At 38.1% G+C, this 115,343-nt stretch carries 123 protein-coding genes and 2 pseudogenes (1 of these 125 cut by a window edge); 71 read left to right on the forward strand and 54 right to left on the reverse strand.

Going from position 1 to position 115,343, the window contains the following annotated elements:
- Positions 1-163: 163 nt before the first annotated feature.
- The 9 genes from AAZR19_RS10015 to AAZR19_RS10055 all read left to right on the forward strand — a co-directional run bounded on the left by AAZR19_RS10015 (position 164) and on the right by AAZR19_RS10055 (position 14,967).
- Positions 164-1,822, forward strand: a complete 1,659-nt coding sequence (locus AAZR19_RS10015) for a hypothetical protein (RefSeq protein ID WP_434703019.1) — start codon at positions 164-166, stop codon at positions 1,820-1,822.
- Positions 1,823-1,830: 8 nt separating this feature from the next.
- Positions 1,831-3,162, forward strand: a complete 1,332-nt coding sequence (locus tag AAZR19_RS10020; RefSeq protein ID WP_434703021.1) for a phage portal protein — start codon at positions 1,831-1,833, stop codon at positions 3,160-3,162.
- A 128-nt stretch (positions 3,163-3,290) separates the two neighbouring features.
- The gene (locus AAZR19_RS10025; protein WP_434703023.1) at positions 3,291-3,803 is read left to right on the forward strand and encodes a DUF4355 domain-containing protein; all 513 of its coding nucleotides are present in this window, start codon (positions 3,291-3,293) and stop codon (positions 3,801-3,803) included.
- Positions 3,804-3,830: 27 nt separating this feature from the next.
- Positions 3,831-4,661 (forward strand): P22 coat protein - protein 5 domain protein, encoded by an 831-nt coding sequence (locus AAZR19_RS10030; RefSeq protein WP_076839656.1) that lies wholly within the window; start codon positions 3,831-3,833, stop codon positions 4,659-4,661.
- A 49-nt stretch (positions 4,662-4,710) separates the two neighbouring features.
- A complete protein-coding gene (locus tag AAZR19_RS10035) occupies positions 4,711-4,881 on the forward strand; it encodes a hypothetical protein (protein ID WP_170871271.1) in 171 nt (56 codons plus the stop codon).
- On the forward strand, positions 4,868-5,173 hold the full coding sequence (locus tag AAZR19_RS10040) for a head-tail connector protein (RefSeq protein WP_434703025.1): 306 nt from the start codon (positions 4,868-4,870) through the stop codon (positions 5,171-5,173). The genes AAZR19_RS10035 and AAZR19_RS10040 overlap by 14 nt, the downstream gene beginning before the upstream one ends.
- Before the next feature lie 11 nt (positions 5,174-5,184).
- The gene (locus AAZR19_RS10045; protein WP_434703027.1) at positions 5,185-5,505 is read left to right on the forward strand and encodes a hypothetical protein; all 321 of its coding nucleotides are present in this window, start codon (positions 5,185-5,187) and stop codon (positions 5,503-5,505) included.
- A gap of 78 nt (positions 5,506-5,583) precedes the next feature.
- Positions 5,584-12,291: a phage tail tape measure protein gene (locus AAZR19_RS10050; protein WP_434703029.1), complete on the forward strand. Its 6,708-nt coding sequence runs from the start codon at positions 5,584-5,586 to the stop codon at positions 12,289-12,291.
- 57 nt (positions 12,292-12,348) lie between these two features.
- Complete coding sequence (locus tag AAZR19_RS10055; protein ID WP_434703031.1) at positions 12,349-14,967, forward strand: DUF7359 domain-containing protein; 2,619 nt, start codon at positions 12,349-12,351, stop codon at positions 14,965-14,967.
- A 172-nt stretch (positions 14,968-15,139) separates the two neighbouring features.
- On the opposite strand, the gene AAZR19_RS10060 is transcribed toward AAZR19_RS10055, so the two are convergent.
- From AAZR19_RS10060 to AAZR19_RS10085, 6 genes are all read right to left on the reverse strand, one after another.
- Positions 15,140-15,427, reverse strand: a complete 288-nt coding sequence (locus tag AAZR19_RS10060) for a hypothetical protein (protein WP_434703032.1) — start codon at positions 15,425-15,427, stop codon at positions 15,140-15,142.
- Positions 15,405-15,626 carry a hypothetical protein gene (locus tag AAZR19_RS10065; protein ID WP_076839665.1) on the reverse strand — a complete coding sequence of 74 codons (222 nt, stop codon included), beginning with the start codon at positions 15,624-15,626 and terminating at the stop codon, positions 15,405-15,407. Before AAZR19_RS10065 ends, AAZR19_RS10060 begins: the two co-directional genes overlap by 23 nt.
- Before the next feature lie 105 nt (positions 15,627-15,731).
- The gene (locus AAZR19_RS10070; RefSeq protein ID WP_427128377.1) at positions 15,732-16,055 is read right to left on the reverse strand and encodes a hypothetical protein; all 324 of its coding nucleotides are present in this window, start codon (positions 16,053-16,055) and stop codon (positions 15,732-15,734) included.
- A 21-nt stretch (positions 16,056-16,076) separates the two neighbouring features.
- Positions 16,077-16,622: a hypothetical protein gene (locus tag AAZR19_RS10075; RefSeq protein ID WP_427128376.1), complete on the reverse strand. Its 546-nt coding sequence runs from the start codon at positions 16,620-16,622 to the stop codon at positions 16,077-16,079.
- 176 nt (positions 16,623-16,798) lie between these two features.
- Positions 16,799-16,954 carry a hypothetical protein gene (locus AAZR19_RS10080; protein WP_008343973.1) on the reverse strand — a complete coding sequence of 52 codons (156 nt, stop codon included), beginning with the start codon at positions 16,952-16,954 and terminating at the stop codon, positions 16,799-16,801.
- A 70-nt stretch (positions 16,955-17,024) separates the two neighbouring features.
- The gene (locus tag AAZR19_RS10085) at positions 17,025-17,234 is read right to left on the reverse strand and encodes a helix-turn-helix domain-containing protein (protein ID WP_008343972.1); all 210 of its coding nucleotides are present in this window, start codon (positions 17,232-17,234) and stop codon (positions 17,025-17,027) included.
- Positions 17,235-17,387: 153 nt separating this feature from the next.
- On the opposite strand from AAZR19_RS10085, the gene AAZR19_RS10090 reads away from it, so the two are divergent.
- From AAZR19_RS10090 to AAZR19_RS10155, 14 genes and pseudogenes are all read left to right on the forward strand, one after another.
- Positions 17,388-17,744, forward strand: coding sequence for a hypothetical protein (locus tag AAZR19_RS10090; RefSeq protein WP_144678761.1), 357 nt, complete (start codon positions 17,388-17,390; stop codon positions 17,742-17,744).
- Positions 17,745-17,746: 2 nt separating this feature from the next.
- A complete protein-coding gene (locus tag AAZR19_RS10095) occupies positions 17,747-17,953 on the forward strand; it encodes a hypothetical protein (protein WP_427128375.1) in 207 nt (68 codons plus the stop codon).
- A 1,071-nt stretch (positions 17,954-19,024) separates the two neighbouring features.
- Positions 19,025-19,651: a hypothetical protein gene (locus tag AAZR19_RS10100; protein WP_434703036.1), complete on the forward strand. Its 627-nt coding sequence runs from the start codon at positions 19,025-19,027 to the stop codon at positions 19,649-19,651.
- A gap of 98 nt (positions 19,652-19,749) precedes the next feature.
- Entirely contained in the window at positions 19,750-20,358 is a 609-nt protein-coding gene (locus tag AAZR19_RS10105) for a hypothetical protein (protein ID WP_427128373.1), read from the forward strand.
- 220 nt (positions 20,359-20,578) lie between these two features.
- Positions 20,579-20,839, forward strand: coding sequence for a hypothetical protein (locus AAZR19_RS10110; protein ID WP_008343967.1), 261 nt, complete (start codon positions 20,579-20,581; stop codon positions 20,837-20,839).
- Positions 20,840-21,506: 667 nt separating this feature from the next.
- A complete protein-coding gene (locus AAZR19_RS10115; protein WP_131631240.1) occupies positions 21,507-21,926 on the forward strand; it encodes a hypothetical protein in 420 nt (139 codons plus the stop codon).
- Between the two features lie 559 nt (positions 21,927-22,485).
- On the forward strand, positions 22,486-23,067 hold the full coding sequence (locus AAZR19_RS10120; RefSeq protein ID WP_041109164.1) for a YiiX/YebB-like N1pC/P60 family cysteine hydrolase: 582 nt from the start codon (positions 22,486-22,488) through the stop codon (positions 23,065-23,067).
- Between the two features lie 305 nt (positions 23,068-23,372).
- On the forward strand, positions 23,373-24,482 hold the full coding sequence (locus AAZR19_RS10125) for a RapH N-terminal domain-containing protein (RefSeq protein ID WP_041109166.1): 1,110 nt from the start codon (positions 23,373-23,375) through the stop codon (positions 24,480-24,482).
- Positions 24,483-24,617: a hypothetical protein gene (locus AAZR19_RS10130; protein WP_254966822.1), complete on the forward strand. Its 135-nt coding sequence runs from the start codon at positions 24,483-24,485 to the stop codon at positions 24,615-24,617.
- An 89-nt stretch (positions 24,618-24,706) separates the two neighbouring features.
- Positions 24,707-26,632 carry a T7SS effector LXG polymorphic toxin gene (locus tag AAZR19_RS10135; RefSeq protein WP_349905044.1) on the forward strand — a complete coding sequence of 642 codons (1,926 nt, stop codon included), beginning with the start codon at positions 24,707-24,709 and terminating at the stop codon, positions 26,630-26,632.
- A 4-nt stretch (positions 26,633-26,636) separates the two neighbouring features.
- Positions 26,637-27,122 (forward strand): immunity protein YezG family protein, encoded by a 486-nt coding sequence (locus tag AAZR19_RS10140; protein WP_041109170.1) that lies wholly within the window; start codon positions 26,637-26,639, stop codon positions 27,120-27,122.
- Between the two features lie 153 nt (positions 27,123-27,275).
- On the forward strand, positions 27,276-27,842 hold the full coding sequence (locus AAZR19_RS10145) for an SMI1/KNR4 family protein (RefSeq protein WP_041109172.1): 567 nt from the start codon (positions 27,276-27,278) through the stop codon (positions 27,840-27,842).
- A 286-nt stretch (positions 27,843-28,128) separates the two neighbouring features.
- Positions 28,129-28,971 (forward strand): annotated as a pseudogene (locus AAZR19_RS10150) (DNA/RNA non-specific endonuclease); the annotation flags it as partial.
- Positions 28,972-28,977: 6 nt separating this feature from the next.
- Positions 28,978-29,454: an immunity protein YezG family protein gene (locus tag AAZR19_RS10155; protein ID WP_041109174.1), complete on the forward strand. Its 477-nt coding sequence runs from the start codon at positions 28,978-28,980 to the stop codon at positions 29,452-29,454.
- A gap of 64 nt (positions 29,455-29,518) precedes the next feature.
- Here the strand turns inward: AAZR19_RS10155 and AAZR19_RS10160 are convergent, their stop codons facing one another.
- A complete protein-coding gene (locus tag AAZR19_RS10160) occupies positions 29,519-29,980 on the reverse strand; it encodes a macro domain-containing protein (RefSeq protein WP_025093264.1) in 462 nt (153 codons plus the stop codon).
- 228 nt (positions 29,981-30,208) lie between these two features.
- On the opposite strand from AAZR19_RS10160, the gene AAZR19_RS10165 reads away from it, so the two are divergent.
- The gene (locus AAZR19_RS10165; RefSeq protein ID WP_041109176.1) at positions 30,209-30,790 is read left to right on the forward strand and encodes an undecaprenyl-diphosphatase; all 582 of its coding nucleotides are present in this window, start codon (positions 30,209-30,211) and stop codon (positions 30,788-30,790) included.
- Positions 30,791-30,841: 51 nt separating this feature from the next.
- On the opposite strand, the gene AAZR19_RS10170 is transcribed toward AAZR19_RS10165, so the two are convergent.
- Positions 30,842-31,213 (reverse strand): iron chaperone, encoded by a 372-nt coding sequence (locus AAZR19_RS10170; protein WP_087975393.1) that lies wholly within the window; start codon positions 31,211-31,213, stop codon positions 30,842-30,844.
- Between the two features lie 543 nt (positions 31,214-31,756).
- Between AAZR19_RS10170 and AAZR19_RS10175 the strand changes: the two genes are divergently transcribed.
- Positions 31,757-32,869, forward strand: a complete 1,113-nt coding sequence (locus AAZR19_RS10175) for a tetratricopeptide repeat protein (RefSeq protein WP_041109178.1) — start codon at positions 31,757-31,759, stop codon at positions 32,867-32,869.
- A gap of 730 nt (positions 32,870-33,599) precedes the next feature.
- Here AAZR19_RS10175 and AAZR19_RS10180 read toward each other — a convergent pair.
- Together AAZR19_RS10180 and AAZR19_RS10185 are read right to left on the reverse strand one after the other, a co-directional pair.
- Positions 33,600-34,295, reverse strand: a complete 696-nt coding sequence (locus AAZR19_RS10180) for a YoaK family protein (protein ID WP_434703043.1) — start codon at positions 34,293-34,295, stop codon at positions 33,600-33,602.
- Positions 34,296-34,362: 67 nt separating this feature from the next.
- Positions 34,363-36,195 carry a DNA ligase D gene (locus tag AAZR19_RS10185; RefSeq protein WP_434703045.1) on the reverse strand — a complete coding sequence of 611 codons (1,833 nt, stop codon included), beginning with the start codon at positions 36,193-36,195 and terminating at the stop codon, positions 34,363-34,365.
- A 115-nt stretch (positions 36,196-36,310) separates the two neighbouring features.
- Here AAZR19_RS10185 and AAZR19_RS10190 point away from each other — a divergent pair, with 115 nt between their 5' ends.
- Entirely contained in the window at positions 36,311-37,159 is an 849-nt protein-coding gene (locus AAZR19_RS10190) for a Ku protein (RefSeq protein WP_434703047.1), read from the forward strand.
- Between the two features lie 23 nt (positions 37,160-37,182).
- Here AAZR19_RS10190 and AAZR19_RS10195 read toward each other — a convergent pair whose 3' ends face one another.
- Positions 37,183-37,626, reverse strand: a complete 444-nt coding sequence (locus AAZR19_RS10195) for a DUF2188 domain-containing protein (RefSeq protein ID WP_434703049.1) — start codon at positions 37,624-37,626, stop codon at positions 37,183-37,185.
- Between the two features lie 165 nt (positions 37,627-37,791).
- Here AAZR19_RS10195 and AAZR19_RS10200 point away from each other — a divergent pair, with 165 nt between their 5' ends.
- The 13 genes from AAZR19_RS10200 (at position 37,792) to AAZR19_RS10260 (ending at position 50,088) form a co-directional block, all read left to right on the forward strand.
- Positions 37,792-38,265, forward strand: a complete 474-nt coding sequence (locus AAZR19_RS10200) for a VOC family protein (protein ID WP_076839712.1) — start codon at positions 37,792-37,794, stop codon at positions 38,263-38,265.
- A 48-nt stretch (positions 38,266-38,313) separates the two neighbouring features.
- On the forward strand, positions 38,314-38,727 hold the full coding sequence (locus AAZR19_RS10205) for an Rrf2 family transcriptional regulator (protein ID WP_087975390.1): 414 nt from the start codon (positions 38,314-38,316) through the stop codon (positions 38,725-38,727).
- Between the two features lie 100 nt (positions 38,728-38,827).
- Positions 38,828-39,679 (forward strand): SDR family oxidoreductase, encoded by an 852-nt coding sequence (locus tag AAZR19_RS10210; protein ID WP_226014830.1) that lies wholly within the window; start codon positions 38,828-38,830, stop codon positions 39,677-39,679.
- A 295-nt stretch (positions 39,680-39,974) separates the two neighbouring features.
- Positions 39,975-40,373, forward strand: a complete 399-nt coding sequence (locus AAZR19_RS10215) for an uberolysin/carnocyclin family circular bacteriocin (protein WP_041109190.1) — start codon at positions 39,975-39,977, stop codon at positions 40,371-40,373.
- A 70-nt stretch (positions 40,374-40,443) separates the two neighbouring features.
- Positions 40,444-41,100: a YIP1 family protein gene (locus AAZR19_RS10220; RefSeq protein WP_041109192.1), complete on the forward strand. Its 657-nt coding sequence runs from the start codon at positions 40,444-40,446 to the stop codon at positions 41,098-41,100.
- Between the two features lie 39 nt (positions 41,101-41,139).
- Positions 41,140-42,738, forward strand: a complete 1,599-nt coding sequence (locus AAZR19_RS10225; protein ID WP_041109194.1) for a M48 family metallopeptidase — start codon at positions 41,140-41,142, stop codon at positions 42,736-42,738.
- A 92-nt stretch (positions 42,739-42,830) separates the two neighbouring features.
- Complete coding sequence (locus AAZR19_RS10230; protein WP_157841466.1) at positions 42,831-43,352, forward strand: stage II sporulation protein M; 522 nt, start codon at positions 42,831-42,833, stop codon at positions 43,350-43,352.
- 43 nt (positions 43,353-43,395) lie between these two features.
- Entirely contained in the window at positions 43,396-45,084 is a 1,689-nt protein-coding gene (locus AAZR19_RS10235; RefSeq protein WP_041109198.1) for a hypothetical protein, read from the forward strand.
- Positions 45,085-45,094: 10 nt separating this feature from the next.
- Positions 45,095-45,835 carry an ABC transporter ATP-binding protein gene (locus AAZR19_RS10240; protein ID WP_041109200.1) on the forward strand — a complete coding sequence of 247 codons (741 nt, stop codon included), beginning with the start codon at positions 45,095-45,097 and terminating at the stop codon, positions 45,833-45,835.
- A gap of 318 nt (positions 45,836-46,153) precedes the next feature.
- Positions 46,154-46,876: a (Fe-S)-binding protein gene (locus AAZR19_RS10245; protein ID WP_041109202.1), complete on the forward strand. Its 723-nt coding sequence runs from the start codon at positions 46,154-46,156 to the stop codon at positions 46,874-46,876.
- A gap of 15 nt (positions 46,877-46,891) precedes the next feature.
- The gene (locus tag AAZR19_RS10250) at positions 46,892-48,313 is read left to right on the forward strand and encodes a LutB/LldF family L-lactate oxidation iron-sulfur protein (RefSeq protein ID WP_434703054.1); all 1,422 of its coding nucleotides are present in this window, start codon (positions 46,892-46,894) and stop codon (positions 48,311-48,313) included.
- Positions 48,313-49,035, forward strand: coding sequence for a LutC/YkgG family protein (locus AAZR19_RS10255; protein ID WP_041109206.1), 723 nt, complete (start codon positions 48,313-48,315; stop codon positions 49,033-49,035). The genes AAZR19_RS10250 and AAZR19_RS10255 overlap by 1 nt, the downstream gene beginning before the upstream one ends.
- Before the next feature lie 144 nt (positions 49,036-49,179).
- Complete coding sequence (locus AAZR19_RS10260; RefSeq protein ID WP_395894639.1) at positions 49,180-50,088, forward strand: DMT family transporter; 909 nt, start codon at positions 49,180-49,182, stop codon at positions 50,086-50,088.
- A 12-nt stretch (positions 50,089-50,100) separates the two neighbouring features.
- On the opposite strand, the gene AAZR19_RS10265 is transcribed toward AAZR19_RS10260, so the two are convergent.
- Positions 50,101-50,292 (reverse strand): hypothetical protein, encoded by a 192-nt coding sequence (locus tag AAZR19_RS10265; RefSeq protein ID WP_024427071.1) that lies wholly within the window; start codon positions 50,290-50,292, stop codon positions 50,101-50,103.
- Positions 50,293-50,402: 110 nt separating this feature from the next.
- Here AAZR19_RS10265 and AAZR19_RS10270 point away from each other — a divergent pair, with 110 nt between their 5' ends.
- The 7 genes from AAZR19_RS10270 (at position 50,403) to AAZR19_RS10300 (ending at position 60,100) form a co-directional block, all read left to right on the forward strand.
- Positions 50,403-52,619 carry an RNA ligase gene (locus tag AAZR19_RS10270; protein ID WP_434703057.1) on the forward strand — a complete coding sequence of 739 codons (2,217 nt, stop codon included), beginning with the start codon at positions 50,403-50,405 and terminating at the stop codon, positions 52,617-52,619.
- A 64-nt stretch (positions 52,620-52,683) separates the two neighbouring features.
- Positions 52,684-53,394, forward strand: a complete 711-nt coding sequence (locus AAZR19_RS10275; protein WP_024427073.1) for a DUF421 domain-containing protein — start codon at positions 52,684-52,686, stop codon at positions 53,392-53,394.
- A 228-nt stretch (positions 53,395-53,622) separates the two neighbouring features.
- Positions 53,623-54,201, forward strand: coding sequence for a TetR/AcrR family transcriptional regulator (locus AAZR19_RS10280; RefSeq protein ID WP_041109214.1), 579 nt, complete (start codon positions 53,623-53,625; stop codon positions 54,199-54,201).
- Positions 54,202-54,223: 22 nt separating this feature from the next.
- Positions 54,224-57,367: a bifunctional cytochrome P450/NADPH--P450 reductase gene (locus AAZR19_RS10285; protein WP_041109216.1), complete on the forward strand. Its 3,144-nt coding sequence runs from the start codon at positions 54,224-54,226 to the stop codon at positions 57,365-57,367.
- A 193-nt stretch (positions 57,368-57,560) separates the two neighbouring features.
- Positions 57,561-58,469, forward strand: coding sequence for a trypsin-like serine peptidase (locus AAZR19_RS10290; RefSeq protein ID WP_326349632.1), 909 nt, complete (start codon positions 57,561-57,563; stop codon positions 58,467-58,469).
- A gap of 257 nt (positions 58,470-58,726) precedes the next feature.
- Positions 58,727-59,107, forward strand: a complete 381-nt coding sequence (locus AAZR19_RS10295) for a NucA/NucB deoxyribonuclease domain-containing protein (RefSeq protein ID WP_044335941.1) — start codon at positions 58,727-58,729, stop codon at positions 59,105-59,107.
- Between the two features lie 144 nt (positions 59,108-59,251).
- On the forward strand, positions 59,252-60,100 hold the full coding sequence (locus AAZR19_RS10300) for an STAS domain-containing protein (RefSeq protein ID WP_041109222.1): 849 nt from the start codon (positions 59,252-59,254) through the stop codon (positions 60,098-60,100).
- A gap of 32 nt (positions 60,101-60,132) precedes the next feature.
- On the opposite strand, the gene AAZR19_RS10305 is transcribed toward AAZR19_RS10300, so the two are convergent.
- Positions 60,133-60,675, reverse strand: a complete 543-nt coding sequence (locus tag AAZR19_RS10305; RefSeq protein ID WP_041109224.1) for an IseA DL-endopeptidase inhibitor family protein — start codon at positions 60,673-60,675, stop codon at positions 60,133-60,135.
- A gap of 295 nt (positions 60,676-60,970) precedes the next feature.
- Here AAZR19_RS10305 and AAZR19_RS10310 point away from each other — a divergent pair, with 295 nt between their 5' ends.
- The gene (locus AAZR19_RS10310) at positions 60,971-61,420 is read left to right on the forward strand and encodes a hypothetical protein (RefSeq protein WP_041109226.1); all 450 of its coding nucleotides are present in this window, start codon (positions 60,971-60,973) and stop codon (positions 61,418-61,420) included.
- A gap of 45 nt (positions 61,421-61,465) precedes the next feature.
- Here AAZR19_RS10310 and lexA read toward each other — a convergent pair whose 3' ends face one another.
- Positions 61,466-62,086, reverse strand: a complete 621-nt coding sequence (lexA, locus tag AAZR19_RS10315) for a transcriptional repressor LexA (RefSeq protein ID WP_034283422.1) — start codon at positions 62,084-62,086, stop codon at positions 61,466-61,468.
- 158 nt (positions 62,087-62,244) lie between these two features.
- Here lexA and yneA point away from each other — a divergent pair, with 158 nt between their 5' ends.
- The 6 genes from yneA to AAZR19_RS10345 all read left to right on the forward strand — a co-directional run bounded on the left by yneA (position 62,245) and on the right by AAZR19_RS10345 (position 66,660).
- Positions 62,245-62,556: a cell division suppressor protein YneA gene (gene yneA, locus AAZR19_RS10320; protein ID WP_024425130.1), complete on the forward strand. Its 312-nt coding sequence runs from the start codon at positions 62,245-62,247 to the stop codon at positions 62,554-62,556.
- A gap of 17 nt (positions 62,557-62,573) precedes the next feature.
- A complete protein-coding gene (locus AAZR19_RS10325) occupies positions 62,574-63,221 on the forward strand; it encodes a YneB family resolvase-like protein (RefSeq protein ID WP_024427081.1) in 648 nt (215 codons plus the stop codon).
- A gap of 69 nt (positions 63,222-63,290) precedes the next feature.
- The gene (locus AAZR19_RS10330; RefSeq protein ID WP_024425132.1) at positions 63,291-63,521 is read left to right on the forward strand and encodes a DUF896 domain-containing protein; all 231 of its coding nucleotides are present in this window, start codon (positions 63,291-63,293) and stop codon (positions 63,519-63,521) included.
- A gap of 187 nt (positions 63,522-63,708) precedes the next feature.
- The gene (gene tkt / locus AAZR19_RS10335; RefSeq protein ID WP_024425133.1) at positions 63,709-65,712 is read left to right on the forward strand and encodes a transketolase; all 2,004 of its coding nucleotides are present in this window, start codon (positions 63,709-63,711) and stop codon (positions 65,710-65,712) included.
- A gap of 198 nt (positions 65,713-65,910) precedes the next feature.
- Positions 65,911-66,357, forward strand: a complete 447-nt coding sequence (gene sirA / locus AAZR19_RS10340) for a sporulation inhibitor of replication protein SirA (RefSeq protein WP_024425134.1) — start codon at positions 65,911-65,913, stop codon at positions 66,355-66,357.
- Positions 66,358-66,441: 84 nt separating this feature from the next.
- Entirely contained in the window at positions 66,442-66,660 is a 219-nt protein-coding gene (locus AAZR19_RS10345; protein WP_003212379.1) for a YneF family protein, read from the forward strand.
- Between the two features lie 263 nt (positions 66,661-66,923).
- On the opposite strand, the gene AAZR19_RS10350 is transcribed toward AAZR19_RS10345, so the two are convergent.
- Positions 66,924-67,097, reverse strand: coding sequence for an aspartyl-phosphate phosphatase Spo0E family protein (locus AAZR19_RS10350; protein WP_369810454.1), 174 nt, complete (start codon positions 67,095-67,097; stop codon positions 66,924-66,926).
- Between the two features lie 209 nt (positions 67,098-67,306).
- Between AAZR19_RS10350 and AAZR19_RS10355 the strand changes: the two genes are divergently transcribed.
- Entirely contained in the window at positions 67,307-68,014 is a 708-nt protein-coding gene (locus AAZR19_RS10355; protein WP_056766594.1) for a cytochrome c biogenesis CcdA family protein, read from the forward strand.
- A 94-nt stretch (positions 68,015-68,108) separates the two neighbouring features.
- On the forward strand, positions 68,109-68,591 hold the full coding sequence (locus AAZR19_RS10360; RefSeq protein WP_024425136.1) for a CcdC family protein: 483 nt from the start codon (positions 68,109-68,111) through the stop codon (positions 68,589-68,591).
- A 201-nt stretch (positions 68,592-68,792) separates the two neighbouring features.
- Here the strand turns inward: AAZR19_RS10360 and AAZR19_RS10365 are convergent, their stop codons facing one another.
- From AAZR19_RS10365 to sspO, 4 genes are all read right to left on the reverse strand, one after another.
- Entirely contained in the window at positions 68,793-69,221 is a 429-nt protein-coding gene (locus tag AAZR19_RS10365; protein WP_024427086.1) for a DUF2621 domain-containing protein, read from the reverse strand.
- 262 nt (positions 69,222-69,483) lie between these two features.
- A complete protein-coding gene (locus AAZR19_RS10370) occupies positions 69,484-69,885 on the reverse strand; it encodes an Hsp20/alpha crystallin family protein (protein WP_024425138.1) in 402 nt (133 codons plus the stop codon).
- A 102-nt stretch (positions 69,886-69,987) separates the two neighbouring features.
- Positions 69,988-70,134 (reverse strand): small acid-soluble spore protein P, encoded by a 147-nt coding sequence (locus tag AAZR19_RS10375; protein WP_003211331.1) that lies wholly within the window; start codon positions 70,132-70,134, stop codon positions 69,988-69,990.
- Between the two features lie 16 nt (positions 70,135-70,150).
- Entirely contained in the window at positions 70,151-70,297 is a 147-nt protein-coding gene (sspO, locus tag AAZR19_RS10380) for a small acid-soluble spore protein O (protein WP_034283440.1), read from the reverse strand.
- A 220-nt stretch (positions 70,298-70,517) separates the two neighbouring features.
- Here sspO and acnA point away from each other — a divergent pair, with 220 nt between their 5' ends.
- The 7 genes from acnA (at position 70,518) to AAZR19_RS10415 (ending at position 75,312) form a co-directional block, all read left to right on the forward strand.
- Positions 70,518-73,247, forward strand: coding sequence for an aconitate hydratase AcnA (gene acnA / locus AAZR19_RS10385; RefSeq protein ID WP_041109232.1), 2,730 nt, complete (start codon positions 70,518-70,520; stop codon positions 73,245-73,247).
- 66 nt (positions 73,248-73,313) lie between these two features.
- Positions 73,314-73,817, forward strand: a complete 504-nt coding sequence (locus AAZR19_RS10390; protein WP_041109234.1) for a TlpA family protein disulfide reductase — start codon at positions 73,314-73,316, stop codon at positions 73,815-73,817.
- 73 nt (positions 73,818-73,890) lie between these two features.
- Positions 73,891-74,016 (forward strand): FbpB family small basic protein, encoded by a 126-nt coding sequence (locus tag AAZR19_RS10395; protein ID WP_003211002.1) that lies wholly within the window; start codon positions 73,891-73,893, stop codon positions 74,014-74,016.
- Between the two features lie 51 nt (positions 74,017-74,067).
- The gene (locus tag AAZR19_RS10400; RefSeq protein WP_008357830.1) at positions 74,068-74,211 is read left to right on the forward strand and encodes an acid-soluble spore protein N; all 144 of its coding nucleotides are present in this window, start codon (positions 74,068-74,070) and stop codon (positions 74,209-74,211) included.
- A gap of 13 nt (positions 74,212-74,224) precedes the next feature.
- Positions 74,225-74,467, forward strand: a complete 243-nt coding sequence (tlp, locus tag AAZR19_RS10405) for a small acid-soluble spore protein Tlp (protein WP_024425142.1) — start codon at positions 74,225-74,227, stop codon at positions 74,465-74,467.
- Between the two features lie 107 nt (positions 74,468-74,574).
- Positions 74,575-74,997: an acyl-CoA thioesterase gene (locus AAZR19_RS10410; protein WP_024425143.1), complete on the forward strand. Its 423-nt coding sequence runs from the start codon at positions 74,575-74,577 to the stop codon at positions 74,995-74,997.
- Positions 74,998-75,000: 3 nt separating this feature from the next.
- Positions 75,001-75,312 carry a hypothetical protein gene (locus AAZR19_RS10415; protein ID WP_041109236.1) on the forward strand — a complete coding sequence of 104 codons (312 nt, stop codon included), beginning with the start codon at positions 75,001-75,003 and terminating at the stop codon, positions 75,310-75,312.
- Positions 75,313-75,351: 39 nt separating this feature from the next.
- Here AAZR19_RS10415 and AAZR19_RS10420 read toward each other — a convergent pair whose 3' ends face one another.
- Positions 75,352-75,639 (reverse strand): HesB/YadR/YfhF family protein, encoded by a 288-nt coding sequence (locus tag AAZR19_RS10420; protein WP_024425145.1) that lies wholly within the window; start codon positions 75,637-75,639, stop codon positions 75,352-75,354.
- Positions 75,640-75,737: 98 nt separating this feature from the next.
- Positions 75,738-76,319 carry a glycerol-3-phosphate 1-O-acyltransferase PlsY gene (gene plsY, locus AAZR19_RS10425; protein ID WP_024425146.1) on the reverse strand — a complete coding sequence of 194 codons (582 nt, stop codon included), beginning with the start codon at positions 76,317-76,319 and terminating at the stop codon, positions 75,738-75,740.
- A 75-nt stretch (positions 76,320-76,394) separates the two neighbouring features.
- Here plsY and AAZR19_RS10430 point away from each other — a divergent pair, with 75 nt between their 5' ends.
- The 4 genes from AAZR19_RS10430 (at position 76,395) to parC (ending at position 81,713) form a co-directional block, all read left to right on the forward strand.
- A complete protein-coding gene (locus AAZR19_RS10430) occupies positions 76,395-76,523 on the forward strand; it encodes a hypothetical protein (RefSeq protein ID WP_434703069.1) in 129 nt (42 codons plus the stop codon).
- Entirely contained in the window at positions 76,474-76,887 is a 414-nt protein-coding gene (locus AAZR19_RS10435) for a CoA-binding protein (protein ID WP_041109238.1), read from the forward strand. The genes AAZR19_RS10430 and AAZR19_RS10435 overlap by 50 nt, the downstream gene beginning before the upstream one ends.
- A gap of 417 nt (positions 76,888-77,304) precedes the next feature.
- Positions 77,305-79,272: a DNA topoisomerase IV subunit B gene (gene parE, locus AAZR19_RS10440; RefSeq protein ID WP_024425148.1), complete on the forward strand. Its 1,968-nt coding sequence runs from the start codon at positions 77,305-77,307 to the stop codon at positions 79,270-79,272.
- A 2-nt stretch (positions 79,273-79,274) separates the two neighbouring features.
- Entirely contained in the window at positions 79,275-81,713 is a 2,439-nt protein-coding gene (gene parC / locus AAZR19_RS10445) for a DNA topoisomerase IV subunit A (protein WP_041109241.1), read from the forward strand.
- A 54-nt stretch (positions 81,714-81,767) separates the two neighbouring features.
- Here parC and AAZR19_RS10450 read toward each other — a convergent pair whose 3' ends face one another.
- From AAZR19_RS10450 to AAZR19_RS10460, 3 genes are all read right to left on the reverse strand, one after another.
- Entirely contained in the window at positions 81,768-81,893 is a 126-nt protein-coding gene (locus AAZR19_RS10450) for a hypothetical protein (RefSeq protein ID WP_254966705.1), read from the reverse strand.
- Positions 81,894-81,936: 43 nt separating this feature from the next.
- Positions 81,937-82,272 carry a hypothetical protein gene (locus AAZR19_RS10455; protein WP_041109243.1) on the reverse strand — a complete coding sequence of 112 codons (336 nt, stop codon included), beginning with the start codon at positions 82,270-82,272 and terminating at the stop codon, positions 81,937-81,939.
- Between the two features lie 184 nt (positions 82,273-82,456).
- The gene (locus AAZR19_RS10460; protein ID WP_041109245.1) at positions 82,457-83,638 is read right to left on the reverse strand and encodes an MFS transporter; all 1,182 of its coding nucleotides are present in this window, start codon (positions 83,636-83,638) and stop codon (positions 82,457-82,459) included.
- A gap of 225 nt (positions 83,639-83,863) precedes the next feature.
- On the opposite strand from AAZR19_RS10460, the gene AAZR19_RS10465 reads away from it, so the two are divergent.
- Entirely contained in the window at positions 83,864-84,433 is a 570-nt protein-coding gene (locus AAZR19_RS10465; protein WP_041109248.1) for a sugar O-acetyltransferase, read from the forward strand.
- Positions 84,434-84,808: 375 nt separating this feature from the next.
- On the opposite strand, the gene AAZR19_RS10470 is transcribed toward AAZR19_RS10465, so the two are convergent.
- The 8 genes from AAZR19_RS10470 to AAZR19_RS10505 form a co-directional block, all read right to left on the reverse strand.
- Positions 84,809-85,639, reverse strand: coding sequence for a hypothetical protein (locus AAZR19_RS10470; RefSeq protein WP_041109250.1), 831 nt, complete (start codon positions 85,637-85,639; stop codon positions 84,809-84,811).
- An 81-nt stretch (positions 85,640-85,720) separates the two neighbouring features.
- Positions 85,721-85,819, reverse strand: a complete 99-nt coding sequence (locus AAZR19_RS10475; protein ID WP_117612524.1) for a PCYCGC motif-containing (lipo)protein — start codon at positions 85,817-85,819, stop codon at positions 85,721-85,723.
- Positions 85,820-86,359: 540 nt separating this feature from the next.
- Positions 86,360-87,307 (reverse strand): quinone oxidoreductase family protein, encoded by a 948-nt coding sequence (locus tag AAZR19_RS10480; RefSeq protein WP_434703074.1) that lies wholly within the window; start codon positions 87,305-87,307, stop codon positions 86,360-86,362.
- Between the two features lie 73 nt (positions 87,308-87,380).
- Positions 87,381-87,827, reverse strand: coding sequence for a MarR family winged helix-turn-helix transcriptional regulator (locus AAZR19_RS10485; RefSeq protein ID WP_041109254.1), 447 nt, complete (start codon positions 87,825-87,827; stop codon positions 87,381-87,383).
- 199 nt (positions 87,828-88,026) lie between these two features.
- On the reverse strand, positions 88,027-88,770 hold the full coding sequence (locus tag AAZR19_RS10490) for an SDR family oxidoreductase (protein WP_041109256.1): 744 nt from the start codon (positions 88,768-88,770) through the stop codon (positions 88,027-88,029).
- 48 nt (positions 88,771-88,818) lie between these two features.
- The gene (locus AAZR19_RS10495; protein ID WP_041109258.1) at positions 88,819-89,190 is read right to left on the reverse strand and encodes a nuclear transport factor 2 family protein; all 372 of its coding nucleotides are present in this window, start codon (positions 89,188-89,190) and stop codon (positions 88,819-88,821) included.
- Positions 89,191-89,226: 36 nt separating this feature from the next.
- Positions 89,227-90,255, reverse strand: coding sequence for an NADH:flavin oxidoreductase/NADH oxidase (locus AAZR19_RS10500; protein ID WP_041109260.1), 1,029 nt, complete (start codon positions 90,253-90,255; stop codon positions 89,227-89,229).
- A gap of 151 nt (positions 90,256-90,406) precedes the next feature.
- A complete protein-coding gene (locus AAZR19_RS10505; RefSeq protein ID WP_041109772.1) occupies positions 90,407-90,826 on the reverse strand; it encodes a MarR family winged helix-turn-helix transcriptional regulator in 420 nt (139 codons plus the stop codon).
- 201 nt (positions 90,827-91,027) lie between these two features.
- On the opposite strand from AAZR19_RS10505, the gene AAZR19_RS10510 reads away from it, so the two are divergent.
- Positions 91,028-91,675: an SDR family oxidoreductase gene (locus tag AAZR19_RS10510; protein WP_041109262.1), complete on the forward strand. Its 648-nt coding sequence runs from the start codon at positions 91,028-91,030 to the stop codon at positions 91,673-91,675.
- A gap of 277 nt (positions 91,676-91,952) precedes the next feature.
- On the opposite strand, the gene AAZR19_RS10515 is transcribed toward AAZR19_RS10510, so the two are convergent.
- The 9 genes from AAZR19_RS10515 to AAZR19_RS10555 all read right to left on the reverse strand — a co-directional run bounded on the left by AAZR19_RS10515 (position 91,953) and on the right by AAZR19_RS10555 (position 99,739).
- Positions 91,953-92,624, reverse strand: a complete 672-nt coding sequence (locus AAZR19_RS10515; protein WP_041109265.1) for a DGQHR domain-containing protein — start codon at positions 92,622-92,624, stop codon at positions 91,953-91,955.
- Between the two features lie 215 nt (positions 92,625-92,839).
- A complete protein-coding gene (arsC, locus tag AAZR19_RS10520; RefSeq protein WP_034660792.1) occupies positions 92,840-93,259 on the reverse strand; it encodes an arsenate reductase (thioredoxin) in 420 nt (139 codons plus the stop codon).
- Between the two features lie 14 nt (positions 93,260-93,273).
- On the reverse strand, positions 93,274-94,572 hold the full coding sequence (locus AAZR19_RS10525) for an arsenical efflux pump membrane protein ArsB (protein ID WP_041109269.1): 1,299 nt from the start codon (positions 94,570-94,572) through the stop codon (positions 93,274-93,276).
- Between the two features lie 12 nt (positions 94,573-94,584).
- The gene (locus AAZR19_RS10530; protein WP_034660794.1) at positions 94,585-94,932 is read right to left on the reverse strand and encodes an ArsR/SmtB family transcription factor; all 348 of its coding nucleotides are present in this window, start codon (positions 94,930-94,932) and stop codon (positions 94,585-94,587) included.
- A gap of 557 nt (positions 94,933-95,489) precedes the next feature.
- On the reverse strand, positions 95,490-96,593 hold the full coding sequence (locus tag AAZR19_RS10535; protein ID WP_434703080.1) for a threonine synthase: 1,104 nt from the start codon (positions 96,591-96,593) through the stop codon (positions 95,490-95,492).
- A gap of 72 nt (positions 96,594-96,665) precedes the next feature.
- A complete protein-coding gene (locus tag AAZR19_RS10540) occupies positions 96,666-97,040 on the reverse strand; it encodes a RidA family protein (protein ID WP_041109273.1) in 375 nt (124 codons plus the stop codon).
- 11 nt (positions 97,041-97,051) lie between these two features.
- A complete protein-coding gene (locus AAZR19_RS10545) occupies positions 97,052-97,702 on the reverse strand; it encodes a helix-turn-helix transcriptional regulator (protein ID WP_041109276.1) in 651 nt (216 codons plus the stop codon).
- A gap of 144 nt (positions 97,703-97,846) precedes the next feature.
- Positions 97,847-98,527 carry a TetR/AcrR family transcriptional regulator gene (locus AAZR19_RS10550; RefSeq protein WP_041109278.1) on the reverse strand — a complete coding sequence of 227 codons (681 nt, stop codon included), beginning with the start codon at positions 98,525-98,527 and terminating at the stop codon, positions 97,847-97,849.
- 42 nt (positions 98,528-98,569) lie between these two features.
- Positions 98,570-99,739 (reverse strand): FAD-dependent oxidoreductase, encoded by a 1,170-nt coding sequence (locus AAZR19_RS10555; RefSeq protein WP_041109280.1) that lies wholly within the window; start codon positions 99,737-99,739, stop codon positions 98,570-98,572.
- Positions 99,740-99,994: 255 nt separating this feature from the next.
- Here AAZR19_RS10555 and AAZR19_RS10560 point away from each other — a divergent pair, with 255 nt between their 5' ends.
- Together AAZR19_RS10560 and AAZR19_RS10565 are read left to right on the forward strand one after the other, a co-directional pair.
- Positions 99,995-100,183 carry a hypothetical protein gene (locus AAZR19_RS10560; protein ID WP_061109938.1) on the forward strand — a complete coding sequence of 63 codons (189 nt, stop codon included), beginning with the start codon at positions 99,995-99,997 and terminating at the stop codon, positions 100,181-100,183.
- A 167-nt stretch (positions 100,184-100,350) separates the two neighbouring features.
- Positions 100,351-100,497 (forward strand): annotated as a pseudogene (locus tag AAZR19_RS10565) (YdhR family protein); the annotation flags it as partial.
- 147 nt (positions 100,498-100,644) lie between these two features.
- Here the strand turns inward: AAZR19_RS10565 and AAZR19_RS10570 are convergent.
- The 7 genes from AAZR19_RS10570 to AAZR19_RS10600 all read right to left on the reverse strand — a co-directional run bounded on the left by AAZR19_RS10570 (position 100,645) and on the right by AAZR19_RS10600 (position 107,606).
- A complete protein-coding gene (locus AAZR19_RS10570; protein WP_080769550.1) occupies positions 100,645-101,130 on the reverse strand; it encodes a cytidine deaminase in 486 nt (161 codons plus the stop codon).
- Positions 101,131-101,239: 109 nt separating this feature from the next.
- Entirely contained in the window at positions 101,240-101,524 is a 285-nt protein-coding gene (locus AAZR19_RS10575) for a DUF2651 family protein (RefSeq protein WP_041109282.1), read from the reverse strand.
- A gap of 229 nt (positions 101,525-101,753) precedes the next feature.
- Positions 101,754-102,674: an alpha/beta hydrolase fold domain-containing protein gene (locus AAZR19_RS10580; RefSeq protein ID WP_041109284.1), complete on the reverse strand. Its 921-nt coding sequence runs from the start codon at positions 102,672-102,674 to the stop codon at positions 101,754-101,756.
- 29 nt (positions 102,675-102,703) lie between these two features.
- On the reverse strand, positions 102,704-103,105 hold the full coding sequence (locus AAZR19_RS10585; RefSeq protein WP_041109286.1) for a MerR family transcriptional regulator: 402 nt from the start codon (positions 103,103-103,105) through the stop codon (positions 102,704-102,706).
- A 157-nt stretch (positions 103,106-103,262) separates the two neighbouring features.
- Entirely contained in the window at positions 103,263-104,726 is a 1,464-nt protein-coding gene (locus AAZR19_RS10590; RefSeq protein ID WP_172400616.1) for a glycoside hydrolase family 1 protein, read from the reverse strand.
- A 23-nt stretch (positions 104,727-104,749) separates the two neighbouring features.
- Entirely contained in the window at positions 104,750-106,651 is a 1,902-nt protein-coding gene (locus AAZR19_RS10595; RefSeq protein ID WP_326349617.1) for a beta-glucoside-specific PTS transporter subunit IIABC, read from the reverse strand.
- Between the two features lie 112 nt (positions 106,652-106,763).
- Positions 106,764-107,606 carry a PRD domain-containing protein gene (locus AAZR19_RS10600; RefSeq protein WP_041109291.1) on the reverse strand — a complete coding sequence of 281 codons (843 nt, stop codon included), beginning with the start codon at positions 107,604-107,606 and terminating at the stop codon, positions 106,764-106,766.
- 343 nt (positions 107,607-107,949) lie between these two features.
- Here AAZR19_RS10600 and AAZR19_RS10605 point away from each other — a divergent pair, with 343 nt between their 5' ends.
- Positions 107,950-108,258: a DUF4870 domain-containing protein gene (locus tag AAZR19_RS10605; RefSeq protein ID WP_041109292.1), complete on the forward strand. Its 309-nt coding sequence runs from the start codon at positions 107,950-107,952 to the stop codon at positions 108,256-108,258.
- A gap of 56 nt (positions 108,259-108,314) precedes the next feature.
- Here the strand turns inward: AAZR19_RS10605 and AAZR19_RS10610 are convergent, their stop codons facing one another.
- The 6 genes from AAZR19_RS10610 to AAZR19_RS10635 form a co-directional block, all read right to left on the reverse strand.
- Positions 108,315-109,718: a sensor histidine kinase gene (locus AAZR19_RS10610; RefSeq protein ID WP_041109293.1), complete on the reverse strand. Its 1,404-nt coding sequence runs from the start codon at positions 109,716-109,718 to the stop codon at positions 108,315-108,317.
- A 2-nt stretch (positions 109,719-109,720) separates the two neighbouring features.
- A complete protein-coding gene (locus AAZR19_RS10615) occupies positions 109,721-110,428 on the reverse strand; it encodes a response regulator transcription factor (protein ID WP_041109294.1) in 708 nt (235 codons plus the stop codon).
- 142 nt (positions 110,429-110,570) lie between these two features.
- Positions 110,571-111,836 carry a glucuronoxylanase gene (locus tag AAZR19_RS10620; RefSeq protein WP_041109295.1) on the reverse strand — a complete coding sequence of 422 codons (1,266 nt, stop codon included), beginning with the start codon at positions 111,834-111,836 and terminating at the stop codon, positions 110,571-110,573.
- Between the two features lie 35 nt (positions 111,837-111,871).
- Positions 111,872-113,410, reverse strand: a complete 1,539-nt coding sequence (locus AAZR19_RS10625) for a glycoside hydrolase family 43 protein (protein WP_041109296.1) — start codon at positions 113,408-113,410, stop codon at positions 111,872-111,874.
- 253 nt (positions 113,411-113,663) lie between these two features.
- Positions 113,664-114,698 carry a Gfo/Idh/MocA family oxidoreductase gene (locus tag AAZR19_RS10630; protein WP_041109297.1) on the reverse strand — a complete coding sequence of 345 codons (1,035 nt, stop codon included), beginning with the start codon at positions 114,696-114,698 and terminating at the stop codon, positions 113,664-113,666.
- A gap of 65 nt (positions 114,699-114,763) precedes the next feature.
- On the reverse strand, positions 114,764-115,343 hold the end of the coding sequence (locus AAZR19_RS10635; protein ID WP_434703089.1) for a CoA-acylating methylmalonate-semialdehyde dehydrogenase. It continues 881 nt past the right edge of the window; the window shows 580 of its 1,461 coding nt (coding positions 882-1,461); the start codon falls outside the window, past its right edge; it ends in the stop codon at positions 114,764-114,766.

The raw sequence follows: 115,343 nt of genomic DNA on the forward strand, positions 1-115,343 counted from the left end.
TGTTTTAGAAAATGCCCTCTTAAACGATAGCAGAGTACAAATTTTTTGCAGTATTTTTCAAAGTTTCGAGGTGATAAAAATAACCAAATCAATCAACATAAACACATCTGAAAATAGGATGTTTTTATATGAATATTTAGTCAAACAGGCAATCAGAGAGAATATGACTGAAACAGAAGCAGAAGACTTCGCATCTCATATGATGGTGAAGCGTTCAGAAGATTTATTCACTTATCATGGATTGGCTTGGGAATTAGGTCAGAAAAATCTTGAATTCTTCTGTTTATTTTTCCTGCAAGATACATTTAGAGCACCTGATACGTCTGAAATAGCTCCTATTCATAGAGAGATATGGGAAGACATTGAAGGAATGCTTTTGCGTAATACACATGATAAGCAATCGTATATTCTTCCGAGGGGAACAGGTAAAAGCGCTTTCGCAAACTTGCCAGCTGTTTCTTTTTCTGTTGCAAATAAGCTTAGAATTTTCACATTAGTATGCTCATCGACTGGTGACCTTGCTGAAAAGTTTATTAAGCAAATCAAAGAAGTTTTTGTAGGCAACGTTTATATTGAGTCTTGCTATGGCAAGCTTTTAGATCCCACAAACAAAAAATATATCTGTAATTCATCTCAACTTGAGTTTACAAATGGAACGATGGTTGAAAGTATCAGTAGTAAAACAGATATGAGGGGTAGGAAGTATGGAAACACTCGAATTGAGTTAGCCATTTTAGATGATTACCAAAACAATGACGACTGTGCTACTGATGCAAACAGAGAGAAAAAATGGAGTCGTTTTTCTTCAGATGTTAACTTTGCGTTCCAAAAACCACAATTTGATGAAAATGGGGAAATGGTTAGACAAGGCGGCATTATGATTGGATGTGGAACAATTCAGCATCCAGAGTGTTTTTACAGTAGACTTCAAAAGCTACCTACCTGGAAGGTTCGTAAAGAAAAAGGGATTCTTGTAGATGATATTGATGAATTGTTTAATTCTGGTCTATGGGCTGAATTTAAAGACATTCTTTCAGATTCTAAAAACGAGAACAGGCTGCAACATGCAAAAGAGTTTTATTATCAAAATGAAAAGGAAATGAGATTTCCGATTCTGTGGGAAAGTTACTGGAACCCATTAGAAATGGCTCTTGCTTATTATGAAAACCCAGTTGCATATAACCAGGAAGTTCAAGGTGTTATCACCTCTACTGGGCAAAAGAAATTCAAAACCATTATTACTGAATCTGCTGAGAAAATTGAAAGTCATGACTTTGTTAAAACCATGCTCTCTATTGATCCAGCAGGGACACGAAACAAACAAAAAAAGAAAAAAGACTATTACGCTTTTGTTGTAGGTAGTATCTCAGATATGAATATCAAATACGTTCGTAAAGGTAATGTTTTTAAAGGTGAGTATGAAGATTACATGGCTCACACATTGAAGCTGCTTAAGCAATATCCTGACATTACTTTTGTCAACATTGAGAAAAACGTATATAACGGAGCGGATGTAATTCAGCTTCAAGAACTAGTTAAAAAAGATCCTGTATTATCTGGCAGAAATATTGAGTGGTTGAATAATGCTGTTACTAAAAACAAGGATGACAGAATCAACACTATTGTCGGTGATGTGAATATGGGAAGAATCATTTTTAATGAAGAGGATGAAGAGGCCATTCAACAACTCAAGGATTTCGCTGGAGCGGATTTCTCTGCTTATGATGACTTTCCTGATGCAGTTGCAGAATGGTCAAAAAGAATAAATGAAGTAGAAGACGTAGGGTATGTTAAATCAATACCTAAAAACTGGTTCTTCTAAAGAGGTGCATGAGTATTTTTGATAAAGAAGAAATTATAAAAAAGTTGCTCGATGAATTGAAATTGACTAAACCCAATTATGATAAAAAGTGGCGATACTATAGTGGGGATCATGACATTCTTCATAAACGTATTGCCAATGACCCGATGAAAAATGATATGAGGGTTTACTTTAACTATTGCAGGAAGATGGTTCAAAACAGTGTTGGATATTTGTTGGGTAAACCAGTAAGTTATAACTCTAAAACAGACAACAAAGAATTTTTAAGTTTGATTGATTATAACTTTAACACATGGGAACACAACCATAACATTAAATTAAAAATTATATCTTCAATCAATGGTCACGCCTATGAGGTTAGCTTTATTAATAGCGAAGGGGATTTTCAGTGTGCTGTATACCATCCATCTGAAATGATTGTACTTCACGACAATTCTGTTGAAAATAGGATTACTTTAGCTGTTCGCAAATATAAAGTTAAATTTGATGAGAGTGAGTACATTGATGTTTGGGATGACACCCATTTCCGAAATTACAAAATTAATGATGGAACTTTTGAACTTTTACAAGAAAAGCCACACAGGTTTTCTCGATGTCCAGTAAGAGAACTTAAGAATAACGATTCTAAGAAATCTACATTTGAAGATATTATGAAGATTATTGACATTTACAACGCTATTCTGTCGGTGTCAGCTCAAGAAATCATGGATCATCGTAACTCTTATCTCGTGTTTAAAAATTGTAATATTGCAATGAAAGATGCTAAAGAGATGCGGGAAAACGGTATTATTCAGTTGCCTAATCCAAAATCTGAAGTGAAGTGGCTTACAAAAGACATCAATGCCACTTTCTTAAAAGACGTACTTCAATTGCTTCAAGATGAAATCTACGCTCAAAGTCATCAGGTTAATTTAAATGAGAATTTCCAAAGCAACACTTCGGGAGTAACAATTCGCTTGAAACTTCAAGAGCTTGAAAATCAGTCAGCAATCAGTGAGTCAGATTTTGATCAGTTGTTAAAATCAAGGCTCAAACTTTTCTGTGAATATTTAGCGCTTAAAGACATCAATAATGAGAAGTTTGATTATAAAGATATTGCAATCTCCTTCACACGAAATGTTCCAGTTGATGATGTTGCCAATGCTCAAATGGTAGCTACATTGAATGGAATAGTTCCCCATGAAGACCTTCTAGCTCGATTATCTTTTATCTCAAATCCTTCAGCAGCGTTAGAAAAGCTCCAAAAACAATTAGAAAATAGCAAAGATACGACATCTGGTAACTCAGATTTAATAGTAATCCCAGCATATGAAGACCCTGTTGAACCGACAGGGTTTTAATTATGCTTTAAATTTGGGAATCCTGTGAGCGGTTAGGGCAGGAATGTATGAATGTGGGTTAAACATACAACAAAACAAAACAGACTTTATGGCGAGTACATAAAGGCAAATTATATGGAGTGATATATATGAATTTAGAAGAAATTAAGCAATTTTTAGAGACTGACGATGGAAAGAAATTTCTTCAACCACGTTTAGATCAACATTTTACAAAAGGTTTAGAAACGTGGAAAGCTAATAATTTGGATAAGCTAGTTGATCAAAAGGTTAAAGAACTCAATCCAACTAAAAATCCACTTGAAATCAAAGTTGAAAAATTAGAAAAAACTCTCAAGATGAAGGAGATCAAAGAAAAAGCTTTAGAGAAGGCTCACCAAGACGGCCTACCGACTCAATTAATTGACTTTTTCCTATCTGATGATTCTGAGAAAACAGAAGCTAATCTCAACACTTTCAAAGATGTTTTCGATCAACATTTGCAAAATAAGACAAAAGAAAGACTTAAAGAAGATGGCATTGATCCAAAAGGCAGTCTACAACAACCAAAAACATTTACTATTGAGCAGTTAGAAAGCATGTCTGAAAGAGAATATTTAGAAAATGAAGAAGCTGTTCTTCAGCTTCTTACATCACAAAATTAATTATAAAAGGTTAAGGTGAATTAAATTATGGCATATGAAAAATTTTTCCCAGTTGTTTGGTCAACTAATTTAAACAGAATGTATAAAAAATCTTTAGTGTACGGGAATCTTGTTAATTCGGATTATCAAGGCGATGTGAAATACGGAAGCACTGTTAAGATGAACACGCTAGGTAAAGTAACAATTGGAAAGTACACAGAAAAGGATGGGGTAGGTGACCCAGAAGAACTTGATGCTGAACAAATGGAGCTTAAAATTGATCAGAGAGATTTCTTTAACTTTAAAGTTGAAGACATTGCTGCAGCTCAATCAAATATTAATATTCTAACGGAAGCTATGACAGAGGCTGCTTTCGGAATTGCTGAAAATGTAGATAAGTTTATCGCCAATTTGTACACTGGAGTAGATGAGAATAATATTATTGGTACTGATGCAGAACCGCAAGGAGTTCATTCAGGAAGCCTGTATAACCATTTGGTTGATTTAGACGTAAAGCTATCTGAAGCAAACGTTCCTAAAAAAGATAGATTCGTTGTTATTCCAGAAGCGGGTTATGGAATGCTACAAAAAGACGCACGTTTTACTAAATTTCCTGAAGTTCTATATGATGGATATATTGGGAATGTTAGTTCTTTAAAAGTTTACACTTCTAACAATTGTCCTGTAGTGGGTGGCAACTATAAGATTATGGCAGGTCATCGATCAGCAATTACCTTTGCTTCACAACTTAATAAGGTTGAATCATTCCGTCAAGAAAAACACTTTGCGGATGCAGTAAAAGGGTTGAATGTTTATGGAGCGAAATTGGCGAAACCGAAGGGGATCGCTGTATTAACTGCTAAATTTGATAACTATTGATAAGAGAGGGATTCCCTCTCTTTTTTTAAAACAAAGGAGCATGATATATTTGTGGATCAAAAATAAAGTTACAGGTTTGGTATGGAATGTAACAGAGGATCATTATGAATACCTTATTGAGAATTCGGATTATGAAAAACACACAGAAAAAAAGACTAAGAAAGCCAAAACTAAAGTTGAAGAGAATGAAATGGTAGGTAAAGACAATGAATCAGCTTAAAGATTTTAAGACTTTAATTGATGAAGAAATTGATGATGCCGTTTTACAGCTTTATATCAATGATGCGGAAAACTTCATCCTAAATCATTGTAATTTAGATGAGATTCCTAATCGATTATATTCAGCCCTTCTAAATATCGCAGTTTTTAAATTTAGACTGAGAGGATACGAAGGAGTCAAAAGAGAATCTATGGGAGCTGTCAACGAAACGTTTCATGAAACGATTCCTGCCTATATTATTAAAGAGTTGGATGACTATAATAACAACAATCAAACAGTTAAGTTTCTGTAAAAGGCCAAACCATGAACCTTAAAAAAACCTTCTACAAAATAGAAATTGAGGCTGTCCCAACTGGAAAGATTAATGAGATTACTGGGAAACCAATCATGGAAAAGGTAGAGAAACTTATTCCATACAAATGTGAATTCCAGCCTTTAGATGAAAAGATGTATCAGTCTGCTTTAGGTAGATTTCCAGATGTCACAGACTTGTTGATTTGTAGACCTTTAAAGTTTTTACAATCAGGCGCAGAGATAGTGTACAAAGACATTAAATATGAAGTTCTTTACCGTCCCAGAGATTGGGGAAAGCATATTGAGGTATTTGTAAAACCGAAAAAATAAGGAAAAGAAACGCTTCGACTACATTTTCGAGGTGTTTCTTTTTTTTATTTTTGTTTTATTACAAAAGGAGATGTAAAAGTGAGTGAGCAATTAAAAATTATTGTTACACCAATGGCTGACACCTCGAAAAAATCAGTCGATCAAATAAACAATCAAATTAAACAGTTGCAAGGCAAAGTAAATGGTCTTAAATTAGACATCAATCTTGGTAAAGATGTCTTGAAGAGTCTTGAAAATATTTCAAAGCGTTTTTCAGAGAATCAACGTAGCTTAAGAGATTTCAATTCAACAATTAAAGAGTTCGAGACTGTTTTCAAAAATGCAGATGGATCAATTAAAACAGTCAATCAGAAAATAAAGCAAAATGGAGAAATCCACGAAAAAACCCGAAAAGTCATTGATAATACAACAAAGAGTTTAAGAGAAGAAGCTAAAGAAGTAGCGAAGCTTACTCAACTTACGGAGCGACTTGGTCAGAAACAAAAAGAAGTAAACAAAACTGACGGCTCTGGGAGAAGAACAGGAAAAGTCGAAAAGTATAAAAACGGATTTGATGATGTTACATACGCTTCTGATAAAAATGGCTTAAAGTCTGTAAAAACTGTAACTAATTACGACCAGCAGCGAAAAGCTATTGATGCGTTACATGATGCATTGGAGAAATTGCGCCAAAAAGGAATAGTATCAGATGTTACTTTGACATCTTTAGGTAAGAAACTGAATCTGGCTCAAAGTGCAAATGAGATTGAAGCACTTCGAGGGAAAATAAAGCTTCTAGATGATAAGTCAGCAGCAGTAGCCAAGACGCAAGAATTACAGCGTCAAATTCAGTTGTATCAACGGCTTGCTGCAGTTAAAGCTAGTAAATTAACATCCCAATATGGCTCATCTATAAGTGATACAAACTCACAAGCAATTCAGCAATATCTCTCATCAGTAAATGCTTTAACTAGTCGCACACCTAAGTTTCAAAGTCAGATGCAGAGTTTAAATGTTCAGTTCAGAGAGCTTTCGGCAAATGTAACTAACTCAGCTCAGAATATTAATACATTTGGCGGTAGGTTAGGTGAAGCATTTACAAGGATGCCAGCCTATTTAATTACTGGATCGATATTCTTTGGTGCAGTTAGCGGTCTAAAATCTATGGTCGATAATGCAATCATGCTTGACTCTAAAATGACTGAAATTCGAAGAGTAATGGATGCTCCTGATTATAAGTTTAATGAGTTGTTACAACGTTCAATCGATCTAAGTAATGAACTGTCTAACAAAGTCGCTGATGTCCTTACAATGACATCTGAATTCGCCAGACAAGGTTATAAAGGTGACGAACTCCTCTACCTAACTAAAACCTCTCAAGTCCTTCAAAATATCTCACAACTTCAACCTGAAGATACCGTTAAGGCTCTTACATCAGCAATGGTCAACTTCGGTATAGCTTCAAAAGATTCCCTCAAAATTTCTGATGCTCTAAACGAAGTCGATAATAACTTCCAAACATCTTCATTAGATTTAGCTCAGTCAATGCGTAAATCAGCAGCGGCAGCAAAAGTTTATGGTGTAAGTATGGAACAGTTACTTGGCTATACAGCAAGTATTCAATCAAGTACAAAAGAGTCGGGTAACGTTACTGGAAACGCCCTAAAAACAATTTTTGCTAGGATTCAGACGAACAAACAAGCAGTTTCAGCTTTAGAAGGAATAGGGATAGCTGTTAAAGATGCAGGTGGGGAAGCTATACCTGTTGCGGATATCTTAGAAAAACTAGCTGGAAGATGGAAAACGCTGTCTCAAGCTCAAAAGCAACAGCTAGGTATTACAATCGCTTCTCAATTCCAAAATACAAGATTCTTAGCGTTAATGGAGAATTGGGAAACAGCTACTAAAGCAACTTCAATGGCCATAAACAGTCAAGGTAGCTCAATGAGGGAGCAAGAAAAATATTCTCAATCGTTAGAAGCTAGGTTAAACAATCTCTCCAATAAGTTTGTAGAGCTTTCTGAAGCTGCAAGCAGGGCTTTTATTAGTGATGGTCTAATCGCTGCTACTGATGTATTAGGCGACTTGTTAGCTGTAATTTCAGAAGTAGTCAATTCCATTGGTTTTCTTCCTACGGCTTTCCTAACAGCTAATGCAGCGGTATTTGCGTTTAGTAAGACAGCTAGAGCTATGCAGACGGCCTTAGTATTTGGCGTAGGTGCTTTGAGTGCAAGTCAAAAAGCTTTATTAGGCGTTGAAGCAGGGATGTCTAGAGCGGCACTAGCTACAAAGGCTATGACTGTAGCATGGAGAGGATTGATGTCTGCAACAGTAGTTGGAGCAGGCTTAGTTTTGATTGGAGTAGCCCTAGAAAAGATTGTAGGAGCTTACTCAGACGCTAAAAAAGCTAGAGAAGAATTTGAACAAACTCAAAATACAAATATTGAAGCACTTACAGTCAATAAAGATCAAACAGAAGAATTAATTAAGAGATATAAGGAATTAGATAAATCTAGGCGTGATGGTGGCCTTACAACAACAAATGAACAAGAGTATCTAAAGATAACCCAAGAGTTAGCTGACATGTTTCCTGCTCTTGTGGCCGGTGTAGACTCAACAGGAAGAGCGCATCTTGTTTCTGCTGAACGAGTCGATAAAGAAACTGAAGCTGTTAGAAACTTAATCAAAGCAAAAAAAGAAGAGATTAAAGTTAAAGCTTCTGACACTGCTCAAGATTCAATCAACAAAATCAAAGATTTAAACAAAGAATTAGAGAAGAAACAAAAAGATTTAGACAATCCATTTGTATCTGATAATGCCTTCATTAATGCAAAAGCACCTATATCTAAGACAGATGTTGATAGAGCTAAAATCAAAACGGAAATGGAGTCCATTCGTCAGCAAGTAGTAAGCGCTTCTTATGAAATGAAAGATAAGATCATTGAAACTGCTGAAGCGTTTAGCAAATTAACAATTAGTACGAGTTTAAAAGACCAAATTAAGCAGGTTGTTGATGCGCTTAATCTTGATGAATTGACTGATCCTAAAGATGTTGAGGAATTTGAAAAGAATTTAGGTAGAATCCAAGATGCATTACAAAGAGCATTAGATGATAATGATTCAGGTGGGTTTGAAAAAGCCAAAGAAGATTTAGAGGCATACCTGTCTAAATACCAGGTATCAGGTTCAAGCATTGATATCATGAGTATCAGTATGGACAAATTAAAGGGTGTAGTTAATGACACCTCTGTTACCTATGATGAATTTGGCGATGCGGTGGACGAAACAGGCAGTAAAGTTGCTGATTTAAGTAGTCGCCTTAAAGAAGCAGCAGGGGATACCAATGCTATTAAAGATGCACTTAAAGACGTTATATCTTCTGGTCAGTTTGATTTATTACCTGAAGCCTTTGGAGATATCTATGATCAACTTGCTGATCAAGTTTCCCCTCTAAATGGTTTGTTAGAAAAGATGGCCGAAGGTAAAAACATTTCTGCTACTGAAGCCACAAAACTGATGCAAAAAGAAAAAGATTTGATTGGCGCAATTAAAATTGAAAATGGCGTTGTAAGCATAAATAGAAATGCAGTTGTTAAACTTCGTGACGCTAAGATTAAAGCGTATAGAGATATGGTTGAGTTTAGTAACCAACAAACAAAGAACGAAGTAAACAACTCTATTAAGAAGATCAATGGCTATGGTTTTGAAGTGAGATCTCTTAAGACTCTCCAGGATGCTAAAGCAAGTTTAGCTGACATTGACAAAGAACTTGGTAAAACTTCTGGAATGGGTGAATTATCAGAAGAAAAAGCTGAAATGCACGCAACTAGAGAAAGGCTACAAGGCCTTGTTGATCTCACAAAAGAGATGGACGATTTCAGTAAATTGGCATCAGCAAGTCTTGGAGAAGTTGGCACATCAAACGAAAATCTATCTGACTCAACTGACAAGGCTTCAAAATCAACGAAAGATTCAATCTATGTTGCAGACAAATATAAAGAAGCATTAGAGCGAGTCAATAAACAAATTGAAGAACAAAACAGAAAGACAAACGATTATCCAAAATGGTCACAGAAGTATCGAGATTCAATTAAGAAGGAAATCAAGGCGTTAGAAAGAAAAGAGAAACTTCTCAAGAGTCAGATTAAGCTACTTAAAGAACAAATTAAATCTGGATACATTGCTCAAACGGGTATTGTTGATTCTTCTTCATCCTACTCCCCTTCTAGCTCTTCATATTCTGCTTCAGGTGGTTCTTACTCAGGGAAATACTCAAACATTATTAATCAAGCTGCATCGAAATACAATGTTCCAGCTGCGTTAATTGCTGCGGTTATTAAGCAAGAATCTAACTTTAACCCTAATGCTCGTTCATCGGTTGGAGCAACTGGTTTAATGCAACTTATGCCTGCTACAGCAAGAGGTCTAGGAGTTAAGAATTCTAGGGATCCTTACCAAAACGTAATGGGCGGTACCAAGTATCTTAAGCAAATGCTTGATAAGTTTGGATCGATTGAAAAAGCATTAGCTGCATACAATGCGGGGCCTGGTAATGTAACCAAGTATGGTGGCATTCCTCCATTTAAGGAAACCCAGAATTACGTTAAGAAAGTAAACAATTACTTTAAACAAATGGGCGGTTCACTATCCTCTAGTGGTGGATCGGCTGCTGGTTACTATGACTCAATGAGAAGAACATCTCATTTCGGTCAGCAAGAAAAAGGTTTACGCTCTGCTCCTCATAAAGGTTTAGATTTAGCAGCTAAATCTGGTACTCCTATCAAGTCTCTAAAATCAGGTAAAGTCCTTACTGCAGCATACTCTAAATCTGCTGGTTATTGGGTAGTTGTTCAACAAGATGACGGCACCGTAGCAAAGTATATGCATATGCAAAAAGGTCTCAATGTTAAGGCTGGCCAAAAGGTTCAAGCTGGTCAAACTCTCGGCAAGATGGGAAGCACTGGTCGTTCTACTGGCACTCATCTTCATATGCAGATTGAAAAAAACGGTAAAGCGATTGATCCAGAAGCATATATGCAACAAATCGGCTCAGATTTGTCTAGCTCTGAAGCTGAACGTCAACAAGCTATTTCACAAGCTAAATCAGATTTATTGGGACTTGAAGGTGACCTATCTTCTGTCAAAGACCAAATTCAAGACCTCCAATATGAAATCGTTCAGTCAAAACTTGATGAATTTGAAAAACGTAAGTCTGATTTAGAGTTGAAAGTTGCTCAAAACCAATCTAAAGCAAGTCGTTATCTTAATGACAGTGCTCAGTTTAGAAAATATACAAATGAACAACGTAAAGCAGTTGAAGCGCAACAAAAGATTCAGAGTCAAAAAGTAAGTTGGATTAACAAAGAGTTAAAGCAAAATAAGCAATTAAACGCTGCTCAACGTGATCAATTACGTGAAGAATTAAAACAAGCTAAACTTGACCTCATCAGCATCAAAGATCAGGTTTATGAGTTACAGGCTACTATTGTTCAATCTAAAACCGATCAAATTCTTAATAACATTGATAAGTCTGTTAAAAAGACTGAATCAAAGCTTAAGAACGTCGATATCAAGATCCAGACAACCGAAGAAGACAAAGATAAAGTTAAGTACTATAGTCAGCAAATCAAGCTGATTCAACAACAGCAAAAAGAAGCTGCTAAATACATAGCACAGCTTGAAAAACAGAAAAAAGCAGCTAAGGGATTCCCTGAAATCCAAAAGCAAATATCGGATGAAATCTCAACTTGGAAAGATAAGCAAAAAGATTTCAATCTAGAGCTTTATCAAACCAAGAAAAGTATTGAAGATATTTACAAATCGCTCGCAGATGAAGTTGTCTCTATTTATAAAGAGATGTACGAAAAGATGCGTGATATTGAGCTTGAAGCTCATCGTAAAGCTACTCAAGATATCATTGATGGCATTGACAAGGAAGACGATGAAGCTAAGTTCCAAAAGGATTTAAAAGATCGTCAGGAAAGCATTCAAAAGCTTTCAGATCAGATAAATCAATATGCGTTAGATGATTCAGAATTTGGTAAGTCAAAGGTTAAAGAGCTTACCGAACAGATGCAAAAAGAACAGCTTGATTTAGATCAATTCCTAAAAGATCGTGAAAACTCCAAACGTAAAGAAGCGCTACAAGATCAACTTGAAAAAGATGAGAAATCAATCAACACAAAATATGATGATCTTGTAAACGATGAGCGTGGGTTCAAGGATTTAGAAGGAAAATTGATGAATGGTAAGATTAGTGATATCAATAAACAGCTTTCTGAGTTTACTAAATTCATCAATTCAAATATGGAGTCAATCGGCAAGTCTATCTCTAACAATTTGATTGATAAGCTCAAAGAGGCTTCAAATGCTCTCGGTGTTGTCGTTAAAGGTAATACAACTGGACAAAAGATCGCTCGTTTTAAGACTGGTGGATCAGTTGGTAAAGTACCAGCCCAAGGAGCTTTAGCTGTAGTAGATGATGGAGAAATTGTCCTCAATAAACAAGACTCAGTTAACATGCTTAAAGCTGTCGAGTTGCTTAGAGAAACAAAGATAGAAGATCGAAGTATGGGAGCAATAGCAAAGAGCTACGAGTCAATACGAAGTATGTTTAACAACGTTGCTTCTTCAGTAGCTATCCCTAAACTTTCAGTTCCAGGATTTGAAGTGTTAGAGTCCAAAAATGTTACGAACAATTATTCAGTGAATATGCACATTGATAAAATGGTCGGTGATGAAAAAGGGGCTAATAATGCACTGCAAACAATTCGCAAAGGGTTAAAGCAAATGAAAGGTAAAGTATAAGAGTCTGTTAATCAGGCTCTTTTTTTTACAATCTAAAGGAGTTGTAATAGATAAAAGATGAATCTAGGAGAATTCACTTTCAAGCCAGGTACGCTTAAATTAGAGCTATGTAGAACAAATAAAAAGAAGATCGCAAATATTGTTGATTTCTCGAATGCTTCAGCCAACCTAAATCATGCGACCATTAATGATCTAACATTTAATATCCCTCTAAAAGCTAGATATGGTGATGAAATTAAACCAAACCATGTTGCTCAACTTATCAGGGAATGGTACTTGATTAAGGCCACTTTCTTAAATCGAACTGAATATTATGTAATAGATGGTATTACTGATTCGACAACTCAAGAAAAATCTGAGATCCAGGTTAATTGCCAGCTCACTCCTTACATGTTAAACAAACCTAAAATTAGACAATATGAAGGTATATCTAAGAACCTCCAGGAAATCGGTGAGGTTTGTCTTAAGGGAACAGGTTGGACAGTTGGAGAAATTGAAAGCACTCTTAATGAAAAAAGAAGGTCTTTCTCCATTGGATCAATTACATCAAGATTCGATTTTCTAAGGAATATATGCGAAACATTTGACGCTGTACCTGTATATGACACTATTAATGATAGAGTATCCTTCTTTGAAAAAAACAGCATATCTAAATTCAAAGGTGTTAAGATTTCATCTCATAACTTTATGATTGATATGACAGACACACGCAGTATGGATGAAGTCGTGACTAGACTACATGTGTCAGGGAAAGACGGCATTGTTATCAATTCTATAAATCCAACAGGGCAAGGGTATCTTGATGATTTCAGTTTCTTTTTATCTCCTTTTAAACGTGACGATAATAGAAATGTTTTGAAGAGAAGTGCATACATGAGCAATGAGCTTTGTCATGCTTTGTTAGACTACAATGAACTTGTCGACAAAGAATCAAAAAAGTTTAAAACAATGTTGGATGACAAAAAGAAAATCGAAGCCAAAAAGACTGCTCAAGAGAATGAGTTATTCGTTCTTAAAAACCTTGAGTTGCAACAAATTTTGGATCGGATTGAAGTGGTTAAAGAGACTGACGGAGACACTAAAGATTTAATAAAGCAAAGAGATGCGAAGCAAAAAGAAGTTGATACAAAAAAGAAAGAAATCGATAAAACTATTTCTGAGATTTCCGCATTAAATAGTCAAATTGAGCAGCATAGAAAACGACTAGATATGAGCAACTTTCTTGGCGAAGATAAGTCCAATGAGTTGTCCAAATTTATACTTGAAGATGAGTGGGCTAACGACAACATTTTTGATGAAACTGAGCTATACGAAAAAAGCTTAGAAGAGTTAGAGAAACGAAAATCTCCTCCTATCGACATTAAGACAAATATAGTCAATCTCTATAATGCAGTGAGTGAAAAAGATTATTGGGATAGGATTTCATTAGGTGACATAGTAAGAATTCAAAACAAAGAGTTCGGAACTGAATATAGAGCAACTTTGGCAGGTATGAGCTTAAATTTTGATGATTCATCTATATCAATTACTATCACAAATGGAAAAAAGGCTAAAGAAGAGGATGACTTCATTCAATTGTTTTATAAGGCTGATAAAGCATCTACAGAATTCAACACTCGTAAGATTGATTATGATAAATTGGCCACGAATTACAACGCACGTAATGACCGCATTTCAATTCCTCCTTCTCCTCCAACCATAGGAGTGAAATCCATATCGCACAAAGTAAATGAAAATGGTTCTGTCGATATCTCTGTATCGTGGGATTACCCAACGTCTGATGAAGATAAATACAATATAGACGGTTTCATTGTACATTGTTATCCTGATACATCTTCAGACACCTACTTGTTTGGTGCTTCGTTAGCCAAGGAGCAACGAATTTCTGTTAGATATGATAAGCGAATTGCTACATTTACTTCACAAGTTCCCACAAAATATTTCACCTTTGGGGTACAAGCATACAGAAATGTTGAAACCTCAATTAGTTCCAATGGTGTTTTGTTATCCGATATTGTTCAACCTCAAACGCCAAGTGAGAATCCGTATAGGCCATCTACTACCGTTGAGGTTAAAGGAAAAGTTAATGGATTGTATCAGATTTCTACAAGTGAAAAGCCCACAAATCCAGATGTAGGTACTATTTGGATTGATCCTGCGAACAATAAGTCTGAACTATATGACGGAGAACAATGGATTGTCCAATCTGCTGGCAGTGCAGACTCTTTAAATGGGATCGCTTCTGCTTTACATGAAGTGCCTAATACCATCCCTGTTAGAGATGACAACGGTGTGATTTCGGCATCTATTTCAGGTAATGCAATGAAGCTCGGTGGCTTAGAAGCAACTGAATATGTGTTGAAAACCGATGTCCTAAACAAAGTTAATTACATGAGTGGAGAATACCTTGGAGATGGAACAATAGCGAGACAGATTAATTTAAGTTTTACTCCTAAAACGGTTAAAATCTATTCGACTTCTATTGAGGATAGCAGCTTACATGTAACCTTGAATTCTTTCGGCTATATAAATCAATTAACAAATGGAAATTTGATTCTAGTGGGTGGTACAGAAGCATATGGAAGCATAGGTATAAACCAGTTTAAAACGGGAGCTGATAATCTTTTACGAGGCAATATACCAAATGTGAAGTATTTATGGGAAGCCTGGGGATAAGACAAACGAGTAAATAAATAGTCCTCTTGAAAAATCGAGAGGACTGGTTTGTTTATTTTAGACTAGATTATATTTGTACATAAATCTTTCGAATACCTTATAGAACTCTTCTGACTCCATTATTTCTTCTACGTGTTTCTCAATTTCCTCTTCAGTTAAATCTGTAACAATCTTATAGTTTTCGATTGATTCCTTTTTCTTTTTTGACTTGTTTTTGTGTTCGTTCATATTCATCACCCTCTTTAAACTCATATTCCATGCGGGCTTCTTCAATTATTATGCCTGCAATTTCTTTATAGAATTCTTCTTTTGAAACAGCATTTCCGTATACTTGAGGAAATATTGCTATAGAATATGGTTTGTCAGGGGGCGAAATTATTTTACTGATATTTTGTTGAGAATGTTCAAACACTTCTCTCCAATTTTCTTTGGTCAATTCAAGCATTTTGATCACTTTCATTTGCAGGACATTTCATACGTGCTTCTTTTATGATTATATTTGCTAATTCTTGATAGAATTGCTCTTCTGTCAGTGTTCCATAAACTTGAGGAAAGACTGCTATTGAGTAGGGTTTTCCAGGGAAAGTTAATATCTCTGTCGTATTCTTCTTGGTATGTTCAAAGATTTCCTTCCAATTTTCTCTATTAGTTTTGACCACAATAAAACTCCTCTAATTTAATTTCTAAAATTAATAATAAGAAGAATAGAGGAGGAGGTCTATATGTAAATGATGGTAATAAAAAAGACCTTCATTTGAAGGTCGTTAATTGAATTTCTTCTTTAATCCATCCATCATATCCGCAGCATAAAAAGATTGTAAAAGTTCATCTACATTGATTTTTTTATCCTTCTTGCTTAGAAATTGATTGATGATCTTTTCATATTCTTCTCTAGTGTTTCCTTCTATTTCTGAAAGGTTTAATTCTTCACCAAAGTGTCTAATGAACGCTAACCTTGTTATATCATATGCCTTTTTGTCTTCCTCTTCACAACTGCAAAATGCTCCTGAGAGAGTGATGAGGAATTGAACGTCTTCATCATCTAAACCATTGGCTTTTTGGAACTGAATGAATTGATTTTGTGACATATACAGTCACCATCCTTTTATCTAAAGTAAGAGTAGATCAGCAGTGAGAACAATGTATTCAACAACAAGTCCGATTGTATCAGCTACACCTCCATCTATATGTTTTCTAAGCTCTGCAGAAACAACCTCTCGAGCCCTACCAGCTGCATTTTTTGGAGTATCAAGAATTTTTTCTAATTCTTTAATGATCTTGTTTGCGTGTTTGACAGTACCATTTACAGCTTGCTTTCCAAAACGTTGTGATAAAACCCATTTTGCCCAGTCGTTATTCACTAAGCCTTTAATTACTTTGATTGCTGCCTTAATACCTGCACTTTTAGGGCCATTTGTAGTAGCAAGTGGATCATTGTTAGCATTCTCAATAGCTTTAAATGCTTGAAGCAAGGCTTCTTGTTTTTCTAATGGTACATCTCTTAAAGCAAGTTGTTTCTGAAGCTCAGTAGGATTGATAGTTACTACCAAATCTTCTTTCTGCTCAACCTTTTCTGCTGCATATGTAGCTGTTGTTGGAATAAATATTGCTGCTGATATGAGAACTAGCATCATCTTAACAAAAAACTTTTTCATTGGAATACTTCCTTTCTAATCATTTTTCAATAGTGAGGATATCACAAAATGAAATGAATTTTACATAAAATAGAAGAAATAGTATTTAAATCACACATAATTTGTCTTTGTTTTATTTGACTTGTTACTAATTTCTTACATCTTAAAAAGGGCATTTTTACACATGAAAAAACCACCTACACATCAATGTAAGTGGTCAATTGTCTATCTAATTTTTCATTTATCTGGTTGAATTCATCTTTTACTTCATCACTGAATTCAACAATATTGCATTCAATTTCTTTTAATTGTGCTGAAAGTTCTTGAATAGCATTTAGAATTTGTTTGGTCATTTCAATTTACTCCTGGACATTGCAATGGTTTTGTTTAACGAATTGAAAAAATAAAAAGCAATACTTTTGCTTAGGAGTCTTCCTCGATTATTTCAAGTAAATCATCTATTTCACATTCTAACGCCTTGCAGATTTTTTCAAGAGTGTCAAATTTTATTCCATCTGTTTCTTCATTGTACAGCCTTGTTATACCGTTACGATGAAGTCCAGTTATTCTCGAAAGTTCTGCAATATTGATTCTTCTATCACCCATAATTCTTGATAAATGAACTTTAATCAATAAGTTTACCCTCCTATAATTATTCCGTGTTTAAATTATACACTGCAATGAAAAAATTTAAAACTAAATGTTGACAATGCACATCGTAGTGTATACTATTAAATTATAAATAAACACTATAGTGTTAAAAATTACTACTGTGGAGGTGGTTGAATGAATCATATCACAATCGTACAAACGGAATTCAACACACAAGAAATTAACAACCTTTATTCAGCAATCATCGTTAAAGAAGGTTATGCAGTAGGGGAGTGTGAAGGCCAGATTGTTTTAGCTGAAATCACTCAGCGAACTGACGGTAACTACGATGAGGGAGCAATCTGGTATATAGGAAGAAACGTTGCATACGCAGACTTAGAAACGCTTGCTGAGGTCGTTACACATTTATTGAAACAGATAACACTATGGGAAGTCTTAACCGATTTGAAGATATTAGAACCGAAGAATCAAGAAACAGAATTTGATTGTATAATCCTTGATCCAACTAAACCAATTACAAAGGGGAAATGAACATGTTAAACTTTGTTAATCAAAACTGGAAACTATCTGTAGGTCAAAGAGTACAAACGTTATACGGACTAGGAACAATTGAAGAAGTACATAGCAATGATCAATATGGAGTCGCTGATGATGAATATAACATGCTTGATGTTTATAGTCGTGATGAATTAGCTGTAGTGGATGATCGTGGTGAGTTAGCTGTAGTGGGGTTAATTTAATGGGGAAGCTATTAAGAAGGTACATGGATGAATTGCTATTTGTAACAATCATGAGCTTAATAGGGATATTCCTACTGCTCATGATCGTCATTTCTAGCTGATTAGAAAAGTGTTGGCGCACTATCTAATCTGATGGGTTGGTACAAATCCCATGATACCAGCCCATTCTAACTTATTTTTAATCTATATTCAATAGTTCACATTACGGCCTCATTTAAACATAGGTCGTGCATTTCTTGAGGTAAGTAAAGTTTACCTCATCTAACTGAATAGAATCAGTCTATACTCCTGGATCAAGGTGTTGTCTTTAGTGATGCCTATTTTAAGGGTAAGACTGTCGTGGAATGCGCTAACACACGTTAAACTTGAAAGGGTAGTGACTCAGCCGATGCGATAAATGAGAATAGGATACCACTGTGCTTCCCTATTTGTACATGTATCTGAAAGGCGAAAGCTGCCATTAAGTGCTGAACGAAGGATGGGTGTATCGTTTCTGACGATGCAGGACAAGCCACAAGTATCAAAGCTCAAATTTGAGCGCTGAGAAACTGTTAGGGACACTTGACACAGTAGGCTTGTTTTGGGAATAACCAACGGCAAATAGGGTGACATATACGGATACCATAAGCTTGATACACTATCAAGTTAGTCAGTCGCCTGTCTGAGTTTGTTTATTTTTTTACAAGCAAATTCAGGCAGACAACTTGTCCAGCCGTTGTCCATTGCTTTCAACCTATCAAGCCAAAAAGCAAAATGACAAGTCAAGACTAATAGTGGAATAAAGTAAAATAACTTATAGAATCCAAATTTCACAGACGTTAAACGATGTAGTTTTAACCGAAATCCCATCTGTATGGTAGGAATACTGTTCCGGTCACCAGACTACTTGAAAAAATATTAACACTTTGACTGAGGATGGGGAAGTTTATTATTCCCCTCTTGATTCAGGGAGCAATAACCTTATCAAGTAGCAGCTTTAAATGATACTAAACTAATAATGTGTTACAATTCCAATATGAGGGAATTTTATAAATAGCTTGTAAAACATAGCTTGCGAAAGGTTTGTTGAAAATGACAATGTTGATAGTTATCTCAACAGATAATAGTATTATTATGACTGCTGATAAAAGAGTTACAACAACAGATGGTTTTGGGAAAGTTATAGAGGTTCAGTCGGATGATTATAAAAAAATAAAAATAATAAAAGGGGAGTATATTGTTTCTTTTGCTGGCAGGACAGCAATTGCGGAAAAAGCATTCAAATTCATTGATGAAAATATTGAATCGTTGGAATATGACATACATGTGTTTTTTAAAAAGGCATTTCAATACGGAAAAACCTGTTTTGAAAACAGTTTTCCAAATATAGAGCCCACATCAGTATTTTTTCTGGGTTATATTAAAGAAGATACTAGTTATTTAATAGGCTACTCATCTGACGATGATTACAAAGGCATGCCTATCTCTGCTAGTATAAAGGTTAGAGCGGAATCCCATGTTATGGAGGATCTCCTTTTTAATGAGACGCAAAATTTCATATCAACTAAAATATCTAGGCGACCATCTTTTTATCAGTCCAATGAAAACCTTACAGTTCTTTTTTCTGAATCAATTAAAAGAATGAATGATCAAATGATTGGAAAAACAACCTACTCAGTGATTTTAACATCAAATGGCGCAACGGAACTCCATAATTAACTTATTGACTGTAATAAGAAACAATTGCAAAATGAGCTTCAGGGTTAGTAAAAAAGATTAAATAAAATCATTCTTTTAATTCAATTATGGGGGATACAATGAAACTAACTTTATTAGACAACGGGATTGATTCAGTAAAGGCAGCATACAATGTTTTAGAGGATATTGAATTTAACGTTGATGAAGTAGAGCACAGAGTGAAAGATGCTGTGATATTTTTAAATCATGCAAATGAAATATTGTTTAAATTATTAATAAAACAGTCGAGCAGCGAAGCCCTAAACTTTGTTAATATCAATTCGTATATGGAAGCAAAGGAAAAAATGATTAGGCAAGGTAAAAACAATGTGTTTGAAATTGATGAAAATTTAAAAACTATTGGTTTTTTTGAAGCAATAAGAAGACTAGAGTTGATTTGTGACATTGAAGTTTGTTCATATCTAAAAGGAAGTTTACGATATTTAAATAAAAAGAGAAACCAAATTATGCACTATGAAATTCATTTAACAGAGGGGGAATTTTCAGATATCATTAGTAAATTGCAAAATTGTCAAGGGTATACTGTCAATTTCTTTTCAAAACATATTGAAAATTTTAATGAATTATTAGACGGTGCTAGATTTGAAATTACTGGAGAAGATCCTGATGTTGAAGCGATGGCTGATGAAGCATATTTTGATTATTTGAGTGAGCAAGCTGAGTCTTGAATCAATAATCTATATTATTCACGTTTAAAATAAAAGAAGTACTTGAAGGTGATCAAGTTTAATTCGCAGACAGGGAGATGTTACCCTGTCTGCTTGTTTTAATTAAACACTAATGAAGTTTGTTAAAAACAAAGGGTGGGGCATGATGCTAGCACCTTATTCGTCGTTCTGTAATTTTTAAATTGTCGTATATAAAATAAAAAATGAAAGTAGGAATTAAATGTTAAACATCAAAATTGATGAAGAAGAAGTTAGAAAACTTTACATAGATGAATTGGAGAAACACTTAAATAAGCTAGACAATGAAAAACTGTTTTGGAACACAAAGGAGCTTGAATATCAGACAAGTATGTGTATGAACACTATGCAAAAAGAGTTTTTCTTTGATAAAGATTTCCCAAAAAGAAAGATAGGGAACAAGTGGTATTATCCTGTTGCCCAAACCAAAGAATTCTTATTAAAATGGATCAATAATCAGTAAATCAATGGGGTTAATTTCAATGTGATTTTGACCACCAAATTGACCACTTTTTGACCACCAATGGATAATTTAAGATGAGTTAAGATGAAGGTTCTATTTGTCAAAACGTTGATTTAATAGGATTAAGAAGGTATAAATTACATATAATAAGCAATAAATTATGTTCCGCACCCAAGTACACCCATGGGAACGCGATCAGTATATGTCTCAGTATTAATAATAAAAACCCCTTGGAGCCAATGGCTTCAGGGGGTTTTTTGTATTTAACTCTATGATTGATGGGATGAATCGAACAAGAACAGTGTTATGTTGTGTAGCTCTTAGTTCATCAAGAGCTTTGTTATTTACCCTTACATATATGGGATGTCTAAGTCCACAAGATGCAAATAATTTGGATCGATATTGAGCGGTTTGAACAACAGAATTGTATCGATCTATCAAATATAGGTTACACGAACTTATCAATCTTGTAATGTAACAAGTGGTTAAAGATTTCCGATTAAAAAATTGAATTGATTGATAAAGTAAAGTAGTACTACTTCATTATAAGCACAAATACTGGTAGAATTGAGCAAGCAAACCATAAAATGCAACTGAGTTAAATCAGTATAGCCAGTATTCAAAAATAATTAAAATATGAGGGAGAAATTTAATGGAGTATGTATTAATGGAACCACCAATTATAATGGAATCCTTTGAAACTTTATCAAAAAAAGAGGCTGAGATTCTCTTTGATTGGTTTGTTAATCAGATACCACTACGGATTGAAGTTTTGAAAAATGTTACTAATGGAGAGGTGGACTTTAATTTCACTCCCGAATCACTTATAAATATCTATGGTTGGTTTTTATCTCAGGTGGAGATTTATGAACTATCAGAAGAAGAGATAGGTAGAGAATTAGAAGAATTAAGGCAATATCCTGATTTTATTTATGAAGATGAAAAAAAGAGCTTATTGGCTAATCCAGTTGAAATTGCAAAAGTGGACTATGCAATAGCAATGGATATCGGGATTTATTATGCAGAAGTTATTAGAAGAAACCATCCTCAAGTAAAGTGGACGTGCTTTACTAAGCCGAAATCTTAAACAAGCCTATTCTTCATTTCGAAGAACGAGACAGCATTTATTATGAGCGTGAACCTATAGATTTAATGATCATTCTGAACCAACGAATTAAAAAAGGAGAAGTAACAGAGCGTACACTTTATGAAATGTATTTTACAGATGAGAATTTGATATTGGGTGTAGACGAAGATCCTGAAGATGAAGATTAAAAAGAGTAACTTCTAACATGGAAGTTGCTTTTTCATTTTGTTTTTAGAAACTTTGATAAAGAAAGTATGTCTCAAATAAATTCTCAACGAAAATGATTGTTTGCTGATACTCTATAATCATAATACTAGTTGGATTTCAAAAGAATATGGAGATATGTTAAAGAAGGTTGGGATTTTTACAAAATGACTGAGCCTTATGCGTCTTTTGGTTAATTTAACAGCTGAAGATCCCTTTCAGTAAATACAACGTATAATTGTATTAAATTTGAAAATAAGTGAAAAGATACTTATGTAATCCAAAAAATAATTAATTTTTAAAGCCTTTAGAAATTGAGAGCTTTTTTAAATTAGGTAAGGAGACTATAATTTAGATGAGTTCGGATAAATTTAAAAGTATAAATACTATAGAATATACAGAATTAAAGAATGATCTGAGGACTGGTGACCTTTTATTATGTTCGGGTGAATATTTGGTAAGTAAGTTAATTAAACAAGTTTCCAATTCACTCTTTAGTCATGTTGGTATTATTGTGAAGTGGAAAGGGCTATTATTAATAATTGAAAGTGTTGAGGACGATGGTGTTAGAATAGTTCCTTTAGAACATTATTTGACTAACTATGAGAATACAAATAAAAGTTATGATGGGAAGTTATATATTGCACGGCACAAACAGTTAAATGAAGATGGTGGTGAAAAACAAAATACCATTATCGTTAAAGGTTTATCTTTATTAAACAAGAATTATGATAAATCTGAAATAGCACAGATAGTTGCTCGAATAGGATTGGGAGTAGGTAAACATAGAGATAATGAGGAGTTTATCTGCTCTGAATTTGTAGATGTATGTTTTAAAGAGGCAGATATTTGTTTTACCTCAGATACAAAAGGTTTTATCTTTCCTGAACACATTGCTGCTGATGAAAATGTTATTCCTATCGCTCGAATAGGTTAATATTTAATTCATAACAAACAGGCCTTCGACATGCGAAAGGCTTGTTTGTTTATGCAATTACCTGTTGATTTTTTTGTGATGGGCATTAAAACAACATTTTGTGAATTCCACTTTTAGAGTAGCCCTTCTAAAAGAACTCAGAATCCGTTCAGTTGCTTGTCACTTCTAATCAGCTTTTCTAAAGTCACTCATTCAATGTATTTGCGGGATACCGAAAATTTCTATTAAGGACAGTTTGTCTTTACATATGTTGTAAATCTAGTGTTAAAATATTATAAGGGATTTGCTTAGAAGGGGGTAAAGGGATGACAGAATTAATTGCCTCTCAGGAGGTAGGAAACATGTTAAACACCTGGAATCTTGCCATACAAAAAGGGGATTTGTCGGCAGCTATTGAAATGCAAGATGACATAGACAAGGCAATCGAGCAAATGGAAGAAAATCAAGATATTCTTTTGTATTATCAACTTTTAAGCTTTAGACTTAAGCTGAAACTTCAGAATATTAGCAAAAACCTAGATAAACCATTCTTCGAGAGGAATGCACCAGACGAAAAAGAAGAGAAGACAAACAAACTCATGTCCTATTACTTCTATTTCTATAATGGGATCTATCATGACTACTTACAAGATTATGATAAGGCGCTAAGTTATTTCAGAATAGCTGAAAAGAAGTTGGCCTATGTTGATGATGAAATAGAAAAAGCAGAATTTCATTATAAATTAGCTGTTCTATTTTATGATTTGAAAATGACTTTCTTATCTAAATATCATGCTCAAATTGCTTGTGACACATTTAATGCACATGAATCATATATCAAAAGACAAATTAACTGTAGAATGCTGCATGCGCTGAACTTAATCGATCAATTTGAATATGAGAAAGCAAGTGAACTTTTTAACGAAGCAGAGAACATGATCCGAAGTATCAATGACAATCATTTAATTATTCATCTCTATTACAGCATGGGTTTTTTGGAAAGCAAAAGAGAGAATGCTGAGAAAGCATCTGCATTTTTTAGACGCACACTGAGTTATGAAGAAATTGAGCAACAAATGTTATTAAAAATGAGATGTTTATATGAACTAGCCAGAATAGAAGTATCAAATCAAAGCAATGAAGTGATTGAGTGGGTTGATCTAGGCATTTCTTTGTCGGAACAAGTGAACCATCACATTTTTCAAATTAAATTTAAATTGTTAAAAGAACTATTATATGAAACAAATGACACTCAACAAGCCAATATCAGTAATTTGTGTGCAGAGCTTGAAGAAAGAAGAGTTTGGGTTGATTTAGAGGAAATATTGGTTGATGTGGCGAAATATTTAGAGGAAAAAGGCTTGTTGCAACAATCATTGAGTTATTATAAAAGAGCCTTACATGCAAGTCAATTTGTAGGAAAAGGAGTGAATTAAATGAAAAAGTCTTTTTTTATTCCATTATCAATAGCTGTGGTAGCATTAGGTACACTTTTCTTTACAAATGGTTTCATTCAACCTCAACATGATGATGTCCAAACCGTCGCATCAAGAGGGAGCTCTGGAGGATAATTGGTTAAAAAACGATAAAGTGGATTAAAGTGTAAGACTCCTTATGGTATTCTAGTAAAAGAATACGCCATAAAAGGAGTCTTTTTTATATGAAAATATTAGATGCTCCATCTTTACTTTCAGCTGTCGAACAAAGGTCAAAAGCCTATCAGGAGCTTCGAGACGAAATGCAGCATGTGAAAAAAGCATTAAAAAGTGTGTCGGGATTAGGTGATGAATTTACTGGAAAAGGTGCAGACAATATTAAAGCCTTTTATGAGGATCTTGCGCTTTACACAGACACTTATCTTGATTTTATTGATATGCAAAAAGCGTTTTTAGATGGGGTAAAAGGAAAGCTTGATGATGAATCGTTAGGCGGGAGTACATTTATTGATGAGCATTTCTTAGACGCTCAACTGAAACAAGGCATTCAGAATAATAAAGATATGGTCAAGGAACAAAAAGAAGCCCTATCCACTATTTTTGATGACATCAGTGATCTCATAGAACTGAATGTATTTTCAAGTAAAGAGGTCAATGAATATTTAGACGATGCGAACAAAAAAAGAAAAGAGGCAATTGATGCTGTACATAAATTAGATCATGCCCTAAAAACAGAGTACGAAAAATCAGAAGCGATTGAGAAACATCTTGCAACCTTTTATACAAAAATGATGGCTGCTACAGGAAAAGGGAAAAATGCGCAGCCCATGTATTACGATGCAAAAGCATTTCATGAGACAGATGTGTACAAGAATCATGATAAAATCGATGCACAGGTGAAAGCATATTTAAAGGTGAAAAAAGAAGAAAAAGAGAAACGAAGAATCAAAGAATTGAAAGAAAAACTCAACGATCCTTCGTGTATATCAGAAGAAAAATACTTTGAGATTGTAGACGAAATTGGATATGATAATCTTTCTTACGATCAAAAAATGTATTACAGCCAGCTTCTCCAGATCAAAGCGCAGGAAGAAGCATCAGAGGGGTTCGTTGATGTTGTAAAAGGTGCAGCAGTTGGTCTATATGATGTGGCCAAAGATACAGTAGTTGGCATCTATGATCTTGTGACAGACCCTGGAGGTGCCGTTGAATCGGTCGTAACGGCAGTTTCACATCCAATTGAAACATCGAAAGCGATTGGTAAGTCGATTTCAGACTCATTCCAAAAAGAAGTCATCGATGGTGATGCATATTCTCGATCACACTGGTTCGCCTATGCGACTGGTTCTCTAGCAGAAATCGTCTTTGGTTCTAAAGGGGCAGGTGCCATTACAAAAACGGGAACAACAGCGGCCAAAACAACGATGAAGAAAGGCCTTGAGCAAGGAGCAAAATCATTAGACAGAGTCTCTATTCCGAATCTATTGCCATACTCACCAAAGTTTCAAATGGCTGGTGAAGGGAAACTCCCTTACAATGTGTTTGACGGAGAAAACCTCAAAAATAAACTCCTCTCTATGGCAAAACGCCTGGACAATCAACCTGTATATGGAATCTCTAAGACAGGCAGACGCTTACCAGCACCAAAATCACCACCGACCGTTGTCAGTTATGGAGATCACTATGTGAGATGGAAACGTAAAAAAGTGTTAAAACCGAATGTTATTTATTCAACAAAGCAAGGATACACCTACGCAACCGATCACTACGGACGTATTGTCAAAGTCGAAGCAAGTGATTTAAAATACGGAGAGGTTAAAAGAAACCAATATGCCCAATCTAATTCAGGGAAACCAGATCGATTACTAGATGATGATGGAGGACATTTAATTGCGTCTATTTTCAAAGGATCTGGCGATATTGATAATCTTGTCCCGATGAATTCACAGATTAATAGAAGTGGCGGGAAATGGTATGAGATGGAGCAGGAATGGTTGGCAGCCTTGAGGAAAGATCCACCTGAGACAGTGTCTGTTTCAATAAAAGCATTTTATGAATCGGATTCGTTAAGACCGTCTGAATTCCTAGTCAAATATAAGATAGACGGAGAAGTTTATACGAACACGATATATAATAGAGCAGGAGGGTGAAAAAATGGAAACAAAAGAAATGGAAGTTTTACATAGAGAAATAGCTGAAGAATTAAATGGAATGATCCCAGTGGAATGGGATACAATTTGGATGTATGCAGAAATGTTAGATGATTCTGCATCAGCTCTCTTTTATTTTACAGTCCCTAATAAAGAAGAATATTATTATTCACACAATATCCCAGAACAATTTCAGGTTAGTGAAGACACATATGATAGTCTTTTAATTAACATACAAAGAAAATTAAGAAGATTAAGGGAAGAGTATGCTAAAGTACATTCAGATAAATGGACAACTGTAACAATGAAATTGACGGCATCAGGAAAAATGTCAATCAACTTTGGTTATGAAGATATACTTTCTCTAGGTATAAATATGCCAAAACGGATTGCAATATGGGCTTATGAAAATTTAGGAATATATCCAAAAAGAAAATCAGTTAGAGACTTTCTTGAAGAATACATAGAAAATAAAGAAGAAAACAACTAGCGCATTACCCTCCAAATACAGGAGGGTTTTTGTATTAGATGTGAATAGGCTATAGAAAAAGTAGACTAAGAAGATACAACTTGTTCCGACTGACTTACATAAAAAATGTACCCCATATTGGTGTAGCATCAGACTTAAGAGGAGGCTACTAAAATGAGTTTTAAACAGATTAAAGACAAACTTTATCAATACACTATTGATATCAGATCAACCAAAACAATTAGCTCATTATACGAAATGAAAGAAATAGAAGAAGAAAATGCTTATCACATTTCTCCTGATTATAAGAGTTTTATTAGTGAATACGGGGAATGTTGGATTGAGGACAATGTATATACCCATCTAAGAGAAAAACCAGTGTGGCTAGTTGGTGAATCAGTACCAGTCGAATTGTTTTATGGGTTGGAGCAGAATGATTATGATATACGAGAAGCCATAAAAACATATAAAGACCAATTGCCAGAACAAATAATTCCTATCGCAGATGCAGACGGCGGAGACCTAATTTGTTTAGATGTTAGTAAAATAAATCAAGGGAAAATTTATTTTTGGGATCATGAACTTAGAGATAGAGAACAGGATCTGTTCCTGATTGCTGATACTTTTACTGAGTTTATTGAAGGGTTATTTGTTGTTGAAGATGATGAAGATAGTGATACAGAAGATATTGATATCCAACTTAGTGACGATCTCATAAAAATGTTAAAGGAGAGAGATTAAAATTTAGACAAATCCTTTCAAGAAGACTAAACGTTTCTTCTATCTATAAGGAAATTCATTTTAATCTGAATAACTTTTAAGTTTAAAGGGTGCTAAAGTGCATCCTTTTTATTTTTTTAAAAAAACACTCTTTATGGGTGTTTTAGTTTGTATTAGCTATAGGATGTAATGCATGATTATGATCATCTAAAAGATAATCAGGATGGCTTTTAACATTGTATATTTAATTGTTTTATCAGGATTATCCACGAAGTATTATGTCATCAAAGGGAAGGCTTTTTATTATGGTGATGCATATTCTCGATCACACTGGTTCGCCTATGCAACTGGTTCTCTAGCAGAAATCGTCTTTAGTTCTAAAGGGGCAGGTGCCATTACAAAAACGGGGACAACAGCAGCCAAAACGACGGTGAAGAAAGGGCTTGAACAAGGAGCAAAATCATTAGACAGAGTCTCTATTCCGAATCTATTGCCATACTCACCAAAGTTTCAAATGGCTGGTGGCCCAAAGCTGCCGTATAACGTGTTTGACGGAGAAAATCTCAAAAATAAACTCCTCTCTATGGCAAAGCGTCTAGACAACAATTCAGGATATGGCATCTCTAAGACAGGCAGACGATTACCGGCACCAAAATCACCACCGACTGTTGTTAGCTACGGAGATCACTGATGGAAACGTAAAAAAGTATTAAAACCAAATGTTGTTTATTCAACAAAGCAAGGCTACACCTACACAACCGATCACTACGAAAGAATTGTCAAAGTCGAAGCAAGTGATTTAAAATACGGAGAGGTCAAAAGAAACCAATATGCCCAATCCAATTCAGGTAAGCCAGATCGATTACTGGATGATGACGGAGGTCATTTAATTGCGTCTATTTTTAAAGGATCAGGCGATATTGATAACCTACTTCCAATGAATTCACAGATTAATCGAAGCGGCGGGAAATGGTACACCATGGAGCAACGGTGGTTGAAAGCCTTGAATTCAAATCCACCTAAACAAGTAGCAGTGAGCATTGAACCTATCTATAAGGGAGATTCATTACGACCTGTTAGTTTCTCTGTGGAGTATAAAATTGGAGAACGTTATTCTCAAGTATTTATTAAGAATCAACCTGGAGGTTAAAACCCAATGGAAGAATTAGAAATAAATTATAAAAAAATAGCAGAATCAATTAATGAATTAATACCATGTGATTGGGATAAAGTTTGGATGTATGCAGAAATACTTGATGATTCGGCTGAGATAGTGTTTTATTTTAAAGAACAAAATGGAAATGAATATGTTAATGGACATCAAATTCCTCATAAATATAGTGTGAGTAAGTCAACATACATCCACTTATTATACGAACTTAGTGAAATTTTTGAAGCATTGAAAAAGGCATATATACAAAATGATTTAGGTGCTTGGACAACAGCTACCCTCCAATTAGATTATAAAGGGAAATTCTCTATTGAGTATGGATATGATGATGTTTATTCATTAGGCATAGACAATGTGCAAAGAATCGCAGTTTGGGAATATGAAACGTTCGGATTTTTACCCGACGATGAAGAGGATAAAGAAGCCGTATTAAATTATATAAAAAATAAAGACGATAACTAACGCACAATACCCTCCGAATAAAGGAGGGTATTTCTCATATATGTTTCATAAAACCTCATTTCCATTATCTAAACCGATAAACCGTCACCTCACAATCACCCAGTACCTCTTCAATCATCTCTTCCACAATCGTCCAATCGCCGCCAGCCAATCCGCAGCCGATCCCGTATGGAATGGCGATGGACGTTTGGTTTTTCTCCTCAGGTGATTGTGTCACTGTATCCTTTAGGTGTTGAAAGCAGCTGCGTAAGGCATCGTAGTCTGTTTGCTTTCTTGTTCTTCCGTATCCAGCTTGGGCAAATAAGTTGGCAATTGTTTTTCCGTCTTTTGTTGTGATGAGTTGAACGGAGCTTAACAAGTCATCTCCTTGTTCTTTACATAACTGTTTATAATCTTTGAACACATTCGGATATTTGCTTTTGATCTGTTTTGCTAATCCAGCTCCCATGACTCCTTTACAGTTCACTTGGTGACAAATGATGTCTTCGCTTGCCTCTAATATATTGCCGTCTACCGTTTTGATCATATGCAGTAACCCCTTTTTGATAAAATGCAAACTTATGTTCTATTATAGCAGTTTTGTTCCTGTGATTTAATAGCCTTTGATGAGTTTTTAGTTAGTACACGATGTTCAGGTGACAGCAAAGTGACAAACATATCATATGATTCCATAGTTTGTTCGTTCGATCGATGGAGGCAGACATCTCATTTCAATTATCCTTATCATAAATCAAGTAAAAAGGGATGAAATGAGATGCGGGGACTTAATGAAGATTTATTTAGACGGGTGAATGAGCTCAGTATCGATCATGGTTACTTGAATCCAATATTTATTGGACTAGCTGAATATACAGTGCTGCTGGCAGCGCTCGTGTGTCTGTTCGTATGGTTTCAAAATCGCAGCAGGTACAATAGGGCGATGGTTGTTTCTGCCGGACTGACCTTCGTACTCGCCGAGTTACTTGGGAAAATCGCTGGGGTGTTTTATTTTAATCAGCAGCCCTTTGCAGAAATGAGCCGCGTCAATCTTTTGATTCAAAAGGAAGTGAATAACTCGTTTCCGAGTGATCATACCATCTTTATTTTTTCGATTTGCGTGATCTTTTGGCTGTTTCACAAACGCCATATGTATTGGCTAATCATTGCGTGTGCTGTTGGTTTTTCAAGGATTTGGGTAGGTGTTCATTATCCATTTGATGTCTTAGCAGGAGCTGCTATAGCGTGTTTAACAGCCGTCGCCGTTGTATATTTGCCGATATGCCAAAAGAGCGTTGATGCCCTCTTGTCATGTTATGAATGGCTTGAACAAAAATTGGTAGGGAAGAGAACAAAATAATATTGTTGCAGCAAAATACCCCGATCTGTAAAGCTGAGATCGGGGTACTGTTTATTTTCGCCAAAACGTTGAACAATCCGCTTTGTCTTCGATATTAAATGCGATGATTTTTTTTAGGAGAGGATAATCAACTGGCAAGCTTTCTTTCATGCGAAACAGATTTTTTCCATGATCGTACCCAGCTTGTACAATGTCAGCTGAAAATTGATCAATGCCTTTTGCTTCTGGTGCGACAGAAATGTGATGTTTTGCCACGCTAAACCCAATAATAAATGTGCCGTGATCTGTGAACATGGGCTGATTCCAAGCAATTCTTGGCTCTAATTGAGGGAATGTGTCTTCTACCCATTGTAAGATGTCTTGAGTGCGCTGCTTCAGCTCGGGGTTACCGATTTTGCTGATATATTCTTCAAACACATGCATGATATTTTATCCTCCCAATTCATCTACCTCATAAGCCTCAGACGGGATTCGAACCCGCACTCCTTTCGTAAGCATAGGCTAGGGGCAACACGCTTCCCTACGGAATTTCACCGACAGGAATTTCACCTGTCTCAGCTCATGTGCTTTTCGGTGCTTCTGAAACCCTTGCCTTGCGACCCGCCAGCTACAATTTGTTTTACGGCGCTCTTCCCTTCTAGAGCTACTGAGGCGTGTAAGTGATTGATCATATTATATAAAGAAACTGGATAAATGAAAAGCTGCTATGAACCATCATAAGATTAGAAAGCCTCGACATTGGGCTTTTTTCATTTCATCTCAAGATGTTTATTTTAAAAAAAGGCGGAATTTTTTCGCAAATATCATTGACTAGGAGAAAGAAACGCACTTTCAATGGAAACGGTTATTGAAGATTCAAGTGATTCATATTAAAATGATGTCAAATGGACTAATTAGCAATTGCTAATAGAAGTTCCATATTTAGTGAAATCATGTGTTGCAGCTGAAGGTGATTGGGGGTGTAGAATGAGCAAAGTTCCTGTTGCGGAATTGGCATCACTATTAAATGACTGGAACATGGAAATCAAAAAAGATCATGCAGATGAGGCAGAACGGTTATTTGCCAAAGCGAAACAAGCGGTAGAGGAAATTGACGATGCGGATATTCTCATTTACTATTCTCTTCTTGAGAAGAGGCATCACATTCTGATGTACAATTTAAGAGGGCAAAAGGGCAATGTTTCAACGAAAAGTATAGAGGGTCATTATGGAAAAAAAGAAGATGACCTGTCTAACCGTCTTGCCTATTATTTTGATTTTTATGAGGGTGTGTATGAGCAGCATCAAGGTAATTATGAGGTTGCATTGCAAATGTATCAAAGTGCTGAAAAGCTCTTAGATAAAATTCCAAGTGAGATCGAACGTGCTGATTTCGATTTTAAAGTGGCATGGCTTTATTACCGGCTCAGTCATATCATGCTCTCATTAAGCTATATCCGCAGAGCGCTGCACGTCTATAAGCGGCACAAGCAGTATGAAAGAAGAACGGCCCTTTCATACTCTCTTATAGCAGCGAATCTAACGGAGATCGGCCGGTATGAAGAGGCGCTTGAGAATTATCGTCTGGCGGAAGAGGTTTTGACAAGCGAGCAGGATGATTTTATGCTGGCTCAGCACCATCACAATGTGGCCATTTTATATTCATTTTGGAACAAACCGAAGGAATCGATACGTCATCTTGAAAAAGCACTGTCCCATCAAGAGTATTATGATTCAGATTTCTTTTTCCATTCTACGTATCTGATCAGCCGGGAACTCTGTGTGATTGGTGAAAAGCAGCGTGCAAGCCAATATATAGAGGCTGCATATGCCAGAATAAAAGATGCTTCTCATGAAGTGTTTCAGCTAAAAATAGGCATCGTACATGATCTTTACTTAACGCATGCGCCACAAAGATTTCAGCAAATTGATGAGAAATTAAGAAAGTTAGAAGAGAAGAATGAATATCATGAAGTAAAAGAGCTATCACAATTTGCAGCAAAATATTGTGAAAAGCAAGCACTTTATGAGCAGTCTGTTTTTTACTTGAACAAAAGTTTAGAAGCGGATTTACATATGAAAAGAATGGGGTTGATTTAAGATGAAAACAGGATTAAAAGTATTATTCGTTGTCGGTTTAGCGGTCGCTGCGACTGTTCTATCGCAAGACGTTGCGGGTTCATTCGAAGTTGCAGAAAAAATCATTGGTGGTTAATACCTTTATCTCTCGCCCTTGTTGATGATCGTCAGCAAGGGTTTTTTTGTGTCTTTAATAGGCTCTTCTTATTAAACGCTGCAAGAACGTTTAATAAGAAGAATTCGCAACAAAGGGGGTGTGCAAATTTATTACCTGCTCCATTATTCTAAATAAACATAGGGCAGAGCAACAAGTTAAAAAGGTCACTTTTCTTTGCTTAATTTAATTTTTTGCAGGACTTTTCATTCAAATTTTATCAAATTGGTCTAATGTACATAGAAGGAATGAAAAAGCAGGAGCACCGCCCCATTTGTCATGCATAAGATGAGATAAGGTCTGATTCGAAGGCAGGTGATTGTATGTATCCACGGGTTTATGGTGGTTTTCATGGAGGCGGTTTTAGCGGAGGTGGGGCACATATTGGGCCGGTTGGTTCCCATATCGGCTTTGGCGGGTATTATTTGAGTCCTGGTGTATTCTCTGGCTTAGGCGGTTTTCCCGGGTACGGAGGATTCGGGACATTTTCTGGATATCCATATGGTTCTACGTTCATCATGGGACGCCCTCCTGGTTTTTATGTCAGGAGTTATTAGTGTAAGATCACAATAATTGAAATAGCCATCTAAAGAGAGGCTATTTCAATTGGTGAAATTGCTTCAATCCAGCAGTGATCACAATGATGCCTAGAATGATGATAGGCATCCAGATGATGATAAACGGATCGTAACGATCTGTGTATGCAGCAATAGCTGCACCTAGGCAGTAGAAGACAATAGAGCCTATTCGCATCAAGCTTACAAGCTGGATAGGGGCCTTTCTTTTCTCTCGGTATGATATACGCTGAGCTGCATCTTCAAATAGGTTAGCAAGTGTACTCGTGAGAACGGTTGTGGAAATGCCAGCAACATTCAATTTACGAGCGGCCGCCGTTTGCATGCCCATAGCCATACTTAAAAGGATGATCAGCATAAAGTAAGCACCTTGTGTATAAGGGAAAATGGTCATGAGAGCAAATAGAAGCAAAATCATCAATTCGATGATAAAAATGCGTGTTACGGCTTTTGGCCAAAACGTTTTCTCGTGATTTCCGCCTATCACAACTGCAATTAAAACCCCTAAAACGAATCCACTTAGCGCAATGATGGAATGAAGGGCTGTTAGCTGCAAGGAGCTTCCTGCTGCAATGCCAAGCAGCACAATATTACCTGTCATATTGGCTGTAAACACATGCCCTAGGCTTAAATAGCCAATCACATCCACAATTCCTGCGGAAAGACATAAGAAAATCAAAGCTGTATTTCGAAATGAATGTGCGGTCAAAATAGTCATCCCTTTCTTCCTCTCTAATGAATAAGTGTAACGCTTCATGACCGCAAATGTCCATCTGATGAGATGGTCACATGTGTGCAAGCTGATGTAAGACTTGTCTAAAAGCATCATCATTCACAAGGTGCCTCATACGGCGGAATGGATCGCCCTTTTCCTTTAAACGCTCTATAACAGCTGGCATCGTAAAAAGAGAAGGATGAAGCTCATCATGATAGAGTTCGTCCCATTCAAGCGGTGTCGCAACAAGCCCAAGCTCATTTCCTCTTGGAGAATATGGAGCGATGATTGTTTTCCCAGCATCGTGCTGAATGTAGTCTAAATACAAGCGATTGCCGCGTTTTTTCTTAAGACGTTCCAGAGTAAAAAGATCCGGTGCTTGCTCACATAAAAATTGGCATATGAACGCAGTGAATTGTCGTGTTTCTTCGTATGTGAAGGCGTTTTTCTTTAAAGGAATATAGACTTGAAGCCCTTTACCTCCGCTTGTTTTAATAAAGGCTGTGAGAAAAAGCCCGTCTAAAAGCGCTTTGATTCGTTTAGCAGCTTCTATGGCTAGATGAAACTCATTTACAGATGGCGGGTCTAGATCAAAGACGATTTCTGTCGGCCGATCCGTATCTCTTGTCTCAAAAGGGATATGAAATTCCATCGCCAGCTGGTTGCCAAGCCAAAGAAGCGTACGAGGATCATTACAGACCGTATAAGAAATATCATCAACTTCATCTGTTAAAACAAAATCCGGCGCATAATCAGGTGTCGACTTTTGATAAAAGAATTCGTCTCCAGTGCCATGCGGATACCGAATTAAAGTAAGACGCCTTTCACGTAAAAAGGGCAAAAGGTAGGGAGCCGCTTGTCTTAAATAAAGTAAGTAATCTGCCTTGTTTAGTTGAAGAGCCGGGACAATCGGTTTTTCAGGGTGAGTGACTTCTATAGCAGCAGGGAGTGGATACAGCTGTTTGAGCATTTGCTGAAATGTACATGCTGCTGGATCCGCATCCAGTAAAAAGGAAGTAAAACGCGGCTCTCTTAACGCCGATCCATCAAAGGATATACAAGCAATGCTGGCAACGATAGAAGGAGGGATTTCGTATAAAGATCCTCCTGTTAACTGGCCTTTTGTCTGAAATAGCGTACGCAGCGTTTGTTCTTCTTCTTTAGAAAAACCATGCTTGAATTGGACAACCTCGATGAGAGCCGAATCTTGATAAATGGAACCTTGAAAATAGCCATTTTCTTTGTCAAAACGGGTGACAATGACAGAGACATACCGCCAGTTTTTCATCTTAAGCCATTCTTTTGAACGAGTATTGTCATGCCATTTACTCGTCTTTTTTTTCGCTACTAGTCCTTCTGCTAAATACGTCGTCATCACGTTTTTCATGTGATCAGAGTCTGGGTCTGTATGAATGACCTGCAAAAGGGAAGGGTGCTCTAGCTGAACTGATGAGGGGAGCTTCGCTTCTTGGAATAATTGCTGCAGCTGATTTTTTCTTTCCATCAACGGTGAATCAACGAGGGGTTTCCCTTTGCAGCTTAATAGATCGAATGCAATGAAATGACATGGAAATCGTTCAGCCTGTCTTTGGATGGCTTCTTTGTTTTTCAGCCTGCCTCTTTGCTGAACCTTCGCAAACTCACTTTGCTGTTCACTTAGTAAAAAGACCAATTCTCCGTCAAGTGTCAGCGGTAAAAAAGGAGCAAATTGGTCTCTTAATTGTTCGCATTGATCCATCACTTCAGGAAATTGCTTATTTAGCCGTTTTCCGGTCCTGCTTTCTAAACGAATCTCGTCTTCTTCCCATACAAGAATAGCCCGAAAGCCATCATATTTTAATTCATATACCCAGTCTGCACCGGCAGGTATATCATGTGCAGGTGTTAATCGCATAGGTTTCATTGTGCATGTCACTTCCTTATATCATGTGTTCTTAGAGTGGGATGAAATTTTCAATCACATACATAAGTCTGATGAAAACATTACATAGTAAGGAGAAAAGAACGGAGGAAGCGCGATGCATACAGTATGGAAAGGCGGCATTAGTTTCGGATTGGTCAATATTCCAGTCAAGCTGTTTACCGCTACAGAGAACAAAGACATTAAATTAAGACAGCTGCATAAAGAGTGTCACACGCCCATTAACTACAAGAAAGTATGTGCCAATTGCGGTGAAGAAGTAGCGCCGGAACAAATCGTCAAGGCGTATGAATATGCGAAAAATAAATTTATTGAATTGGACGATGAAGAGCTGGAAAAACTGCGAAAAGAAAATGAAGAAAAAGCCGTTGAAATCATTGATTTTGTAAAAATTGAAGAGATTGATCCAATCTATTATGAAAGAAGTTATTTCTTATCACCGGATACCGGCGGAGCGAAGGCTTATTCATTATTAAGAAAAGCTTTAGAGGAATCGGGGAAAATTGGTGTCGCAAAGATTATGATCCGCTCAAAGGAACAATTAGCAATCGTTAGGTGCTATGAACATATTTTGCTGATGGAAACCATTCATTTCCCTGACGAAATTAGACAAGTATCAGATGTACCGAATATCCCCCAAGAGGAGAACATTGTAAAGAAAGAGTTAGATACAGCACTCCTTTTAATCGAGCAGCTGACCACGACATTCGATCCAGCGGCATATCAAGATGAATACAGAGAACAGCTGATGAATTTAATTGGCAATAAAATATCTGGAGAACATACCGTTCAGCCAGAAACGACAGGCAAAAAAGATCCTGCAGCCAATGTGACTGATTTGATGGCCGCACTACAAGCCTCGATTGACCGATCAAAACCAGCCAAAGCGAAAAAAGCAGCACCTAAGAAAAGAAAAACACCAGCGAAAAAAGAAAAGAATGCATAAAACAAGACCGCTGACAAGCGGTCTTATTGCGGCTTTAACACGTCCTGAATCGTCCCGTCTTTTCGGTGAATGACAACGGAAGTTCCTTTATTAGCTGAAATCTCCTTTGCACGGTCAATTGCTTCTTGTTTTGTTTCTTTGACCTCACTTGCTCGTTTCGCTTTCTCTGTTTGAATCGCCCAGCCTTCCGCGTGTTTCACTACATGCTGCGCATGATCCATGAGCTCTGGTCTTGCGGAGCTGCTGCTCTCTGAAGGTTTGACAGAACCATGAGATGAAAAATTCTCTACCTCTTTCTCTGTTGCGTTCTTTTTCCACTCTTTCGCTTGACTGATTGCAATTGGAATGGCTCTATTTTCCTCATATCCTTCCTGGATCATTTTATTGGCAATCTCAAGCGCTTTTTTTCGAATGACGTTGTCTAATGATTGAAATGAAGCTGGATAATCGTTCATCGTCCAAGGCATATGGACCGCTCCTTTCTTTTATTTTATTTGAACATCTTCCCCCATCTGCAAAGGGTCAAACATACAATGTCTCTCAAACTAATGTTAGGGATAAAATACATCGTTTTGCTGAGGCAGAATATCATCAACTCCTGCAGAATAGAAGGTAGAAAAGGAGTGATTTTGATGATGATGAAAGGTTTATATGAAGCACATTTACCTGTGAGTGACTTGAAGACATCGATTGCGTTTTATGAAAAATTGGAATTGACACTTGCTCATGAAAATGAACGAGTTGCTTTTTTATGGATTGAGAAAGGAAAGAGCTGGCTTGGCCTGTGGAAAGTAGATATGAACAATTTTCCATACCATCCCTCGACTCGGCACGTTGCCTTTCAAATTACAACGTCCAGTATCGAACAGATTAAGACTTGGCTGATTGAAAGAGGCATCAGCATTCACCCAATGTTTGGTTTTTCAGAAGAAAAGCAGCCTTTAGTTCTCGATAATCCGCCGCAATTTCATGCAGCGATCTATTTTCTTGACCCAGATGAGAATCTGCTTGAATGCATTGCGCCGCTTGAGCTTGATACAGGAGAAGACTACGATATCATGACATATGAGGACTGGGATCGAAAGAAAAATCCGTTTATTGATTGACAAAATCACTCATTGTAACTATATTAATTACAACGGTGGTGAAATATTGTGAAACAAATTAGCAGCAGGTATCCGATTGCTGTTCATATTGTGTCATTTATTGCAGGTGTTTCAAAAGAGTGTACTAGTGATTTTATTGCAGAGAGCGTGAATTCAAATCCAGCCATTGTTCGAAAAATGATGGCAATGCTCAAACGGGCGGGTCTCATTGAGATTCGCCGAGGAGTAGGCGGTGCTTATTTAAAAAGAGCAGCTGAGGACATTACGCTGTTAGATGTGTATCGTGCTGTGGATGTAAGCGAGGATGAAGAATTATTTAACTTTCATCAGCCCGTCATCGCATGCCCGATTGGTCAAGCGATGGACACGAGACTTCGGCATGAACTAAAAGAAGCACAAGCTGCACTTGAGAATCACCTAAAGCAAGTGACAATTCAGCAATTATTGACAGAGACGGAATAAAAAGCTCATACATTGGAGCTTTTTTTACACCTTTGTTGTAACCATTTTGATTATAACGTATGCACATCACCGTTGAACGAAAAATGAGGAGGTCAAACAAATGAAATTATTAGTAACAGGCGCAACAGGACAACTTGGATCGCTCGTCGTCAAGCATTTGCTCACAAAAGTACCGGCTGAACAAATTGCAGTCAGTGTTCGAAATCCGCAAAAAGCAGCACATTTGAAGGATGCTGGGGTGGATGTACGCCGTGGAGATTTTACTCAGCCAGACACCCTGACATCAGCATTTGAAGGCATTGACCGTCTGTTGATCATTTCAACGGCGGATGGAGACCGCGTCGAGCAGCATAAAGCGGCAATTGAAGCGGCGAAAGCAGCAAATGTGAGGTTTATTGCTTATACAAGTGTTGTCAATGCAAGAGAGAGTCAGCTTGTCCTTGCACATGACCATGCCAAAACAGAAGAAGCCATTTTGGCCTCTGGCATTCCTCATGTATTTTTAAGAAACAACTGGTATGTAGAAAATGAAAAAGACACGATTCTGGCCTCAGTCAGCGGTGCACCATTTTTAAGCCCTATTGGCGAAGGGAAGGTTGGCTGGGCAACAAGAAATGACTACGCCGAAGCGGCAGCAAATGCGTTAACACTTCCCGTACATGATCAGGAGATATATGAACTGTCAGGACCGCTTCGATCACACACTGAACTTGCACAAATTGTTAGTAAGGTGAGTGGAAAAGAAATCAAAGTAGAAAAAATAGATGTAGACACATTTGGAGACTTTTTAGCTTCAAATGGTGTACCAAAAGAAGCAGTGCCATTTGTCAAAGCCATTCAAAGCGGCATACGCGATGGTGCTTTAGCTGTCGAAAGTGAAGATTTCGAAACATTACTAGGCCGGCCGTTAACACCTATTGAAGAAAGAATTCGTGAATTGATTTTAAAATAAACATTGAAAACGCTCTTAAAAGGGCGTTTTCTCATGTGGATTATGCTTCAAGCATCATTAAGTTCCTCTCCAACTGTAGCCCTGTCAATATAACGTTTTTTTATATAAACAGATCAACTCAATGGTTAATCTCCCTCTTATTTTTTCTACTCTTACATCAGCTTTATACCCGTAGGAGTTAACAATCTTTTAACCAACAAAAAATAGTAAAAAAGTATCTTTTTTTCATATGATAATGTTGAACTCTAATTTTATTTATAGTAATATTATATAATAATAGGAGGAGGTGGTAATTGTGGGAAAAATTAATAGTAAACATTCTAAAATCCTAGCCGCTTTTGGGATGGCCTTTTTATCTATTTTAGTGATGTTTGGAACTATTGGGTCACCAGTGAAGTATAATCAAAACGAATTTAGTAATTCTAATATTCAGACTTTAGAAAAATCATCATTAGAAGTGAACCTTGCCAAAATCATTAATAAATATAGTAAAAAGACTACTTGGAACCAGGCTCAAAAAAAGGCATCCAAAATTGTCAACATGGTGATGACGGGGTCTGACGTTGCTTCGGCAATATCTATAGTGTTAGGTGCCTTTTCATTTGGAACCGTAACGGCTATCGCTTGGGCAGCAAGGATGTCATTAAAGTGGTATATCAAACGAAAAGGTAAAAAAGCAGCTGTTACATGGTAAGTAATGAAGAGTAGTTATGATTCTCATAACTACTTCTTCTTTACTAATTACGTATAAGGGGAGCCGTGTGATGAAAGGAATTGTAGAGGGCGTCAAATCATTCGTATCTGTATTATTTGAACCAATATCTTTATTTAATAAATTAATTGAAAAACCTAAGAATTTTTATCCGTTCATTTTAATTATGCTAATAGGAATATTTTTAGTGCTATCCACCTCACAATTTTTAATACAGGAAATTTCTCACCTGTTTGAATTAGAAGAAAAGTTGTCTAATTCAGCTATCATTATTGGTATTTTCACTTTTATTATAAGTGGGGGATTACTTATAGAGTGGTTGATTCAAGCAATTGTCATCTATTTTATGGTATCACTGTTTTCTACTGAAAACCGGGAATTCAGAGCGGTATCCAGTATTATCGGTTATAGTTGGGTTCCTATAGCCATTAAGGTGTTTTCTTTCTCGTTATTAGTTATGTTTTCTGGAGAATTGTACGAGATTAAAGGATTTTCTGGTATATTAAAAGATACCGATAATACTCTTTTAAGCAGCTTTTTAAAAAATATAGATTTTTTTGTTATTTGGCAGTACATAATCATGTATTTAGGTGTGAAAATTTTGTTAAGGGGTTCTAGTAAGTGGATGTCCATAATGATTATCGCTTTCACCTTCTTACTAAACACAATTTTAAAAATAATTCCAGAGATTTTCACTTCATTTATGTAATTGTTTTAACCCTATAATCAGTTAGTAGGATGTGATGAAATGTTACGAAAAGCCTCACTTTCTTATTTTATTGCAAGCATTATTACAATAATAGTCATTTTGATTGAAGTTGGTATCCGTTCAGCAGTTGTTTCTCCATTTGTTCTACTTGATTCGAACAAAGATAATAATCCAAAAGTATTAATCTCCCATTCCCTTTATCAAGGTGATTTTTTATTAACTTATCAAGAAGGTCACTCCAAAGATCGATCAGAAGCAGCCTTTCAATTGGGGGGAAAGCAAATACATTTCACGGAGATTCCATCTAGGGATGGAATTAGCACAATTGAAACTGACAAATTAATGAAAGATAAGGCAACAGTTTTTCTAAGAAGAGGTTTTGTACCTATTCATGATGATAAAATCAAGATGGAACAGGTATCGCAAAATCCTTTTTTCTCTAAATACAATCTAACGAATTTAACAGAAACTACTAAGGTCAAAACAGGTTTTAAGCATAATACCACATATATTATATTAATTACGTTAATGGGAATTCTTTTTCCAGCTATGTTATTTTTATTTTTTAATCTTCATGAATCTATGAAAAACCTATTCACATTATTTATTCCCTTTGTTTTAGCCATTTTTCTTCCCTTGGGATTAAATTATTATTTCTTAATGGGATATGTGCTATCAATAACAGGATCTTATGTATTAAGCATTATTCTCTCTATACTTGTACCTAGTTTCCTGTCAATTTTATTGACAGCTTATTCATTTGAGTATACTACAAAAGATACGCCTGAAGATTTAGAAGAAAATGAAGGCGCGTCAGGAAATTCGTTCTTAATGAATGTTAGGGAGCAAGTTGTTTTGTTTGGTGCTGCCACCTTATCTTTGTTATATTTCGGATCATATTTATTACTTCCTTTGTCGTTTCAAGCGAAGATGATGGATAACCTTTTTCTATTTTGTGGCTGGTACTTCGCCCTAATCCTATTATTTATTTTTGGTTACTCAATCATTCAAAAAATAATAAACAAATATGAACTTTTAAATACGGAAGCATTCATGAATATTCGCAAGGATATTGAGAATAAGACAAACCAAAAGGTAAATATTTGGGTGAAAAAAGACTCTCAACAGGATGTGAATGCATGGATATATTCTTTTAAACTTCCATTTAAAAGAAGAGTCGATGTGTATGTGACAGAAGGGTTGTTAGATAAGTTTGATAAAGATGAAATTCGTGCTATCTTATACCATGAAATGGGGCATGCGAAGTTAAAACATGCGCATTATACCATGTTTCTAACTTTGATCGTAACATTATTTATGGGCATCAGTATGTATTATGCCAGACAGGTTATGCTTGCTAACGGATGGTGGCAATATGTTCTTATTTTCCCAGTAGGAGTAATTCTCATGATTTTCATTACGGAATGGTTGCCAAAGAAAATCAGCCGGTTATTTGAGATTCAGGCTGATAACTTTGCAGTTTCCCATCTTGAGAATAAAACACTGTATCTCAATACTTTGATTAAATTAAGCAGTCTTATTGAAGAAGAAGAAGGAGATTATGGAAGAAAGTCTGAATGGCGTGAAAGTCACCCCTCATTTGAAAAACGAATTGAGAACATAAAGAAAACCAATTGATTCAACAAGGTGATTATATGAAGGCTAAACTGAACCATTCCAAATATAATTGGCTAAAACTATTTATAAAGAGAAATTTCCGGGTGTTGAAGTTGGCTTTATTAGTTGTTTTTATTAGCTTTTTCGGTACTATATTATTCTTATCGATTAACAATGATATCAACGTGACTACCATTCCCCTTAGTTATTTGGAGGAAGGGGTTAGTGATAGTGAGAATGATGGATTTGCTGTTTGTTTCTCAATTTTTTCGCATAATTTCATTATCTTGCTGCCAGCGTTAATTGGAGTTTTTTCGCTCGGTTTTTTATCAATAATATATGTTTCCTTACAAGGATATTTACTTGGAGTATCCATCTATAGCATCTCTCAAACAATGTCAATTTCAACTGTAATTACATTCACAATATTTCATGGGATTTTTGAGATGATTGCTATAGCTCTAGTCACTGCATTTGCTATAAAACCTGGTGAAATAACGATTGAATCCATTCGTGGAAATCGGAAATTTATACAGAAGCAGGACTTAATAGATATGGTTGTCCTACTTATTATGTATATTATTTTTTTATTCACAGCGTCATTGATTGAGGGAATAATACTCCTAAGTATATGATGTTAGTTTTAAATATCATTTTGATGTTTAGAGGTAGATGGATATGAGAGAAATTTATTTGATTAACAAATATAAATTTAGAAGCATCTTAAACAGATTTTTGTATATCCATAAAAATGGGGGAATGCATAGTGTTTATCTCCCATTTCTTGTAGGAAGTATCATCATCACTGTTACTTTGACTATTATTAATTTTTTTACTTCTTATACAGTTGAATTTATGCTTGAAAATTTAGAACCATTAACTAGAAAAGAGCAAAGTGAATGGGCCTATAGACTATTTTTATTAATAATATTGTTCATTCTGACTAGCAATGTTTATTCTAATGTGTACCGTATGCTAGAACTTAAAGACTTTAAGTTACTATCTTCTATTGTTCCATCTGTTAATAAAATAATACTCAGTAAGTTAATTGGGCGTGAATTATTTAAAAGTTTACTACTATTCGTAATATTCGTGCTCTTTTTCATTCATATAGCCACAAAGCTGAACTTTAGTTTAGCAACTGGGATGTTTTTATTTCTTTTTATAACTCCTATAATATTAATTGTAGCGACGTTAAAAATCTATATAGTGATGAAAATAATTTCGGCTAAAGTAAGTAAAAGAATTGGATTGAATTATAGCCTGTTTCTTTTATTCACAAAAATAATAATAACTATACTCTTTTTTTCTATTCTTTTTCCTTTTATTGAATATATACCTAGTAGCTTGGTGAGGGAAAATTACTTATTAATTTACAACCATTATATTATCCAGTCTTTACTAGTGTTCTTTAACCCATTTCATTTTATAAGTGATGAATGGACAATTCTCTCTATCTCCCTTTTTATAGGGATTTGTATTTGTTGGTTAATGGGTAAATCTTTAAAACATTTAGAAGTCTATACATATATTGTTTTTTTTCAGCGGAATAATTCCAATGTCACTGGAACAGAGATAAGAAACAGTTTATTTAATTTGTATTTGTCCAGATTGTCCATGGTTCTAAAATACCTTAAATTTATTCCAATTTTAACAAGGAAAATTGTTGAAAAAGATTATAAACATTTTCAAAGAATCCAGATGTATAGATTTAATCAAACATTTTTATTAATTATCTTTCAATACATATTGATATTTATACCTTATTATCTTTTAGCCTCCAAAAATATTTCTTTTATAGAGGGAAATCATTTATCGATCTTTGCTATTCTCCATCTTTCAGGAGCCGTCATGGTAATCCATAGACTCTTTAATAGATTTTCGCCTGACTTTGAAGGAAAAAGTTTCGTTTACCTTTTACTTACTCCTGTGAGAGTAGAAGAAATTTGCTTAGCAAAGGTGCTTAGTTTGTTAGGAGTTGCACTGCCTTTTTCAATTATTGTTAGTTCAGCAACCTGTTTAGTATTTGACGTCAATTTCTTATTAATTCTTCCTTTAAATCTATTTACTACGGTTGTTACAATACTAATTGCTCTAGTCTCCAGTATTACCTTCCCGAATTATGAAAGAGAAACCTATCTGGATTTGCCTAGTACAAGGTCCAGTATCATGAGTAAATTTTTGTCGAGTTTGTTTATTATCATTGGGAGTTTAATCATCATGCTCTCCAAAAATTCTTTGTTAACCGTAATATTATTTTCGTCCATGGCATTTATGATTAGCTCAATACTCTTCCATTTGTGCTGTAAAAAATTAACTAATTCGGAATTTAAAAACTTCTCATCTTTAAGTGAATTTAGTGAGTAAGGATGATTATATGTTAAATGTAGTGAATATTTCCAAGTCATATGGCAGTATATCTGCGATAAAAGAAATAAGCTTCCACATACGTTCCGGTGAAATTTTAGGCTTATTGGGTTCAAACGGTGCGGGTAAAACAACAACTTTATCTATATTATCGGGATTAATGAAACCTGACAGCGGATTTGTAAGTTTATATGAGGTTGAGGATCCCAATGAATATAAGTCACAGATTGGCTGTGTATTCGATGACTTAAGTCCATATGATTATTTAACAGGTAGAGAATACGTAACCTTCATGGGTGAATTAAGAGGAGTTCCTTCCAATCAAATTGATCTTTTTATATCCGATCTATCCCAACTACTCTTTCTTGAAAGAAAAATTGATGTCTTAATCAAAACCTATTCAAAAGGTATGCGTCAAAAAATTATATTAATGGGTGCCTTAGTTCATAATCCGGTTCTCTTGATTATGGATGAACCATTTACAGGATTAGATCCAGAAAGCATAAAGGCAATTAAAGATTATTTAAAAGCCTTTACTCATAAAGGAAACTCCATCATCTTCAGTACTCATATACTTGAAGTAGCAGAAAAATTATGTGACAGACTAGTAATAATTGAAAAAGGAAATTGTATTGCCACCGGTAGCTTAGAGGAAATAAGATTGCAAGACAGTCAAATGAATGGAAATACTCTTAGTTTAGAAGAAGTTTTTCATATGTTGACACATTCTTATAGTAATTTTAAAAAGTGATTGGTTTGAAAAATCACATAATAACATTGATTACAATACTAGTAAAAAAGATACATTCTTCATAAAAGGGAACTTAAGGATTTAAAAGCGCTTTTTCATTAACACCTATAATTAATTCCAAAAAATAAACATCAAAAACGCCCTATGAAAAGGGCGTTTTTTTCATTTAGTCACACGAACCATAAGTACAAATTTTAGACAAATCACTTCGTTGAAATTTCAGAAATTTGGGATTAAAATGAAATTAAGGCCTGTTATTTAATCATCAGATGATCAGAATGATGAATCAAAATGCAGCAATAGAAGGGAAGTTCGCCGATGAAAGTCCATTTATTCGTTACTTGTTTAGTTGACACGATGCAGCCAAATGTAGGAAAGGCGACAGTGGAAGTATTGGAAAGACTCGGTGTTGAAGTGGAATTTCCAGAAGCACAAGTGTGCTGCGGACAGCCAGCCTTTAACAGCGGCTATACAAAAGAGACAATCAAAGCAGCGAAGAACATGATCAAAGCCTTTGAATCAGCTGAATATGTTGTGACACCATCAGGTTCGTGCAAGGCGATGTTTTTAGAATATCCTCATCTTTTAAAAGAAGATCGAGTGTGGTCGGCCAAGGCTGAGGCACTTGCCGCAAAAACATATGAATTAACAGAGTTTATTGTTGATATATTACACGTGACAGATGTAGGGGCAAGCCTGAAAGGAAACGCAGCCTATCACACCTCTTGTCATATGACGAGACTGCTGCGTATTAAGGAGGCGCCTTTTACGCTGTTGTCAAATGTCAAAGATTTGACGATGAAACCATTGCCCCGCGCAGAAAATTGCTGCGGATTTGGAGGAACCTTTTCAGTGAAAATGACTCCTATTTCTGAGCAGATGGTTGACGAAAAAGTACAAAGCATAGAGGAGACAGGCGCTGACTATATCATTGGTGCTGACTGCGGCTGCCTGCTGAATATTGGCGGGAGGCTGAACCGTCTTGATAAACCCATCCAGGTGATGCACATCGCAGAAGTATTAAACAGCCGCGGACTTTAAGAGGGGGAACGGCACATGAGTATGAAAATTGGAGAAAAGGCCTTTAAAGAACGAATCGGGGAAGGTTTAGAAGACGCTGTTATGAGAGGTGCTGTTTCCTCAGCACAGGAACGCCTGTATAAAAGGCGGCTGACTGCAAGCGAGGAGCTTGGCAATTGGGAAAAGTGGCGTGAGCTTGGTGAGGAAATCCGGCAGCATACGCTGACGCATCTTGATGACTACTTATATCAATTAAGTGAAAGTGTAAGTGCACGCGGAGGTCATGTCTTTTTTGCGAAAACAAAGGAAGAGGCATCAGCATATATTCAAGAGGTGGCACAGAAAAAAGCAGCCAAAAAGGTTGTCAAATCAAAATCAATGGTCACAGAAGAAATCGAGATGAATCAAGCGCTTGAAGAGATCGGCTGTGAGGTGGTAGAAAGCGATCTTGGTGAATATATTCTGCAAGTGGATGACCATGAACCGCCTTCACATATTGTGGCACCTGCTCTTCATATGACGAAAGAGCAAATCCGGGAAGTATTTCATGAGAAGCTAGGGTATGAGATGTCAGAAACACCTGAAGATATGACGAGTTTTGTGAGAGCCATCTTACGTGAAAAATTCTTCGAAGCTGATATTGGTGTGACCGGCTGTAATTTTGCAGTGGCCAACACAGGATCCATCTGCCTTGTGACAAATGAAGGGAATGCGGATCTTGTCACGGCTATACCGAAGACAAATATTGCCGTTATGGGAATGGAGCGGCTTGTCCCAACGATGGAGGAACTGGATGTCCTTGTGGGTCTTTTGTGCAGAAGCGCAGTCGGCCAGAAATTAACTAGTTATATTTCTGTTGTGGGACCAAAAGGAGAAGGTGAAGTGGATGGACCAGAAGAATTCCACTTGATCATTGTGGACAATGGGCGGTCAAATATATTAGGAACCGCCTTTCAGCCTGTTCTCCAATGTATCCGGTGCGCAGCCTGCATCAATGTCTGCCCCGTTTATCGGCATGTTGGTGGACATTCGTACGGTTCAATTTATCCAGGACCAATCGGAGCTGTTCTTTCGCCTCTTCTTGGCGGCTATGATGACTATCAAGAACTCCCCTTTGCATCAAGTTTGTGCGCAGCCTGCACGGATGCTTGTCCAGTGAAGATTCCACTTCATGAGTTATTGATTAAACATAGACAGGTGATCGTTGAAAAAGAGGGGAGAGCGCCTAAAGCTGAAATGATGGCGATGAAAATGTTTGGCATGGGGGCATCGACTCCTGGGGTGTATCAATTTGGAACAAAAGCAGCCCCTGTGCTGATGAATCGGATGGCTTCAAACGGACAAATTTCAAAAGGAATAGGCCCTTTAAAGAATTGGACAGATATTCGTGATCTGCCAGCTCCAAATAAAGTAAGATTCAGGGATTGGTTTAAAAAGAGACAAAAGGAGGAGCAGTGATGAAGGGGACCATTTCTCACCGAGAGTCGTTTTTATCTCATATCCAGCATCAATTAGGTAAAAACTCTTGCCCATCTGCATCTATTCAACGGCCGGCATGGAAGCATCAAGTCCAGTGGGAAACAAACGGAAGTTTGTCTAAAGATGAATTAGTCGAGCAATTGAAAAAGCAATGTCAGCAAATTCATACAAGAGTAGTCGAAACAACACCGGAGAAAGCGCCCTCGGTATTACGATTGTTGATGACAGAATATGGTGAGGGTGCTGTGATGACATCGCGTGATCATCGCTTTGAACAATATGGTTTCCGCTCTATGTTTGACCGTTTGCAACAAGAAGGGATTTCCATCGCCTGCTGGAATACAGATGTATCAAGAGAAGAAAACATAAGGCAGGCAGAACAAGCGAAATATGCAGTTGTGTTCAGTGATTATACCCTTGCAGAATCAGGTACAGTTGTCCTTTCATCCCACCAAGGTCAAGGGAGAGCGCTGCATTTTTTGCCGATGATGTATATCGTGTGTATAGAGAAAAGCTCGATTGTTCCGCGAATGATTCAGGCTGTTTCGGATCTTAATCGCTCAGTAGAAGAGGGGGAGCAGGCGAAAGGTGCCATCCATTTTATATCAGGTCCAAGTAATTCTGCCGATATTGAAATGAATTTAGTGGTAGGGGTTCATGGTCCAGTTCAGGCCGTTTATCTGTTAATAGATGATGAATGAAGGCTTTCGTAATGAAAGCTTTCTTCATCCAATAAGCTGACGCCAGTTTTAAAAAATCATCTTGCCACTAGGTGAATGGACATAGTAAGATGACGACATATAAGATGAACTGCTCATCTACTGCTGATGTAAAGGAAGCTGCTAATGGAAATGAAGACAACTGCTCAAACGAAATCAATTGCACTGCCACTTGTCATTTCAATTATTGCTATTTCGTTTTCTGCAATCATTGTGAAATGGTCAAATGCACCTGCTGCTATTTTAAGTATGTATCGAATGATCTTTGCGGCGGCTCTCATGCTGCCATTTATCTTGCCAAGAAAAAAAGAATTTCTCTCAATAAAACGCAGAGACTGGTTTTTCTTATGTATGTCAGGATTCTTTTTAGGCCTCCATTTTGTGCTGTGGTTTGGCTCCCTGAAGCTGACGACAGTGGCAAGCTCTACCATTATTATCGCTCTACAACCGATGGTGTCCTTATTAGGCGGATTCCTTATTTTCCGTGAACGAACGACGATGTCTGCTCTATTGACGATGTGTGCAGCGATTGTTGGAGCCCTCATGATAGGCTGGGGAGATATTGGTCATAGTAAGGAAGCCATTTTAGGAGATATTTTATCTTTTTTGAGTGTGATCGCTGTTGTTTGTTATTTGTTAATAGGCCAACAGGCTGTAAGAAAAATATCTCATTGGATTTATAGTTTTTGTGTATTTGGCTTTGCCGGTCTTTTTTTAATTTTATTCAATCTGATTCAGCAAACCCCTTTTATAGGCTATCCGGGTAAAGAGTGGGGAATCTTTTTATTGCTCGCCATTATTCCCACGATGTCTCATGTCATTAATAATTGGCTATTAACCTATGTGAATGCGACAACCATTTCAATGAGTATTCTAGGTGAACCTGTTGGGGCAACGATCCTTGCTGTATGGCTGCTTGGAGAGAAAGTCACGCTGCTTCAAATGCTTGGCGGTCTGCTTGTTCTTTTAGGCGTCTTTTTCTTTTTGATGCAGCAGCGTCAAGGTATCGTGATGAAAACAAAAAAATCCGGTTAGCTTCCGGATTTTTTACTCTTTTAAATCGTTTTTTTCAATTACTTTGTTTAATCTTGCCTCGATTTTTTTCAATTCCATTCGTTTTCTTCTGATCATGCGAAACGCGATGACAATGATTGTCACAATAAAGGCAATGAATAGAAGAGAGAACACTTGAAATAGAAGATCTCCCATGTTGAATGCCATATTCTTTCCATTAGACATACGTAAAACCTCCTTTTCTGCCTATATATTACCATAATCAATAAAAGATTGAGATTTATCCATAATTTATCTATAATAGGTAAAATATCACTCATTAAAGGAGAACCAATATGAGAACTTTAGTCCTTTTACGAGGTCTCCCAGGCGTAGGTAAATCAACATGGATCAAAGAACAAGGCTTAGAGCCTTACACTTTATCAGCGGATCAAATCCGGCTGTTAACTCAGCCGCCGCAGCTATCAGTCAATGGGAAACTAGACATTTCAAGCAAGCATGACCACAAAGTTTGGTCTTTATTATTCGATCTACTCACAGCCCGTATGGAGCGCGGAGACTTTACTGTGATTGATGCGACACATATTTCAAGTAAATCGATTTCTCAATATAAGTCTTTAGCGACATCTTATCGTTACAGGGTGTATGTCGTCGATTTCACGCAGGTACCCCTTGAAACAGCTCTTTTGCAAAATCGCTCACGTGATTCTCACAAAGTGGTGCGGGAATCTGTTTTGTATCAAATGAACGAACGGTTAAAAACAGAAAAGGTCCCATCATGGGTGACTGTTTTGCAGCCGGAGGATTATCCGCAAGTGATGACTTATCAGCCTCGATCCTTTGATCAATATGAGGCCATTCATGTTTTCGGAGATATTCACGGTTGTTACACCGCACTTACCACCTATTTGCAAGGAGACATCAAAGAAAACGAACTTTATATTTTTGCAGGTGACTTGCTTGATAGAGGAATAGAAAACAAAGAAGTATTAGAATGGATGCTCGCCCATAGAGAATGCCGGAATGTCATCGTCATTGAAGGCAATCATGATCAGCATTTATACCGGTTTGCACATGGTGAAAAAGTTAGAAGCAATATGTTTAATCGTCATACTATGCCTGAAATCGAAGCAGCAAACTTTGATTTGAAGGAAGTACGAAAGTTTGTTAGAACCTTTCATCAGCTGACTTATTTTACGTACCATGATCAGACATTTCTTGTTACACATGGCGGGCTCGCTCATTTGCCAGAAGAACTTCTGCATGTCTCAACACAGCAGCTCATTCACGGCGTAGGAGAATATTCAGATGATATTGATCACTTATTTGTTCAAAATACAGCTGGGCTGGATATCATCCAAATTCACGGGCATCGCAATTTATACAGACTGCCCATTCACGCAGCGGAAAGATCTTATAACCTAGAAGGTCAGGTTGAATTTGGGGGGCAGCTGCGGGTGTTGAAAATCACAGCTGACGGGATTGAGACTCATGAAATAGACAATCCAGTCTACAGAGCGTCTGAGAAAAAACAATCGGCTGCTGTTCAGCCAGATATTTCACTGGATGATTTTTTAGCTCATTTAGATCAGCATGAATATGTACAGGAATTAAAACTTCCGCACCATATTTCATCTTTTAATTTTACGAAAAAGGCCTTTAGTGAACGGCACTGGGATGATGTGAATGTGAAGGCAAGAGGTTTGTTTGTCAATATGGTTTCTAAGCAGATTGTGTCTAGAAGCTACAATAAATTTTTTAACATTGATGAGCGTCCGGAGACAAGAATGCAGCATTTAGTGAACCATCTTCAATTCCCTGTCACCGTATATGATAAAGCAAATGGATATTTAGGAACTGTTGGGTATAACGAAATGGAAGATGAATTGGTGTTTACGTCCAAATCGTATACATCACATGTGAAACAAAATCAGCATGCTTCCTGGGTCGAAGAGCTATTTGATAAGACCTTCAGTGACGTGCAGGCTGACTACATCAAATCATACGTCCGTGACCACCATGTATCTCTGGTGTTTGAAGTCATTTTGCCAGAAAAAGATCCGCATATTATCACATATGAACAAGATCAACTCATTTTACTCGATATAGTGAAGCGGCAGTTAAGCTACGAAAAAGCACCATTCGCTGAAGTGAAAAGATTAAGTGAACAGCTTGGAATATCCAGCAAGCAGGAAGTGGCTGTTTTCCATGATTGGACGTCTTTTTATAAATGGTATCAAGCGGTCTCTCATGATGACACAATTAAAGAAGAGGGATATGTCATTGAGGACGCTCGCGGCTTTATGATCAAACTCAAGCTCCCTTATTATCAATTCTGGAAGCAGATGCGCGGGATGAAGCAGCGTGTTGCAGAGAAGCGTTCCTCGCAAAAATATATGCAGGCTTTGCAGACAGCGGAGCAAGCTAGATTTTATACATGGCTTCTTGAGCAAGAAGCAGATCATGTGAGGAATAGCTCAATTATTGAACTGCGATCACAATTTGAACAAAGCGGTACTGCCCAATTGAATAATGATGAAATAAATGCATAGTCTAACAAAGAGTCTTTTCTAAGGAAAAGGCTTTTTTTGATGCAATTGAAAGGTGGACACTTGCATGCCTGACCATATTGAAGTCATTCTTCGGACGATGTTTGCTTTTGCGATTTTATTTGGAGGAGCACGTCTTTTAGGGAAACAAACCATTGCGCAAATGAATATTTTTGATTTTATAGCAGCCATCAGCTTAGGTTCAATTGCAGCGAACCTGGCGTTTAATACAACGCTCCCGCTTCAGCACACAACGATTTCCTTTGTGTCACTTGTCATGATTATTTATGTGATTTCCCTGCTTGCATTAAGAAGCCGGAAGATGAGAGGGTTGATGGCGGGTAAACCAACACTTGTCATACAAAATGGAAAAATTCTTGAAGGAAATATGAAAGGGATGAGATATACCCTTGATTATTTAAATCAGCAGCTGAGAGAAAAAGACATCTTTGATATTAGCGAAGTTGAATTTGCAATGATTGAAACAGATGGGCATATGTCAGTGAAAAAATACCCTTCGTTTGAAAAAGTCACGCGGAAGGACCTTCATTTATTCATGGAGGCAGAGCGTTACATGCCGATTGAAGTCATCATGGACGGGAAACTCATCCAAAAGAACATACAAGAAAATCAATTAACAGAGCAATGGATAGAAGAAGAGCTTAAAAAAAGGCAGCTGTCCTTAAAGGACATTGTTTATGCTGTCCGTTCAAGTAATGGAAGCTTATATATTGATACATATGACGACCATATTCATTCCCCAATCGATCAGGAATGAATGTGTAGTGCTGATGACACCTGCATGACACACATTTGACAATCTTTATAAGTCCTTTGGATGTCATGTGACTAGGTATCATTTCTCAATTATTATTATTTTCAGAAAATGTAGTGACGGAGTAAAATAAGTATGTTTAAGTATAAATAGATGAAATTAAAATATTAATATAATATGCCACAAGCGGAATGAACGTTCATTCCTATATTTTTATAAGGAGGGGATGAAATGCCAGCAGTGACAGATAAACAAGAACAGATCATGAAGGCTTCGCTGGAACTATTTATTGAACGAGGCTTTGATGGCACCACAATGCCGATGATTTCAAAAAGAGCAAACGTCGGAGCGGGCACCATTTACCGTTATTTTGACAGCAAGGAGGCACTCGTCAATATTTTGTACCAGCGCAGCCTCTCAGCATTTATCGAAAAAATGAACACAAACAGTCCAGATCCAAAGTTAAGTATTCGGGCGTACTTTAAGCATGTATTTTATTGCTTGGTTTTGTTTACAAAGGAGAATCCAAGCGGGCTGTATTTCTTAGAGATAGATAAACGGTCTCATTACTTAGACGAGACGAGCAAAGAGAAAATGCAGCATTTGTTACATGAGCTATTCCTTATCTTTGAAGAAGGGAAAAAGGATGGGATTCACCCAAACCTCTCAGGCAGAACCATTTTATCTATTGTATTTGGTGCTTTTGTGCAGCTGCATAAACAAATTCTTGCAGAAGAAATAGAGCCAACGATTGAATTTTTGGAGGAAATTGAGCAATGTTTATGGCGCGCCATCAGCGTTGCATCTTAAAAGAAATAAAGGGAGTGGGCATATGAAGCAAACATCAATCATTCCAAAACCAAAAACATACGGACCTTTTAAAAATATTCCCCATATAAAAAAAGGAGAGCTTGCTCAAACCTTTTGGCGGCTGGCAGATGAATTAGGACCGATCTTTCAGTTTGAATTTTCAAATGCAACAAGTATTTTTGTTTCCAGCCATGAACTTGTCAAAGAAGTATGTGACGAGAGCCGTTTTGATAAATATATTGGTACTAGTCTGAGTAAAGTTAGAGCATTTTCAGGAGATGGACTATTTACAAGCTGGACAGAAGAACCGAACTGGAGAAAGGCTCATCAAATTTTGATGCCTGCATTCAGCCAGCAGGCCATGAAAGGCTATCATGAAATGATGCTCGATATTGCCACACAGCTTGTGCAAAAATGGCAAAGAACAGGCCGTGATGAAGAAATTGAAGTAGCTGAGGATATGACAAAGCTGACTTTAGATACAATAGGCCTTTGCGGTTTTGATTTTCGCTTTAACAGCTTTTATAAAGAAAATCAGCATCCGTTCATCGACAGCATGCTGAAAGGCTTAAATGAAGCAATGGAGCAGTCCAGCCGATTGCCAATTGCAGATAAACTGATGATCAAAAGAAGAAAAGAATTTGACCAGCATGTCGATTTTATGAAGCAATTAGTAGATGACATTATTCAGGAACGAAGAAAACAAGATAAAACGGGCGATGATTTACTGTCTCTTATGCTGCATGCAGAGGATCCTGAAACAGGTGAACGTTTATCCGATGAAAATATCCGTTATCAAATCATCACCTTCTTAATTGCAGGACACGAAACAACAAGCGGGCTACTATCATTTGCGATTTATTTCTTACTAAAGAATCCAGAGAAATTAAAGAAAGCCGTCCAGGAAGCAGATGAGGTGCTGCAGGGCGGGCTTCCGGCATTTAAACAGGTGCAAAAGCTAAGCTACACTCGTATGGTGTTAAATGAAGCTCTCCGCCTCTGGCCAACAGCGCCTACGTTCTCTCTTTATGCGAAAGAGGACACAGTAATCGGGGGGAAATATCCGATTCAAAAGAATCAAAGTGTCTCTGTTCTGCTCCCTAAACTACATCGTGATCAAGCGGTATGGGGCGAGGATGCTGAAGAATTTAAACCAGAGCGGTTTACGCATCCTGAGAAAATCCCGCAACATGCCTACAAACCTTTTGGGAATGGACAGCGAGCATGTATCGGTATGCAGTTCGCCCTGCATGAAGCTACGATGGTTCTCGCGATGGTCCTGCACAATTTAGAGTTAATTGATCACACATCTTATGAGCTTGATTTAAAAGAATCTCTCACAATTAAACCTAACGATTTTAAAATCAAAGTGCGGCCAAGGAAGCAGCAATTCTTTATGGCTCCACCGAAGGAAGAACCGAAGAAAAGCACTAAATCTAGTGAATCAAAAGTGGCGAGTCACGGTACACCACTGTTAGTTTTATATGGCTCAAACCTTGGCACAGCAAAGCAAATAGCGAACGAATTGGCTGAAGACGGGAAAGCAAAAGGGTTTGATGTGACCACTGCGCCGCTTGATGACTTTACACGCCAATTGCCAGATACAGGTGCTGTCCTCATCGTGACCGCTTCATACAACGGACATCCACCTGACAATGCGAAGCAATTCGTGGATTGGCTGGCGCAGGATGAGGAGCAGGATTTATCAAACGTGATATTTGCGGTCTTTGGATGCGGAGATCGAAATTGGTCGAGTACGTACCAGCGGATCCCCCGTCTGATTGATGAAGCTCTAGAAAGAAAAGGAGCCAAACGTGTAGCTGATTTAGGAGAAGGTGATGCAGGCGGTGATATGGATGAGGATAAAGAAATCTTCCAGAAAACAGTCTTCGAACAGCTTGCAAAAGAATTTAAGCTCACCTTCCAAGAAAAGGGGAAGGAAAAACCAAACCTATCAGTTTCTTATACGAATGAGCTAGTGGAACGTCCTGTAGCTAAAATATATGATGCCTTTTCAGCTGTTGTATTGAAAAATGAAGAATTACAATCAGAAACAAGCACGCGGCAGACAAGACATATTGAACTGAAATTGCCTGCTGACAAAGCATACAAAGAAGGGGATCATATCGGGATTGTGCCGAAAAATAGTGATGCACTCGTTCAACGTGTGACCCGCCGCTTTAAACTAGATCCAGAGCAGCGCATTAAGCTTTCATCTGATAAAGAGGCAAGTCATTTACCATTAGATCAGCCGATTCCAATCAAAGAATTACTCGCCTCGCATGTTGAGCTTCAAGAGCCTGCGACACGTACACAGCTAAGAGAGCTTGCAGCACATACGGTATGTCCGCCTCACCGCGTGGAACTTGAACAAATGGCTGGTGAAGCATATCAAGAAGCCATCTTAAAGAAACGAGTAACCATGCTGGATTTATTAGATCAATATGAAGCGTGTGAGCTGCCGTTTGTGCACTTTTTGGCGCTTTTACCAGGTTTGAAGCCACGTTATTATTCGATTTCTAGCTCGCCAAAGGTAGATGAAGAAAAAGTCAGTATCACAGTGGCAGTTGTCAAAGGTATAGCATGGAGCGGCAGCGGAGAATATGCCGGAGTCGCATCAACCTATTTATGTGGTCTGAAAGAAGGGGAAGAAGTAGCCTGCTTCCTGCATGAAGCGCAAGACGGATTCCAGCTGCCCCCTTCCTCAGACATACCGATGATTATGATTGGACCAGGTACAGGAATCGCTCCATTTAGAGGATTTGTTCAGGCAAGAGAAGTGTGGCAGAAGGAAGGGAAGCAGCTAGGCGAAGCCCACCTATATTTTGGCTGCCGTCACCCTCAGGAAGATGATCTGTATTTTGATGAAATGCAGCTTGCAGCGCAAAACGGAGTTGTCCATATCCATCGAGCTTATTCTCGTTACGATGAGCAAAAAGTATATGTCCAGCATTTGTTGAAAGAAGACGGCGGCATGCTGATCGAATTGCTTGATCAAGGTGCTTACCTGTACGTGTGCGGAGACGGAAAAGTCATGGCTCCAGATGTAGAGGCTACACTGATCGATCTCTATCAAAACGAGAAACAATGCTCGAAGGAAACAGCTGAAAATTGGCTGAAAGCCCTCGCAAATGACAATAGATATGTAAAAGATGTGTGGAGCTGACAAAGAGGAAAGACCGCCTATTAGGCGGTTTTTTCTGTTCTCATAGAAAGAGATCGATAGAATGAAGGTTGGGAAGATACAAAACACCTAATTTGGAAATGAAATATTTTGTAAAAAATAAGAATATTCTCTCATTTACTCCAATATGAAACAATCGTATGATTTTTGATATAGGACATAAAGGAGGAATATAATGAAAAAGGTGAAAATGTTACTCCCTTCTCTTCTCGTTTTTGGTGCTTTAAGTGTGCCTAGTTTTGCCCTTGCCGCATCGGATTCAGTACTAACGTCTGATTATGACATGGTGACTTCTGATGGTAAAGTGATTTCTTCAAGTGATTTCCACAATGATACGAAAGCCCCCTCATCCTTTGACAAAGTGGATGATCTTTCTTCTACTGTTGGCGAAAAAGTAAAACCACTATCAAAATATTTAAAAGATTTTCAAACGAAAGTCGTCATTGGAGACGATGGTAGAACCAAAGTAGCAAATACAAGAGTGGCACCATACAATTCGATTGCTTATATTACATTTGGCGGCTCAAGCTGTACGGGAACACTCATTGCTCCTAACAAAATTTTGACAAACGGACACTGTGTGTACAATACGGCATCGAGAAGCTATAGTGAGAAAGGGACTGTATATCCTGGTATGAATGATAGTACTGCGGTGAACGGTTCAGCAAAAATGACTGAGTTCTATGTGCCAAGCGGATATATTAATACTGGTGCAAGCCAATATGACTTTGCCGTGATCAAAACCGATACGAACATTGGCAATACGGTCGGCTACCGATCCATCCGCCAGGTGACAAACTTGACTGGGACAACCATTAAAATCTCAGGATATCCTGGTGATAAAATGAGATCGACTGGCAAGGTGTCACAGTGGGAGATGTCGGGTCCTGTGACGAGAGAAGATACGAATCTAGCGTACTATACGATTGATACATTCAGCGGAAATTCAGGTTCTGCCATGCTGGATCAGAACCAGCAAATCGTTGGAGTTCATAACGCTGGGTATTCAAACGGAACGATAAATGGCGGGCCGAAAGCGACAGCTGCCTTTGTTGATTTTATAAACTATGCGAAAGCGCAATAAAAATAGAGCTTGTTTCCTTCATAGGGGACAAGCTTTTTTGTATGAATCGATTTGATAGGATTCATATTTCTAACCTGAGAGATTTGAGATTGAGAGCCTCCTCATTTTTTTCTCATGGCATCTGCGCACCACTCATACATTAAAATGACACATTTCCTTTAAGTCAAGATGATGCTTAAGATGGATGAGGAGGTCACGCGCTTTTGAAGATGAAAAGAGGCTGGATCGCTGCTGTCGCCTTATGTTTTGTGATATGGATGGGCACGTTGTTAGGTGGATTTGGAGAGAAGCAGGCAGCAAAAGGGGCTGATCGATATGATCATGTCGTTCAATTTCCAAAGGAAAGGTACCCTGAAACAGGCAGTCATATTCAAGAAGCCATTCGAAAAGGGCATTCAGATGTGTGTACCATTGACCGAAATGGAGCAGATGCCCGCAGGCAAGAATCATTAAAAGGAATTCCGACAAAACCTGGCTTTGACCGGGATGAATGGCCAATGGCGGTTTGTCTTGAGGGAGGAAAAGGCGCAAGCGTACAATATGTCAGTCCATCTGATAATAGGGGAGCAGGCTCATGGGTCGGGCACCAAATCAGCGGGTTTCCTGATGGGAAAAGAATATTATTCATTGTGAAATAAATCGGAAAGAGTCTCCCTAGAGTGGGGGCTCTTTTGTTTATCATCAGAGCCTATTCGAGCTAGCAGGGACAAAAGATTCAGTGGTACAATCAATTTATAAGGTACAAAGACTGACAAGAAGAAAATGTGAAGGGACATTTGCTTATGGATAAGAACCGTGCATTATATGATTTTTTTATGCAGCATGCAGAGAAGCTGACTGAAACATGGTATGAATCAATTGAGGACGATGATCCAGAATCCATATATCGTTCAACAGATTCCAGCATCATAGCAGAGCTAAAACGGCAGAATCAAGATTATTACCAGCATTTTATACGAGCTATTATTGAAGATAAGACGTATTTACATACTGAATTTAAAAAATGGTCTGAGGATTTAGCCAGTGACCCAAAGCATTTAAATACACCATTAGATTATGTCGTGAGAGAATACATGTCCAATCAAAGAGTGGTTCTGCATTACTTAAAAGAATTTATCAAACAGCGTCAAGATGACATTGATATTGACCGCATCTTTTATTGGTATGATTTAATTTCCGAAGCGTTTAATATTTCAATCCATGTGTTTATCCAGCAATATGTGAAAAATACAACCGAAAAACTCGTGGCTCAAAGAGATATGATTTACGAATTGAGCTCACCGGTGATTGTCTTAAAAAGCCAGATTGCGTTATTGCCTTTAGTAGGTGACATTGACACAGCGAGAGCAAAGATTATTTTAGAAAATACGCTAAATCAGTGCTCGCAAAAAGGTGTTCAGCATTTATGTATTGACTTATCGGGTGTGGTCATTATTGATACAATGGTGGCTCATCAAATCTTTGATCTTGTCACGTCACTTCGGTTAATTGGAGTAGAGACGACCATTTCAGGGATTAGACCAGAAATTGCCCAAACAGCAGTGCAGCTTGGGCTTCCTTTTAATGAATTTCGCACAGCATCATCACTTGCTCACGCGCTGGACCGTATGACTGAATTTTCTTCAATATAAAAACCAGGCCGATGAATGGCCTGGTTTTTAATTTAGATGACAGCGTCAATTTGTGTGACTTTCCAATTTTTTTGTACTTTTTCGTACGTAACAGTTCGTTTTACTTTGCGTCCATCAAGTGTTGGGACAGTAAATTCATATGTGCGGACCGTTTGTTTTTTAGAAACAAGTTTAGGTGTGGCTTTTTCCCAATTGAGCATGTTGTCTCCATCACCGACTGGAACAGCCATTTTGCCTTTATGAACAATGAACTGATAATCTTTTAAACCATGTTTGATGGCATCTTGAGTGAAAACTTGAGATAGGTAGCTGTTTAATTTTTTCTTTGTATCAAATGTTTTAGAAAGATAGTTGTACGTCATATCTTTATAGGTAAATGATTTTAATTTGACATTAGAATGGTCTTTAATTTTGTAGCCTGACATTGCACTCCAAAAATGTTCTCTTGCATCAAGGGCAATATGTAACGCTTCTTTATTAGTCAAAGCGGCTGATTTCTTGGAAGCGGCCAATGTTGTTGTTTGTAATGAGATCATAAGCATAATAGCAGTTAATAAAACAAATAATTTTTTCAAGGCGATTGCCTCCTTTTCTCAATGAAAACTTCTTATGTTACAAATGTTACAATAATTACAGCGATATTACAAGTATTAAATCTAAATGTTTTTTTATTTCTTTTGTTTCTAATTATATAACGTTTGAGGGAGACAAAAAGTTTTCATTTTTTTATTTTTCTTCTTAATCATTATTTAACCGTTCTAAAGAAGAACGAAACGTCTTTTGGAAAAATTTCTATTTAGACGTTTAACACTCTTTTTTATTTAAGACATATACTATCGTGATGAATGTCTAAAGAAAGTGGTGTTTAATATGTATCATCCGTATGAAGGTGTGTATAATGGGTACTCATATGATAGGCAGATGCAAGGATTTCCATCTGTTGGTATTCCTCAAGGTGGAGGGTTTCCTGGGTTTCCGATCGGAGGAGGAGGTACTTGGCCAGGGCAAGGTTCAGGCGGACACTCAGCACCGCCGGCACCGCCGCAGCATATCATTTCCCAGTATCAGCAAGCACTCTCTCAGCCACAAAGTATGCAGTCGCTTATATCGGGGCAAGGTGTTGGCGGAGGCCATCAAACTGTACAATTTGCAGCGGGATGTAATAGAAGATGGACGATTGTGCTTTTGAGAAACGGTCAAGTATTTTTAATGTTCGTTCTTTCCTCACAGCCTTTTGGCCGAACAACTGGCTTTATATGGCCGAACTTTACATTTGGTTCCTTCCCAAGCTCAAGTATTCTTGCATATTCTTGTGCATAAGAAAAAGCCGGTTTTCATCAGCTGCTGATGAAATACCGGCTTTTTTTAATGAATATTTCGAAATACGCCAATCACTTTACCTAGTATACTCACATTCTGTAAAATAATCGGTTCCATTGATGGATTCTCTGGCTGTAATCTAAAGTGTGTATTTTCTTTATAGAAACGTTTCACTGTCGCTTCATCTTCCTCTGTCATGGCGACCACAATATCTCCATTGTTAGCGGTGCTTTGCTGGCGCACAATGACATAGTCCTTGTCCAAAATACCTGCATCAATCATACTTTCTCCCATAATTTCAAGCATAAACACTTGTTCGTCTGGTGCTGCAAAAGTCTCTGGAAGAGGGAAGTATTCTTCTACATTCTCAACAGCTGTGATAGGAAGGCCGGCGGTTACTTTTCCGATGACTGGAACGTTCATTACAGCACTCTTTGGAATATTCATTTCCTCTTCATCTAGTACTTCGATCGCTCTAGGTTTTGTCGGGTCTCTTCTTATTAAGCCCTTTGTTTCTAGTCTAGCTAAATGTCCATGGACCGTTGAACTGGATGCTAGACCGACAGCTTCTCCAATTTCACGGACGGATGGGGGATAACCCTTGCTTTTTACTTCATCTTTGATGAATTTCAGGATATCGAGTTGTCTTTTTGATAGCTTCGTCATCTTTTGCACCTCAAAACGTCAATTTTAAAGAAATTATAGCATGTTTTTCCTAACAGTACAAACATAGGTTCGAAAAAACGTTTGACAGAAACGTTTGTTCGTATTTATAATGAGAGACAGAAAGAGCGAACACACATTCTATTAGGAGAGATGACATTATGAGGTTAAAAGAATCTATTATTTTTATTGGGGTATTCTCATTCATCGTTGGCATATTTCTCTCACTTATTGCAGTCACAAGCCATAATGATTCAAATCAATATGTTAAAATAGAGGTTCAATCAGGAGATACTCTGTGGGGGTTGGCTGATCAAGTAAATGACAGCAAATCAATCGACAAAAATGCATTTATTGACTGGGTAACAGAACACAATGATCTTGCTTCAACAGAAATCCAGCCTGGAGACATTCTTGTCATACCCGTGAAAAAAGAGCATCCAGTCGTATATCAGCTTGCAACAGTACAGTAGAAAGGTCGATTGAAGACATGAACGCAATCATTTATGCGAGAGTAAGCACTGTGAAAGAAGAGCAGGAAACCTCGCTGAAAAGACAAGAAGAAGAACTGCTGGCTTTAGCTGCCATGCACAAGATGAATGTGGTCAAAGTCATCAAAGAAAAAGCAAGTGGATATGAGCTAGATCGTGATGGCGTGTTTGAAATGCTTGCTGCACTGAAGGAAGAGTCGATCGATGCCGTTCTTATCCAAGATGAAACACGTCTTGGAAGAGGACAAGCAAAAATTGCGCTTCTTCATTGTCTATTTAAAGAGAAGGTAAAGGTATACAGCGTGTTTCATAGAGGAGAGCTTGAGCTTTCAGAAGCAGATGAAATGGTCATCGAGATTGTAGGAGTCGTCGAAGAGTACCAACGGAAAATTCATAACCTGAAAATCAAGCGGGGGATGAAAAGGGCTGTTGAGCGCGGATATCAGCCTGAACTAAATTTAAGGCAGCAGGACCATGCACCTGGCCGTGAGCGTATTGAAGTGCCAATTTCAGAAATTGTTCGATTAAGAAAAAATAACATGACGTTCGCCGAAATTGCCGCAACTCTTCAGGCATTAGGTTTTGACATTTCAAAAGCAACAGTGCATAGAAGGTATCAAGAATATGAAAAAGGCCTTACCACCTAAAGCGTGATTTGTTGTCAAAATGATTGATATTTAGTAGTATGTAGAGAAAATGCTTTAAAGGAGTTTGTCATGATTTCTAAAGAACAGCTTGCAAGAATAAATGAGCTTTCAAAAAAGTCGAAAGAAACCGGTTTATCAGACGCTGAAAAAACAGAACAAAAGCAGTTGAGAGAAGAGTATTTGAAAGCTTTTCGTTCTTCTATGAAAAATACACTTAAAACTGTCAAAATCGTGGACCCTGAAGGAAACGATGTTACACCAGAAAAATTAAAAAGAGAAAAAGATCAGAACCTTCATTAAGGCTGTGATTTCTTGAATTTTGAAAAGATGGGAAGAATATTCTCGTCTTTTTTCATATTTGCATAACTTTTTAGGTGATCGATAAACTAAATGTGACAAAATCCTTCTTTTTCAGCGTGAAATAGTTGTGAAAAAAGGACAGTAGATTTATGATAATGGTGTACACAAGATACGGAAGGGGATTTATATGGAAACGATTGAATTGAAATCTATTGCAACAATACGTACTCTCTCCATAGACGCAATTGAAAAAGCGAATTCCGGTCACCCAGGAATGCCGATGGGTGCTGCACCAATGGCGTACGCTTTATGGACGAATCACTTAAACGTAAGTCCGCAAAATCCAAATTGGTTTAACAGAGACCGCTTTGTTTTATCTGCAGGCCATGGTTCTATGCTTCTATACAGCATGCTTCATTTAAGCGGATACAATCTGAGCATTGACGATTTAAAACAATTCCGCCAGTGGGGAAGCAAAACACCTGGACATCCTGAATTTGGACACACAGAAGGCGTAGACGCGACAACAGGTCCTCTAGGCCAGGGAATTGCTATGGCAGTAGGAATGGCACTTGCAGAAAGACATCTTGCGGAAACGTATAACAAAGACAACTTTCATGTTGTAGACCACTATACATACAGCATTTGCGGAGATGGAGACTTAATGGAGGGAATTTCCTCTGAAGCAGCTTCACTTGCTGGTCATTTAGGCTTAGGCCGTTTAATCGTTCTTTACGATTCAAATGACATTTCTTTAGATGGCGACTTAGATCGTTCATTCTCTGAAAATGTGAAGAATCGTTTTGAAGCGATGAACTGGGAAGTTCTTTACGTGAAAGACGGCAACAACATCGAAGAAGTAACAGCTGCTATTGAAAAGGCGAAGCAAAGCACAGACAGACCTACATTAATCGAAGTGAAAACAACGATCGGTTTCGGATCGCCAAACCGTGCGGGAACGTCTGGTGTGCATGGTGCACCGCTTGGCAGCGAGGAAGCAAAGCTGACGAAGGAAGCTTACTCTTGGACGTTTGAAGAAGATTTCCATGTACCTTCTGAAGTGTACGATCATTTCAAAGAAGCTGTCAAAGACGCTGGACAGAAAAAAGAAGCAGCGTGGAATGAACTGTTTGCGCAATACGAAAAAGAATATCCAGAGCTGGCAGCACAACTGAAGCTTGCGATTGAAGGAAAGCTTCCTGAAAATTGGGATCAAGAGGTTCCTGTTTATGAAGCAGGTTCAAGCCTTGCCTCCCGCGCATCTTCAGGCGAAGTGTTAAATGGCATTGCAAAGCAAGTACCTTTCTTTATTGGCGGGTCTGCTGACCTTGCTGGATCAAATAAAACAACGATTAAAAACACGGATGATTTCGGTAAAAATAATTATGCAGGCAAAAACATTTGGTTCGGTGTCAGAGAGTTTGCAATGGGTGCAGCGCTCAATGGTATGGCACTTCATGGCGGTCTTCGTGTATTCGGCGGAACGTTCTTTGTTTTCTCAGATTACTTAAGACCAGCAATTCGTCTTGCTGCCTTAATGGGACTTCCAGTCACTTACGTCTTTACTCATGATAGTATCGCTGTTGGTGAAGATGGTCCGACGCATGAACCGGTTGAACAGCTTGCTTCACTGCGTGCGATGCCTAACCTTTCCGTTATCCGCCCAGCAGATGGAAATGAAACAGCTGCAGCGTGGAAACTAGCTGTATCTTCAACGGATAAACCGACAGCACTAGTTCTTACTCGTCAAAACCTTCCAACGATTGACCAGGCTCCAGAGAAGGCATATGAGGGAGTAGAAAAAGGTGGATACGTTGTGGTTGAAGCAGCTGATGCACAGCCAGAAGCACTTCTACTCGCTTCAGGATCTGAGGTTGGTTTAGCCATTGAAGCACAAAAGGCACTTGAAAAAGAAGGTATCCGCGCGTCTGTTGTCAGCCTTCCTGCATGGGATCGCTTCGATCAGCAGTCAGACGAATACAAAGAATCCGTTCTTCCTAAAGCAGTACGTGCACGTATTGCGATTGAAATGGGTGCTTCACTTGGCTGGGAGCGTTACACTGGTCTTGATGGTGACGTGATTGCAATTGATAAATTTGGCGCTTCTGCACCAGGAGAAACCATTATCGAGAAATACGGCTTTACTGTCAGCAATGTAGTCAGCCGTGTGAAAGCGAAGCTGAATAAATAAACGAACTCCAAGCATCATGCTTTTTTGCTATCTGTTTGCAGAGCATTTTCATCCGCTCTGCAAACTTTTTTCTTTTTTCTTGTTTTTTTGACAAAACTAGTTTCTTCTTGCTTCATATATAGACAATTCTTTCTTTCACATTTTTGTATAATACAAGCAATAAACGAGATTGACGAAATGTGAAAGGAAGGGATAGACATGGAACGTCATTATTATATTTATTGGATTGAGGATGAATTTGCGCATCACTATTTTGGTAGAGAATCAATTTTGTTTCATTTGTTTGAGTCGTTACATTGGACGAACCGCACTGACGATGAGCTTGTAATGCTTGTGAAGCAAGTGGATTATGTGACGAAACGAATCCCTGCTTTTCATATGCACCAGCGTCTAATGAATAACTTAACGAACATTCACTATACACAAATAGGCTCGATTTACAGCGCCTCCTTACCAGATGGAAAAGGAACTGCAGCATTTATTATAAAAGACCGGTATATCCAAATGTCTGCCACTGGAAGTTATGAGGCAGAAGCGGTGTTTTTTGAAGTGCTGAGAAAAATCAGCCCTTGTTTTCTTGCGATGGACTTTAGTTCAAAAAAACACGGGTGGCTTAATCCAGTAAAAGTGAGGAATTTTGTTTAAAAAAATAAAATTGAACGTGAAATGTTGTATAATAGCCTTTTGTTTAGTACACTTTATACGAGACAACATGAAGGAGGAAGAATTATGGATTTATGGGTTGTCATCCTTGTAGGCGTTGTTGCACTGCTTGCAGGAGTTGCACTCGGATTCTTTATTGCTCGTAAGTATATGATGAGCTATTTGAAAAAGAATCCACCGATTAATGAACAAATGCTTCGAATGATGATGATGCAAATGGGCATGAAACCGTCCCAGAAGAAAATCAATCAAATGATGAAAGCCATGAACAACCAAGCGAAATAATACGTACGATATTATGATCATAGATGGAACATGGTTATAAAGGATGGACAAGCGTTGTCCTTTCTTTATTCAAATTACCTTCATCAGACGCTTAAAACCACTTTACTTGCATGAATGAAGCAGGGAAGGTGGTTTTTATTATGGCGTCAAGCAGCATGTGAAAAAACAAAAAACCCCTATGTCAGAGGTTTTTGTTTCGTTTATGGTCACCATATCAACTGTTCTAAATAATTGTGCGGCATGATTGATATCATGAAGTATGATTAGTTGGCTGAGTTTGAGTGTAAGTGTCGTTGATATTGTAAGAGGAGATGATCTAGCTGCTGGCTATGTTCGATGGTCACTGTTGATGTCATCCCATTATGCAAGACAACTTTCATCAGCTCTTCTCTTTTTTCTTCGATTTGAGTTAATAATGATGTTTTTACCAAAGTCATGTTCCTTTCATGCAAATCTTGATAAAAAGAATCGATTCTATTATATCCATTTTAAGGTTTATTTTCAAATTTAAAGGATTCATTATCTTGATGTCAAATTAAATTATATAAGGTTTTAAGAAAATAGACCATCTTTATTGAAGTGATGTAAAAAAAATGAAATGATTTTGTCATCTCTTATTGTATATTGTAAGAAGGGGGGTGTTCTTTTGACAGATTTGAATTACTTTTTAGCATTTGGAGCAGGATTTCTTTCTTTTATTTCACCGTGCTGTCTGCCGCTTTATCCAGCGTTTTTATCGTATATTACGGGCGTTAGTATAAATGAAGTGAAATCGGAGAAGGTGATGCTGAGAAGAAGAAGTCTGCTTCATACTTTATTCTTTTTAGTTGGGTTCTCTATTATATTTATTGCGATTGGCTTTGGGACATCGTTTGTCGGGAAGTTTTTTAATGATTATCATCAAGCGATTCGTCAAATTGGAGCCATCCTCATTATTTTCTTTGGTTTTATGACGCTTGGTGTATTCAAGCCCTCTTTTCTCATGGGCGAAAAGAGAATCCAGTTCAAAAATCGTCCTGCTGGTTTTTTTGGATCTATTCTCATCGGAATGGGCTTTGCCGCTGGATGGACACCTTGTACAGGACCTATTTTATCTGCTGTCATCACACTGGCGAGTAACAATCCTGAGTCGGCGGTTATGTATATGATTGCCTATGTATTCGGATTTGCCGTCCCGTTTTTTATTCTCTCCTTTTTCATTACGAAAATGGCGTGGATCAGAAAACGTCAGCAGCTCATCATGCGAATTGGCGGAATCATTATGATTGTGGTAGGGATTTTGCTGTTCTTTGATCTTCTGACATGGATTATCATCATGTTCTCATCATTGTTTGGCGGCTTTACAGGCTTTTGAAATCGTTTTCTACAGTCGCGGCGAATGGTTTTTTTTCGTCAATTGGAGTATATTATACATAGGCTGACCTTAAAGAATAAAGGAATGATTTGATATGATGATCTTGATCTCTTCTATAATTGCGGTATGTATGGCGGTGGCCGTCATGTTTATTCGCATTAAATCATCTGCAAAACCTGCAACTGCGAAAAAAATTATTTTACCTCCTATTTTCATGAGCACTGGTGCACTGATGTTTTTTGTTCCGATGTTTCGGGTAACTGGAGCTGAATTTCTAGAAGCGATCACAGTGGGGATGTTTTTTTCCATATTTTTAATCAAAACATCGAAGTTTGAAATTAGAGGTAATGACATCTACTTAAAACGGTCGAAAGCTTTTGTGTTCATTCTCATTGGACTTCTTGTCCTTCGTATTGGGATGAAGACCATCTTGAGTTCTTCTATTGATTATGGTTCATTAAGCGGGATGTTTTGGATTCTTGCCTTTGGCATGATCGTGCCTTGGCGGGTTGCCATGTATTTATCGTTTAGAAAGCTGTCTAAACAATTAGATCCGCAGCAGATTCAAATGAATTAAACCTCCTTTTTAAAAAGGAGGTTACATATTATTGACAAAGGGCTAAAATGATCTTTTATTTTAGCCCTTTGTCTTCTATTCAGCAGTCTCGAAAGGACAACTACCTTTGCGGAGCGAATTTGACATTCGTGAGCATCGGCGCGCAGAACTGACCGAATGCGAGGGTTTGTCTACATGCTGAAACCTCCTTTAAAAAGGAGGTTATTTTAATAACGATTCATATGGCGAGTGATCAATGTTTTTTTCTTGAAGGCGCTTCAGTAAAAACTTATGATCCCGCTTTGGTGTAGCCATAATGTAGCCGCGAATGATTAAGTCTAAATTAATGCTAGCAGCCTGTTCTTTTAATGCCAGCTCACCAATTTTACCCGCTATTTTTTCCTTGGCAACATCTCTAAACAGCTCGGGAACAGGTAATACGAGTTCATTTAACAGCTGTTTGTCCTCATCCCGCCATAGGTGAAGGCTCTTTTGAATATATTCATCCTGCCAATCAAGCTCTGATTTCCCATCTTCCTTTGGCAATCGTTTTAAAAATTTGCGAAACATAAAAAAGCCACCGATTGCGAGTAATCCGATCATCACTGTACCCCAAAATAAAATGAACCACAAAAACCAGCCGCTTAACATGTTCTCACTCCTTATACCCCTTATCTCTCTATTTTATATTACATGAAGAGAGGATAGAAGAAAATAACAAAAATGTATGTCTATGATCTCTATAAACGCCTTTTTTCATTGATACCCGCCCATTTACTAGAATGACCCAAACCAATTAATAGAAAAAGAATACATTATCATATAGCGACTCTACTATTTGGCCATGGTGGTTCGCAAAAGGTATTGACTTGAAACGAACGGGAAGAGAGCCCACCTATATAAAGGTGGGCTCTTAATGTTTGAAGTGCGGGATTTGAAAGGAAAATGCACCGTTTGGATGGTCGGAACATTTTTTAATTTTTATCGATATGATTCGGTTTTCATAATCTGTTTCAATGTCTTTGTCGTTTAAATAAAAAGGGAGCATCACGCTTTTTTCAATTGGCTGTTCGCCTTCACCATTTGGATGTTGTACTGTGTAAGTTAACGTCAGCTCATGTCCAGCGAAGGTCAGCTTTACATCAGTAATCGATAAGGTGGAGACATCAATTTCGATAATATAATCACGGCTTGTTTCATAAAGATCAATTGGGAGGTGTTCATCATACCAGGCAAATGGATCATCCATTAAAACATTGAGCCAATCATCTATTTCAATAAAATCAGAGGAATTCGATTGCTTTTCATTCTCCATAAACACTCCTCCATCACATCTCATAATAAATCATATGATGAAAATGGAAATGTGTGAAAGACCTAAAACATCCCGTGTGGTCACGGGATGAGAGGGGGATAATTACATATCATGATGAGAATTGTGCTTTTGTCTTGTATGGTTGCGGTTTTTCACTTTTTTACTGCCTGATAACGGCTCAGGCTGACCGCCTTGATGCTCCTTAGGAGAGTTTTGACGGATGTCTTTCCCTGTGTTTTTATTCGTCATGAGGTTTGGCTCCTTCTTATTGATTCTTTTTACGTTTTTTATTGTTTTGCCTTTGTTCTTCTGTTAAAACGAGCTGATCATCTTCCGTATAGCCTGCGCCATTACCCTGGCTTTTGGCTGCGTTCATGCCATTAATGACATGATTAGCTTTGCGTTTTGTCATGTTCTATCACCTCATTTGTAGTATGAGCCCACCCCGCTTCGTTTATGAAGAGTAATCATTTCCTAATGATAAGTTAAACTTATTGAATTTAATAAAAGCATTGTTATTTACTTATGTATGAATTTGTTTTAAGATGAAATTGTGAGAAAATTGTGGTGAAATACGACGATTTTTCTGAGAATTGAAATTGATCTTGATCATCAAAAGGGGGATTTTGGACATGTCGAAACAGCAGCAAGTCGCTAAACAAGACGCTTTTCAATCTAGAAAAACGTTTTCGACAAATGGGAAAACATATCACTATTATTCGTTAGAAGCACTAGAGAAACAAGGAATCGGAAATGTTTCTAAGCTGCCTTATTCCATTAAGGTACTTTTAGAATCAGTGCTTCGCCAAGTAGACGGTAGAGTGATCAAGAAGGAACATGTTGAAAACTTGGCAAAATGGGGAACTGCTGAGGTAAAAGAAATTGATGTTCCATTTAAACCTTCTCGTGTTATTTTACAAGACTTCACGGGTGTACCAGCAGTCGTTGACCTTGCTTCTTTAAGAAAAGCTATGGCAGATGTAGGCGGGGACCCGGATAAAATCAACCCTGAAATTCCAGTTGACCTTGTTATTGACCACTCAGTACAAGTTGATAAAGCTGGAACTGAAGATGCATTAAACATTAACATGGATTTAGAATTCGAACGTAACGCAGAGCGTTATAACTTCCTTAGCTGGGCAAAGAAAGCGTTTAACAACTACCAAGCTGTCCCGCCTGCAACAGGAATTGTTCACCAAGTGAACTTAGAGTATCTTGCAAGTGTTGTTCATGCGATTGAAGAAGATGGAGAGATCATCACTTACCCAGATACATTAGTTGGAACTGACTCTCATACAACGATGATTAACGGTATCGGTGTACTTGGATGGGGCGTTGGCGGTATCGAAGCGGAAGCTGGTATGCTTGGTCAGCCTTCATACTTCCCAGTACCAGAAGTGATTGGTGCTAAATTAGTTGGAGAGCTTCCAAACGGAACAACTGCAACTGACCTAGCATTAAAAGTCACACAAGTCCTTCGTGAAAAAGGCGTAGTGAACAAGTTCGTTGAGTTCTTCGGACCTGGTGTTGCACAATTGCCGTTAGCAGATCGTGCAACCATTGCGAACATGGCGCCAGAATACGGTGCTACTTGCGGATTCTTCCCAGTAGATGAAGAAGCGCTTGCTTACCTTCGCCTTACTGGACGTGATGAAGAGCAAATTAATATCGTTGAGGAATATTCTCGTGCAAATGGCTTATTCTATACGCCAGATGCAGAAGAACCAATTTTTACTGATGTTGTGGAAATTGATCTTTCTAAAATTGAGTCAAACTTATCTGGTCCTAAACGTCCACAAGATTTGATTCCACTTTCTCAAATGAAAGAGACGTTCCATAAACACATCGAAAGCCCAGCTGGTAACCAAGGGTTTGGCTTAGATAAATCAGAGCTTGATAAACAAATCGAATTTGATCTTGCAAACGGTGAAAAAGCTGTGATGAAGACAGGTGCGATTGCGATTGCAGCGATTACGAGCTGTACGAATACATCGAACCCGTACGTGTTGATCGGAGCAGGGCTTGTTGCGAAGAAAGCAAGTGAGCTCGGTATGAAAGTGCCAAACTACGTGAAAACGTCACTAGCGCCGGGTTCTAAAGTTGTAACAGGGTACCTTGTGAATTCGGGACTTCTTCCATATTTAAAAGACCTCGGATTTAACATTGTTGGATATGGCTGTACAACATGTATCGGAAACTCTGGACCGCTTGAGAAAGAAATTGAAGATGCAGTCTCTGAAAATGATCTGCTGATCACTTCTGTTTTATCAGGTAACCGTAACTTTGAAGGTCGTATTCATCCGCTTGTGAAAGGGAACTACCTTGCATCTCCACCATTAGTAGTGGCTTATGCACTTGCTGGTACGGTGAATATTGATTTAACAAAAGATCCTATCGGTGTCGATAAAAATGGCGAGAACGTTTATTTCAATGACATTTGGCCATCAATGGATGAAATCAACAGCGTCGTTAAAAGCACTGTCACACCTGAGCTATTCCGTTCAGAGTATGAAACTGTTTTTGACAACAACGAACGCTGGAATGAAATTAAAACGACGGATGATGCATTGTATAAATGGGATGAAAATTCCACATACATTGATAACCCGCCATTCTTTGAAAACCTATCAGTTGAACCTGGTAAAGTTGAACCGCTTAAAGGCTTGCGCGTCGTTGCGAAGTTCGGTGACTCTGTCACAACTGACCATATTTCTCCTGCTGGAGCGATTGGTAAGGACACACCGGCGGGCAAATACTTGCAAGAAAGAGGCGTATCGCCTAGAGACTTTAACTCATATGGATCTCGCCGTGGTAACCACCATGTCATGATGAGAGGGACTTTTGCAAACATCCGTATTAAGAACCAAATTGCACCAGGAACAGAAGGCGGTTATACAACTTACTGGCCAACTGGTGAAGTGACATCGATTTATGATGCATGCATGCGTTATAAAGAGGATGGAACAGGTCTTGCGATCTTAGCAGGTAAAGACTACGGAATGGGTTCTTCACGTGACTGGGCTGCTAAAGGAACAAACCTTCTTGGAATTAAATTTGTTCTAGCTGAAAGCTTTGAGCGTATCCACAGAAGTAACCTAGTCTTCATGGGCGTACTTCCTTTGCAGTTTAAAGATGGAGAAAGTGCAGAAACTCATGGTCTAACAGGAACAGAAACATTTGAAGTTCATGTTGACGAAACAGTTCGTCCACGTGATCTCGTTACTGTGAAAGCAATTGACACAGATGGAAACGAGAAAACGTTTGAAGTGGTGGTTCGCTTTGACAGTGAAGTCGAAATTGACTACTATCGTCATGGCGGTATCCTTCAAATGGTACTTCGCGAAAAATTAGCAAGCAACTAATACAGCAAAGAAGAGAAGGCGATCCAACAGCTTTCTCTTCTTTTTTAAAATAGTGGAGGATCAATCATGTGGAAAAAAGGAATGGCAAGCGCTGTTTTACTTGTGTTGATTGGTTTACTTGCGTGGAATTTATTTGGGCCAAAAGAGCCCGCAATCGGCCTTGAAAAAGGCGACCAAGCCCCTGATTTTGAACTGAAAACCCTTGACGGCAAAACCGCCTCGTTATCTGATTACCGAGGGAAAAAGGTGCTCGTCAATTTCTGGGCGACATGGTGTAAGCCGTGCAGGACGGAAATGCCGGATTTAGACGCGATTAGGAGCGAAAATGACCAAGTTGAAGTACTAGCAGTGAATTTAACGACCACTGAAAAGAGTGTGGAACATGTGGCAGCATTCACAAAAGAATTAAAGGTGAGCTTTCCTGTTTTATTGGACCAAAAAGGCATTCAAGCAAGATATCAGGTGCTTTCATACCCAACGACATACATATTAGATGAAAAAGGACGCATCATGTCTGTGAAGCATCAAATGCTGACAAAAAAAGAAATTGAAAAAGAGCTGGATCTATAATGATTCAGCTCTTTTGCTTATTTTCTAAATGTTTTGGCGAAAATGTAATCATACATATATGGAGGTGAGTGGAATGAGAAGAAGAAAACGACGCACATTTGAAGAGCTTGTGCTTGAAAATAAAAAAGAATTATTAAGCAATGAGGAATTTTTAAACCAGCTTGAAGAAAAGTTGGAAGAGCGATTTAGACAGAAATAAGTTATGAATTATCCGTTTTCGTTCATCCTAAAGAAGAGGGAGGGATGAATAATGGGTAGAGAGCATGATAAACAAGCGCAGTTTACACCAGACCATTTAGGGACAAAACCTGTAGCATACAAACGGAATAAAGGTAAAAAGATGCATAATAAATCAAATGAACAGCCTGATGTGATACAGACGAAGGGCGAATAAGGAGGGAATCATGATGAATGACAAGTCCTATCAATCCAATCCAGATGATCGTTCTGATAATGTTGAAAAGCTGCAAGATATGATCGAGAACACACTTGACAATATCGATGAATCTGAGGCAGCGATGTCCGTTTCGACAGAGACAGAAAAGCAAATGATCAAACAAAAAAACGAAAACCGCAAAATGAGTATTGACGCGATGCGTTCTGAGATCAAGGACGAAGAAGCAGCAAGAAAGAATGGCTATACCGAATAAACCAGGGATTCCTGGTTTATTTTATTGCCTCTTTTTAGAAGAACCATTTGGAATGTGGTAAAATGGCAGAGACAGACCTTAGGTTTTGATAGGAGAGCGATGAAAACGTGTATGTATCCAAAAAAGAAATAGAAGTCCGTTATGCAGAAACCGATCAAATGGGCATCGTGTATCATGCCAATTATTTAATTTGGATGGAAGTCGGCAGAACAGCATTGATTAAAGAATTAGGGTTTTCCTATGCGCAGCTAGAAGCAGACGGTGCTCTTGCACCTGTTATAGACTTGCAGGTTCAATATAAAAAACCATTGCTGTATGGTGAAACAGCAACCGTTCATACATGGATTGAAGAATATAATGGTGTCAAAACGGTGTATGGCTATGAAATTCAAAAACCTGATGGACAAACAGCGATTACAGGGACAACTTCACATATATGTGTGGATAAAGACACCTTTAGACCTATTCAATTTAGAAAAGCCTTTCCTGCCTGGCATAAAGTATATGAACAGTCGAAGAAGCAGGTTTAATTTATGGCTTTTGGTATTAAACGAAGTGATTTAAACGCTTGGAAATCAGCTGTCCAGCAAGGAAAAATTGCTTTTTTAACACACTACTGGCTCGATGACCGTTTTCCAAATGCCAATACTGTCACAAAAGCAGCCTGTCAGGATATGAAGCGGTTAGCTGAGTGGGGAGAAAGACATGGACTAAAAAAAGAATGGATTCATGACCGCGAAGGGTTTCCTCATTTTGACTTGATTGGTGAGCCGCAAAAAAGAATTCTGCAAAAGGAACGATCTTTAGGGAACATTCAGGAGTATGGGCTGTATATTGAAGTGTAAAACAAAAAAGATACCCGAGGGATGAGGTATCTTTTTTGTTTATTCATAATGAAATTCTGGTTCTTTCACGGACTCGTTATAATCAATATGCAGATCATGGTTGTCAAAGTACCAAATATCACTTTCCTCAATAAAGAAAGTAATACCTTCTATTTCAGCGGTTGCGCCGGCATTTTGAGGTTCATCTTTTGCGACGCCGAGAGAAAAGCCTTTTTGTACATTACTGCACCCGCCATATCTCACAAAAAAGCGAACTTGATCACCTTTTTCTAAATCTAATTCATCCTTGTACCAATTGAGTGCATCTTCTTTTATCGTTAATTTCAATGTGATCGCCCCTTTTTGAAGTCATGCTGTTTTTTAAAATGCAGGATGCAAAAACAGCTTTTCTTTACTTTTACCACATATTTAAATGGATGAAACGGCTAGAGCCATTTGATTTTCGGTTCAGTTTTGTTGAGAATTCGTTTGAGGTTGGCGATGTGTCTGTAGATCACAAAGCCAGCAAGAACGGCAACAACAATGATTAAGAATAGGTCTTTGGTGAATATGCTGTAAATGAATGTATAGATCCCGGTCAGCATAGATGATAGTGAAACATATTTACTAATGTATAAAAATAAGAAAAAAGCAGCGATCATCGTGATAAATAGGAATGGGGCATAAAATAGCAGCACACCGCCTGATGTAGCGACTGCCTTTCCCCCTTTAAATTTTGCAAAGACAGGAAAGCTGTGACCGATAACAGCAGCAACTCCTGCTAATAAGGGATGGATGTCCAGCTGCATGAAAAACGGTAAAGCTGAAGCAAGCGTCCCTTTTAGGATATCAGCAGTAATCACAATAGACCCTGCTTTTACGCCAAGTGTACGAAATGCATTCGTCGCACCTAGGTTTCCGCTGCCATGTTCACGGATATCGATACCCTTTGCAGCTTTCCCGACAATGAGACCGGATGGAATACTGCCGAGAAGATAAGCCAAAATAAACATCAAAGCAATTAACATCTGCATAACTCCTTTATATTCTCCCTCTTGTCTTACATTTTAACATGATCTTGTGAAAAACATGGGGAACTTTTTTTGAAAAAATCGAAAGCAGATGGATTCGGCTTTGTTTTTAAGCAGAAATTCGCTAAAATGGAGGAAAAGGAGTGTCTTGATGAACAATCCTACGAAAGAAGAAATCGGCCGTATTTTAAAAAGCAGTAAACGAATTGCTGTTGTTGGATTATCAGATCAGCCGCACCGGACGTCTTATATGGTGTCTAAAGCAATGCAGGATGCCGGGTATGAGATTATCCCAGTGAATCCAACAATCGATGAAGCACTCGGTGTGAAAGCAGTCGCTTCTTTAAAAGATATAAAAGAGCCTGTTGATATCGTCAATGTCTTTAGACGTTCAGAGTTTTTACCAGAGGTGGCAGAAGAATTTCTCGAAATAGACGCACCTGTTTTTTGGGCGCAGCAAGGCATATATCACGAAGAAGCGAAAAGGCTGATTGAGGAAAATGGCAAGGTCGCCATCATGGATTTATGTATCAAGGTGGCTCATGCGTTGACAAAAACTCATTAAATCGTCAAAAATCCTTGGTTTTTCAAGGATTTTTGCTTTTTTGTTGCAGAAATATATTTGCGATTCTGAAAGAAAGCGATAAAATAAGGCGACAGGGACATATCGGCGGCCTTGCATATCGAGAAAAAGAGCGATAAGATAAAAACGGAACATTTGTTCTGTTTTGCTAAAACCATCATATGATTGCATTTGGCTTATGAAACAGTCTTGTTTATAATGGACTTCTAGTTCTGATTGCAGAATGTAGAATGATTCTCATAGCTGTGCAAAAGAGCATGTATTGGTGAATTACACATGCATGGTGATGATGCAGCTTATTAAAGTGGACAGTAATGAGCAGCATGATCATCATTAAAATCTAGAGAGATCATTTGATGATTAGCCGGTTATGTTTGTTAGTGAAAGGGGATTAAGCATTTGGTTAAAAAGCAGCAAGTAGATTATAACGATGATTCTATTCAGGTGCTAGAGGGGCTTGAAGCGGTCCGTAAACGTCCAGGGATGTATATTGGATCTACGGATTCGCGCGGTCTTCATCACCTTGTCTATGAGATTGTAGACAACTCTGTCGATGAAGTGCTCGCTGGCCATGGAGATCATATCATTGTCAAAATACATAAAGATAACAGCATTTCCGTCCAAGATAAAGGGCGTGGAATGCCTACTGGTATGCATAAGCTTGGAAAACCGACACCCGAGATCATTTTAACGGTCTTGCACGCAGGCGGAAAATTTGGTCAAGGCGGATATAAAACAAGTGGTGGACTTCACGGAGTTGGGGCATCTGTTGTGAACGCGCTGTCAGAATGGCTCACTGTCACAATTGAACGTGACGGATTTATTTATCATCAGCGGTTTGAAAACGGCGGTAAACCTGTCACATCACTCGAAAAAATTGGAAAATCCAAAAAAACGGGAACACTGATTCATTTTAAGCCGGACCCTACCATGTTCAGTGTTACGACGTATAATTTCGATACATTATCAGAGCGTTTAAGAGAATCTGCCTTTTTATTAAAAGGGTTAAAAATAGAGCTGATCGATGAACGGCATGATGTACAAGAAACGTTTTATTATGAGACAGGCATTGAAGCCTTTGTTGCTTATTTAAATGAAGAAAAAGATGTTCTGAGTGAAGTCGTCTCATTTGAAGGAGAGCATCAGTCCATTGAAGTAGATTTTGCTTTTCAATTTAATGATGGCTATTCGGAAAATATCCTTTCCTTCGTTAATAACGTCAGAACAAAAGATGGCGGAACACATGAGTCTGGTGCCAAAACGGCCATGACGAGAGCCTTTAACGAATATGCTCGCAAAGTCGCTCTTTTAAAAGAAAAAGACAAAAATTTAGAAGGCACTGATATTCGCGAAGGACTGTCTGCTATTATTTCTGTCAGAATTCCTGAAGAGCTGCTTCAATTTGAAGGGCAGACAAAAGGAAAGCTTGGGACAAGTGAGGCACGTTCAGCTGTTGATGCTGTTATTTCTGAAAAACTTGCGTATTTCCTTGAAGAAAACCGGGAAACAGCCACTCTTCTTGTGAAAAAAGCGATTAAAGCGCAGCAGGCAAGAGAGGCTGCTAGAAAAGCCCGTGAAGAAGCAAGGAGCGGCAAGAAACGGAAAAAGTCTGAAGCCACTCTGAGCGGAAAATTAACACCTGCCCAATCTAGAAACCCAGCAAGAAACGAACTATACCTAGTAGAGGGTGACTCAGCGGGCGGGTCAGCAAAACAGGGGCGCGACCGTAAATTCCAGGCGGTGCTGCCGCTGCGCGGAAAGGTCATCAATACAGAAAAAGCAAAGCTTGCTGATATTTTCAAAAACGAAGAAATCAACACCATTATTCATGCAATTGGTGGAGGCGTCGGTGTCGATTTTAATGTAGAAGACATCAATTATGACAAAATCGTGATCATGACAGATGCGGATACGGATGGAGCGCATATTCAAGTGCTTCTCTTAACATTCTTCTACCGCTATATGAAGCCGCTGATTGAGCATGGCAAAGTGTTTATTGCACTCCCGCCTTTATATAAAGTCAGCAAAGGCTCAGGGAAAAAAGAAATCATTGAGTACGCATGGTCTGATGAAGAAATGGATGATGTATTGAAGAAAGTTGGAAAAGGATACACGATTCAGCGCTACAAAGGGTTAGGTGAAATGAATGCCGACCAGCTATGGGAAACGACAATGAATCCAGAATCGAGAACACTTGTCAGGGTCAAAATTGATGATGCTGCACGTGTGGAACGCCGCGTCACTACTCTAATGGGTGACAAAGTAGAACCACGCCGTAAATGGATTGAGAAGAATGTCGCCTTTGGACTTGATGAGGAAAGCAACATTCTTGAAAATGAAAACTTGTCGCTAGCTGAGGAGGTTTAAACATGGCACAACAAGAACGATTTCATGATTTACCATTAGAAGAAGTAATCGGCGACCGCTTTGGCCGCTATAGTAAATATATTATCCAAGACCGGGCGCTTCCAGATGCACGTGATGGACTAAAACCTGTACAACGAAGAATTTTATATGCGATGTACGCAGAAGGAAATACACAGGATAAAAACTTCCGTAAAGCCGCTAAAACAGTCGGTAACGTGATTGGTAACTATCACCCGCACGGAGACTCATCTGTTTATGAAGCGATGGTAAGAATGAGTCAGGAGTGGAAAGTACGAAATGTACTGATTGAGATGCACGGGAATAACGGGAGTATCGATGGTGATCCGCCTGCTGCCATGCGTTATACGGAAGCAAGGCTGTCTGCTATTGCTTCAGAGCTTTTAAAGGACTTAGACAAGGAAACGGTCGAATTTGTCGCAAACTTTGATGATACAAGTAAAGAGCCCGTTGTATTACCAGCGATGTTCCCAAACCTTCTCGTGAATGGATCAACAGGGATTTCAGCAGGGTATGCCACTGATATCCCGCCGCATCACTTGGGAGAAGTCATTGATGGCGTTATTAAACGAATCGAACAGCCGCATTGTACGGTTGAGGATTTAATGACGGTCATCAAAGGGCCAGATTTCCCAACAGGCGGTATCATTCAAGGTGTAGACGGTATTAAGAAGGCGTATGAAACAGGAAAAGGAAAGATTATGATTCGAGGCAAAGCGGAGATTGAAACCATCCGCGGGGGACGCCAGCAAATCGTGATCACAGAAATTCCTTACGAAGTGAATAAGGCGAACCTTGTCAAAAAGATGGACGAATTCCGGATTGAAAGAAAAGTAGAAGGCATTTCAGAGGTCCGAGATGAGACAGACCGTACTGGGCTTCGAATCGTTGTAGAGCTGAAAAAAGAAGCAGATGCAAATGGTGTGCTGAATTTCTTATATAAAAACTCAGATCTGCAAATCCCATATAACTTTAATATGGTAGCGATACATAATCGAAGACCGACCTTAATGACGCTCACCACTGTACTAGATGCATATATTGCCCATCAAAAAGAAGTGGTGACGAACCGCTCAGCGTACGAGCTTCGAAAAGCGAAGGAACGCCACCATATTGTCGACGGCTTAATTAAAGCACTTTCCATCTTAGATGAAGTCATTGCCACAATCCGCTCCTCTAATGATAAGCGTGATGCAAAGAACAACTTGATGGCGAAATATGACTTTACAGAAGCACAATCAGAAGCGATTGTTTCACTCCAGTTATATCGTTTAACGAATACAGATATTACGCAATTAAGAGACGAAGCAAGAGAGCTAGATGTGCGCATAGCAGAGCTTGAAGACATTTTAGCGAACGAGAAAAAGCTGCTGAAGGTCATTACAAACAGCCTGAAAAAGCTCAAAAAGACATATGCTGATGAGAGAAGATCCGTTATTGAGGAAAAAATCGAAGAAATTAAGATTAACCTTGAAGTGATGATCGCATCAGAGGATGTTTATGTGACAGTCACGAAGGATGGTTACATCAAACGAACAAGCCAGCGCTCCTATGCTGCCTCTAACGGTAAGGACTTTGGCATGAAGGATACTGACCGTTTGATTCATCAGTTTGAAATGAATACAACGGATGTTCTTCTGCTGTTTACGAATAAAGGAAGCTACATTTATTGTCCTGTTCACCAGCTGCCAGATATACGCTGGAAAGACATGGGGCAGCATATTACGAATATCATTTCGATTGATCGCGAGGAATCAATCCAAAAAGCCATTCCAATAAAAGAATTTGATGAAACATCATATCTTTTATTCTTTACGAAAGGCGGAATGGTGAAGAAAACAGAGCTTCTTCAATATAAAGCGCAGCGTTATTCGAAACCGCTTGTTGCCTTAAACCTAAAAGGTAACGATGAGCTCGTCGATGTTCATGTCACAACAGGACAGCAGGAATTGTTTATTGCAACGAAAAATGGTTACGGTTTGTGGTTTGATGAAGAAGAAGTAAGTGTTGTTGGACCGAGAGCGGCCGGTGTCAAAGGAATCAACTTGAAGGAAGGGGACGAGGTAGTCTCTGGCCAGATTATTGATCCAAAGAACGATGTCCTTGTGCTCACGACACAAAGAGGGGCTGTAAAGCGAATGAACCTCTCTGAATTTGATAAAACATCAAGAGCAAAACGCGGAGTTCTTATGCTGAGAGAATTAAAGAAAAACCCGCACCGTATTGTGGCTGTGATCGCTGCAGCGCTGCACGATACACTTGAGATAGATACCGAAAAAGGTACAACGATTCCACTTGATATTTCTACTTTAAGAGCAAATGACCGCTATAGCAATGGATCATTTATTGTAGATGAGGAAGAGCAGGGAGAAGTGACTCATGTCCTTCTGACACCTGAACCTGCACCAGATGATAATAAATAAGCAAACGAAAACCCCCTGCGACTGGCAGGGGGTTTCTTTTTATATACGGGCCTTTTAGCTTTCGTGGTTGCCAAACATGCTTGTAATGGCGTGCACTACTTCAATTCCTTGGTAGACGAAAAGAGAAAGTGAAGTGACAGAGAAAAGACCTAGAATGAAAATTCTTAAGAAAAATAACATCGTGTAAAACCTCCCAATTTTTGTTTTGATTTAGATGGTTGGGTTAAACACGAGCTTGTCGGAAATAAGAAGATTGATAGAACACTGCAAGTAAATGCTTCTTTTTCCGGTCAAATCGATCAGTATGAGTGATGCGTGCAAATCCAGCTGTCATACTGCCAATAATCAGCAGTGCTGTAAATGCGGCAAATACTGCGCTCACATGTTTTTGTTTCTTTTCATCGCCCATTGTCTGAGCGATTTTCATCTCATGTGATTCTTGATCGGCAACCACCTTAGCATGATGGTATACCTGAACGGAATGAGGCATTGAGAACAAATGAAAACTTGCAAGTGCTATGCATAAAACACCTAATTTTAATAGCATATTTTTTTTCATTTCTCTCACCCCTTCCTGGTTATTTTCATGATCTTACCACGTTTTCAGTTATTTGAAAAGTCTTATTTTTTTACTTTCCCTCTTTAAAAAAACGATAAACATCACGACATCTATAGGACTGTTTCACTTCATGAAAGGTTTCAATTTTATTTTTTAAATTTAAAAAAAGTGCCATGATCAAGGATCAGACACTTTTAGTGGCTTGTAATGAATGTGGTTTTGCTACAGCTTTAGTAAAGATTCCTGCAATACATATGGCAAATAGAACAAAAATAAAGGCATGAAGCAGTCCAACTTGATTGGCAAGCAGCCCTAAAATAGGAGGACCGGAAAGGGAGGCTGTGTAACCAGATAAGGTCACAATACTAACGCGTTTGACAGCGTACCGGCTATCATCGCCAGCTGCAGAAATGGTCAGCGGAAAGCCTAAAGATGCGCCAAGTCCCCATAAAAAGATCGATATCATACATACAACAAGTGAAATCTTCAAAATGACTAAGAATAGGCCGGCAGCTGCTGATAAAATCGCAACTCTTAGCAATAGCACTCTGCCAAAGCGATCGATCAAACGTCCGCTGATCAGTCTGCCGCTAATCATGCCGCACAAAAACAAAGCATAGATGACTGTACTCATGGAATGTGAAACTTGGTAGCCATCCACCATTGCAAGTGGAATCCAATCATTGGCCGAGCCTTCGACAAACGCAAGACATAAAGCGATCATCGCAAGAGATATCGTTCGTTTGTTCAGCCATGCCGTTTGAGTAGGCTCAACTGTATCGGACTGTTTCTCATGCTGATCCTTTCCTGTCCCGTGCGGAATAAACCGTGTACAAATCAATATGCTAAGGAAAAGCAGAAGGGCAATAGCGAGAAGGTGTATCAATACAGAGATGCCTAGGTGGATAAAAAGAATACCAGCACCTGCTCCAATTAAAGTCCCAATGCTAAAGGAAGCGTGCAATATAGGCAGAATGGTTTTCTTGATGCTGTATTCAATCTCTGTTCCTTCTAAGTTCATCGCCACATTACACATGCCAGAGCCTGCGCCAAAAAGAAAAAGACCAGAAGTGACGACAAAGATAGAAGAGAGCGTTGAACCAATGGCAAGAGTAGTAAATCCAAGGAACATCAAAAAACCACTGATCACAATCGCCACTCGGCCGCCTTTTTTGCGGACGAATACATTTGAAAGAACAAGCCCAACAATTGAACCAACGGATAAACCGAGTAAAATAAGTCCCATTGTTCCTGTGTTTGCTTGTAATAAGTCTCTCACTTCCGGTGTCCGTGAAAACCATGTAGAAATGGAGATACCAGACATCGTAAAGATCACAATAATTGCTTTATACCACTTTAATTCCATCTAATCCCTCACATTTAAAGATATATATGATATTGAACAAATCTACTCGATTATAAATGAGACTTGCTGATTCGTAAATAACTTGCTGGAGGAACAAGGTCAATTCTAGTCAAAAGAAATCATTCCTTCCCAATTCTTCTGATGAGAAGGTAAAATAAACATAAAGGGGGCGGTAGGATGTAATCATATCGCATCGGTATAAATAGAAGGGAGGAGGAGATCAACATGAAAAGTGAAAAGGAAAAAATGATCCAAGGAGAACATTATGTATCTAGTGACCAGACACTGATCGCAGATCGTGAAAGAGCAAGACAATTGACATACGCATATCAGCAAACCAATCAGCAAGAAAAAAGAACATCCATTTTAAAGGAATTATTAGGCGCTTGCGGAAATGATGTCGTTTTTGAAGGAAGACTGCAGTGCGATTACGGATACAATATCGAGATTGGCGAGCATTTTTTTGCGAATTTTGATGCAGTGTTATTAGACGTTTGCAAAATTACCATTGGACATCACTGTTTATTAGGTCCGAATGTACATATTTATACGGCTGGACACCCGCTTGATCCGATAGAACGTGCAAAAGGCATTGAATTCGGCAAACCAGTCACCATTGGAAACCATGTATGGATTGGCGGCGGTGCTATTATTAATCCAGGTGTCACAATTGGCGACAATGCTGTCATTGCATCTGGTGCCGTTGTGACAAAAAATGTTCCAGCAAATGTGGTGGTTGGCGGAAATCCTGCGAAAATCATTAAATATCTTGATGAATTAAAATCTGGCGAATAAACGGCGGATTTTGATTTTTTCTATTTTGTCTCAATAAGATAAGTATACTCAATTATGAGACAAAAAAATTCATTGTCGGTTTAACTTCCTAGAATATATATTATGTAAACTAAGAAATGAGAACGCATATTTGAGTGTCGATATTTAATTTCTGTACAACGAAGTAAACATGGATCCATTAATGAACTAAAAGTGGATCCATTGTTTATTACTGTACATAAATCTTCAACTTTCCCTACGGGTAATTTTCCATTAAGTATTATTGAGCTTAGCATCTCCTTTTAGAGTTCTGTCTTTCTCATATAATACCGTTTATTATGATGTTTTAATATTTCCCTATATACTGTTAGCCAGTGATACTTGTTACCATGATTCCTACAAATGTTCTGACTCTAAGAAAAATTCTACAAAATCACGTCCAAACTTGGAGATTTCAAAATTGTCTTTTGACTTAAATTTTGGCTCTTTTAATTTTGGTAATGAACGTTTAAACTTCGGATTTGTCAACTTGTCTAAAAAGGAGTGTAGTTCTTTAAATGCTTTTGAAATTTCCTCAAGATCATCCGTGATTTCCAAGTCGGTTCTTGTTGTTAACACTCCTATCCTAAGTAGATTTCTACGAACTGCTTTATATTGTTCATAGCTTATACCATGTCTGTCCATAATTTCCTGAAACGTTTCTTTTGATTCTTGATCAAATACAAAACGAGAAACATACATAAGTCTAAGGACAGATATATCCACCATTCTAAGTTCTTTTAAGACGTCGTAATAGGTTAGGATAAAGTCATTCGAAACATGGTGATGTTCAGTAATATTCACGAATCCATTTACCATATATCGAATTTTTTCTTCCTGTTGTTCGTCTATAACATAATCCAGCACATATTGAAATAACTGATCAATCTGTTCTTTTTGTTCAAATGTTTTTAATTCTAGATTTAAACGAATTTCCTCTATTTTAGATTGCAATTCTTCTGTGAATGTTTTGATGTTTCTTTCAAAACGGGCACGTTTATAACTTTGAACTGCACCTGAGATCCCAGGAATGAGTGAACTTGCTGCATCAACAAGAATATCACCTGTCATGCTTGTTATAGATTCCTTTGCTATATCAGCAGCTGTGTCACTACTAACATTTAAAAAAGTATCAAGAGCTAACTCACGCCCTGTTTGTTGGATATCTTTCCTTCTACTGTCATTCAAAAATAACCTCTCCTTTTGACTTAGATAGAACAATGTGCTTTCCTAGACATTCTATTTTTTCAGCCATGAATGTAATTCTAGTCAGACCTCTTTATATTCTTCATCAATCAACTTCCGAACTTCATTCGATGATTTTCCTTCTTTAAATTTAGAAATCGATTTAGCTGCGATTTTGTACAAGAAGGTAAATGTGGATCCATTGTTCTAACCTATCCATAGGCTGTTTCTAAAATAAGAAATGAAATATTTAGGTCCATCTTTAATTTTTATGATTCGCGAGCAAAATGTTGAATTGGGGTTAATCTGGGTTATTTCTAAATGTCTAAAAAAATTTTCAGCATACCTGATGTCCTCTTACAAACTTTAAAAAACCTCGAAGACTTAAAAATTATAAAGTCTTCAAGGTTTACATTTCATTGGATATCCTCATTGAGTGTCAAAAACATATTTAAGTTACTCCAAATTCTTTACAACAACCTGTTTCTCGTCTTATTAAAAATCAATATCTTTATAATGATTTATTAAGACGTTCTACTATAATTGCTCTTTCACTTTCAAATCACGACACATTCTAAATCTCTAAATGATAAATGTTTCCAATTTTTTTGCTAAATTCACTGCTTCTAAGGACTCTTTTTCTTGTCTAGGTACACTACTCAATAATTTCAACTTTCTTATTCTTAATACCACGATAGTTTGTTTAGTTATTTTTATGAGTCTCTATGGACATAATACGATTCGTCTATTATTTGATTCATCATTCCAGACCTTTTTCACTTCAGAAAGCGGGAATATCTTCACAGGTGTGTTGAATCCACCAGCTGGCATGGCAGCCAACAGTTGTCCTGCACCTTCAACTAGATCTTTTTTCGAGAGACTACCAATACCGCTTCCAAGAATCTCTATACCTGAGCTACGGAGAGAGCTTGCCGATATTGAAATCATCTCGCCAGCAATTGAACCGATCTGCACGTAACGAAGGCGTGGTTCTCCTGTAGCAGAACCACGCCCAGTAGTTGCTGCTGCAATTACTCGGCTTGCAGGTTCTCCCCAAAGATAATCAAGAACTACGTCAATCTTCTTAGAAAAGGCATAACGCAAAGCTTCATCAGCATGATCATCAAGTGGAATCTTTTCTACGTAAGATGGTAGTTGAGCTAACTTAGCTTTATCTCGACCAGTGGTGATTATCTTACTTGCCCCAAAATAATTTGCAATTTGAATAGCCAATGCTCCTGCGGAACCAGTTCCACCATTGATTAGAACAGTTTCACCACGCTGAAAATTAGCACGTAGCGTAAGCGCAACCCAAGAGGAAAGGCCTGCTGTAACAACCGCAGCTGCATTCTCATCGGTAACACCATCAGGAACCGGTACCACAGAGTCTGATGATACTAGTGTTTTCTTCGCCATAGATCCAAAAGGTGGCTTCGGAAATAAAAAATAGACACGTCGACCATTCGAATCAGTACCGACCCCACCAATTCCAGGTACAAACCCCGTTCCACTATTACTCGTATAATGCTTACCAGCAGAAATGCTTTTAACAATAGGACTAAGTGGTGCGGCATGTACATCAATTACCATTTCTCCTGCACCTGTTTGTGGATCTGGATAATCTCCCAAAACTGGTGGTGCACCAAATTCATTTATGACTGCAGCCTTCATTATAATTTCCCCCTTCTTGAAACCACTTCAAAATTTATCAAAAACATTAGAAAGCTCCCTTGAAAATATCTGATTAACGGTTCGGTACATGCACATCAATTAATGCAGTCAATACTTCCATTACTATGTCCAAATCCTCTCTTTTAAACAAAGAGGCAGTTTGAGAAGCATAGATCCTCCAACGTCTATTAATGATATTGAAAGTGTTTTGACCATTGGGACTTAATGCATACAATGGTGAACGCTTGTGCATAGGATTTGGGTACACTTCAACTAGTTTCTTTTGAATGAGTAGGTTCAGCTGTTTTTGAGCTCCCTGTCGTGTAACCCCCATAAGAGCAGCAATCTGTGGAGTTGTTAGCGGTTGATCGGCGAGTGCAAGAGCACCTAACATTCGCCATCGAGTACTGCTCAATCCTTCCGATGCCACAAAATTGTTTCCCCAGTCGGTTAAAGCACCGTTGAGCTGAAATACTGCCAAAATAAGATCGGTTAACTGGTCTACTTTTGTGGTCTCCATTGTCATAAAACTCCCCAATATTTAATGATCATTCGACAACATGTTACCAACAATGAAACTAGTTGTCAATTTTCATGATAAGGAAATTAATACGGACTGAAATACAGAATTGAAGTATAAGTAAAAGAAATAAAAATTACTACTATATAAAAAAGCCGTTTAAACATAAATATTTATGTTTAAACGGCTTTATAAAAGCTTACCACACTTGGGCAGTAGGTGTAACAAATATATCATTTATCAATACATCAGAAGGCTGATCGACAACAAAAGCAATTGTCTTCGCGACATGCTTTACATCAATAGCTACTTCATCCAGATTATTCAATACACCTTTCACGTCACTATCTGTGACAGTATCTTGCCAATTAGTAGCTATAACACCAGGGGAAACCATAGATGCCTGTATGTTATACTTAACAGATATCTCTTTTCGCAAACTTTCAGTTATTGCTTTTACTGCAAACTTTGTTGCGCTATAGACACCATGCCCCTCTCCTACTGCATGTCCTGCAATAGATCCAACATTTATGATTTGCCCTTTTCCTTGCTGTTTCATATGCGGCAGTACTGCTGCGATACCATACAGAGTACCTTTCAGGTTTAAGTCAATCATTTTTTCCCACTCATCTACATGTGCGTTGTCCCACATAGAAAACAACATGAGACCAGCGCAGTTGATTAGCGTGTCAACTCTATCGAATTTTTCAATAGCATAGTCGATTAAGGCCTGGACATCTTCTTTATTGGTAGCGTCCGTTGCTTTGTATACAGCGATCCCGTTATTACTTGAAATACGATTTGCAATCTGCTGAAGCTTATTTTCACTTCTTGCAGCCAATACAACCTTTGCACCATTTTCAGCAAGATACCTAGCTGTTGCCTCACCAATTCCGCTTGATGCACCTGTAACGACAACAACCTTATCTTCAATATATGACATTATAAAAAACTCCTTTTTGTATGTGATTCCTTATTTTCACCAACCCGTTTATCCGTGTAAATGAAATACCTTACCAATCACTTTCCATTCTCCATTAACTTTAAGCAACTGGTGATAGTCTGTATAGGACTCTCCATAAGCATCGTTTTCTAGGCTAATACGAGCTGTGGCAATTGTGCCTTCTACGTCTAAAACGTCGATCCTTGCTTTGAGATCCGGCGCAGCACCGGCTTTATCAACAAAATCCCATAAATTCTGAATAGGGCCTCCGAGAAAACCATTAGAATTATATCCATACATTGTCGCATCTCCGTGGAAAGCTGGCTGCATAACTTCTTTCTTTCCAGTCACAAGTCCTTCTACATACTTGCCTATCACCTCAACTATTTGGTTATAATCCTTGATTGGTGTTTTACTCATTTTCTACTTCCTCCTTATGTTATAGATTGGAACGAATTAAAAACGGAAACCATCAGTATACTGTTTTGGTACAGATATCTCTTTTCTCAATTGTTTAGCAGCTTCAAGAGTCCAGTAAGGATTTCTTAACATACCTCGTCCTACAGCGATAAGATCTGCTTCTTCATTACCGATGATCGCATTAGCTAATTTTGGATCATCGAGTCTCCCTACAGCGATAACTGGAACTTGTAACGCTTCTTTGATTCTTCTTGCAAGTGGAGCTTGGTAAGCTGCATGTGTTCCTGGTCGTCCCCAAGCAGCAATCTGTCCTTCACCACCAGAAGAGATATCAAACATATCCACTCCTGCTTCTTGATAGGCTTTAGCGAATTCAATGCTTTCTTCTATGCCATATCCCCCCTCAACATATTCTTTTGCAGAGATACGCATTAGTAATGGCATTTCGGCAGGCATTTCTTCTTTAGCAGCCTGAATGATTTCTCGACCAAATTTAGTCAGGTCTTTACCATATTCATCATCTCTTTTGTTTGTAAGTGGAGAATGGAACTGATGAATCAAATAGCCATGCGCCCCATGGATTTCGATCGTATCAAAACCAGCTTTGATTGCACGTTTTACCGCTAAACGGAATTTTTCTACCATTCCTTTCACTTCTTCGGTTGAAAGCGCTCTTGGTGTTTTAGATTTCTCATCAAAAGGGATTGCTGAAGGTGCAACCGGTACATCTGCATCTTCAGCTTTACGACCAGCATGCGCAATCTGGATTCCCACTTTAGCTCCATGCTTATGAATAGCTTCGACAATTCTCGCAAGTGCCGGGATTTGTTCATCGGACCACAATCCTAAGTCATAGTCGGAAATTCTTCCGTCAGGTTCTACATCGGTCATTTCAATCATGATAAACCCAGTTCCACCAACTGCACGGCTTACGTAGTGTAAATAATGCCAATCAGTTGCAACACCGTCTTTCTTGTCGACAGAGTACATACACATCGGAGACATGACAACGCGGTTTTTCAGCTCCAAACTCTTAATTTTAAAAGTACTAAATAGATCTTGCATGATTAAACATCCTTTCTTCCTAAAACAAATGTATGCGTCATACATATAAAGTAACATATGCATGCATCATGCATATAATTTATCTCTAAATCGTTAAAAAGTCAAATCAAAGAGCTTTTAAAATTTCAAGCCCTTTGACAGATTAAACTGTTTATAGTTCATTTATTAGCTCTTTCACTATTGTATCCAAGTTATGCTTTTTTAAATGCTTTTGTAAAATCTCATGGAAAACCTGAAGACTTTTCTGAAGTTTATTTTCCCCCAGTTCCGTCAATCTGGTATAGGTGCCCCTGCGATCATCTGAACAAATATGTTTCTCTAAGGCACCACAACTGTTGGCCTCCATGTTCCCCACCAGTCTGGAAAGAGCACTTTGGCTTAAACCTATCTTTTCCTGCAACTGTTGTAGCCTAAGGCTTTTGTCCGGTGACTTAGAAAGATAATAAAGAACATAGAACTCTTTAACCGAAAGGCTGAATTCAGCCTGTAATATACTTTCCAATTCCTTTTTTATTGTATTTTGTATAGTATCCAGCGATAACCACTGATCCATGAACTTATTTGTATTCATAACATAACTTCCCACCAGTCGCTCAAGTATATTTTTATTAAGTATATGACAAGCAGACTTTTTACTCAAATCTATAATTATATGTATGCAGCAAGCATATAATTTGATCCATTTGTATTCACATGGCATATTTGAATCAAAGGAAGGAAAATCTTCTTCCTTGGGATGTTATGCTAAATTTATTTGAAATGAGGGATTAATTTGAGCAAGGTATTCATTATTGGAGCGAATGGGAAAGTTGGTAAAAATCTAGTCAATGTCTTGAACGAGAAAAAAGAACATGATGTAGCCGTCGGAGTAAGGAAAGAAGAGCAATTTTCTTACTTTGAGGATAAGGGTGTTCAACCAATTCACCTAAATTTAGAAGACGATATAGAAACAATAACCAAAGCCATCAAAGGATTTGATGTTGTTGTCTTCACAGCAGGATCTGGAGGACATACAGGTCCAGATAAAACACTTATGATCGATTTAGATGGGGCAGCAAAGGCAATTGAGGCAGCTGAAAAAAATGCCGTAAAACAATTCATTATGGTCAGCAGCATTGATTCAGACCGGCGGAATTATTGGAAACCAGAGTCTATGAAACCTTACTTTATTGCGAAACATTATGCTGATAGAATTCTTAAAGAAAGCAATTTGAACTACACCATCTTGCGACCAGGTGTTCTTTCTGACGAAAGAGGAACTGGAAAGATAACCACGGATCCTGCTGGTTCAGAGACCTCCCGTATATCCCGAGAAGATGTGGCACGCGTTATAGAAGCATCAATTGGAAACGAGAAAGCATATAGAAAAATCTTAACACTCTTACAAGGAAATACCCCAATAGAAACATTGTATAACTGATAGCTATGAATAAAGAGCCCTTTACTGGGTTCTCTATTTAACATTCAACTACTATCCTGAGAAAAAAACCTACTTTCTGAGAGTGTGAATTTAAAAAAATCGTATTCTTTTAATGAGTGAAGTTTTAATATTAAATAAAGTAACCATGGAAGTATATTAAAGTATGAAAAGACCAAAAGAGTTTAATCTTTTGGTCTTTTCAACGCGTCTCTTAAAATGAAAAAAACTAGAGTACAATAATATGAGCAGCAGTAAAGTTTATTAAATTGCTAACCCCTTATTTCTCATCCAATAAACTAAGTAGTTCTTTGGCTAAAGTCTTTGAACCTGATACACCTTTTAAATATTTCATTTCTCCTTGAGTAGACCAATCAATTTTTTCAAGCTTGTGCAATAATGAATTTAAAATTTTTAAGTCTATTTGCATGGATTCTTTATTTAAACTTTTAGGCAAGATTTCTGATCCTATTATGGATAGAGCATTTATCCCAACAATATGAGTTAGTTTTGATTCTTTATAGTTACCCCAATCATCAGGAAACAGTTTTTTGATCTCGGCAAAATATATTAAAGACACTCTTAGTAATTTTTCTTTGGACAACTCAGATAGTTTGTTCTGCTTTGTTAAATAGACGAGAGTGTTATAAATGTTTTGTAAAGTAACACGTTTAGAAGTTGTTCTTAGGCCTACAATTGTTCCTAAATCATGAAATGGACTGTCTGGTTGGATAATAAGTTGTGCTGCCACCCAACTCAAATCTTCTGAGTCCCTTTTTAGGTATCTGCTTAAAGAAGACCCTATACCTTTAGCTTTAGTGTTGATAGTATCAAATAAACTGATCTCTTCTTCATCTTCTAAATAATGAAAAGCTAAAAATGGCACATTAATGAAGGCATTTGTTTCTTCTAAATATAACTTAATTCCACCTAATCGATGCTGACCATCCATTTGTTAAAGAGACATTTGAAAATGGTGACAAGTAATATCTAATCCAACTTTAAAGTAGAATCTATGTGCATCATGCCTATGAACACCAGAATCTAAATGAAATTGTTCACACTCATTTTCCTTTGCTTGACTTATTAGCCAATCCCATAGAATTTTTGCATACTCGATCATCGCAATCCACTGAATTGATGTCTCCTTTCACAATATAAAAGATATTATTCTCCAGTCTCAGCAAATTGTTTCAATCGATCTCCAATTTCATCTCTTACCCTTTGGAAAAATGACCACTTCTCTTCTTCTGTTCCTTCTGCTTTTGCTGGATCATCAAAGCCCCAATGGACACGTTCGACATGAGGTGGAGTCATCGGGCATTTATCAGCTGCATCACCGCATAGTGTGACGACTAAGTCAGCATTTTGCAATATGTTCTGATCAATCAGATCAGACGTTTGATTAGATATATCAATCCCTATTTCTTTCATTGCTTTTACAGCATTCGGGTTTAATCCATGAGCTTCAATACCAGCGCTATAGACCTTCCACTCATCTCCAAGATGTTTTTTAGCCCAACCTTCAGCCATTTGACTGCGGCAAGAATTACCGGTACATAAAAAGTAAATTGTTTTCTTTGACATGTTGATCGTCTCCTTTAATGTATAATCAATAGCCAGAAATACAAAGCTAAAAGTGTGATGAATAGTGTTGGTACAGTTAAAATGACTCCTATTTTGAAATATGTCCCCCAGGAAATCTTCACACCTTTTTGAGAAAGGACGTGGAGCCACAGTAGTGTTGCTAAGGAGCCAATGGGCGTAATTTTTGGTCCTAAATCTGAACCAATGACATTTGCGTAAATTAACGCTTCTCTCATCATTCCTTGTGTATCGGTACCGGATATGGCTAATGCATCGATCATGACCGTCGGCATATTATTCATGACAGATGAAAGAATTGCTGCGATAAATCCCATACCAAGAGTCCCTGCCAATAAACCTTGATCTGCTACAGCTTGGATCACGCTTGAAAGAGCATCAGTGAGCCCTGCATTTCGCATGCCATAGACAACAACGTACATACCTATGGAAAAGAAAACGATCGCCCATGGTGCTTCTTTTAGAACGCTTTTTGTTTGAACAGCAGGGCTTTTTTGTGCAATGACCAAGAATAAAATGGCAATCACACCAGCTATGACCGATACAGGTATAGATAAAAACTCGCTTGCAAAATAACCAATCAATAAAAAAGCTAATATATACCAAGATAATCTAAACATCTTTGGATCTTTTATTGCTTCACTAGGGTGCTTTAACTCAGTCAGATCATAGCGTTTAGGTATACTCTTTCTAAAGAAAAGGTACAGTACAGTGATACTCGCTAGCAATGAAAAAAGGTTTGGAACGACCATTCTGGATGCATATTCAATAAACGTAATGTTGAAATAGTCGGCTGTTACAATGTTCACCAAATTACTTACGACAAGGGGAAGCGAAGTTGTATCTGCAATAAACCCACTCGCGATAATAAAAGGGAATACAATTTTTTCATTGAAGTGTAATGCTCTGACCATGGCTAAAACAATGGGTGTCAAAATAAGTGCTGCACCATCGTTTGCAAATAAAGCAGCGACGATTGCACCAAGGATGGTCACATACACAAACATACGCAGCCCACTGCCTTTTGCAGCCTTTGCCATATGCAATGCTGCCCATTCAAAAAAGCCGATTCGATCAAGTATGAGTGAAATGACGATAATGGCAACAAAAGCTAAAGTCGCATTCCAAACGATGCCTGTCACGGTGATCACATCGTCAACATTCACAACACCTACGATTAATGCTAAAACGGCCCCTCCACATGCGGACCACCCTATGGATAAATTTTTTGGCTGCCAAATAACCAATACCAAAGTTAACAAAAATATGAGTAATGATAAAACGGCAAAACTCAAACCCATCCCTCCTTACGAACAAGAAATGTTTGTTGCTTTATGTTGTATACTTTTTAAAAGGTCATCTTCTTTATCAATTTGATTTAAGATGATACGAATCGTCTCAAATTCTGGAGACAGTGTATTGATTGAATAATAACGCCACTGCCCTTTTCTGTTCTCATGAACAAATCCAGCTTTTTTTAATTTTCGTAAATGCTGACTAATCGCTGGTTGACTCATTTCGAACATATCTACCAGTTCACAAACACAATATTCCTTCTCCAAAAACAATTTCATCATAATGAGTCTTGTTTGATCACTGAGTATTTTTAAACAATTCGACATATGTAACAAACCAATTGAAACATCTGAAGTCACAATGATTCCCTCCCTCTTTTAAATATTGGTGACGGTCCCTGTTATCAAATCCTCCAATATTATATAACTGAATACTTATATAATCAATTGATTATATGATTTGAACAAAAATTTATTCGCGTTAAAATTATTGATTAATGTTTTTTTCTTTTATTTTTTATTCATCAAAAAAATTGATTATTGTAGAATCCTTATTTGACTATTGTTTATAAAGCATAAAATGGATCTACATTTCTTTCAATGGTCTGTCATATGACAATTCCTATTCTTATATAAATCCCAATGGCTCATTTTGTTGATGCGCTAGCTCCATTCCTCCTACCAAATAGAGAGCGTTCTTTTTATCTATATCATCATCAGGCCAAGTGCGGATTAGTTGACGCAATCTAACTGCAACGGTCTTACACACATCTGGTATTAAGTAACTATCAGAATCCTAAAGATCCAGCAATGGAATGATGTCATCTTGATAGTTTTCAAATGGAAGTCGGTGTAAGACCAATCTGCTTCGCAATGGCGGATTTCCATATTTTCAAAGAGAGACAATTCTAATAGGGTTATTTTGATTTAATCCCTGCACCACAAAGAGGTATGACAATGGTTTCTTCTGATTCCTTTTGATATTTCATGTAGCCAGCAAAATTAACTGCAGATGTCACTTCCACATAAAATCCTTTCTCACTTAGTTTAGAGCGTGCATTTAGAATCTCATCTTCTTTAATATCAATAAACGTACCATTGGTATCTTGTACAGCTTCTAAAATTTGTTTGGAGCGAGCTGGGGCTGCAATTGCTATCCCTTCTGCTAAGGTCCCTTTATTCGTAACAGGCGATGCTAATCCTTTCGCATTTTGATAAGCTTTCACAAGTGGTGCACAGTTTTTCGCTTGTATGGCAACGATTTTCGGTATTTTATGAATGAGACCATTTTCAAATAACTCTTTAAAGCCATAATATGCACCTAGGAGGAGAGTACCGTTTCCAACCGGAATGATTAAAGTATCAGGTGCTCCTTTTAGTTGCTCATAGATTTCGTAGGCATATGTTTTTGTTCCTTCAAAAAAATAAGGATTATACACATGGCTTGCATAAAAAACGTTTTCATTGTCTACTGCCTTTTGTGCCGCAGCTGCAATTTCCTCTCGTGTACCGCGAATTTCTTTAATCGTTGCTCCATGTGCTTTTATTTGAGCGACCTTTTTAGGCGAAGTTTCATCGCTTAGATAGATGTCACAGACAATACCACAACGTGCTGCATAAGCTGCAATCGCCGTTCCTGCATTCCCGCTACTATCAGCAATCACTTTTGATACCCCGAGTTCCTTAGCTTTTGTCATCAAAACAGCGGCTCCTCGGTCTTTAAAGGATAAGGTCGGCATCATATAATCAACTTTTACATAAGTGTTTGGCTCATTAGGATCTAGAACGATTAAAGGTGATTGACCCTCCCCCATTGTGACAGTTTCCCAAGTCTTAGAACCTTTTGAAAATGGCATGGTTTCAACATAACGCCATAATGAGTTTGGATAGTGATCCCAAGCTGCAACATCTATTTTCGGAGTATCTTTCACCAGATTTAATACTCCACCACAATCACATTTCCATAGAGTTGGTGTCATCTCATACTTTCTCCCGCAATGGTTACAAATCAATTGATTCATCGATCATCTACCCCTTCGAATATTATTTTATATGAAATATAATTTTTTATATAGAGTAGGCAAAAAAATATCTTAAATATATGCAATGGCATCAATTTCAATTTTGAAACCAAAATGTAATTCATTCGTTGGTACAATAGTACGTGCTGGTTTATGTTCACCGAAAAAATTAGTATAAACAGCATCTACTTTGTCCCATAAATGAATATTCGAAATGTATAATGTCATGCGCAAGATCTTCTCTTTTTTACTTCCAGCAGCCTCTACAATCATCTCTACATTCTTAAGCGCTTGTAATGTCTCTTCTTCAATGTGGCCGAACTCTTTTTCTCTCGTTTCGGGATTGATGGCAAATTGTCCTGAAACATAGACCGTGTTTTGATGAATGGTTGCGAATGCATAGTGTCCGTTTGATTTTAGATTTCCTACCTCGAGTATGCTTTTCATTTTGACACTCCTTACCTCGATTTATTTTTGATTTCATCCAAATAGCTATAGACGGTTACTTTGGAAATGCCTAACATAGATGCGACCTTCTCAACAGATCCTTTCATTAAAAAGATGCCCTTTTCATCCATAAATTTAATTAGTTCAATTTTTTCATGGCGTTTCATGACTGGGTGAACGCTGTTTTGAATGATTTGTTGAATCAATTGATCTACTATTTCTTCCACATTTTCAAGATCATCATTTGATGTTGTTTCTTTCTCTTGAGCTTCCACTTGTGTAGAAAGAAAAGTATCCATAAATTGCTGCATTTGATTTAGTGCTTCAACATCAAAATTGATACAGAAAGCACCAATCACTTTTTGCTTTGAATCACGTATTAATGAAGTCGAAGAACGAATCGTACGCTTATCTTCTGTTACAAATGTATAACCAGCCAGATAATCTTCTTTAAAATCTTCTGATTGTAATACAGTCTTTACTAGATGATCAAATGATTGGCCGATTTCTCTTCCTGTCACATGGTTATTTACTGTAAACATGACAGATGCTTGAGGGTTCGTTAAATCATGAATAACTATTTCACAATTTGGTCCAAACATTTTTGCAGTAGATTTTGCTAAAGGAATATAGCTCTCTAATAAATTCTTCGTATTTTCCATGCCTAAGCACCTCATTTGTTTATTCCACTAGATTATATAATTTTTTATATATAAAAACAATATATAGATTTTTTTATACATGTTGAAAAAGTTGAGAAAATATAAAAAAAGCAGCCATTGACTGCTTTTTGCTTGTGCTCCTTTCTAATTGATTTCTTGCTGGATTCCATACAAAATGACTTCAATTCCCCACCTGAACCGTTCCATTGATACGGTATCACCTGCAAACATTTCTTCTTTCAGGCTATGGATGAAAGGAAACCGCGTTTTGTCTGCATCATGAAATGCTTTTTTTGTATCTGAAATCTGCGAAGAGTCATGTTTCTTCCAAGAGACCTTTTCGTATGCTACGGAAGATACGTATAACAGTAACAAGTCTACTCCCCATGCAGCAGATGTAGATTTGATCCCGCCTTCATGCAATGCAGCGAGAATAAGTTCGGTCAACTGTAAAAAGTTCGTTCCTTGCGGGATGGTGGAAAGAGAAATTTCAGCAAGACCAGGTTTTTCGAATAATAGTAGGAAATAAGTATGCAATATGTCAAATAACTGTTCTTTCCATGTGCCACCCGCTGAATCTGGGTAAACCATTTGGCCGAGACCATAATCCAATACGTAAGCACTTAGTTCTTGAAAATTGTTCACGTAGACATACAAGGATGCAGGTCCCGTATCGAGTGCTTTAGCCACTTTACGCATACTCATGCCCTCTACCCCTTGCTCCTTTAGTAGCTCATAGGCAGTTTTCACAATGAGTTCACGGCTTAAGGGCTCTTTAGCCGGCCGAGACCGACGACTTATAATACGACGATTTGAATTGTTCATAATCTCTTTATAACATGCCAAAGTCAAATAGTAAATTGAGCATCAATCAACGTTTTCTTGAAAAGAATTCATCATTTCAGCAAGCTTGACTGCAGCATCTTTTGAAAAACACAGCTTTAAACTTTTTTCCGATTCATGAGCTTTCTCCGATGAATATTCGTACATCCTGTCTTCGTATTCTTCAATAGCCTTTTCAATATGATGAGGATTTCGAACAATCGCAAGTGCAAGCTCCATTGCATCAAACATCGCCATGTTTACACCCTCCCCTGCGAATGGCGACATGACATGTGCGGCATCACCGATAAGCGTTACTCCTTTATGGCGGTTCCATTTAAAACCGACAGGAAGCGTATAAATCCGTCTTGGAATGATGGCATCTTCTGCATAACGAATATAATTTTTCAGCTGATCGTCCCAATCACTAAATAACGCTAATAATTGTTCTTTTGCTTCTTTCGCTTGATGAAACGGAATACCACAAGTCTCCATCCAGTTACGTTCTACCATAAGGCTTGCATACACTTTTATTCGTCCATCTCCGTTTAACTGACCAATCAGTCCTTTGTGGTCTGCTAACGCAAACATCTTACCACGTTTATTAAATGCAGCTAAATCAGGGTGGTTCACCTCTACGTTGAGGATATTCAATTCCAGCATCGTGAGTCCGGCGTATTCAATATCAATATCTGTTAACAGAGGGCGCACACGAGAAAAAGCACCATCTGCCCCAATTACAAGATCAACTGTCTCAACAACTCCGTTTTCAAAATGAAGCTCCGTCATGCCGCTTTCTAATGAAATGCAATTTTCTAGTTTATATCCATATTTGATGTTTTCAGCATTCATTTGATCTAACAGCAGTTCGCACAAAAGACCACGATCAATTTCTGGGCGGGTTCCTTTTTGATCTAATTCCGTTTCTTCATCTAAATAAATTCTTCCTGATTTATCAAGTAATCGGAAATCTTCTCCTTCATAGCGGGCGTTCCTTTGAAATTCCTCATAAACTCCTGCTTCTTTTAAAGCCTTTTGACCTGTTTCTTCATGAATATCCAGTGAGCCCCCTCTTTCAAGACTCTTGTCATGCATCTCTCGTTCATAGATGGTCGTTTGTATACCGTAATTTTGCAGAATTAAGGCGAGTGTTAGCCCCCCAGGTCCTCCTCCAATAATAGCGATCTGCTTTTGGTTCTTAGATAATGCCGTCATCGTATGCATCTCCTCTTCTTTATGGAAATCGTTTAAAGCCATATCACATTTATATTATAACGAACACCGTTCGTAAAGAACAGTGTTCGTTAAAAAAGTTTATTTCACGATTGTGTGTTTTAATGAAAAGAAACCAATCGTCCGCCATCATATGATACACTCCAACTAGGAATGTGAAAGGATGTCGAATCCTAACGATGATTCTTGAAATCAGTCGTTTCCATTGTTCTAATTCTGAGTGTAAGAGGTGTTTCTATGAATAAATTATTGGCAACGTTGATATTAGGATTGGGCTTTAGTGGTGCTGCTCTCATTCTTTCTGTCCCTTTGTTATTCAAGTCCAAACCAGAACAATTTGAGCTGGTGTTTACAGCTGGATCAGCGGGCGCTTTCGCAGTATTCGCTGTCTCATGCCTAGTTCTTCGAAAACAATTCAATCGCTAAAAAACCTAAACACAATCCGCCATTAGAACAACGGTCCAATTGATCCTGCAAGTTGACCCATCAGATGTACGGTTTTTTATGGAGAAGGAACTTCCGCGAGAGCAGTATCAAATGAAAGTAGTGCTCGGGGAACTCTATTTTACAACTTCAACATAAGGAGAATGACGATGGCATATTTATTACAGATAGATTTTAAGATGAAGGGTCCTTTCGGTGATGAAATGGCAAAAGAGTTTTCTGATTTAGCGAAAAGTATGAATGAAGAAGACGGATTCATATGGAAAATATGGACGGAGAATCCTGAGAAGAATGAGATAGAAACAAATAAAAAATCATCCTTCTTAGTTTCTACCATGGAGAAACTGAAAAAAGCCTAATTCCAAGGCTTTTTTTCATTTTATATGCTGTTATCTGGCCATGATAGCACCTGTCAGCCATGCAATAGACATGAGACCATCAGGTCATCCCTTTCTGCTCGTTTTCTTAATCAAGTCCACGCCATCGTATGACAGACTTTCCACATGTACAGGTTTTTGCAGAATGTAATGATCAAAAAAGGTCCCCGTATAGTCGGTGACAAGATTCCTCATCTCCATCGCATCGCGTTCGCCTCTCAGTTCTTCGTTCACACCGGTAAACAGGATGCCGCAAGGGCTTACGACCCTCAATCTTCTGTCCTCTTCATCTGAATATGGATGTCGGACAGCGACAATGGTATCAAAATCTTTATAGCCATTCGATAAAGCGCTGCCAATTGCAATGGCTTCTGCACAAACCGTTACCCGTCCGATATAGGCTTCTATATGGACAGCCGAGATCATTTCTCCTGTTTTCATGCGGATAGCGGCTCCTACATGGTGTTTATCTTCTTCATAAAGGCTCGTAATCTTCTTTTTTGCTTCGTCTATTAACTCTACATCTTTTGGAGTAAGATTAAATGTGTGCATTGTGTCCCCTTCGCCCTTCTATGCTCGTTTTGAATATAACCAAACTTCAGATAATGGGCGTTCTTGAAGGTGAAATGAATGGATACAAAAAAGCTGATTTTTGTGACCATCAGCTTTTTCGTTTTGCTCTTTTATAGCGGCCATACATATATCGAATGATTTTTGTGATGACAGAGGTACACATGCATAAAAAGGTCATCACCACGACCCAATACATATTTGACATGTCAAACCCAGTATAGGCAAATATGAAAATAGTGGAGACTGCAAATGTGATGATAAGAACGATGTAAACTCGCTTAAAGATGCAGTAGCCAACAATCCCCCATATCAAAGATAACAAAGGCAATGTAAATAAGATCAGCGCCATGGGATGTAGAAAAAAAGCACTCATCAGGTCACTCTCCTTTATGAACCAGTGAAGAACCGAATATGTATCATATTAATAAGAAATTTGCACGTTGTAAACAAAAATTGGAATTTAAGGAATATTTAATCTGAGGCGGATTGACATTCTAAATGTATGTCATGTTGAATGGAAAAAGACTGCTTTCAGTAAGCAGCCCATTTCGCAAAGCTTTCAAATATTCAAGTCGGAGCATTTTGATATGTGAAAAGAGAATCTAACTATTTATCACCTGAATGATTTTTTCCTGAGCGTCTTGTGCCTCAGGGATTGGCATGACGATAAATACATGCAGCATTTCTGGATAAACAAAGGTCTTCATATCAATTCCTTGTTCTGCTAGCTTTTCATCAAGCTTTAGTGCATCTGGATATAAAATATCATGTGTTCCAATAAAATGAGTGATCTTCGCAAGACAGTTAAAGTCACCGTGAATTGGACTGATTAATGGGTCAGTTACCTTTTTATCTGCTGCCCACATTTTTGTAATGACATCTATTCCTTCAGGGGCTAGAATGGGATCTTTATCGGCATATTCAAATATAAGAGGATTGCTTAAACTCATATCAACACAGGCAGATAATAAAATGATATCCTTCGGCTGCGGCAGACCTTCCATCTTTAAGAGGTGCGCAAGGCCAAGAGAGATATTTCCGCCCGCTGAATCACCCATGATCGTTAATTGATCGGTACTCTCAACCGTTTTTAGTATTTCTTTATATAGATTTAGGATTTTTGGATAGGTATCTTGGTAGCTGTAATGAGGTAATTTAGGGTAAATAGGAGCGATCACTTTGGCGTTAAGGGATTGAGCCATTTTATCCATGTACCACCAATGGAAATTGAGAGGCTGGTTTACCCAGGCACCACCATGTATATATAAAATCACCTTTTGCTTTTGCGACATTTGGTCATTCAATGTGAAAACCTGCATTCCTTCGAAAGTCTGCTCCTTTATCTCACTCTTTAATTTCACATCGTTTCCGATTGCATAAGGCTTTATATTTTCTATTTGAGACAGAAGATTTTTGGTTTTTTCGACACTAGCAAAACTTTCTTTATTACTTTGGGACGTGAATAATGTTTCAAATTGAATACTCTCTTCAGAACGTTCTCCATTAAAAATGTCGACACTCATTTTGTTTTCTCTCCTTTAAGCAGATATGTTTATTCGTCATCTTGATTCATCACATGAAATGATTTGAGATACACTTGTACTTCTTTCTCAGGAGTCTTTAATAAGTTAGATAGAAGGTCTTGAATGAGACGGAGATTGTTAATTTTCTTTTCAATTTCTTCATGTTTTTGATGTACAATTCTTTTTAAAGTATCTATTTCTATGTCTTGACTCAGCATTTCCAATATTTCTTTTATTTCCTTTAGTGAATAACCCAATGATTTGGCATCTTTGATCAATTGAATTTTCACAATATAATCTTCTGTGTATCGTCTATAACCGTTCGAACGGCGTCTCGGGACAGGTAAAATGTTGTGTTCTTCATAGTAACGAATTGCGGCAGGGCTTATTCCTGTTTGTTTGGCAAGTTCTCCTCTAGTCATCAACTCCATCGTTACTCCTTTTTCGTGATTTTGTCTTTCTATATTTATATTATAAAGGTTGAACTATACTTCAAGGTCAAGATATGTTTTCGTGAAAAATAAAACACCATCGAATGCAGCCGGTTAAGGCGCCCTGAGATGGTGTTTTACATCATTCAATTTGCTTTTATAGGTCTTCTCCATTTGATGCGATTACATTTTTGTACCAGAAGAATGAGTCTTTGCGGTAACGATTCAGTGTACCATTTCCTAGGTCGTCTTGATCCACATAGATCAAACCATAGCGTTTAGTCATTTGAGATGTTCCGCAGCTGATTAAGTCAATGCAGCCCCAAGGTGTATACCCCATTAAGTCAACACCTTCTTTTACGGCTTCTTTCATCTGTTCAATATGTTTTTTCAAATAATCAATTCGATAATCATCGTGTACTTTTCCGTCTTGTGTCAATGTATCCCTTGCACCAAGTCCATTTTCACAAACAAATAAAGGCTTTTGGTATCTATCATACAGTTTAATTAATGAAATGCGCAGACCCATTGGATCGATCGGCCAATCCCATTGTGATAATTCCAAGTGTTCATTTTTAATCGGACTGTCAAACGTACCCGCTAGCTCAGCGGCATCTTCACGTGCTTCTGCTACGTGGGACATATAATAGCTGATCGCAACAAAATCAACAGTGCCCTCTTTTAAAATTTGTTCATCCTGCTCTTTAATATCCAGCTTGATTTGATTATCAGCAAAGTATTTCACCATGTATGTTGGATATTCGCCTCTAGCTTGAACATCAGGATAGAACATATTCAATTGATTCGATTTGACTGCCTGCAGCTGATCCTCTGGTTTTGTTGTTTTTGCATAGGCTTCAATTTGGTTAATCATACAGCCAATTTGGACATTTGGAATGATTTCCTTCGCTGCCTTCACTGTTAATGCACTCGCCACAAATTGATGGTGAGATGCTTGGTAAGCAGCCTGTAATTTATGGTCTACTAGATCCTCTAAAATTCCAGCACCTGTATAAAGGCTATTGAGGTTCATATTCATTTCATTAAACGTAATCCAATATTTCACTTTGTTTTTATATCTTTCTAAAATCGCACGTGCGTATTTTTCGAACAATGGGACAAGCTCTCTACTCATCCATCCATTATATTTTTCTGTTAAAGTAATTGGCATTTCATAATGAGACATCGTTACTAGCGGTTCAATTCCATATTTCGCACATTCATCAAATACTTTATCGTAAAAAGCCAATCCTTCTTCGTTCGGCTTGTCCTCTAAGCCTGTTGGAAAGATTCTTGCCCATGAGATAGACAAACGAAATACTTTAAATCCCATTTCTGCAAACAGTGCAATATCTTCTTCATAACGATGATAAAAATCAATTCCGCGTCTTTTTGGGAAATCAAATGCATCAGAACTTTCCTTGTACTTGTTTAGTTCAGCTGAACTCACATCGAATGTAAAGTTGTTCACTTTTCCTTGTGCATAAGGATCTTTATATGCAGCGAAGTCTGAAGTTGACAGCCCTTTTCCGCCTTCTAAATATGCACCCTCTATTTGATTGGCAGCGGTTGCGCCACCCCATAGAAAATTATCTGAAAATCCTTTTTTTAATTCTTTCATTTCAATCATCCCTTCTATTATGATTAATGAATAAGCATTAAGAGTTTATTTTCTCCTGCGTTGACATAAGAGTCACCTGTATAGATAACATCCAGGTACTTCGAGGAATTAGTGACGATCATAGGTGTCACGACATCTAATCCTTTTGATTGAATTCCTTCTATATCAAATGATAATAAATGATCCCCGATGTTGATTTCATCTCCTTCTTCCACCAATACCTCAAAGAATTGACCATTTAGGCTGACCGTATCAATCCCTACATGTATTAATAATTCAACCCCATCATCTGACACCAAACCTATTGCATGTTTAGTAGGTGTAACGGTCACTACTTTTCCGGAAAACGGCGCTTGTACCACCCCCTTATCAGGCATAATCGCTACTCCCTTGCCCATCATTTCGCTTGAAAAGACGGCATCATTTACGTCAGATAAAGGAATGACTTTACCAGTTATAGGTGCTTGTACTTCATAAGGATTTACTTGTCTGGCAGCTTGTTGATTGACTGCATTTTCTGGATTTTTAGATGACTTTTCCTGTTTTTCCGGCTGACCTTCATCCTTTGTGGCAGGTTCCTTGAAGCCAAGAAACATAGTGGCAAGTAGTGAGACCAAAAAGCTCAGCGATATCCCAATTAAAGCCAGCTGGAAATTATTTGTGCCTTTCATAATGTAGGTTGGCAGAGATGTCATACCTGGAATTGAAAATGCTGTCGTTTTGACTGAGAATAAACCATAAAAACATCCGCCAACTGCGCCGCCTATTAATGAAGCATAGAAAGGCTTTTTCAGTCTCAGTGTTACTCCATAAATGGCTGGTTCTGTAATTCCAAAGAAACTCGGAAGCAATGTTGATAACGCCAAAGACCTTGTTTCTACTCGTTTTGTGCGAATGATGACACCTAAAACGGCACCTGCTTGTGCCATATTGGCAATAAAGTTCATCGGAAGCAGCATGACATCGTAACCAACTTTTTCAAAGCTGGCAAACGTGCTTGGGAAGAATGCGTAATGCATCCCAGTTAGCACAATTAAAGGCATGAGGCCTCCCATTAATAAACCTGCAATTGGTCCAGCAAAATGGAATAAAGAAGTGAAAAAGATCTCTAAATACTGACCGAAAACGTTTCCAATAGGCGCTATGAAAGCTAGTGTAAGAGGCGCTGTAATCATTAAACTCAGTACCGGTGTAAACACGATGCTTAAGGATTTTGGAATCACTTTCGTTATCCACTTATCGATAAAGCTAAGGAGCAGCACGCCTAAAATAATCGGTAGGACTGAAGAAGTATAATTATTTAATGGAATACTCAATCCTAAAAAACTAAGTGGATCGGCCTCTTTTGCTGCACCTTCCACCATCGTTGGATACAATAAAATCCCAGCGAGTGCCATCGCAAGAGATTCTCGTGTTTTAAATTTCTTCGCTGCAGAATACGCAATGAGGAAAGGTAAAAAGTAAAAGACAGCATTTGAAAAGATTTGAAGTACAGCATAGGTAGAGCTTTTTTCCGTCATCCAGCCTAAACTAACGAACAAAGCCATGATCCCTTTAATCAATCCACTACCAACAATCGCTGGTAAAATCGGTGTGAAAATTCCGCTAATGACATCGAATACGACTTCGATTGGATTCATCTTTGACGTATTTTTGTCAGGAGGAGAATCATTGCTGCGCTCACCAATCAGATGGTCAATTTCCTCATAGACCTCTGCGACTTTTGCTCCAATAATGACTTGGAACTGTCCGCTTTGGAATTGTGCTCCCAGCACACCGTCTACTGTTTTTAGTTCATCTACTTTTACCTGTTTTTCATCGTTGATATTAAATCTCAGCCTCGTAATACAATGCCAGCTTTGAGATATATTGTCGGTTCCACCGATTAATTTGATAATTTCTTGCGCCAATTCTTTGTTTCCCATGTCTTCACCCCTTCATTTTCACAAAAAAAACCTAAACAAAATCCACCATTAGAAAGACTTCTACTGGAGATTTGTTTAGGTTAATGCTTTTTCATAACACGCCTAAAAGAAATCATTTATTCTGTTGTTGTTTCTTTGTAATTCTTTCAATATGAATGACTAGAAAAACAAGTTCGTCTTCAGTGACATTCCAATTGAATTCCCGCTTTAACATTTCTTTAATAATTAAACCGCATGCATAGCTCTTCATATAACGATTCTGAATTAATTCTTTTAATGAATCATCCATTTGCTGCGACGGTTGATTTGTTTCTTGTCTGACAATAAAATATCTCAAATGAGTGATAAACCTCGAATAATCTATTGATGATTTATCTAATACCATCTCGAAAATGTTTTGAATAATCTTAACGATTTCCTTCGTGAGATGGGTCATTTTGATCGTATCTCCCATAGACTGACCATCTATTTGAGCGTTTACAAAATGAAGGGCAATGAGTGAAGCCTCTGTATCATGAAAAGTAATCCCCATCATTTTTTGAATAATTTTAAGTGCTTTTTTCCCAATTTGATATTCTTGAAAATATAGATGTGGAATTTCCCATACAATTGGGTTTTCATATTCCATTTTTTCCTGATGCCTTTGAATTGAAAAAGTAAGATGATCAGATAGCGAAAACAGCATGCTAGAACCTAATTTTTTATTCAACATCTCTTCGCCCATATGAATGATTTTTTCAGTTAATAAAAGAATATCAGTTGGGATAGCGGCAAGTTGAGATTCTAATGGAGACGTCTGATCAGAATAAAATGTCTTACTGACAGCGCTCTCATCAAGTGTATCACCCTTTTTCTTCTTAAAGCCTATTCCTGTACCAAAAACAACTACTTCATTTTGAGTGTCTGTTAGAGCTAATACGATATTATTGTTTAAAACTTTAACGACGGTGAACATCTTCATCCCACCCTACCTAAAACTGCTAAAAAAGCATAAAAAAAACACCAAAATCTCAGCAAACAACGTACAAATGTACAACATGTTTACCTGACTTGGTGGTGCCTGATGATATCAGTAACACTCCTGCATCGGTTACGATTTTATTGTAAACACAGGATAAACCAAAGTCAACTATTTTTTTCGGTAAAATAGATTTAAATACCTATATTATAGTATGTCGTTTATAAATTATTTTAAAAGGTAAACATTTTTAAGGTTGCTGTAAGGTTCAGATTAATACGGATTAAGGTTGAGGTAGTACAATGTGTTTGTAGTGAATAAATCATAGAGGTGAAACGTTATGAAAGGAAATAAAGTCTTGTCATCATTATGTTACTTCAGTATCTTTTTCGCACCATTTTTGTTCCCAATTATCGTCTATTTCTTAGGTCAGGACGAAGTGAAATATCATGCGAAAAAATCATTATGGACGCATGTCATCCCTTATTTGATTTTTGGTATTGGCATCCTTGGTTCAGGTTTACTTGGTATGAAAGATATCAGCCATGCGGGGCCTTTCTTAATTGCGACATATGCAGTGACATTCCTTGTTGCCATCTACTTCTTCATTTGGAACATTGTGAAAGGCATCAAAGTATTTTCAGAATAAATAATAGGTAAAAAAAACGGTTCTGTTGTTGATCAGAACCGTTTTTTTGTCTATTTTTATGCTGGTAGTTGGATATCAATTGTTGTTCCTTTTCCTACACTGCTGCGGATCGTGATGTCCCCGCCGTGCTTGACGATAATATCCTTTGCAATGGCCATCCCAAGACCAGATCCAGCATGCGAAACTCCTGTATTTGTCCCTCTGTAATAGCGGTCAAACACTTTTTCCAGCTCTGCCTCTTCTATTCCTCTGCCGTTGTCTTTAATCGTGATATGGGTTTCTTCTTTTTGTTCAAGCTGTACAATGATCGTCACATCAGGATCATTGTGAACGAGGGCATTTAAAATCAGATTGGTAACCGCTCTTCGAATGAGGATTTTATCAATATTCAGCATGAGTTTGTCTTCATTCGTTTGAAGCTCAATCGTCTGATCCGCATATCTTGAATCGTTCAAAATATCAATTAACGTTTCCCGCAGCAGTGACACGATGTTGACCAGCTCTTTATTGAGCATGACGCCGTTATTTTTCAGCCTTGTCGTTAAATTCAGATCCTCCATGACATCTTTGATATACAATGATTTATTCTCAATGATGCCCGCGTAATGTCTGATGTCTTGCTTTGAAAGAGGATACTTTGGGTCTTTCATGATTTCTGCATAGCCTTGAATAGAAGCGAGCGGCGTTTTAATATCATGAGAAATATGGCTGATCCATTCTTCACGCATTTGCTCTAGTTTGTCTTTTTCTTTTTTGCTTGAAGCGAGCTGCTCTGATAAGTGATTGACATTATAGAAGACATCTTTATAAATTCCTTTAGCAGGCAGATTTGTCGTGTAATCTCCGTTTGCCAGCCGCTGGATGCTATGAATGGCACGGCCGAGCGGTTTTGTGAGCTGCCGGCTGAATAAGTAACCAATGAGTAACGCTATAATGGCATCAATTGATAATAAAATCATCGTCCCGATATTGAATCTTGTTACTAAATCCTTCGTGTCAAACGAGAATAGGTATTTTCCAATGGAAGGGTCTTTAAATCCGATAAAGTAACTGTATTCTTTGCCCTTTACTTTTTTTCCGCCAGCATAAATGGTCGATAATAATTGCTTATCTTTATATTTATGTAAGTTCACGATGTCTATCGGTGTATATTTATTCTTTAATCCTTTAGGTGCCTGCGCATGATACACGTCCTGTCCATTTTCGTCTAAAATTTGAATCCATGCATTCTGTTGTTTTAAGGCTTTCTGCCCTTCTTTGTTTACGGTTATCCCTTGACCAGAAAAAGAGATGTATTGTTCAAATGATCTTGTAAAGGTTTCAGGCGTATTTTCCTCGTTATGCTGGCTGTTTGCCTGAAGTACGAGCCAAATCATAAATACGAATAAGTTGATAAAGACCGTGATTATGGTCACGATAATGACAGAGACCATATATCTGCCTGTTAATCGCCATTTCATCCTTACGCATCCTTTACAACAAATTTATAGCCAAGCCCTTTGACTGTGACGAGAAACTCTGGTGTTGACGGGGAATTTTCTATTTTTTCCCGAAGTCTTCGGATATGAACCATCACTGTATTGTCAGAACCGAAGAAGTCTTCCCCCCAAACAGTTTGATAAAGTGTTTCTTTACTGATGATGCGGTTCGGATGCTGCAAGAAGTAGGTCATCAGCAGAAGTTCTTTCGGCGTGAGCTCAATGACCGCGCCGTTTTTCGTCAGTTCTGCTTGCTGCTCGTTTAATTCAAACGGCCCTTTTTTGATCACGGGATCGGCTTGAGATGACTGTAAGTATGAGAGCCGTCTCAGCTGCGCTTTCACCCGGTAGGCGACTTCCTTTGGGCTGAACGGTTTTGTAATGTAGTCATCCCCGCCGATAGCAAGTCCTACAATTTTGTCTGATTCCTCTCCCTTTGCTGATAAAAAGATAATCGGAACATGGGAGGTCTCTCTGATTTGTCTGCAAATATCATAGCCTTCACCGTCTGGCAGCATAATATCAAGTATGACAAGATCGGGCTGTTCTTGATGAAATTTCGTGAGCCCATCACGGGCAGTTGAAGCTGTTATAACGCGATCAATGCCTTCTCTTGTTAATACTGTGTTGATTAATTCCAAAATTTCTTTTTCATCATCGATCATTAATACTTTGCTTTGATGCTTTGGCATACATTGATCACTCTCCTGAAGTCATTGCCATTATTATACCCAATGTAAGAACATAGTGAAAAAATCAACTTCCTATTTGCATAAAAAAAGCCAATTTTCTTTTGAAATGAGAAAATTGGCTTTTGGTGATTCAATTGATTTTTTAGCGTTTGACTACAAATGTTGTCACACTTTGAGCCGGGAGATGAGCCCAAAATTGATTACCTGATATATTTAAGTCTGTACCCGGCTGAAGGTTGCTGTTGCTGCTCGTAATCCATCTTGATGCTTGCGAAGCAGTTCCATTTTGCATCACAAAGTGCTGATTGACTCCTGTATTGTTTTTGTTAATCGCGACAATGACAACCTGATTGTTTCCTTTGTAGGCAGATACGAAAACATTTGGTTCAGGACTTTTCGTTGCATCAATTCTGACGTATCCTGGGCGTACAAACTTGGAGAAATGCGCCATGTTGTAACCGCGTTTACTGATCAGGCCATCTTCCTTCATAGGGCCGTAGGATCTGCGGATGTACCACCAAACATATGCCTGAAAGTCCCCTTCTACCATCGAATGGTGAATATGCTCTGAAACCCCTAATGCCTCAGGCCAGCGGTCCGCTGAATTGTTATCGCTATTCGGGTAGTAGACCTCTGTCATCCAAAGCTCCTTCCCCCCTCCTTTTTGTTTGAACAGAGGATACGGAAGCTGGCTGATTTGGGTTCCGTACAAATGGGCTCCGAGAATGTCCATATTTCCTAGCGCTTGCGGATCATTTAAGATAGGATCTGATATATTTTTAAGGTATTGAAAGGATTCTGGCGCAATCACGCGGGCATTAATGGAGCCGGCATTTTCTCTCATGAAACGCAGGATTTCCTGAGGAGTCCACCATGTCCATTCATGTGCATAATCGGGCTCGTTTTGTACGGATATCGCATAGAGATTGACGCCATTATTTTTCATATACGTCACAAAATCGTTCAGATGCTGAGCATATGCGGCGTATTGATTGTATCTCAGACGCTTTGCATTTGTACCATTACGGTTGAAAGTCTCAACCATATGGCTTGGAGGATTCCAAGGTGAAGCGATCACTAAAGCTCCATGCTCTATTGCTCTTTTGGCTGTGGCGACCTCTCTGTGCCAATTATTTCTGTTCTCATCTACAAAAATTCTTAGAATGGAAAACCCTAATTGATTCTGCCCATTGCCAAAAGCGGTTTCCCTTTGAGGTGCGGTCAAATCACCAATCCAAGCCGGGTGGTTCATTCCGCCAAAGCCGCGAATCACTTGTCTTTCTGCATTGATATTAATATTGGCATCTGCTGCTGAAACTTCAGTTGCGCCAGGTCCGATGAACATGACAGACAGCATGGTGAAGCAGATCAATAAAGTACAGATTGGTTTTTTGATCATTGACATCAAATTTTTCCACTCTCCTATCATTTTGTCATCCTTTGTTATTGAGTAAACCGCCAGGAATCAAACTGAAATAGGTTTGAACCTGTTCCAGTAAAGACAAAAAATACGTTGTGCACGCCAGCTGCTCCGTTTACTGTCGTTTCTACTTCTCGCCAATTGTTTGTTCCGCCTGTGGAAGGGACATTTAGTGTCCCAACGAGTCTGCCTTCAGGGCTTCCGAGGCGTACTTCTATTTTTCCGCCTGCATTTGATGCTACATTCGCTTTAAATGTTCTTGCACCGTTTGATCCGAAATCGACGTTACTGGCAGCCACCCAATCTCCGTTTTGAATGTTTGTGACATGCTGGTTATTGACCGGTCCACCTGGAGCTGAAGAGGCCTCTGTTAAAATGCGTCCATTCCATGCGAATGTTTCAGCTTCTACCCGCTGATAAGGATTCAGGTTGGAAAGCTGTTTGACCCCTTCAAAATTGGCTGCAACCTCTCGAAGGGAGCCGTCAGCATTATGCACAAGCTTATTTATATGTGGAGATCTGTAGCCTTTTCCTGCCCCGTATAAGGCAGAGCTGACCGTTTGGGTATGATACACGACATACCATTCGTTTTTAAAATTGAACACAGCATGATGGTTGTTACCGCCTCCCCCGAAAAATGCACCCGGATTTTTCAGGAAGTGCCCTCTATACGTAAAGGGACCCATCGGACTTGAGCTCGTCATATAACCGATCTCACCAGGTGGTTTATCTGCTGGGTGGGAGCCGCCAAAGTTGATGCAATAGGAATAGTAATAGGTTCCGTTATACTTATGCATCCCTGAGTCTTCAAACATAAAAGGAGCATCAATGGTCGAGGCGCTGCCCACAACACTTGTCATATCAGGCCCTAGTTTTAAGACTCTTGCTGTTTTAGGATTGGCCCATTGTCCCTGCGTTGGATTAGAACCGCCTGGTACGCCTCCACCGGCATATAGATAACCAGTGCCGTCATCATCTACAAAAACGGCTGGATCAAACAGCCATACAACCCCGGACATTCCTGGTGTATTTGGTGTGACGAGCGCTTTTCCGATAGGATCTGTCCATGGACCGATTGGGGAGTCTGCTGTCAGAACACCAATCCCTCCGCCGCTGTTCGCGAAATAAAGGAAAAATTTATCTTTCCCATTGATTTTTTTCACCGCCGCTGATGGAGCCCAGGAAGCACCTGCCCATTTAGCGATCCCTTTGCCGCCATTTGCTCCATTTGCTCCTGCTACTGGAATCGCGCCATGATCTGTCCAGTTCACCATATCTGCTGAAGAAATGACGAAGACCCTATTCAAATTGGCAAAAGAATTATCCTTAATCGTTCCGTTGCTGTGATATTCATAGTCATCACTCGACATATAAATGTACACTCTTCCGTTATAGGTGAGCGCAAACGGATCAGCGCCCAAGTGGTGGTCTATGAGCGGGTTTGCATTTCCTACACGTTTTGCAATTGTTGTGCTTGCCGCACTCGCATCATATACCGGTAAACAACTCAGTACCAAAGCAAAAATCAATAAACCAACGCCGCACTTCATCCTCGTCCTCATCGTTTCATTTCCTCCTGTTTTCATCTTCCTAATATTGGGGTTTAGGCCCAATTTCAAAATATGTTGATAGATACTGATGAAGAATGAATATAAAGAATGATTTCTAGTGCAAATCCTTGCTGGAATCACGATGAAAACCCTTACTTTTTGACTAGAAGACAACAAAAAATGCAGTCTCCCATGATGGACCTGCATTTTTTCTTTTTTGGAATGAAAAAGAGACTGCTTTCAGCAGCCTCTTCTTTTGAATTGATTATATTTTTTCAGGGACAAGTGATTGATGATAAAAGGCTGGACGTTCTTGGAGATGGATTGGTGTTGTTTCACCAGTTACTTTTGCTTTAAGACAAGCATCTGCTGTTACGGCAGCTACATATCCATCCCAAGCAGTAGGTCCATTTACTTCTCCTTTTAAGGAGGAATTGATCCAATCCTGCAATTCTTCGTCATAGGCTTCTTTAAATCGATGCTGCCAGTCTGTTAAGATATTTGTAGATCGTGTTGCCTGACTATGCAAAACGACACTGGCAGGATCAGGAAGACTTGCAATCCCTTTTTCACCGACAACTTGACACTGAATGTCATAGCCGTACTGACAATGAACGAATATTTCGCCATTGATGATGGTTCCTTGTTGCGTTTTCATAATCACTATTAAAGGATCTTGTAAGTGCTCAGCAGCTTGCTGCGTTTTTTTAGGTGCAATGACTTGTACGGATACGTATTCATCATTTAGTAACCAGCGGTGGACATCGATTTCATGAATGAATGTATCGACAATTGACATATCCCCTGTATATGTGTCAGGGACGGTTTGGTTTCTATGTGCAGCATGAATTATTAAAGGTTCACCTACTTGTCCTTCATCCAGTACTTGTTTTAAAGCGCGATATCCCGAATCGTACCGGCGCATATATCCAACCTGTACGAGTAATTTCCCTTTCTTCATTTCAGCCTCGACTATACGAATGCAGCCTTCTGCTGTGGTTGCAAGTGGTTTTTCACAAAAAACAGGTTTATTAGCTTCAATAGCAGCTAACACATATTCTTCATGTGTCGGTCCCCATGATGTGACGATAACGGCATCTACCTCATCTGATTGAATGAGTTGATGGCCATCCTCATAAATACGTGCATCAAGGCTGAATGCATCTACGATGGCTTTTGCCTGCTGTCTGTTCACATCAGTAACAGCCACCACTCTTCCTTTAGACAGCGTATTTGTAATTCGCTTCATATGATCTTGACCAATGGCACCAATACCAATAACACCAATCTTTAATTCCATCTTGTTACCTCCTGTATTTGTGCTTTTTCGCACAGCTGTTTTGAAGTTGATAGGAGTATGTTGTATTACATATAACGAGCGGTGACCATTTTCTTTCTAGTATAAAATTCAACACCGTCCGTGCCATTTGCGTGCAAGTCACCATAGAATGAATCTTTCCAACCTGAGAATGGGAAAAATGCCATTGGTGCTGGAACGCCGACATTAATACCTAACATGCCTGCATCAATATTCTCGCGGAATTCCCTCACACTTGATGCACTATCAGTGTAAAGGCAGGCACCATTTGCAAATTTAGACTCATTGGCAATTTCAATAGCATCAGCAAGCGATGAAACACGAACAATGGATAAAACTGGAGCGAAAATTTCGTCCTGCCAAATTTTCATTTCTTTTGTTACATGATCAAAAATAGTCGGTCCGATAAAGTATCCTTCTCCCTCTGTTTCACGATCTTTACGGCCATCACGAATGAGACTCGCTCCTTCTTCAATACCTGATTGAATATATTGAAGCGTTCGTTCTTTGTGACTTTCCCGAATGACCGGGCCGAGGAAAACATCTTCATTCATGCCATTTCCAATGACCATTTGATTGGATTCGGCGATTAATTTTTGAATGAGCTCGCCAGCGATATCTTCTTCT

Source organism: Bacillus sp. Je.9.29.b, from assembly GCF_051129925.1.
Taxonomy (GTDB): domain Bacteria; phylum Bacillota; class Bacilli; order Bacillales; family Bacillaceae; genus Bacillus; species Bacillus safensis.

Bases quoted from the DNA above. Each gene is read 5' to 3' on its own strand.
- AAZR19_RS10485 (WP_041109254.1), bottom strand. From the start codon at position 87,827: ATGGAGACCACAAAAGTAGACCAGTTAACCGATCTTATTTTGGCAGTA.
- AAZR19_RS10135 (WP_349905044.1), top strand. From the start codon at position 24,707: ATGAAAATATTAGATGCTCCATCTTTACTTTCAGCTGTCGAACAAAGG.
- AAZR19_RS10255 (WP_041109206.1), top strand. From the start codon at position 48,313: ATGAAGGGGACCATTTCTCACCGAGAGTCGTTTTTATCTCATATCCAG.
- tlp (WP_024425142.1), top strand. From the start codon at position 74,225: ATGAATGACAAGTCCTATCAATCCAATCCAGATGATCGTTCTGATAAT.
- AAZR19_RS10250 (WP_434703054.1), top strand. From the start codon at position 46,892: ATGAGTATGAAAATTGGAGAAAAGGCCTTTAAAGAACGAATCGGGGAA.
- AAZR19_RS10560 (WP_061109938.1), top strand. From the start codon at position 99,995: ATGAATAAATTATTGGCAACGTTGATATTAGGATTGGGCTTTAGTGGT.
- AAZR19_RS10465 (WP_041109248.1), top strand. From the start codon at position 83,864: ATGAAAAGTGAAAAGGAAAAAATGATCCAAGGAGAACATTATGTATCT.
- AAZR19_RS10015 (WP_434703019.1), top strand. From the start codon at position 164: ATGACTGAAACAGAAGCAGAAGACTTCGCATCTCATATGATGGTGAAG.
- AAZR19_RS10495 (WP_041109258.1), bottom strand. From the start codon at position 89,190: ATGAGTAAAACACCAATCAAGGATTATAACCAAATAGTTGAGGTGATA.
- AAZR19_RS10345 (WP_003212379.1), top strand. From the start codon at position 66,442: ATGGATTTATGGGTTGTCATCCTTGTAGGCGTTGTTGCACTGCTTGCA.
- AAZR19_RS10580 (WP_041109284.1), bottom strand. From the start codon at position 102,674: ATGAGTGTCGACATTTTTAATGGAGAACGTTCTGAAGAGAGTATTCAA.
- AAZR19_RS10360 (WP_024425136.1), top strand. From the start codon at position 68,109: ATGATGATCTTGATCTCTTCTATAATTGCGGTATGTATGGCGGTGGCC.
- AAZR19_RS10080 (WP_008343973.1), bottom strand. From the start codon at position 16,954: ATGACCAAACAAATTCTAAATGCTATTCAAGAACTTTCAGCACAATTA.
- sirA (WP_024425134.1), top strand. From the start codon at position 65,911: ATGGAACGTCATTATTATATTTATTGGATTGAGGATGAATTTGCGCAT.
- AAZR19_RS10090 (WP_144678761.1), top strand. From the start codon at position 17,388: ATGAATCATATCACAATCGTACAAACGGAATTCAACACACAAGAAATT.
- AAZR19_RS10155 (WP_041109174.1), top strand. From the start codon at position 28,978: ATGGAAGAATTAGAAATAAATTATAAAAAAATAGCAGAATCAATTAAT.
- AAZR19_RS10515 (WP_041109265.1), bottom strand. From the start codon at position 92,624: ATGGATGGTCAGCATCGATTAGGTGGAATTAAGTTATATTTAGAAGAA.
- AAZR19_RS10455 (WP_041109243.1), bottom strand. From the start codon at position 82,272: ATGAAAAAAAATATGCTATTAAAATTAGGTGTTTTATGCATAGCACTT.
- AAZR19_RS10535 (WP_434703080.1), bottom strand. From the start codon at position 96,593: ATGAATCAATTGATTTGTAACCATTGCGGGAGAAAGTATGAGATGACA.
- AAZR19_RS10505 (WP_041109772.1), bottom strand. From the start codon at position 90,826: ATGAATACAAATAAGTTCATGGATCAGTGGTTATCGCTGGATACTATA.
- plsY (WP_024425146.1), bottom strand. From the start codon at position 76,319: ATGTTAATTGCTTTGATGTTTATTTTGGCTTATCTTCTCGGCAGTATT.
- AAZR19_RS10185 (WP_434703045.1), bottom strand. From the start codon at position 36,195: ATGAAACCTATGCGATTAACACCTGCACATGATATACCTGCCGGTGCA.
- AAZR19_RS10395 (WP_003211002.1), top strand. From the start codon at position 73,891: ATGAGAAGAAGAAAACGACGCACATTTGAAGAGCTTGTGCTTGAAAAT.
- AAZR19_RS10105 (WP_427128373.1), top strand. From the start codon at position 19,750: ATGAAACTAACTTTATTAGACAACGGGATTGATTCAGTAAAGGCAGCA.
- AAZR19_RS10100 (WP_434703036.1), top strand. From the start codon at position 19,025: ATGACAATGTTGATAGTTATCTCAACAGATAATAGTATTATTATGACT.
- acnA (WP_041109232.1), top strand. From the start codon at position 70,518: ATGTCGAAACAGCAGCAAGTCGCTAAACAAGACGCTTTTCAATCTAGA.
- AAZR19_RS10160 (WP_025093264.1), bottom strand. From the start codon at position 29,980: ATGATCAAAACGGTAGACGGCAATATATTAGAGGCAAGCGAAGACATC.
- AAZR19_RS10165 (WP_041109176.1), top strand. From the start codon at position 30,209: ATGCGGGGACTTAATGAAGATTTATTTAGACGGGTGAATGAGCTCAGT.
- AAZR19_RS10075 (WP_427128376.1), bottom strand. From the start codon at position 16,622: ATGAAAAAGTTTTTTGTTAAGATGATGCTAGTTCTCATATCAGCAGCA.
- AAZR19_RS10585 (WP_041109286.1), bottom strand. From the start codon at position 103,105: ATGGAGTTGATGACTAGAGGAGAACTTGCCAAACAAACAGGAATAAGC.
- AAZR19_RS10330 (WP_024425132.1), top strand. From the start codon at position 63,291: ATGATTTCTAAAGAACAGCTTGCAAGAATAAATGAGCTTTCAAAAAAG.
- AAZR19_RS10570 (WP_080769550.1), bottom strand. From the start codon at position 101,130: ATGCACACATTTAATCTTACTCCAAAAGATGTAGAGTTAATAGACGAA.
- AAZR19_RS10610 (WP_041109293.1), bottom strand. From the start codon at position 109,718: ATGAAATGGCGATTAACAGGCAGATATATGGTCTCTGTCATTATCGTG.
- AAZR19_RS10110 (WP_008343967.1), top strand. From the start codon at position 20,579: ATGTTAAACATCAAAATTGATGAAGAAGAAGTTAGAAAACTTTACATA.
- parC (WP_041109241.1), top strand. From the start codon at position 79,275: ATGGCACAACAAGAACGATTTCATGATTTACCATTAGAAGAAGTAATC.
- AAZR19_RS10055 (WP_434703031.1), top strand. From the start codon at position 12,349: ATGAATCTAGGAGAATTCACTTTCAAGCCAGGTACGCTTAAATTAGAG.
- AAZR19_RS10120 (WP_041109164.1), top strand. From the start codon at position 22,486: ATGAGTTCGGATAAATTTAAAAGTATAAATACTATAGAATATACAGAA.
- AAZR19_RS10245 (WP_041109202.1), top strand. From the start codon at position 46,154: ATGAAAGTCCATTTATTCGTTACTTGTTTAGTTGACACGATGCAGCCA.
- AAZR19_RS10025 (WP_434703023.1), top strand. From the start codon at position 3,291: ATGAATTTAGAAGAAATTAAGCAATTTTTAGAGACTGACGATGGAAAG.
- AAZR19_RS10070 (WP_427128377.1), bottom strand. From the start codon at position 16,055: ATGTCACAAAATCAATTCATTCAGTTCCAAAAAGCCAATGGTTTAGAT.
- AAZR19_RS10280 (WP_041109214.1), top strand. From the start codon at position 53,623: ATGCCAGCAGTGACAGATAAACAAGAACAGATCATGAAGGCTTCGCTG.
- AAZR19_RS10595 (WP_326349617.1), bottom strand. From the start codon at position 106,651: ATGGGAAACAAAGAATTGGCGCAAGAAATTATCAAATTAATCGGTGGA.
- AAZR19_RS10045 (WP_434703027.1), top strand. From the start codon at position 5,185: ATGAACCTTAAAAAAACCTTCTACAAAATAGAAATTGAGGCTGTCCCA.
- AAZR19_RS10265 (WP_024427071.1), bottom strand. From the start codon at position 50,292: ATGTCTAATGGAAAGAATATGGCATTCAACATGGGAGATCTTCTATTT.
- AAZR19_RS10030 (WP_076839656.1), top strand. From the start codon at position 3,831: ATGGCATATGAAAAATTTTTCCCAGTTGTTTGGTCAACTAATTTAAAC.
- AAZR19_RS10115 (WP_131631240.1), top strand. From the start codon at position 21,507: ATGGAACCACCAATTATAATGGAATCCTTTGAAACTTTATCAAAAAAA.
- arsC (WP_034660792.1), bottom strand. From the start codon at position 93,259: ATGTCAAAGAAAACAATTTACTTTTTATGTACCGGTAATTCTTGCCGC.
- AAZR19_RS10365 (WP_024427086.1), bottom strand. From the start codon at position 69,221: ATGTTAAGCGGCTGGTTTTTGTGGTTCATTTTATTTTGGGGTACAGTG.
- AAZR19_RS10095 (WP_427128375.1), top strand. From the start codon at position 17,747: ATGTTAAACTTTGTTAATCAAAACTGGAAACTATCTGTAGGTCAAAGA.
- AAZR19_RS10060 (WP_434703032.1), bottom strand. From the start codon at position 15,427: ATGAAAGTGATCAAAATGCTTGAATTGACCAAAGAAAATTGGAGAGAA.
- AAZR19_RS10170 (WP_087975393.1), bottom strand. From the start codon at position 31,213: ATGCATGTGTTTGAAGAATATATCAGCAAAATCGGTAACCCCGAGCTG.
- AAZR19_RS10325 (WP_024427081.1), top strand. From the start codon at position 62,574: ATGAACGCAATCATTTATGCGAGAGTAAGCACTGTGAAAGAAGAGCAG.
- AAZR19_RS10235 (WP_041109198.1), top strand. From the start codon at position 43,396: ATGAGAGAAATTTATTTGATTAACAAATATAAATTTAGAAGCATCTTA.
- AAZR19_RS10225 (WP_041109194.1), top strand. From the start codon at position 41,140: ATGTTACGAAAAGCCTCACTTTCTTATTTTATTGCAAGCATTATTACA.
- AAZR19_RS10375 (WP_003211331.1), bottom strand. From the start codon at position 70,134: ATGACGAATAAAAACACAGGGAAAGACATCCGTCAAAACTCTCCTAAG.
- AAZR19_RS10200 (WP_076839712.1), top strand. From the start codon at position 37,792: ATGATGATGAAAGGTTTATATGAAGCACATTTACCTGTGAGTGACTTG.
- AAZR19_RS10275 (WP_024427073.1), top strand. From the start codon at position 52,684: ATGCCTGACCATATTGAAGTCATTCTTCGGACGATGTTTGCTTTTGCG.
- AAZR19_RS10615 (WP_041109294.1), bottom strand. From the start codon at position 110,428: ATGCCAAAGCATCAAAGCAAAGTATTAATGATCGATGATGAAAAAGAA.
- AAZR19_RS10545 (WP_041109276.1), bottom strand. From the start codon at position 97,702: ATGGAAAATACGAAGAATTTATTAGAGAGCTATATTCCTTTAGCAAAA.
- AAZR19_RS10575 (WP_041109282.1), bottom strand. From the start codon at position 101,524: ATGAGTGCTTTTTTTCTACATCCCATGGCGCTGATCTTATTTACATTG.
- AAZR19_RS10435 (WP_041109238.1), top strand. From the start codon at position 76,474: ATGAACAATCCTACGAAAGAAGAAATCGGCCGTATTTTAAAAAGCAGT.
- AAZR19_RS10350 (WP_369810454.1), bottom strand. From the start codon at position 67,097: ATGACTTTGGTAAAAACATCATTATTAACTCAAATCGAAGAAAAAAGA.
- AAZR19_RS10550 (WP_041109278.1), bottom strand. From the start codon at position 98,527: ATGAACAATTCAAATCGTCGTATTATAAGTCGTCGGTCTCGGCCGGCT.
- AAZR19_RS10130 (WP_254966822.1), top strand. From the start codon at position 24,483: ATGAAAAAGTCTTTTTTTATTCCATTATCAATAGCTGTGGTAGCATTA.
- AAZR19_RS10390 (WP_041109234.1), top strand. From the start codon at position 73,314: ATGTGGAAAAAAGGAATGGCAAGCGCTGTTTTACTTGTGTTGATTGGT.
- AAZR19_RS10450 (WP_254966705.1), bottom strand. From the start codon at position 81,893: ATGTTATTTTTCTTAAGAATTTTCATTCTAGGTCTTTTCTCTGTCACT.
- AAZR19_RS10125 (WP_041109166.1), top strand. From the start codon at position 23,373: ATGACAGAATTAATTGCCTCTCAGGAGGTAGGAAACATGTTAAACACC.
- AAZR19_RS10040 (WP_434703025.1), top strand. From the start codon at position 4,868: ATGAATCAGCTTAAAGATTTTAAGACTTTAATTGATGAAGAAATTGAT.
- AAZR19_RS10020 (WP_434703021.1), top strand. From the start codon at position 1,831: ATGAGTATTTTTGATAAAGAAGAAATTATAAAAAAGTTGCTCGATGAA.
- AAZR19_RS10600 (WP_041109291.1), bottom strand. From the start codon at position 107,606: ATGTTCACCGTCGTTAAAGTTTTAAACAATAATATCGTATTAGCTCTA.
- sspO (WP_034283440.1), bottom strand. From the start codon at position 70,297: ATGACAAAACGCAAAGCTAATCATGTCATTAATGGCATGAACGCAGCC.
- AAZR19_RS10460 (WP_041109245.1), bottom strand. From the start codon at position 83,638: ATGGAATTAAAGTGGTATAAAGCAATTATTGTGATCTTTACGATGTCT.
- AAZR19_RS10630 (WP_041109297.1), bottom strand. From the start codon at position 114,698: ATGGAATTAAAGATTGGTGTTATTGGTATTGGTGCCATTGGTCAAGAT.
- AAZR19_RS10555 (WP_041109280.1), bottom strand. From the start codon at position 99,739: ATGACGGCATTATCTAAGAACCAAAAGCAGATCGCTATTATTGGAGGA.
- AAZR19_RS10625 (WP_041109296.1), bottom strand. From the start codon at position 113,410: ATGAGGACGAGGATGAAGTGCGGCGTTGGTTTATTGATTTTTGCTTTG.
- lexA (WP_034283422.1), bottom strand. From the start codon at position 62,086: ATGACGAAGCTATCAAAAAGACAACTCGATATCCTGAAATTCATCAAA.
- AAZR19_RS10285 (WP_041109216.1), top strand. From the start codon at position 54,224: ATGAAGCAAACATCAATCATTCCAAAACCAAAAACATACGGACCTTTT.
- AAZR19_RS10300 (WP_041109222.1), top strand. From the start codon at position 59,252: ATGGATAAGAACCGTGCATTATATGATTTTTTTATGCAGCATGCAGAG.
- AAZR19_RS10490 (WP_041109256.1), bottom strand. From the start codon at position 88,770: ATGTCATATATTGAAGATAAGGTTGTTGTCGTTACAGGTGCATCAAGC.
- AAZR19_RS10605 (WP_041109292.1), top strand. From the start codon at position 107,950: ATGAAAGGAAATAAAGTCTTGTCATCATTATGTTACTTCAGTATCTTT.
- AAZR19_RS10400 (WP_008357830.1), top strand. From the start codon at position 74,068: ATGGGTAGAGAGCATGATAAACAAGCGCAGTTTACACCAGACCATTTA.
- AAZR19_RS10590 (WP_172400616.1), bottom strand. From the start codon at position 104,726: ATGAAAGAATTAAAAAAAGGATTTTCAGATAATTTTCTATGGGGTGGC.
- AAZR19_RS10500 (WP_041109260.1), bottom strand. From the start codon at position 90,255: ATGCAAGATCTATTTAGTACTTTTAAAATTAAGAGTTTGGAGCTGAAA.
- AAZR19_RS10220 (WP_041109192.1), top strand. From the start codon at position 40,444: ATGAAAGGAATTGTAGAGGGCGTCAAATCATTCGTATCTGTATTATTT.
- AAZR19_RS10415 (WP_041109236.1), top strand. From the start codon at position 75,001: ATGGCTTTTGGTATTAAACGAAGTGATTTAAACGCTTGGAAATCAGCT.
- AAZR19_RS10290 (WP_326349632.1), top strand. From the start codon at position 57,561: ATGAAAAAGGTGAAAATGTTACTCCCTTCTCTTCTCGTTTTTGGTGCT.
- AAZR19_RS10140 (WP_041109170.1), top strand. From the start codon at position 26,637: ATGGAAACAAAAGAAATGGAAGTTTTACATAGAGAAATAGCTGAAGAA.
- AAZR19_RS10295 (WP_044335941.1), top strand. From the start codon at position 58,727: ATGGGCACGTTGTTAGGTGGATTTGGAGAGAAGCAGGCAGCAAAAGGG.
- AAZR19_RS10175 (WP_041109178.1), top strand. From the start codon at position 31,757: ATGAGCAAAGTTCCTGTTGCGGAATTGGCATCACTATTAAATGACTGG.
- AAZR19_RS10195 (WP_434703049.1), bottom strand. From the start codon at position 37,626: ATGCCTTGGACGATGAACGATTATCCAGCTTCATTTCAATCATTAGAC.
- AAZR19_RS10180 (WP_434703043.1), bottom strand. From the start codon at position 34,295: ATGACTATTTTGACCGCACATTCATTTCGAAATACAGCTTTGATTTTC.
- AAZR19_RS10240 (WP_041109200.1), top strand. From the start codon at position 45,095: ATGTTAAATGTAGTGAATATTTCCAAGTCATATGGCAGTATATCTGCG.
- yneA (WP_024425130.1), top strand. From the start codon at position 62,245: ATGAGGTTAAAAGAATCTATTATTTTTATTGGGGTATTCTCATTCATC.
- AAZR19_RS10480 (WP_434703074.1), bottom strand. From the start codon at position 87,307: ATGAAGGCTGCAGTCATAAATGAATTTGGTGCACCACCAGTTTTGGGA.
- AAZR19_RS10260 (WP_395894639.1), top strand. From the start codon at position 49,180: ATGGAAATGAAGACAACTGCTCAAACGAAATCAATTGCACTGCCACTT.
- AAZR19_RS10210 (WP_226014830.1), top strand. From the start codon at position 38,828: ATGAAATTATTAGTAACAGGCGCAACAGGACAACTTGGATCGCTCGTC.
- AAZR19_RS10270 (WP_434703057.1), top strand. From the start codon at position 50,403: ATGAGAACTTTAGTCCTTTTACGAGGTCTCCCAGGCGTAGGTAAATCA.
- AAZR19_RS10310 (WP_041109226.1), top strand. From the start codon at position 60,971: ATGTATCATCCGTATGAAGGTGTGTATAATGGGTACTCATATGATAGG.
- AAZR19_RS10145 (WP_041109172.1), top strand. From the start codon at position 27,276: ATGAGTTTTAAACAGATTAAAGACAAACTTTATCAATACACTATTGAT.
- AAZR19_RS10190 (WP_434703047.1), top strand. From the start codon at position 36,311: ATGCATACAGTATGGAAAGGCGGCATTAGTTTCGGATTGGTCAATATT.
- AAZR19_RS10370 (WP_024425138.1), bottom strand. From the start codon at position 69,885: ATGGAGAATGAAAAGCAATCGAATTCCTCTGATTTTATTGAAATAGAT.
- tkt (WP_024425133.1), top strand. From the start codon at position 63,709: ATGGAAACGATTGAATTGAAATCTATTGCAACAATACGTACTCTCTCC.
- AAZR19_RS10540 (WP_041109273.1), bottom strand. From the start codon at position 97,040: ATGAAAAGCATACTCGAGGTAGGAAATCTAAAATCAAACGGACACTAT.